The sequence below is a fragment of the Paraburkholderia sp. BR13439 genome, from assembly GCF_040948805.1.
Taxonomy (GTDB): Bacteria; Pseudomonadota; Gammaproteobacteria; order Burkholderiales; family Burkholderiaceae; genus Paraburkholderia; species Paraburkholderia youngii.
In genome coordinates this window covers 170118-254308 of the sequence record NZ_JBFPKN010000014.1, presented here as the reverse complement: position 1 = coordinate 254308, position 84191 = coordinate 170118, and the positions used below count along the sequence as shown (strand labels likewise).

At 62.7% G+C, this 84191-nt stretch carries 82 protein-coding genes and 1 pseudogene (1 of these 83 only partly in view); 32 read left to right on the top strand and 51 right to left on the bottom strand.

Annotation, left to right across the window (positions count from 1 at the left end; genetic code table 11):
• Positions 1-216 precede the first annotated feature (216 nt).
• The 3 genes from AB3X96_RS26560 to AB3X96_RS26550 form a co-directional block, all read right to left on the bottom strand.
• Positions 217-1122 carry a LysR family transcriptional regulator gene (locus tag AB3X96_RS26560; RefSeq protein WP_368592044.1) on the bottom strand — a complete coding sequence of 302 codons (906 nt, stop codon included), beginning with the start codon at positions 1120-1122 and terminating at the stop codon, positions 217-219.
• Between the two features lie 152 nt (positions 1123-1274).
• The gene (locus tag AB3X96_RS26555; RefSeq protein WP_368592043.1) at positions 1275-2243 is read right to left on the bottom strand and encodes an alpha/beta hydrolase; all 969 of its coding nucleotides are present in this window, start codon (positions 2241-2243) and stop codon (positions 1275-1277) included.
• A gap of 25 nt (positions 2244-2268) precedes the next feature.
• Entirely contained in the window at positions 2269-3162 is an 894-nt protein-coding gene (locus AB3X96_RS26550; RefSeq protein WP_368592042.1) for an MBL fold metallo-hydrolase, read from the bottom strand.
• A gap of 500 nt (positions 3163-3662) precedes the next feature.
• Between AB3X96_RS26550 and AB3X96_RS26545 the strand changes: the two are divergent.
• Positions 3663-3863, top strand: a pseudogene (locus AB3X96_RS26545) (glutathione S-transferase); the annotation flags it as partial.
• A 12-nt stretch (positions 3864-3875) separates the two neighbouring features.
• Here the strand turns inward: AB3X96_RS26545 and AB3X96_RS26540 are convergent.
• Positions 3876-4760, bottom strand: coding sequence for an alpha/beta fold hydrolase (locus AB3X96_RS26540; RefSeq protein ID WP_368592041.1), 885 nt, complete (start codon positions 4758-4760; stop codon positions 3876-3878).
• A 104-nt stretch (positions 4761-4864) separates the two neighbouring features.
• On the opposite strand from AB3X96_RS26540, the gene AB3X96_RS26535 reads away from it, so the two are divergent.
• Together AB3X96_RS26535 and AB3X96_RS26530 are read left to right on the top strand one after the other, a co-directional pair.
• Complete coding sequence (locus AB3X96_RS26535) at positions 4865-5767, top strand: LysR substrate-binding domain-containing protein (RefSeq protein ID WP_368592040.1); 903 nt, start codon at positions 4865-4867, stop codon at positions 5765-5767.
• Between the two features lie 111 nt (positions 5768-5878).
• Entirely contained in the window at positions 5879-7843 is a 1965-nt protein-coding gene (locus tag AB3X96_RS26530; protein WP_368592039.1) for an enterotoxin, read from the top strand.
• Between the two features lie 19 nt (positions 7844-7862).
• Here AB3X96_RS26530 and AB3X96_RS26525 read toward each other — a convergent pair whose 3' ends face one another.
• Positions 7863-9722, bottom strand: a complete 1860-nt coding sequence (locus AB3X96_RS26525) for a beta-galactosidase (RefSeq protein ID WP_368592038.1) — start codon at positions 9720-9722, stop codon at positions 7863-7865.
• A gap of 136 nt (positions 9723-9858) precedes the next feature.
• On the opposite strand from AB3X96_RS26525, the gene AB3X96_RS26520 reads away from it, so the two are divergent.
• Positions 9859-11601 (top strand): tetratricopeptide repeat protein, encoded by a 1743-nt coding sequence (locus AB3X96_RS26520; protein ID WP_368592037.1) that lies wholly within the window; start codon positions 9859-9861, stop codon positions 11599-11601.
• A gap of 65 nt (positions 11602-11666) precedes the next feature.
• Here the strand turns inward: AB3X96_RS26520 and AB3X96_RS26515 are convergent, their stop codons facing one another.
• On the bottom strand, positions 11667-11915 hold the full coding sequence (locus tag AB3X96_RS26515; protein WP_018436237.1) for a hypothetical protein: 249 nt from the start codon (positions 11913-11915) through the stop codon (positions 11667-11669).
• 195 nt (positions 11916-12110) lie between these two features.
• Here AB3X96_RS26515 and AB3X96_RS26510 point away from each other — a divergent pair, with 195 nt between their 5' ends.
• The gene (locus AB3X96_RS26510; RefSeq protein WP_176111233.1) at positions 12111-12602 is read left to right on the top strand and encodes an aminoacyl-tRNA deacylase; all 492 of its coding nucleotides are present in this window, start codon (positions 12111-12113) and stop codon (positions 12600-12602) included.
• Positions 12603-12626: 24 nt separating this feature from the next.
• Here the strand turns inward: AB3X96_RS26510 and AB3X96_RS26505 are convergent, their stop codons facing one another.
• From AB3X96_RS26505 to AB3X96_RS26480, 6 genes are all read right to left on the bottom strand, one after another.
• Positions 12627-13871 (bottom strand): D-amino acid dehydrogenase, encoded by a 1245-nt coding sequence (locus tag AB3X96_RS26505; RefSeq protein WP_368592036.1) that lies wholly within the window; start codon positions 13869-13871, stop codon positions 12627-12629.
• A gap of 33 nt (positions 13872-13904) precedes the next feature.
• Positions 13905-14750 (bottom strand): DUF1989 domain-containing protein, encoded by an 846-nt coding sequence (locus AB3X96_RS26500; RefSeq protein WP_176366625.1) that lies wholly within the window; start codon positions 14748-14750, stop codon positions 13905-13907.
• Positions 14751-14818: 68 nt separating this feature from the next.
• Positions 14819-15550 carry an ABC transporter ATP-binding protein gene (locus tag AB3X96_RS26495; protein WP_176111231.1) on the bottom strand — a complete coding sequence of 244 codons (732 nt, stop codon included), beginning with the start codon at positions 15548-15550 and terminating at the stop codon, positions 14819-14821.
• The gene (locus AB3X96_RS26490) at positions 15538-17346 is read right to left on the bottom strand and encodes an ATP-binding cassette domain-containing protein (protein WP_368592035.1); all 1809 of its coding nucleotides are present in this window, start codon (positions 17344-17346) and stop codon (positions 15538-15540) included. The genes AB3X96_RS26495 and AB3X96_RS26490 overlap by 13 nt, the downstream gene beginning before the upstream one ends.
• A 3-nt stretch (positions 17347-17349) precedes the next feature.
• On the bottom strand, positions 17350-18249 hold the full coding sequence (locus tag AB3X96_RS26485; protein ID WP_176111229.1) for a branched-chain amino acid ABC transporter permease: 900 nt from the start codon (positions 18247-18249) through the stop codon (positions 17350-17352).
• A gap of 25 nt (positions 18250-18274) precedes the next feature.
• A complete protein-coding gene (locus AB3X96_RS26480; RefSeq protein ID WP_368592034.1) occupies positions 18275-19477 on the bottom strand; it encodes a branched-chain amino acid ABC transporter substrate-binding protein in 1203 nt (400 codons plus the stop codon).
• 320 nt (positions 19478-19797) lie between these two features.
• Between AB3X96_RS26480 and AB3X96_RS26475 the strand changes: the two genes are divergently transcribed.
• Positions 19798-20574 carry an aspartate/glutamate racemase family protein gene (locus tag AB3X96_RS26475; protein WP_368592033.1) on the top strand — a complete coding sequence of 259 codons (777 nt, stop codon included), beginning with the start codon at positions 19798-19800 and terminating at the stop codon, positions 20572-20574.
• Positions 20575-20661: 87 nt separating this feature from the next.
• On the top strand, positions 20662-21408 hold the full coding sequence (locus AB3X96_RS26470) for an SDR family NAD(P)-dependent oxidoreductase (RefSeq protein WP_368592032.1): 747 nt from the start codon (positions 20662-20664) through the stop codon (positions 21406-21408).
• 74 nt (positions 21409-21482) lie between these two features.
• Here the strand turns inward: AB3X96_RS26470 and AB3X96_RS26465 are convergent, their stop codons facing one another.
• The 5 genes from AB3X96_RS26465 to AB3X96_RS26445 all read right to left on the bottom strand — a co-directional run bounded on the left by AB3X96_RS26465 (position 21483) and on the right by AB3X96_RS26445 (position 24836).
• Positions 21483-21824 (bottom strand): hypothetical protein, encoded by a 342-nt coding sequence (locus tag AB3X96_RS26465; protein ID WP_368592031.1) that lies wholly within the window; start codon positions 21822-21824, stop codon positions 21483-21485.
• 3 nt (positions 21825-21827) lie between these two features.
• On the bottom strand, positions 21828-22625 hold the full coding sequence (locus tag AB3X96_RS26460) for an alpha/beta hydrolase (RefSeq protein WP_368592057.1): 798 nt from the start codon (positions 22623-22625) through the stop codon (positions 21828-21830).
• 73 nt (positions 22626-22698) lie between these two features.
• Complete coding sequence (locus AB3X96_RS26455; protein WP_368592030.1) at positions 22699-24144, bottom strand: DEAD/DEAH box helicase; 1446 nt, start codon at positions 24142-24144, stop codon at positions 22699-22701.
• A 62-nt stretch (positions 24145-24206) separates the two neighbouring features.
• The gene (locus AB3X96_RS26450) at positions 24207-24515 is read right to left on the bottom strand and encodes a hypothetical protein (RefSeq protein ID WP_176111222.1); all 309 of its coding nucleotides are present in this window, start codon (positions 24513-24515) and stop codon (positions 24207-24209) included.
• 102 nt (positions 24516-24617) lie between these two features.
• The gene (locus AB3X96_RS26445) at positions 24618-24836 is read right to left on the bottom strand and encodes a hypothetical protein (RefSeq protein ID WP_368592029.1); all 219 of its coding nucleotides are present in this window, start codon (positions 24834-24836) and stop codon (positions 24618-24620) included.
• Positions 24837-25102: 266 nt separating this feature from the next.
• Between AB3X96_RS26445 and rarD the strand changes: the two genes are divergently transcribed.
• The gene (rarD, locus tag AB3X96_RS26440) at positions 25103-25996 is read left to right on the top strand and encodes an EamA family transporter RarD (protein ID WP_176378234.1); all 894 of its coding nucleotides are present in this window, start codon (positions 25103-25105) and stop codon (positions 25994-25996) included.
• Between the two features lie 56 nt (positions 25997-26052).
• On the opposite strand, the gene AB3X96_RS26435 is transcribed toward rarD, so the two are convergent.
• The 6 genes from AB3X96_RS26435 to AB3X96_RS26410 all read right to left on the bottom strand — a co-directional run bounded on the left by AB3X96_RS26435 (position 26053) and on the right by AB3X96_RS26410 (position 31287).
• The gene (locus AB3X96_RS26435) at positions 26053-26763 is read right to left on the bottom strand and encodes an ABC transporter ATP-binding protein (RefSeq protein WP_368592028.1); all 711 of its coding nucleotides are present in this window, start codon (positions 26761-26763) and stop codon (positions 26053-26055) included.
• A complete protein-coding gene (locus AB3X96_RS26430; protein WP_368592027.1) occupies positions 26760-27509 on the bottom strand; it encodes an ABC transporter ATP-binding protein in 750 nt (249 codons plus the stop codon). The genes AB3X96_RS26435 and AB3X96_RS26430 overlap by 4 nt, the downstream gene beginning before the upstream one ends.
• Positions 27506-28471, bottom strand: a complete 966-nt coding sequence (locus AB3X96_RS26425) for a branched-chain amino acid ABC transporter permease (RefSeq protein WP_176121989.1) — start codon at positions 28469-28471, stop codon at positions 27506-27508. Before AB3X96_RS26425 ends, AB3X96_RS26430 begins: the two co-directional genes overlap by 4 nt.
• On the bottom strand, positions 28468-29337 hold the full coding sequence (locus AB3X96_RS26420) for a branched-chain amino acid ABC transporter permease (RefSeq protein ID WP_368592026.1): 870 nt from the start codon (positions 29335-29337) through the stop codon (positions 28468-28470). The genes AB3X96_RS26425 and AB3X96_RS26420 overlap by 4 nt, the downstream gene beginning before the upstream one ends.
• A gap of 98 nt (positions 29338-29435) precedes the next feature.
• Entirely contained in the window at positions 29436-30698 is a 1263-nt protein-coding gene (locus AB3X96_RS26415) for an ABC transporter substrate-binding protein (protein ID WP_368592025.1), read from the bottom strand.
• 265 nt (positions 30699-30963) lie between these two features.
• Positions 30964-31287, bottom strand: coding sequence for an antibiotic biosynthesis monooxygenase (locus tag AB3X96_RS26410; RefSeq protein WP_368592024.1), 324 nt, complete (start codon positions 31285-31287; stop codon positions 30964-30966).
• A 207-nt stretch (positions 31288-31494) separates the two neighbouring features.
• Between AB3X96_RS26410 and AB3X96_RS26405 the strand changes: the two genes are divergently transcribed.
• Positions 31495-31755, top strand: coding sequence for a hypothetical protein (locus tag AB3X96_RS26405; RefSeq protein WP_368592023.1), 261 nt, complete (start codon positions 31495-31497; stop codon positions 31753-31755).
• A 55-nt stretch (positions 31756-31810) separates the two neighbouring features.
• A complete protein-coding gene (locus tag AB3X96_RS26400; RefSeq protein ID WP_368592022.1) occupies positions 31811-32185 on the top strand; it encodes a hypothetical protein in 375 nt (124 codons plus the stop codon).
• A 156-nt stretch (positions 32186-32341) separates the two neighbouring features.
• Here the strand turns inward: AB3X96_RS26400 and AB3X96_RS26395 are convergent, their stop codons facing one another.
• The 7 genes from AB3X96_RS26395 to AB3X96_RS26365 form a co-directional block, all read right to left on the bottom strand.
• Positions 32342-32782, bottom strand: a complete 441-nt coding sequence (locus AB3X96_RS26395; protein WP_368592021.1) for an SET domain-containing protein — start codon at positions 32780-32782, stop codon at positions 32342-32344.
• Positions 32783-33014: 232 nt separating this feature from the next.
• Complete coding sequence (locus AB3X96_RS26390; RefSeq protein ID WP_368592020.1) at positions 33015-33842, bottom strand: ABC transporter permease; 828 nt, start codon at positions 33840-33842, stop codon at positions 33015-33017.
• A 66-nt stretch (positions 33843-33908) separates the two neighbouring features.
• Positions 33909-35165: an ABC transporter permease gene (locus AB3X96_RS26385; RefSeq protein WP_368592019.1), complete on the bottom strand. Its 1257-nt coding sequence runs from the start codon at positions 35163-35165 to the stop codon at positions 33909-33911.
• Between the two features lie 39 nt (positions 35166-35204).
• On the bottom strand, positions 35205-36260 hold the full coding sequence (locus AB3X96_RS26380; protein WP_176122002.1) for an ABC transporter substrate-binding protein: 1056 nt from the start codon (positions 36258-36260) through the stop codon (positions 35205-35207).
• A gap of 2 nt (positions 36261-36262) precedes the next feature.
• On the bottom strand, positions 36263-37468 hold the full coding sequence (locus AB3X96_RS26375; RefSeq protein ID WP_176111208.1) for an ABC transporter ATP-binding protein: 1206 nt from the start codon (positions 37466-37468) through the stop codon (positions 36263-36265).
• 44 nt (positions 37469-37512) lie between these two features.
• Positions 37513-38664 (bottom strand): SRPBCC family protein, encoded by a 1152-nt coding sequence (locus AB3X96_RS26370; RefSeq protein WP_368592018.1) that lies wholly within the window; start codon positions 38662-38664, stop codon positions 37513-37515.
• Between the two features lie 123 nt (positions 38665-38787).
• A complete protein-coding gene (locus tag AB3X96_RS26365) occupies positions 38788-39711 on the bottom strand; it encodes a LysR family transcriptional regulator (RefSeq protein WP_176111206.1) in 924 nt (307 codons plus the stop codon).
• Between the two features lie 169 nt (positions 39712-39880).
• Here AB3X96_RS26365 and AB3X96_RS26360 point away from each other — a divergent pair, with 169 nt between their 5' ends.
• From AB3X96_RS26360 to argE, 4 genes are read left to right on the top strand one after another with little or no spacing between them, the layout of a single operon-like run.
• Complete coding sequence (locus AB3X96_RS26360) at positions 39881-41239, top strand: flavin-containing monooxygenase (RefSeq protein WP_368592017.1); 1359 nt, start codon at positions 39881-39883, stop codon at positions 41237-41239.
• Positions 41239-41670 carry a RidA family protein gene (locus AB3X96_RS26355; protein ID WP_176111204.1) on the top strand — a complete coding sequence of 144 codons (432 nt, stop codon included), beginning with the start codon at positions 41239-41241 and terminating at the stop codon, positions 41668-41670. Before AB3X96_RS26360 ends, AB3X96_RS26355 begins: the two co-directional genes overlap by 1 nt.
• 10 nt (positions 41671-41680) lie before the next feature.
• On the top strand, positions 41681-42358 hold the full coding sequence (locus tag AB3X96_RS26350) for a DUF1028 domain-containing protein (protein ID WP_368592016.1): 678 nt from the start codon (positions 41681-41683) through the stop codon (positions 42356-42358).
• On the top strand, positions 42351-43508 hold the full coding sequence (argE, locus tag AB3X96_RS26345) for an acetylornithine deacetylase (protein WP_368592015.1): 1158 nt from the start codon (positions 42351-42353) through the stop codon (positions 43506-43508). Before AB3X96_RS26350 ends, argE begins: the two co-directional genes overlap by 8 nt.
• A gap of 12 nt (positions 43509-43520) precedes the next feature.
• Here argE and AB3X96_RS26340 read toward each other — a convergent pair whose 3' ends face one another.
• On the bottom strand, positions 43521-44894 hold the full coding sequence (locus tag AB3X96_RS26340; RefSeq protein ID WP_368592014.1) for an NRAMP family divalent metal transporter: 1374 nt from the start codon (positions 44892-44894) through the stop codon (positions 43521-43523).
• A gap of 268 nt (positions 44895-45162) precedes the next feature.
• Here AB3X96_RS26340 and AB3X96_RS26335 point away from each other — a divergent pair, with 268 nt between their 5' ends.
• The gene (locus AB3X96_RS26335) at positions 45163-45387 is read left to right on the top strand and encodes a hypothetical protein (RefSeq protein ID WP_176111200.1); all 225 of its coding nucleotides are present in this window, start codon (positions 45163-45165) and stop codon (positions 45385-45387) included.
• Between the two features lie 13 nt (positions 45388-45400).
• Here the strand turns inward: AB3X96_RS26335 and AB3X96_RS26330 are convergent, their stop codons facing one another.
• From AB3X96_RS26330 to AB3X96_RS26315, 4 genes are read right to left on the bottom strand one after another with little or no spacing between them, the layout of a single operon-like run.
• The gene (locus AB3X96_RS26330) at positions 45401-46387 is read right to left on the bottom strand and encodes an ABC transporter permease (RefSeq protein WP_368592013.1); all 987 of its coding nucleotides are present in this window, start codon (positions 46385-46387) and stop codon (positions 45401-45403) included.
• A complete protein-coding gene (locus AB3X96_RS26325) occupies positions 46384-47364 on the bottom strand; it encodes an ABC transporter permease (RefSeq protein WP_368592012.1) in 981 nt (326 codons plus the stop codon). Before AB3X96_RS26325 ends, AB3X96_RS26330 begins: the two co-directional genes overlap by 4 nt.
• Positions 47361-48911: a sugar ABC transporter ATP-binding protein gene (locus AB3X96_RS26320; protein ID WP_368592011.1), complete on the bottom strand. Its 1551-nt coding sequence runs from the start codon at positions 48909-48911 to the stop codon at positions 47361-47363. Before AB3X96_RS26320 ends, AB3X96_RS26325 begins: the two co-directional genes overlap by 4 nt.
• A 35-nt stretch (positions 48912-48946) precedes the next feature.
• Positions 48947-50074 carry a sugar ABC transporter substrate-binding protein gene (locus AB3X96_RS26315; RefSeq protein ID WP_013093653.1) on the bottom strand — a complete coding sequence of 376 codons (1128 nt, stop codon included), beginning with the start codon at positions 50072-50074 and terminating at the stop codon, positions 48947-48949.
• Positions 50075-50489: 415 nt separating this feature from the next.
• Between AB3X96_RS26315 and AB3X96_RS26310 the strand changes: the two genes are divergently transcribed.
• Positions 50490-51218 (top strand): FadR/GntR family transcriptional regulator, encoded by a 729-nt coding sequence (locus AB3X96_RS26310; protein ID WP_368592010.1) that lies wholly within the window; start codon positions 50490-50492, stop codon positions 51216-51218.
• A 31-nt stretch (positions 51219-51249) separates the two neighbouring features.
• Here AB3X96_RS26310 and AB3X96_RS26305 read toward each other — a convergent pair whose 3' ends face one another.
• Positions 51250-52896 carry an alpha/beta-hydrolase family protein gene (locus AB3X96_RS26305; RefSeq protein WP_368592009.1) on the bottom strand — a complete coding sequence of 549 codons (1647 nt, stop codon included), beginning with the start codon at positions 52894-52896 and terminating at the stop codon, positions 51250-51252.
• Between the two features lie 309 nt (positions 52897-53205).
• Here AB3X96_RS26305 and AB3X96_RS26300 point away from each other — a divergent pair, with 309 nt between their 5' ends.
• Complete coding sequence (locus AB3X96_RS26300; RefSeq protein ID WP_184227549.1) at positions 53206-53595, top strand: NUDIX hydrolase; 390 nt, start codon at positions 53206-53208, stop codon at positions 53593-53595.
• A 40-nt stretch (positions 53596-53635) separates the two neighbouring features.
• Positions 53636-54901, top strand: coding sequence for a DUF2252 family protein (locus tag AB3X96_RS26295; RefSeq protein WP_368592008.1), 1266 nt, complete (start codon positions 53636-53638; stop codon positions 54899-54901).
• A 40-nt stretch (positions 54902-54941) separates the two neighbouring features.
• Here AB3X96_RS26295 and AB3X96_RS26290 read toward each other — a convergent pair whose 3' ends face one another.
• On the bottom strand, positions 54942-57266 hold the full coding sequence (locus AB3X96_RS26290) for a PAS domain S-box protein (protein ID WP_368592056.1): 2325 nt from the start codon (positions 57264-57266) through the stop codon (positions 54942-54944).
• A 193-nt stretch (positions 57267-57459) separates the two neighbouring features.
• Positions 57460-58230, bottom strand: coding sequence for a DUF3047 domain-containing protein (locus AB3X96_RS26285; RefSeq protein WP_368592055.1), 771 nt, complete (start codon positions 58228-58230; stop codon positions 57460-57462).
• 215 nt (positions 58231-58445) lie between these two features.
• On the opposite strand from AB3X96_RS26285, the gene AB3X96_RS26280 reads away from it, so the two are divergent.
• The 7 genes from AB3X96_RS26280 to AB3X96_RS26250 all read left to right on the top strand — a co-directional run bounded on the left by AB3X96_RS26280 (position 58446) and on the right by AB3X96_RS26250 (position 63329).
• Positions 58446-58754 (top strand): hypothetical protein, encoded by a 309-nt coding sequence (locus AB3X96_RS26280; protein ID WP_176366622.1) that lies wholly within the window; start codon positions 58446-58448, stop codon positions 58752-58754.
• Positions 58755-58852: 98 nt separating this feature from the next.
• A complete protein-coding gene (locus AB3X96_RS26275) occupies positions 58853-59485 on the top strand; it encodes a response regulator transcription factor (protein WP_184227546.1) in 633 nt (210 codons plus the stop codon).
• A gap of 70 nt (positions 59486-59555) precedes the next feature.
• Entirely contained in the window at positions 59556-59750 is a 195-nt protein-coding gene (locus tag AB3X96_RS26270; protein ID WP_176122018.1) for a hypothetical protein, read from the top strand.
• 327 nt (positions 59751-60077) lie between these two features.
• Entirely contained in the window at positions 60078-60623 is a 546-nt protein-coding gene (locus AB3X96_RS26265; protein ID WP_368592007.1) for a phasin family protein, read from the top strand.
• 107 nt (positions 60624-60730) lie between these two features.
• Positions 60731-60928, top strand: coding sequence for a hypothetical protein (locus AB3X96_RS26260; RefSeq protein ID WP_368592006.1), 198 nt, complete (start codon positions 60731-60733; stop codon positions 60926-60928).
• A gap of 122 nt (positions 60929-61050) precedes the next feature.
• Positions 61051-62109: a lysylphosphatidylglycerol synthase domain-containing protein gene (locus tag AB3X96_RS26255; RefSeq protein ID WP_368592005.1), complete on the top strand. Its 1059-nt coding sequence runs from the start codon at positions 61051-61053 to the stop codon at positions 62107-62109.
• Positions 62106-63329: a polysaccharide pyruvyl transferase family protein gene (locus AB3X96_RS26250; protein ID WP_368592004.1), complete on the top strand. Its 1224-nt coding sequence runs from the start codon at positions 62106-62108 to the stop codon at positions 63327-63329. Before AB3X96_RS26255 ends, AB3X96_RS26250 begins: the two co-directional genes overlap by 4 nt.
• A gap of 61 nt (positions 63330-63390) precedes the next feature.
• Here AB3X96_RS26250 and AB3X96_RS26245 read toward each other — a convergent pair whose 3' ends face one another.
• From AB3X96_RS26245 to AB3X96_RS26230, 4 genes are all read right to left on the bottom strand, one after another.
• The gene (locus AB3X96_RS26245; RefSeq protein ID WP_368592003.1) at positions 63391-63978 is read right to left on the bottom strand and encodes a YSC84-related protein; all 588 of its coding nucleotides are present in this window, start codon (positions 63976-63978) and stop codon (positions 63391-63393) included.
• 330 nt (positions 63979-64308) lie between these two features.
• Entirely contained in the window at positions 64309-65025 is a 717-nt protein-coding gene (locus AB3X96_RS26240; RefSeq protein WP_368592002.1) for a transposase, read from the bottom strand.
• Between the two features lie 91 nt (positions 65026-65116).
• Positions 65117-65353 (bottom strand): hypothetical protein, encoded by a 237-nt coding sequence (locus AB3X96_RS26235; protein WP_368592001.1) that lies wholly within the window; start codon positions 65351-65353, stop codon positions 65117-65119.
• Between the two features lie 151 nt (positions 65354-65504).
• Positions 65505-66089 carry a glutathione binding-like protein gene (locus AB3X96_RS26230; protein ID WP_176111185.1) on the bottom strand — a complete coding sequence of 195 codons (585 nt, stop codon included), beginning with the start codon at positions 66087-66089 and terminating at the stop codon, positions 65505-65507.
• Between the two features lie 223 nt (positions 66090-66312).
• On the opposite strand from AB3X96_RS26230, the gene AB3X96_RS26225 reads away from it, so the two are divergent.
• The gene (locus tag AB3X96_RS26225) at positions 66313-69066 is read left to right on the top strand and encodes a UPF0182 family protein (RefSeq protein ID WP_368592000.1); all 2754 of its coding nucleotides are present in this window, start codon (positions 66313-66315) and stop codon (positions 69064-69066) included.
• A gap of 42 nt (positions 69067-69108) precedes the next feature.
• Here AB3X96_RS26225 and AB3X96_RS26220 read toward each other — a convergent pair whose 3' ends face one another.
• Positions 69109-69570: a hypothetical protein gene (locus AB3X96_RS26220; RefSeq protein WP_368591999.1), complete on the bottom strand. Its 462-nt coding sequence runs from the start codon at positions 69568-69570 to the stop codon at positions 69109-69111.
• Positions 69571-69647: 77 nt separating this feature from the next.
• Complete coding sequence (locus AB3X96_RS26215) at positions 69648-70070, bottom strand: ACT domain-containing protein (RefSeq protein WP_368591998.1); 423 nt, start codon at positions 70068-70070, stop codon at positions 69648-69650.
• A 163-nt stretch (positions 70071-70233) separates the two neighbouring features.
• Here AB3X96_RS26215 and AB3X96_RS26210 point away from each other — a divergent pair, with 163 nt between their 5' ends.
• The 3 genes from AB3X96_RS26210 (at position 70234) to AB3X96_RS26200 (ending at position 72176) form a co-directional block, all read left to right on the top strand.
• A complete protein-coding gene (locus AB3X96_RS26210) occupies positions 70234-70431 on the top strand; it encodes a hypothetical protein (protein ID WP_176122026.1) in 198 nt (65 codons plus the stop codon).
• Positions 70432-70583: 152 nt separating this feature from the next.
• The gene (locus tag AB3X96_RS26205) at positions 70584-71489 is read left to right on the top strand and encodes a S1C family serine protease (protein ID WP_368592054.1); all 906 of its coding nucleotides are present in this window, start codon (positions 70584-70586) and stop codon (positions 71487-71489) included.
• Positions 71490-71507: 18 nt separating this feature from the next.
• The gene (locus AB3X96_RS26200; protein WP_368591997.1) at positions 71508-72176 is read left to right on the top strand and encodes a LuxR C-terminal-related transcriptional regulator; all 669 of its coding nucleotides are present in this window, start codon (positions 71508-71510) and stop codon (positions 72174-72176) included.
• 189 nt (positions 72177-72365) lie between these two features.
• Here AB3X96_RS26200 and AB3X96_RS26195 read toward each other — a convergent pair whose 3' ends face one another.
• Complete coding sequence (locus AB3X96_RS26195) at positions 72366-73268, bottom strand: LysR family transcriptional regulator (RefSeq protein WP_368591996.1); 903 nt, start codon at positions 73266-73268, stop codon at positions 72366-72368.
• Positions 73269-73427: 159 nt separating this feature from the next.
• On the opposite strand from AB3X96_RS26195, the gene AB3X96_RS26190 reads away from it, so the two are divergent.
• The gene (locus AB3X96_RS26190) at positions 73428-74999 is read left to right on the top strand and encodes an MFS transporter (protein WP_368591995.1); all 1572 of its coding nucleotides are present in this window, start codon (positions 73428-73430) and stop codon (positions 74997-74999) included.
• Positions 75000-75009: 10 nt separating this feature from the next.
• Here AB3X96_RS26190 and AB3X96_RS26185 read toward each other — a convergent pair whose 3' ends face one another.
• Positions 75010-75831: an aldo/keto reductase gene (locus AB3X96_RS26185; protein WP_368591994.1), complete on the bottom strand. Its 822-nt coding sequence runs from the start codon at positions 75829-75831 to the stop codon at positions 75010-75012.
• 119 nt (positions 75832-75950) lie between these two features.
• Between AB3X96_RS26185 and AB3X96_RS26180 the strand changes: the two genes are divergently transcribed.
• Together AB3X96_RS26180 and AB3X96_RS26175 are read left to right on the top strand one after the other, a co-directional pair.
• The gene (locus AB3X96_RS26180; RefSeq protein WP_368591993.1) at positions 75951-76928 is read left to right on the top strand and encodes a LysR family transcriptional regulator; all 978 of its coding nucleotides are present in this window, start codon (positions 75951-75953) and stop codon (positions 76926-76928) included.
• Positions 76929-77015: 87 nt separating this feature from the next.
• A complete protein-coding gene (locus AB3X96_RS26175) occupies positions 77016-77765 on the top strand; it encodes an S-adenosyl-l-methionine hydroxide adenosyltransferase family protein (protein ID WP_368591992.1) in 750 nt (249 codons plus the stop codon).
• Positions 77766-77831: 66 nt separating this feature from the next.
• Here AB3X96_RS26175 and AB3X96_RS26170 read toward each other — a convergent pair whose 3' ends face one another.
• The 5 genes from AB3X96_RS26170 to AB3X96_RS26150 all read right to left on the bottom strand — a co-directional run.
• Positions 77832-79490: a sialidase family protein gene (locus tag AB3X96_RS26170; protein ID WP_368591991.1), complete on the bottom strand. Its 1659-nt coding sequence runs from the start codon at positions 79488-79490 to the stop codon at positions 77832-77834.
• Between the two features lie 423 nt (positions 79491-79913).
• On the bottom strand, positions 79914-80648 hold the full coding sequence (locus tag AB3X96_RS26165; protein WP_368591990.1) for an ABC transporter ATP-binding protein: 735 nt from the start codon (positions 80646-80648) through the stop codon (positions 79914-79916).
• 54 nt (positions 80649-80702) lie between these two features.
• Positions 80703-82643 carry an ATP-binding cassette domain-containing protein gene (locus AB3X96_RS26160; protein ID WP_368591989.1) on the bottom strand — a complete coding sequence of 647 codons (1941 nt, stop codon included), beginning with the start codon at positions 82641-82643 and terminating at the stop codon, positions 80703-80705.
• A gap of 8 nt (positions 82644-82651) precedes the next feature.
• Positions 82652-83527: a branched-chain amino acid ABC transporter permease gene (locus tag AB3X96_RS26155; protein ID WP_176122035.1), complete on the bottom strand. Its 876-nt coding sequence runs from the start codon at positions 83525-83527 to the stop codon at positions 82652-82654.
• A 108-nt stretch (positions 83528-83635) separates the two neighbouring features.
• Positions 83636-84191: the 3' portion of an ABC transporter substrate-binding protein gene (locus AB3X96_RS26150; RefSeq protein WP_368591988.1), read on the bottom strand. 659 nt of this gene lie beyond the right edge of the window; 556 of the gene's 1215 nt are visible here — the last part of the coding sequence; its start codon lies off the right edge, out of view; it ends in the stop codon at positions 83636-83638.

Genomic DNA, 84191 nt, shown 5'->3' with positions numbered 1-84191 from the left:
GACGGACGGTCACCCGCCACGTCCGCGCTTCGCTCAACATCGCGTACGACTCAACCCTGCCTTCGTGGAACTACAGCATTCGCTCAAGGAACGGCGCATAGCGGGAAGTTATTTCGAGCGCGTTCCTTACATCTTCGTGCAGGCGGTTGCGGGCGTGGGCATCGTTTATGTGGCGAGTTGGCTGACGGGCGATTGTCTGCGTGACGACACGAAGAGTTACGCGGGTTCGCTTGCCCTGAGAAGTTCTATCGCCCATTCGACGAATACGCGCACCTTGGAGGCGAGATGCCGATTGGCTGGATAGGCAACGTGCACAACGACGTCATCGCCGCGCCAGTCGGGAAAGAGGCGCACGAGTGCGCCAGAGCGAAGGTGCGGGGTGACGAGGAACGCATAGGTGGTGAGTACGCCGAGCCCTGCAAGTCCAGCCGCTAGCGCGGCGCTCGAGTCGTTGACACTTAACCGATGACTGCCGTGGATTTCGAAGAGCTGTTCGTCCCGATGGAGCTGGAAGACGAAGTCTCGCCCCGAGCGCGGCGAATTCATGCGGACGATCGTATGGCCTTGCATGAGGTCCGCGGGCTCGCGCGGTAGGCCGTGACGCTGAATGTAGGCGGGCGACGCGCACGTAACGAGCGGCAGCGTACCGGCCGAGCGCGCGATCAGCGAGTCGCTGAGTAATGGCCCGAGACGCAGAACACAGTCAAGGTTCTCGGCGATGAGATCAACCGACCGGTTACCGACGCTCAGCTCGACCTGCACATCGGGATAGCGCGCAAAGAAGTCCGGCATGGCCGGGACGACCAATTGGTACGCCAACGAGCCGGGCAGTTCCACCCTGATTTTTCCCTTCGGCGAACGGGTTGCGCTCAGGACGCTGCCATCCAGCGAGCCAACCTCGTCAAGCACGCGAATCGAGCCCTCGTAATAGATCTGGCCTTCCTGCGTCAGCGTGAGTTGACGACTTGTACGGTGCAGCAGCCGCACCCCCAGTTCTTTTTCGAGTTCCTGTATGAGGCGGGTGACGGACGATTTGGGCACATTCATGAGGTCTGCAGCACGCGTAAATGTGCCTGAATCGACGACACGAACGAAGGTCTGCATCGCGGCCAGCTTATCCATGCAGTAGTCCTGTCAGATTGGGAGCATGCGGGTCGCGGGTCGATATGGATATTTGCGTCGTGCGAGGATGCATGCGATGTGCTGCGGCATTCTCGCACGGCGCAGGCGCCGAAAGCGTGTCGTAAGCGTTGGTCGCCCGTACGCTTGCGCCATCAAGCCTCGCTCAGGAAGCTGACCAATGCCTGATATGCGTGCCCCCGGTTCTTCTCGAGCATGAGCATGTGGGTTGCTTCGCCCAGTTCGAGCCAACGCTTGTCCGGCGACCCGCTCAGATGCGCGAAGTAATCCTGCGCAAGCGCGAGCGGCACGTCGACATCCCATTCTCCATGAATCAGCAGGACCGGCACTTCGATGTGGCCCGGGTCATAAAACGCCTTACCTGCTCCCCAGTACTCGCGAATGTCCTGAATCGGCCCGTTCGCGACACGGATCGACTGATTCTCGCGCAACGCCGCGTCGGGCTCCGTGCGGACCGTATTGTCGAGCCATGCTTCGAAGCCACCATCCGGTATCAGTGTGCTGCGCTTCCACTCGGGGGCGGCATTGACCCAGCGCTCGCGCGCATCGGCCGCGCGCACCACCCGGTAACCACCCAGCGGGCCACCTGGGTCCAGTGGGATGGGCTTGTCGCTGACCCACTGTGGCGCGACGAGCCCGAGCCTGCGAACCTTGTGGCCGTTGCGGGCGGTGAACGCGCCACTCACGCTCCCGCCCCAGGACATTCCGATCACATTGATACGCGCGATGCCTGAAGTGCGCAGCACGAAGTTCACGGCGCTCGTGAAGTCGCGCAAGCCAGATTCGGTACGCCCCAGCGGCTCGCTCTGCGCAGCGGCGACACGCATTTGCGGTGGTCGTGTCGACTCACCATAGCCCCGCGCATCCACGGCGTAAACATCGAAGCCAGCGCGAGCAAGGTAGTCCATAAACGAATAACCGCCGATCGGCGTGTCGTAGAGGCTGCCGGATCCGTAGGTGGCGCCGTGCATCAACATCACGGTGCGTGCTTCACCAAAGTCTGTGCGGCCTGCCGGCCGTTTGTTGCGGATGTGAAGCTCGATCCCGGGCGTATCGCTCGGGATCATGAAGTCGCGGGATTCAATCTGTGCCTGGGTTGCCATGATGTTTGCTCTCTGGTGGAGAGGTTCAGCGGGGCAGCCAGACGAAACCGCCGGCCTGCCTTTCGACCACGCCCACGGACGTTCCGGGGAAATGACTGCTGAAGAACAGCGAGTGCCGATCTGCGGCGTGGTTCAGCGCCCAGAGCCGCGAGCGCTCGGCATCGTCGGGAAACTCGCAGAAAGTCGAGTTCCACTCGGGCTTGGCTATCTGAATCGGGTGATGCATGACGTCGCCTGAAAACAGCGCGTGCTGCCCTTCGGAAGTGAAGCCGATCGACAGATGGTCGAAGCTGTGGCCTTTGGTTCGATGGAACGTGAACCCCTCCAGGCCTTCGAGCGTGGGCTGGCTTTGTGCGTCGATCAACAGGGCCTGGCCCGCATCGATAATCGGCTGCACGCTGTCCTCGAATACGCCAGCGCTCGGTGTCTGCACGTGCGCTTCGTCGGCATAGAAACGGTACTCGGCATCCGAGAACACGTAGGTCGCATTGGCGAATGTCGGGCGCCACGCGTCACCTTTGCGCACCGTGTTCCAGCCGACGTGATCGACGTGCAGGTGCGTGATCAGCACGACGTCGACGTCGGCCGGCTGAACGCCGGCTGCCGCAAGGCGCTGCAGGTACGGCGTATCGAGTTGATCGAACACGGGGTTCAGCGGTCGATGCTTGCCGTTGCCGGCACCCGTGTCGATCAGGACGGTTTTGCCCTCTGTCTGCACGATCCAGCTATGTACGCTCAACGCGAGCGTCTCACCGTCTTGCGAGGCGTTCTCGCGGCCGATCCATGGCGGCGGATCGTTGGCAAGGATCGAGCGATCCCGGTCGGGAAACAGGTAGGCTGAAGGAATCTCAGGAAGAACGAGATCGGCGACCCGTGTCACGGTCGCACTGCCGATCCGATATCGATGAATGGTGTCCACTTTGATTGCACATCCTTTTGGAAGAGGCCGCGGCGATGTGTCGAGGCGTGGACGTATAGTCCTGCTTCCCGCCGTCTGGAAGAAGCGGGGCTGGGTGAAAGCATGGTTGCGGAAAAACGAACGTTGTGACGCCTGGACTGGATCGCCGCTGAGGGTGCAACGGCGCTGGCTGACGGACTGCGGCGACAGCTTTTTCCGGCTTCCCTGGTGCGGCGGTCCGGGTTGTCATGCACGACGCGCACCGTACTCAGGAAGGCGGCATAACCGCCGGGCTGTTTCGGCCTAGAATTCTCTGAGGAGGTGCCAGTCATGTCAGCTACCAGGCGCAACGATCCAGGCCATCGCGCCTATCAAGCCGCACTGGACAGAACGACCCGCTACCCTTCGGAGCACGTCACGTTGACAGCCAGTTCCAGGAAAAGGCTGCGCCCCAGTGCGCCGCATCGCAAGGTCGGGCGCGGCAAGGTCGGCGTCGGCGGCAAGCGCAGCGAAAGGTAGGCGTATTGACGGAACTCCCGGCAATCGTGACGTTTATCGCGCGGCGCCATTACCAAAACCTGGCAATGCTGCCAAAAGCCCCCGTCGATGAAGCCCGCTGCCATGAATGGTTCGCATGGCTCGCGGGCTGGGTGCACGGCGTCGGCCTTGGTGGTCTGTGGCGACCCGCGCGCTTCGTCGCAGAGGTGTCGTTGCATGCCGCGCCGCTCCCAGTCTTATCGACAGAACTGCAAGATGGCATCGGCGACGTCCCGCGGCGCTTCGCGCTGCGGAAAGTGGCCGACACCATCGAGAACCTTCCGCTCATATCGCCCACGGAAGTAGCACTCTCGTCCGCTCGAACTATCGGGATGATTGCAAGTGTCGGCACCGCCGTGCAGCACCAGCGTTGCGACCGATAGCACCGGTGCGGGATTCAGACGCGTTTCATCGTCGGCATAGGCGGGGTCTCCGTCGACGAAGCCCCAACGATGTCGGTAGGAATGGAGCACGATGTCGGCCCAGTCGTCGCCCGCGAATGACTGCGCCGCTTCGTCGAAGTCGGCCGGCGTGTACCAGCCGGCCGGCGCCCAGCTATCCCACATCTGCCTGGCGAAGGCCTCACGCTCGTCCCGAACCACGCGTGCGCCTCGCGGCGTGGCCATAAACCAGTGGTACCAATAATTGCGTGCCTGCTGCAGGGTCAATACCTGGTCCGGGGCATTGGTGCCGTATCCCACCGATAGCATCACCAGATGTGAAGCCACGCCATCTCGCAGGCCGCACGCATTCGCGACCGCGCGTGCGCCCCAATCATGTCCGACGAGGACCGGCCGCTCAACTTGCAGCACGTCGACGAAATCCAGAAGATCGCGCCCCAGCGCGGACAACTGGCCGCTGCGACGCGTGCTCGTATCGAGAAACCGGGTGGGCGCGAAGCCCCGCAGTGCAGGTGCGAGCACGCGGTAACCCGAATCGGCCAGAATGCGCGCGACGCTCTTCCAGCACTGCGGGCTGTCCGGCCAGCCATGCAGCAGCACCGCTGTTCGCGCGCCCTGCGGGTTCCATTCGAGATAGGCAATGTCGAGCCGCTGGGTAGCGGCGTGGCGGTAGGTGTTCATGGTTTTCCTCGTGCAAACAGGGTAGTGCCACGATAGCTCGACGTCTCGTCGCGATTGGTGAATAATCACGACTCATTGGTGATTATTTGTGTTGAATCGTTTCAATGGACATTCTGCCCGCTGCCGACGGTGTTCCGCTCGATACCGTATTGCTCCGCACTTTTCTCGAAGTCGTGGACAGCGGCAGCTTTGCCACGGCCGCCGAGCGTCTGGCGCTGACTCCTTCGGCCGTGAGCGGCCATATCAAGCGCCTGGAACAAATGGTCGGCGTTGATCTGCTGACACGCACGACTCGCCACCTGGCGTTGACGCAGGGCGGCGACACCTTGTATGCGTACGGCCGCAACATTCTCGATCTGGAACGCGAGGTCCGCGCGAAACTGCGCGGCGCGCCGCTGCGTGGGTTACTGCGGGTCGGTGCATCGGAAGATTTTGCCGGCACCTGGCTACCCCAGGTGCTACAGCGGTTTCGACAGCGACATCCCGAGGCGACAATCGACCTCAAAGTCGGCATCACGGCCGATCTGTTGCGCCAGCAGGAGCGCGGTCGTCTGGATCTCGTGTTCGGCAAGCAATGCAGCCGTGTCGGGAAAGGTGGTGAACTGCTGTGGGAAGAACCGCTAGTCTGGGCCTACGCGCAACATGAACCTCTGGATCTCGACCGGCCGCTGCCGCTGGCCGTCTTTCCCGATCCGTGCATCTATCGGGAGTCGGCAATCGCGGCACTCAACAAGGCGGGGCGCGCATGGCGCCTCGTGTTCGAGAGCAGCAGCATGGCGGGCTGTCTGTCGGCGGCGAGTTCGGGTTTTGCCGTTACCGTCATCGCCGATAGTCAGCGAGTCGAAGGTTTGCGCCTGTTGGGTCGCAAAGAAGGATTGCCCGCGTTGCCGGTTGCACGTTTCTACGCGTTTCCCCGCTCCGACTCGCCCGCGTGCGCGGATTTGATAGCTGCCGCACGCCGGGCAGGCCAGCAAGGTCGCTTCGGTCCACGCCCACTTCGCGGGTGAGCGGTCTGTCGCCCCCATGAGAAAATTTCGCCCGCGCGCGCCGTGCCTTGAACACGTAGGTCCATTGCCGTTACGCTATTTGCTGCTGCTCTGGCCCGAGACAGGTGCTCCATGCGCGCCAACCATGCTTTGCCTACGCAAACCGGCATGCCCGTGCTCCAGACGACGGGCCATCTCTCCTCATTCGGCAACGACGCGATTGCATTGCGCTGGACGCACGAGAACGAACGTCTCGCCGGTTTCTCGCTGATCGATTGCGAGCGCAAACGCACGCTGCTCCTCATCGCGCCGTTCACGCTCACGCTCGCTGACGGAACCACCACGGGCCTGGCCGAGATGAAGGTCGTTGCGCCGGTGAGCGACGCGGCGGTCGAACCCAACCCGCGTGCGTCCCGCCTGGGCGAACGAATCGCAGGGCGGCGCGCGAGCATCTCCCTGGTCGATACTCATGGACGCCTAAAGGTGCAATGGAGCGTCGAGCAACGCGACGGGTCACGATATCTGCGCGTCCAACTTGCGATTACGGCGCTTGTTCGGGACGAAGCGATCACCGCCGTGTCATTGCTGCAGACACGCGCTCCTGGCGCCAAGGCCAGTCCCGAGCGCAAGGGCACGCCGGTCGTTGCGGGCAACTTTTATCTGGGCTTCGAGCATCCGTTGGCGACGAGTCAGGTAGAGGGCGACACCCTTAGCTTTACGCTGCATCGCGCGTTGCCTCTACAGAAAAACAGAACGCTGGTCTACTCGGCTGTGGCAGGTGTAGCCAGTGACGGCCAGATTCGGCGCGACTTCGGCATCTATCTGGAGCGGGAACGCGCCCGCCCGTATCGGCCGTTTCTGCACTACAACAGCTGGGGCGACATCGGCTACCTGACGCCATATTCGCAGGAACAGGCGCTCGGACGCATCGAAACGATCGGCCACGAGTTGCATACAGTGCGCGGGGTACAAATCGATTCGTTTCTGTTCGACGATGGCTGGGACGACCTTGGCGGCGGCTGGCAATTCAGCAATGCATTTCCAGATGGCTTCGTTCCGCTGCGCGACGCTGCCGCGCGATTCCGCGCCGCTCCCGGCATATGGCTTTCGCCGTGGGGCGGCTACGGTGCGCCGAAACAGGAACGCGTAGCGCGAGGACGTGCCGCTGGTTATGAGGTCATCGACAACGGTCTCGCGTTGTCGGGTCCGACGTATTACCGGCGCTTTCATGAGGTCGTGATGGACATGCTCGACAAGGGCGGCGTCAATCAATTCAAATTCGACGGCACGGGCAATGCCGACAGGGTGTTTCCTGGCAGCCTGTTCGACAGCGATTGGGACGCGGCGATTCAACTGATCGAGGACATGCGCGCGGCCAAGCCCGAAACCTTCATCAATCTCACGACAGGTACGCATCCGTCGCCGTTCTGGCTGCGCCATGTCGACTCCATCTGGCGCGGCGGCAGCGACGATGGCCTGGCGGGAGGCGGCACGAACCGCGAGCGTTGGATCACCTACCGCGACACGCAGACGTATTACAACGTCGTGGAGCGCAGTCCACTCTTTCCGCTCAATTCGCTGATGCTGCACGGCATCCTCTACGCGCAGTGCAATCCACGCCTCAATACGTCGACGGGAGACGCATTCTCCAACGAAGTGTGGTCGTACTTCGGGACCGGCACGCAATTGCAGGAGCTATACATCACGCCGGCGCTGCTGGGCGAGCACGACTGGGATGAGCTTGCGCGCGCCGCGAGATGGGCGCGCGAAAACGGCGACATCCTGCGCGACAGCCATTGGATTGGCGGCGCGCCGGACGAACAGGCGGCTTACGGTTGGGCAGCGTGGGCGCCGCGCAAGTCGATCGTGACGCTGCGCAATCCCCACAGTCGCACACAACGCTTCGTACTCGACCTGCGGCGCCAACTGGAGTTGCCGGATGGGGCGGCGGGACGATTCGAAGCGCGCAGCGTTGGGCGTGCAAGGGCTTCCGGCATTCCCGCTCAACTGGACGCTGATGTACCGCATGCAGTGCAACTCGCGCCGTTCGAAGTGCTCACGCTCGAACTGCTGCCGGTCGCCGCCGCGAAATGGTGAAGGGGAGAAGGCATGCGCGCTAGTACAGGCGATCGGCCAGTGGAATCGGCCTCGCGTCGATCTTATGGAGGTCGAAGACCAGTACCTCGTTGTTACCTTGCACGAGCCACGGCGCGGGGCAATACAGGCGCTTTTGCGGGCCGATGTTCCAGTAGCGTCCCAGGTTGTGACCATTGACCCAGACGATACCCTTGGTCCAGTTGCTCATGTCGAGCCAGGTGTCGCCGACTTCGGTCAGCAGCACACTCGCCTTGAAAAAGAGACCGGGTTTGCTCGGGTTCGTGCAGCCTTCGTTGAGGTTGGCGATGAACGTGTCATCCATCGGCAACAGGTGGACGTCCCATTGCTCGAGCGACGAGACTGAGCCGTCTACGTGTTGCATCGTGACCGGTTCGAGCAGACCTTTGCGGTCGGCGAGCGCGGGTCCGAAGTTGACGCGTCCCATGGCCTCGACGAGTATCTCCAGCGGTACGAGACTGTCCGTGCTCGACCCTTGATTCTGCCGCGCCGAAGGCAGGGCAAGCGGCGCGCGATGCATCATGTGGAGAGACTGCGCGTACCTGCGCGGCAGTTGCGCTCTCGATACGCCGCCCGCGTACTGTTCACCAAGGAAAACGGTCGCATAGTCGTGAACGCCGCTGATATCCAGCACACCGCGCGCGTGCTCCGGTAAAAACTTGCGATACAGCACGAAGCCAAACGCCTGACCGTAGTGTTCAAACGACCGCGGTTGGGCGTCTTGCTCGCGCGGCAGTGCCGCTGGCAGGTTGTCCCAGATCGACGCGTAGAGCGTTGGCATCAAGGCCCCAACGCCTGCGCAGTCAAGCGTGGCGATGGCATCCGGTATGGCTGGCAACGGTTCGGGCAGATAGCTGGCGATCAGGTCTCGATACTTGAGGTACTTCGGCGTCGCGATGCCTTGCTCGTTGATCGGCGCGGAGTAGTCGTAGCTCGTGATGTCGGGCTGATAGTTGCTGCCCGAATCGTCCACGTTCGCGCCGGCAAAAAAGCTGAAGCTCGTGCCGCCGTGAATCACATACAGGTTGAACGACAGTCGCGCCTGCATGAACGCGGCCAAGGTGCTGGAGAGGTCGTAGTCCACGCCCGCGAAGCCCGCTTCGCCCCAATGCGTGAGCCACCCCGGGTAGACCTCGCCAGCCATCGCGGGCACCGAGGGGAAATCGCGGCGCACCGTTGCGATTTGCGCTGCGTTGCCGTTGCTCAGCGCGATCGCGCCGCCCGTCACCGTGGTGTGATTGTGTTCGAGTTGCGCGAGACCGTCTTCGGTGTAGAACGGCCCGCTTATGCCTCCTTTGAGCCAAAGCTGCCTGAGCTCCTCGAGGTAAGCCGGATTGCTCGCATACGAACCGAATTCGTTTTCGATCTGGATCATCAGGATCGGACCGCCGTGCTCGCTCATCAATGGCTTGATGCGCGGAACCAGTTCGTCGATATAGCGAGCCACCGCCGCCATGTAGCGAGGATCGGTGGCCGAGTCGGTCCGCAACTGGATGTCCGGCTCGCGCAACAGCCAGGCAGGCAGACCGCCCAGATCCCACTCTGCGCAAACGTAAGGCCCTGGGCGCAACAGCACCCACATCTGCTCGGATCGACATAGGCGAATGAAGGCCTCGATATCGCGATTACCGCTGCGGAAGTCGAACATGCCTCTGTGCGTCTCATGGTAATTCCACATGATGTACAACGCGACGCAGTTCATCCCCATCGCCCTTGCCATGCGGATGCGGTGTTGCCAGTATTCGCGCGGGATGCGGGCTGGGTGCATCTCGCCGCTGCGAATCTGGAACGGCAGGCCGTCGAGCAGGAAGTGTTCGCCGTCGGGGCTAAAGGAGAAGGTGTGGCCGCGTTCGAGGTTCACGATGGGCGTCGTCGAGTTGGCGAATGTAGGCTAACTGTATTCGATAGAATGAATACATGCGACGGCATTGCGGCATTCCGGGCGAAGCGATGCGCCGCGCAACGCTGTAGCGGTAATTCTGTAGGCCTGACTGGAAATGAGTACGGGCAAGACTTTGTCCGGCATCGCGATGGCCGCGCTGTCCACCGCATGCGCCGCTGCGGGGGCGTCCGGTGCGTGTGTGCCGTCGTTCTCCGAGGTCGCCGTCAAGGATGGACTCGAAATGCGGACCCGCTGCGCTGTCTCCGCGCCCGCGCTCCCACGCGTCACCGAACGGCTGAACCGCGCGGCGAAGCGCGACGGGCTCTCCGCCGAGCAACGTGCCGCCCTGGCGACAGCGGCCAACACGATGCTGCACGCGATCTTCTCGCAGACAGATCACGACGAAGCCACCAACGAAGCCGCGCTCACCAACTTCGAACCGATCCTCGAAAGCCTCGCATCGCAGATCAGGACGCGCACCGATATCGACCTCAGAGCCGAGGCTTCGGAATGGAACGCACGCTATGAAGAGCTGCTGCGCAGGTTGTCGATCACGCACAGCACGGCCCCCACCGAACAGCAGGCCGCCGCCGCCGTGAGGCGTCTCGATCTGGATCGCGCCTCTGCGTTGCTGATGCGGCTCATGGCCGAGGCACCCAGTACCGCCCAGCTAAGCGCCGCGCGCAACTACGAAGCGGCGAGCGTCGAACTGCTTCGCTTCATGCCATGGAACGCGCTGCCGTACCTGGAGCATGCCTATGCACTGCAACCCGACGACAAGGACATCGCCACCGCATTCGCCGACACGCTGCTCGTGCAGCACGAGCCCGAGCGTGCCGAGCCGGTGTATCGGGCGCTGCTGGTCCACTATCGGACGCTGGCGCAACAGCGTCCCGCCGCATGGCAGCCGTCGATCGCGCGGACGCTCGGCAAGCTTGGCAGTCTGTATGTGATGCGGCAGCAGCAGAAGGAAGCCGAAGCGGCATGGCTGCACGCGCTCGAAGTCTACTGGGCGCTCGCGCGCGTGGACCCTTCGGCCTACGGTCCCGCAGTGGCTAACACCTTCGATAGCCTCGCAACGTTGTACCGCGACACGCAGCGTCTGCAGGATGCGGCAGACGCGTGGCGCGAAGCCCTCGCCCTCGACCGTGCGCTGGCCCGACAGGACCCGGCAAAGTACCGGCCCGCGGTCGCGATGACGCTCAACGACCTCGGCATCCTCTACAGTGCGACACAGCGCACCCATGACGCGGAACTCGCCTATCTCGAAGCGCTCGGCATCCAGCGCGCACTCGAACATGACAACCCCGCCGCCTGGCGTCCGGCGCTTGCGCGCACGCTGAATAACCTCGGGAACTGCTACAGCGCAAGCGAGCGGCTGCCGGAAGCTGAGCGCGCTTACCGGCAAGCTCTGAAGATCCGTCAACAGCTCGCCCGCGAAAATCCCGCGATCTACGAGCCCGACGTGGCGCACACGCTGGGCAATCTGGGCGTGTTGTACCGCCTCGAACGGCAGCCGGCCAAGGCGCTGCAGACCTACCAGGACGCGCTGCAGATCGTCCACGCGCTGTCGCGCGATACGCCGGTTGCGTACCAGCCTGACGAGGCACGGATACTGAACAATCTGGGCGTACTCTACAGCCGCACCGGCAGGCCGCGCGAAGCGGAAGACGCATGGCGCCGAGCGCTGGATTTGTACCGCAAACTCGCCCACGACGATCCGTTGACCTGGCGGCAGGATCAAGCACGCACGTTGCGGAATCTGGGCACGCTGCTCAGCCACACGCAACGTTCGGCGGAAGGCGACGCATTGGAACGCGAGGCTGACGAGCTCATCGATTCAACGGGGGCGCAATAGCTCCCGAGGCAAGCCGCCGGGCCGCAACCGAGACGCACCGGTGGGAAAACGTCGGCTGTCGGCGCTCATCCAAATACGCCCCGGATCACGTCTTTCTCAAATTCGACCGTCCACGCGGTGCCGTGCCCGGTCTGGTACTCCCGTTCCCGCAGTGATGACGTGCGAACGACGGTGACACTGCCTCTCAGCGGGTAGACCTCGTCCACGATATCGGTCGCTCCGGTCTCCTGAAGGACAAAGTCGGACTCGGCGAGATGGTGCCGACGCAGGACGGCGAGAAAATCAGCCCTCTCGTCGGGTGCGATCACTGACATTGGGCGCCTCCTTTGGGCTGAGTCTCGCCGAAAAACCCGTGATCGATCGAGACGTAGCCGGCCCCTTATAAGGTACAAACCGTGCTTTCATTCTAGGCCTTTGCGCCACTTGGCGTGCGGAGTGCCGGTGCGTGAACTATTCTGAAAAGATCGCAAGTGTTCATTCCTTTTCAGATATTCGACAGGAGGTGTGCCATGGCGATGTCGCCAACCTTGCAGGAGTGCCTGCGCAGCAAGGGTTCCCGCTACGAAGTCGTGCGTCATCCATACAGCCACTCGAGTATCGAAACGGCTGCGGCGGCGCACATTCCGGGTGACCGCCTTGCCAAGACCGTGCTGCTCGAGGACGAACACGGCTATGTGGCCGCCGTGCTGCCATCGACTTACGCCGTGCAGCTCTCCGAGTTCTGGAGCAAGACCGGGCGCCGGCTTGCTCTCGCCACGGAAGTCGAACTGCGCGAATTGTTCAAGGACTGCGATGCGGGAGCGGTGCCGCCGATTTGTATGGCGTATGGCATGAAAACCTACCTGGAGTCGAGTCTGGCAGGCCAGCCCGACGTCTACTTCGAGGCGGGCGATCACGAAGAACTGGTTCATATGGAAGCGGATCAGTTCCTCGCGCTGATGGACGATGCGGAGCGCGCGCATTTCGCACGGCGGATGCGAGGGTTGGGCGGCCGGGCCTGAGGCGGGGCCCGAGTGGTGCCGCCCTCAGTCGCACAGCAGCCCTACCATCGGAATCGCCGGGGTTCGTCCCGCGATCAGGTCGGCCGTGATTCGCGCCGATCCGTGTGACATCGTCCAGCCGATATGACCGTGGCCGGTGTTTAGATAAAGATTGCGGTACTTCTTGCGCCCAAAAAACGGCAGGTTCGTTGGCGTCATCGGCCTGAGGCCCGCCCACATTTCGGCGCGATCGTAGTTGGCGCCGGCCGGGTAGAGTTCCTGCGTCACGCTCTTCATGAAGGCAAAATCAGAAGGCTTGTGGCTCGTGTCGTAGCCAGCAAACTCCGCCGTTGCCGTGACCCGGAGCCGATCGCCGAAGCGCGAGATTGCGACCAGGTTGTGCTCGTCCACCGTTGCAACGGCGGGTGGCATCGGCCGCCCATCGATCGGAATCGTCAGCGAGTATCCCTTGATCGGATAGATCGCAAGATCGATGCCGATCTGTCGGGCGAGAACCGGACTATAGGGGCCGAGGGCGAGCACATACGCGTCGCCTTTGACAAGGCCTCGACTCGTTCTCGTGCCTGCTATGTCCTGCCCGGCGGTTTCGAAGCCGTCGATCGTCGCGTCCGTCAGAAGCGTACCGCCACGCGCGACGACCTTTTCCGCAAGGGCGCGGGTGAACTTCGCAGGGTCTCCGGTCTCATCGGTCGGGCAGTGAATGGCGCCCGCTATCCTGTCTTTTGCCGAAGCCAGCGACGGGTCGAGCGCGACCACCTCATCGGGGCTGAGGACCCTGATGACTTGCCCGTCGGATTCCAGCAGTTTCATATGTTCGATTCCGCGGTCCTGCGCCTCCTGAGTCCGATGGAGATAGAGAATTCCGCGCTCGTTTCGATCGTATTCGATGGCCTCCTCAGCGACTACATCCTGTAGTACTCGCTGAGAATACGCGGCAAGCCGATGCTTGAGCAGGGTATTGCGGCGTGCCTTCTCCGATGTGCATTCCATCAGGAAATGCCACGACCAGCTGTAAAGCCTCGGGTCCGCCGAGAACTTGAAGCGCAACGCCTGATCTTTCAGCACCAGCGATTTGAGCAGAATCATTGGCGCTCTGGGCGAGGACCAGACAAAGGAATGCCCGGGCGCGATCATGCCCGCGTTACCCCAACTGGTTTCCGCGGCGACTAAAGGCTGCCGCTCGACGATCACGACCTCATGGCCATCTTTCTGCAACTGGTACGCGGTCGTCACACCGACCACCCCGCCGCCGAGCACGATAATTTTCATAATGTCCTGAGATACAACGGGGCTGCGGCAGTCTCACTTCCATTGCGGCTGATTCAGCACCATTCCGTGCTGTCCCTTGTAGGCAGCCACAGCCGGCGGCGTCCACCCGTCCAGCATCTGCGGCGCGAGTTGCCAGACCTCGATGCCGAGCGGCCGGCACACTTCCAGCGGATCGCGCGCGTCGGGCCCCCACATCGGCACTGACAGATCGCCGCCCGGACAGGTCGACAGTGCGCACAGCAAGTCGATCTCCGCGAAGAATTCGAGGTAATCGCCTTTCTTTGCCGGACACGCCTTCATGAAGTATTTGTCGTCGAGATTCAGGCCGGTGCACTGGAACACGTTGAGCACGTCGTGGACGTCGTACTCGGTCAAGCCATACGGGGCGATCGCGCGCGTCAGGTTGGAGTGGCAGTGGAAATGAAAATCCTCGCCGGTCAGCATGCGGTTCACGTAGGGATCGCAGCGCGTGCCGAGCAGATCGTGGACGCGGCCGCCGTGCTCGTCGACGCCGTAGCCGGCGAGACTGTCATCGGTGATGGTCACCATCGGACGCAGGAATGGCAGCGTCGACCACAGACGGTCGAACGTGCTCACGTGCGCCTGCTGCAACTGGCGCGTGCGCGACGCCCACATGCGTTCGCGCGGGTTGTGCCGGTTCCATATGTTCAGGTCGGCAACCTGCGGGCCTTCGATCGTGACGATCCGAAACACGTGGCCGGCCGGCACGGTCCACGCTCGCCCCGAACGGATCGGCACGACGATCGATTCGACCAGCGTGCGGGTGTCGTGCTGTGAGGCGATGCGCTGATAGAAGGTCTTGTCGACGTCGAGCGCCGAGCCTTTGGTGGACTGATAGGCAGCAGGGTAATTCAGCATCATGCGTTCTCCCTCGAACTCAGGCCTGAGCCTGTATTAGGACCTTCTCGCGCGGCTCGGTTGGCGGGTTACTCTGCCGACATGGCACTGCCGCCCAGATAGGCAGCGCGGACGCGGCTGTCCTGAGCCAGCTCGCGGGCGGACCCCGCGAGCGCAATGCGCCCACTTTCCAGCACGTAAGCCCGATGCGCGATTCGCAGCGCCTGGCGGGCGTTCTGCTCGACCAGCAGTATCGACGTGCCTTCGCGGCAGATGTCGGCGACCATGCCGAAGATCGCGCGCACCAGCTTCGGCGCGAGTCCCATCGACGGTTCGTCCAGCACCACGATACGCGGGCGCAGCATCAGGGCTCGGGCAATCGCCAGCATCTGCTGTTCGCCGCCACTGAGCGTGCCTGCCAGCTGGCTGCGGCGCTCGCCGAGCCGGGGGAAAGTCGCATACAGCTGATCCCTTCGCTGTTGCAACGCCGTACTGTCGCGCCGGATCAGATAGCCGCCGAGATGCAGGTTTTCCTCCACCGTCAGCGCCCCGAAAATGCGCCGCCCCTCCGGCACATGACCCAGGCCCAGCGCCACGATCTGGTGTGCGCGCAATCCCATCAGGCGCTGGCCATCCATCGCAATGTTGCCCGCGCGCGGCCGGATCAATCCGGAAATCGCCCGCAGTGTGGTGGTTTTTCCCGCGCCGTTGCTGCCGAGCAACGCGACGACCTCGCCCTGGGCGACGTCCAGCGAGATGCCGTGCAGCACTTCGACAGTCCCATAGCTGACGCGCAGATCGCGGATTTCTAGGAGTCCCACAGCGATTTCTCCCCGGCGGTATCGTCGCTCGCCTCGTCCTTTTCGGACGTGCCGAGATAGGCATCGATCACACGAGGGTCCGCCTGGATCGCGGCGGGCGGGCCCTCGGCGATGATGACGCCGTGATCCATCACGATGATCCGGTCCGACACGCCCATCACCAGCATCATGTCGTGCTCGATCAACAGCACCGTCACGCCATGATCCCGGATTCGCCGGATCAATTCCATCAGTGCGCGTTTTTCTGTCGGGTTCATGCCCGCTGCCGGCTCGTCGAGCAGCAGCAGGCGAGGGCTGCTGGCGAGCGCACGGGCGATCTCCAGTCTGCGTTGGTCGCCGTAGGGCAGATCGGCGGCGCGCTCGCCCGACCTGCCGGCAAGACCGACGAAGGCGAGCCAGCGCAGGCCCTCGGTGGAATGGTCCGCGGCCTCGGCGCGCGCGGACGGCAACGCCAGAAGCTCGGCGGCGAGCGGTGTCCGAAGCCGATGATCCATGCCGGTCAGCACGTTTTCGAAGGCTGTCATGTGGCCGAACAGGCGGATGCCCTGGAAGGTGCGCGCCATGCCTTGATGGACGATGCGATGGGGCGCGCCGCCGGCAAGCCGTTCTCCGCACCAGACGATCTGGCCGCCAGTCGGGCGGATCACGCCGGTCAGGCAGTTGAACACGGTCGTCTTGCCGGCGCCGTTCGGACCGATCAGGCTCACGATCTCGCCGCTCTTCACCGTGAAGCTGACCCCGCCGACCGCCAGCACGCCGCCGAAGCGGCGCTGCATGTCGCGCACCTCCAGCAGGGTCTCATCGGTGACGGCGTGGCTGGGCACGGGAGCCCGATCGGCGTCAGCGCCCTTGCGCGCCGGCGCGACGCGGCGCAACGGCGCTGGCCACAAGCCCTGCGGCCTTAGCAGCATCAGGACCACGAGCCCGATCGCGAAAGCGAAGATGCGCCACAGGTTGAGAAAACGCAGTATTTCCGGCAAGCCGGCGACGATGATGGCGCCGAGGATCACGCCCGGAATGCTGCCGCGGCCGCCGAGCACGACGACGATCAGGATCGTGACCGATTGCAGATACGTGAAGCCGGTCGGATCGATGGTGCCGAAGCGGGCGGCGAACAGGCTGCCGCCCAGCCCGCCGATCAACGCGCCCATCACATAGGCGAGCAGCTTGACGCGCAGCGTCGGCACGCCGACGGCCTCGGCAGCCGCCTCGTCCTCGCGGATGCTGGTCCAGGCGCGGCCCAGCCGCGACCGGCCGAGCCGGATCGCGAACACGAGCACCACCACGAGGAACGCCATGCCCAGTTCGTAGAGCGCTTGCGGCGAACTGATCTCGAAGCCGAACAGGCTCGGGCTCGCGATGCCGAAGATGCCGTTCGGGCCACCCGTGATGTCGAGATTGGTGGCGACGATACGCGTGATCTCGCCGAACCCCAGGGTAACGATCGCCAGATAGTCGCTGCGCAGGCGCAGGGTGGGGTAGCCGATCACGATGCCCGATACCGCGGTGAACGCCAGACTGAACGGCAGCGTTTCCCAGAACGAGAAGTGCAGCAGGGTTTCCAGCAACGCCGTCGTGTACGCGCCGATTGCGAAGAAGGCCGCGTAGCCCAGATCGAGCAATCCGGCGTAACCGACCACGATGTTCAGCCCAAGACCCAGGATCGAATAGGTGACGATGGTCAGGCCGACATCGACGACATAGTTGCTGGCGACCGCGGGCAGCGCGACGGCGGCGGCCAGCAGCGCAGCGCCGACAGGCCTGGCCCAGCGCGCGGAAGCTTGACGGGCGCTCATGAGCTACATTCTCTCGACGACGCGTTCGCCGAACAGCCCGGTCGGCTTGATCACGAGCACGGCGATCAGCACGCCGAAGACGAACACGTCGGTCCATTGCGAAGAGACATAGCCCGCGCCGAAGGCTTCGAGCAGGCCGATCAGGATGCCGCCCGCCATCGCGCCCGGGATGTTGCCGATGCCGCCGAGGACGGCGGCGGTGAACGCGCGCAGGCCCAGCACGAAGCCCATGAAGAAATTGATCTGCGTGTAGTAAAGCCCTTCCATGACGCCCGCCACGGCGGCCAGCACCGACCCCAGCAGAAAGGTGAGCTGGATCAGGCGTTCGACGTCGATGCCCATCAGACGCGCGGCGTCCTGATCGATGGCCAGCGCGCGCATCGCGGTCCCGAGGAACGTGTGATGAACGAAGAAATACAGCGCCAGCATCAGGGCCAGGCTTGCGACGATGATGCCGATCTGTGCGAAGGTGATCTGCACGCCGTGGAGCTCGAACCCCGCCTGGCTGAGCACATGCGGATAGGTGCGAAAGCCCGCGCCGTAGATCAGCAGCACCCCATTTTGCAGCGCCAGCGAGACGCCCAGCGCGGTGATCAGAATCGACAGCCGCGGCGCGCGCAGCAACGGCTGATACGCGAGCCGCTCGATCAGCAGGCCGAGCGCGCCTGTGACCGTCATGGCGGCCGCCAGAGCGATCAGCAGTGCGAGGGCGAGCGGCAGATGCGCGGACGCCAGCACCATCAGGCCGGTCCAGCCGATGAACGCGCCGACCATGAACAGGTCGCCATGAGCGAAGTTGATCAGCCGGATGATGCCGTAGACCATCGTGTAGCCGAGGGCGACCAGCGCGTAGAACGAGCCGGTCGTCAGCCCTTCGATCACGAACTGGAAGAAGTCGCTCATGACGGCGCGGGGTGCGCAAGCGCGCCTACTTCATCGCCACCCAATGTCCGCTCGCATCCTGCCTCTGGTAGGGCTCGAACTTGTCGTCGTGCACGACGATGGTGATGTACACGGCTTTGCTGCGGTCTCCCTTCGGATTGAAGTCAATCGTCCCAGTCGCGCCCGGGTAGTTCTGGATCTTGTGCAGAGCAGCGGTGATCGCGGCAGGCTGTGCCGACTTCGCGTCCGCGATGGCTTTCGCCGTGACCCCGACCGCATCGTATTCATAGACCGAGTACGGTCCCGGCCCTTGACCGTATGCCTTCGTATAGTCATCGACGTAGGCGTGCGCGCCGCTCAGGAACTGCGCGAGCGGGGCGGTCGTGATGATCATGCCGTCGGCGGCGGGACCGGCCGTCTTCATCAGGGTCGGGTCATTGGTGGCGTCGCCGCCCATGAAGGTCATTTTCAGACCCAATTGCCGCGCCTCCTTGACGATCAGGCCGGCTTCGGAGAAATAGCCCGTGTAGTAGATCACGTCAGGCTTGAGCGAGGAGACCCGTGTGAGCGTCGGTGAGTAGTCCATCTGACCGGGCGTAATCGAATTGGCGTACACCACATCGACGCCGTCCTTCTTCAGCGCTTGCACGGTGTTCTGGGCGAGGCCTTTGGAATAGGTCGTGTTGTCGTCGATCACCGCCACGTGCTTCGCGTGCAGCACGTCTTTCATGAAGCTTGCCGCGAACGGACCCTGCTGGTCGTCACGGCCGATCGTGCGGAACACGTTGTCGTACCCCATCTCGGTCAGCTGCGGATTGGTCGACGCATCCAGCACGTAGGGAATCCCGGCACGATGAAAGGTGGTCGATTCCGGCAGCGCCGCGCTGGAGCAATAGCCGCCCGCTACCGCGACAACGCCAGCATCGACGAGTTTCTGTGCCGCCTGCACCGCGGTCTGCGCATCACAGGCGTCGTCCTCGGGCACCAGCTCGATCTGCTTGCCGAGCACGCCGCCGGCCGCGTTGATCCTGGCGGCGGCGAGCTTCGCGCCATTGACGATATCCGTGCCGGCATTGGCACTGCTACCCGACAGCGGAACCGGCACGCCGATCTTGATGGTGGCGCCCTGGCTCAGCGCCGAACCGGGAACCATGCCCGCAAGCAGGGCCACGGCGGCCGCCATGCCCGCGACAGTCGTTCGCCGCGAGCCGCGCTCTGCACCGGACCAGCCAATCGTCTGAGCAAACATGTTAGCGACTCCTTTTGTGAGAGAGATCGGACGATCCGCCACACGGGCATACCGGTGACATCGGAAAGCGGACGGAAATGAGGTGATTGCGAGTGATTCAGTGATTCATACCCACCAGGTCAACAGCGTGACGGCTGGCTTTCACCGGAGCGCGGACACAAAAAGCGCTGCTTTTATGATAGGAGCCGGGGTGCGTTGAGACGGTATAGGGTATTTGCGTATAAACCGTTACACAAAGGCGCCTTCGATCCTCTACCTTTAAGAGGCAGTGCCGGCAGAGACTCGCGAAGCCGAACGCGACAAGACAGGAAGACTCCGAAATGAGTGCGATTGCACAGCATGACGACGTGTACACGAGGCTCGATTTCACGTTGGACGACGGCATCTGCCGTCGCGCCGCGATTGGGCTCGTGGTGCTCGCGACCGATCATACGATTGAGCATGAGTGGCGGGGCTTGATGACGCAGGAGGGCGTGGCGTTCTACGAAAGCCGTGTGTATAACTCGGCGGACATCACGCCTGAACGGCTAGCGGAAATGGAGGACCGTATCGCACCGGCGGTCGCGCTGATCCGTCCGGCCGAGCGTATCGACGTGGTGGCGTTTGGCTGCACGTCCGCGTCGATGGTGATCGGGGAAGAAAAGGTGTTCGCGCGGATTCGCGAAGCGCGTGCGGACGCCGCGTGCACCACGCCGATCACCGCGGCGCTGGCGGCGCTTCGTGCGCTAGGCGTCCAGCGTACGGCCTTGCTCACGCCCTATGTGCGTTCGATCAACGAATACATGCGCGACTATATCGAGTCGCGTGGTCACCGCATTACGCGCATGGCGTCGTTCGAGCATGCGAACGATAACGAAGTGGCGCGGATCGATGCACTGTCGTTGCGAACTGGCGTCGAGCGACTTGCGCGCAATCGTGACGTGGACGCGATTTTCGTATCGTGCACGAGCTTGCGCATCGCCGGGTTGATTCCGGAGCTGGAAGCCGCGATCGGCAAGCCGGTGATCTCGAGCAACTACGCGATGGCGTGGCACGCATTGCGGCTCGCCGGCGTAGGGGACTCCGAGCCTCATCTTGGGCGGCTGTTTGCGCTGTGACGTTGTAACTTGAACCGCGACGCAGCGGCACGCTGCGTTGCGCGAGCACAGCCCCTTTTGATAGTTCCACAGGACAGGAGGATTTCCATGCCCGCTCATTCGCCCGATTTGCACGATCGTGTCGCCCTCGTGACCGGCGGATCGCGAGGAATCGGCCGCGCCCTTTCCCTCTCGCTTGCATCGGCTGGCGCAGCGGTGGCAGTCAACTACCGGCAACGCGGGGACGAGGCTGCTCAGATCGTCGGGCAAATCGAAAGTGCGGGAGGCCGTGCAATCGCGGTGCAAGCCGACGTATCGGTCGCGTCCGACGTCAAGGCAATGATCGATGAGGTGGAAAACCGCCTTGGCGTCGTCGGTGTTCTCGTCAACAACGCGGGCACCGGAACGATCGTCGATATCGATAGGCTCACGGAAGCCGAATTCGATCGAACGCTTGCGGTCAATCTGAAATCGGCGTTTCTGTGCACGCAGGCGGTGCTGCCCGGAATGCGCGCACAGCGCTGGGGTCGCATCGTCAACCTGTCGTCGGCCGCTGCCCGCGGCGCTGGGCTGGTGGGTGTGCACTACAACGCCTCGAAAGCTGGCCTCGAAGGGTTGACACGCGGTTATGCGGCGCGGCTGGCCCGCGAAGGCATCACCGTGAACGCCGTGGCCCCGGGACCGATCGACACGGAAATGGCCGCGCCGCTGAAGGCCGCCAACGTCGCGGAACGGCTTCCCGTTGGACGCCTCGGTGAAGTCGACGAGGTCGCCCAGGTCGTGCTAATGGTGGTCGGCAACGGCTTCGTTACCGGCCAGACGATTCCCGTCAATGGCGGCGTGAGCTTCATATGAGCCTCGGGCGGCATCAGCGCGAACGTTTCGCCGATGCCATTCGACACACGCTTCATCTGACGGTGCTCTGATGTTCACCGCCCCGTCATTTTCCGGAGGATTTTCTGCACGATGCGCTCATGCTGCTCCAGCGCCTCATTGAGCGTACGTGCTCCGTAGCTCCTGTTGTCTTGCGTCTGCATTCCGGCGACGCGCGTTACGAACAGCAAAACCTCCGCGGCTTTCGGATTGGACACACCACGGAAGCGGGTCGTGACCGTCACACCGTAGTCGTCCAGCAGTGTGCGGCGGAAGATCAGTTCGTTTTCCGTCATCCAGCGCGACCACGCGTCGTGGTCGAACACCTCGACTGGCCGGTTCTTCGCATCGAGAACATAGATGCGTTCCGAGCTGGACGGGACCGGTGGCGTCTTCATATTTCAATGCGAAGGCGTGAGCAGGAAGTCCGTCGCCTCCCGCCACCAGGTTTGGTCGACGTGGCCAATCCAGTCGTTATGGTCAGCCGCCTTCACCGTCATCAGTTTTCTCGGTGCGGACAGCGAGTTGTAAAGCGCCTCGCCGAAGCGCGCCGGGACGATGCTGTCGAGTTCGGCAACCATGACGAGAATCGGGCGGTCGAACGACGCCAGGTGGGTCACGCTGTCGTATCGGTCGCGCAGCAGCCACCTCACGGGCAGCCACGGAAAGTGATGAGCGGCGACGTGCTCGAGCCGATCCCATGGCGTGATCAGCATCATGCCCGCGATCCTGTCGCGTTCGCGCGAGCCGGCCGCAGCCGCCACGCCGGCCCCGAGCGATTCGCCGATCAGCACGAGCGGCGCTCCATAGAGGCGATATGCGAGCGCGATGGTTTGTTGCGCATCGTCGACCAGACTCGCTTCGCCTAACGCACCGGTGCGCGGCCCGTAGCCTGGATATTCGGCGAGAATCACGCGCAGCCCGAGCCGGGTGAGCGCTGCGGCATAGAACGAGCGGTGGCCGGCATGCCCGGCATTGCCATGAAAGACGATGACCGTGGCGCGCGCGGAACCGTCCGGCTCCGCCACGAGGCCCCGGTACGCCTCAGGTGTCGGCCAGGCGCGCAGTCCGCCGGAGGTGATCTCCTCGATCGTGGCCTTCTGAGGGAAGTAGAGCAAACGATCCTGCAAGATGGCGACTCCGGCTAACACGATCAGGTACGTGACGGCGAGGCCGATCATCATTCGGGTGAATTTCATCGTCTTGCGCTCGACCCACCGAACTTTTCGATAGCACGCACCCAGTTTAGCGCGCAGTCGCCCCGGCAACGGATCAGGGTTGGCGTTTGCCGCGGCCACTAGCGGGCTTGCCAGCCGGCTTGCGTGAACCCGCAGCGGGCTTGCTGGCGGGTTGGCTGCGTGGCTTTTGCACGCTCAATGAATTACCGCTGGACGAGCGTGCGCCTTTGCCCACGGCCGCAGCGTGCTGCGCCGCAGGCTTGCGTTGGTGTTCGCCACTTTGCCGGCGCGGTTTTTTGCCGAGCGGCTGCATGGCGCCCGGTGCGGCTTGCGGCACCTTGGGCGTCTTGGGCTTTTTGGGCTTCTTGATGATCTGGCCCGTCGCGCTGGTTTGCGGCACGCGGTGTTCGGCTTCGAAACCCGGCTCTTCTTTACGGGGCAGCGTTTGCCGGATCAGCGCTTCAATCGCGGCCAATTGCGGCGCTTCATCGGCACACACGAGAGACACCGCCACGCCGCTGGCGCCCGCGCGGCCAGTCCGGCCAATACGGTGCACGTAGTCTTGCGCCACGATCGGCAGATCAACGTTGATCACCAGCGGCAGGTCGTCGATATCCAGCCCGCGAGCGGCCACATCGGTGGCTACCAGCATTTGTACTTCGCCTGCCTTGAAGCGCTCCAGCGCACGCAGGCGCGCGGGCTGCGGTTTGTCGCCGTGGATGGTGTCGACCGCATAGCCCGCTTCATCCAGCATCGCCGCCAGGTAATCGACGCCATTGCGGGTTTTGACGAACACCAGCGCGTGCTGCCAACGGTTCTCAGCCACAAGGTGCAAGAAGAGGTCAGGCTTGTTCTTTTTATCCACTGGCACCACCCACTGCTTGATCCTGCTGGCGGTGGCATTGGGCGGGCTGACGCTGATATTGACCGGGGCGCGCAGAATGTTCGCCGCCATGGCGCGGATATCATCGGTAAACGTCGCGGAGAACAGCAGGGTCTGGCGCTGAGCGGGCAAGGCGGCAAACACGGCGTTGAGTTCGCGCGCAAAACCCAGATCCAGCATGCGATCTGCTTCATCCAGCACCAGCGTTTGTACCTGATCGAACTGCACTGCGTTCTGGCGATTGAGATCTAGCAGACGGCCCGGCGTGGCAACGAGCACATCCACGCCTTTGCGCAATTTCATCATCTGCGGGTTGATGCTCACACCCCCGTAGGCGGCCAGAAATCGTAAGTCGAGGCCTTTGCCGTAAGCGATGAAGCTTTGCAGCACCTGTTCAGCCAGTTCACGCGTGGGCACCAGCACCAGAACACGGGCGCGATTGCTGGACACCGCCGGGCCGCGTTGCACCAGGCGTTGCAATAGCGGCAGCGCAAAGCCCGCGGTTTTGCCCGTGCCGGTCTGTGCCCCAGCCATCACGTCCTTGCCATCGAGCACAGCAGGAATCGCCTTGGCCTGCACCGGCGTAGGAGTCTGGTAATTGAGGCCCTGCACGTTAAGCAGCAAGGGATCGATCAGGCCAAGCGAGGCAAAGGACATTGACGTATTCCGGGCTAAAACCGCAATTCTAGCGGCTGCCCGACGGCCTCAAAGGTATGCCGTCAAAGGTGCGGCAAATCGTCGATGCATTTTTCGACGTGATCGCCCGGGACATCCGTGTCGATCCCGGCGGGTCCGTCGGTGTGAGAGACACATACGATTTTTGGCCCGAGATACCGTGTGCCACCAAGTGTAAAAAGGGACCAAACGACATCTCCCCGGCGGATCGCGGCGACGACTTCGACCACCTCCACGATCGCAGGGGGGGACAGCCATTCACGCGTCGACGGATCGACGGGAGCCCAACGCACGTGGGTGAACCTGTCGTTCGCCGGGTTGATGCGAACGGCGTCGATAGCAAAGGTTGTCACATTCACCTCCATCGTCCTGACAAAGGGATGTTTGCATTATGCGCCGCTTATTTTGCCGGGGATCAGCGGGACCCAGGAACAGCATGGGCCTGACAGTGACGCCTAAGCGGAGTTCGCGTCGCACCACTGAATCGCCCAACGCTGCGCCGCCTCCATCGCATCCACGTCGGAGGGATAATCGCCGAGGTCGCCCGAATACTTTACCTCGACGGCATCGCCACTCGCCGACGCGCGCCGGTAGATCTTTGCGCGAGCGTAATAGCGGCCGCCTTCATCGAGAGGTGACGCGTCGATGTGGAACTGCTGGTAGTCGAAATGCATGGCTGTCTCCAAACGATTGCCCTGATCGTCGTCGCGTAGGGCGAACTGGACCGCGTTGTCGCCGCCAAGGTCGCTCCATCATTCTGCGAAGCCGACATGTACATCGTAGGCAGCAAAAGCAAAGCTCGCTGAACGGCGAGAGCAGGCCCTTTTTGACGACGATGCGCTTAGCGGAGGCTGCACCGCACGGGTAAAATCTGCGCGAAAACCTTTGCCACCGACGCGCCTTCGCACCGACCACGCGCACCGGCCAACTACAACCAACCATGAATCCCGGCATCGTCTACGCCTTTTCCGCCTTCGTCATCTGGGGGCTCTTTCCCGTCTACTTCAAGACGCTCCACCAGATTCCCGCGCTCGAGATGCTCGCCCACCGGATGGCGTGGTCGCTCGTGTTCATCCTTGCGGTGCTCGTCGCGCGACACCACTGGGCGTGGCTGCGGCCCGCGCTGCGCGACAGGCGCCTGATCGGCCGCTTCTCCGCGAGTGCCGCGCTGCTTTCGGCCAACTGGGGCATCTACATCTGGGCCGTCAACGCGGGCCATATCGTCGAGGCGAGCCTCGGCTACTTCATCAATCCGCTGATCAACGTGCTGTTCGGCTTCGTCTTCCTGCATGAGCGGATGCGCTCGCTCCAATGGTGCGCGGTGGCGCTTGCGGCGCTCGGCGTGGCCTGGCTCACCTGGCAGAACGGCGCGCCGCCGTGGATCAGCCTCGCGCTCGCGCTGACGTTCGGCGGCTATGGCCTGTTGCGCAAGACCGCAAAGCTCGGCGCGCTCGAAGGCCTCGCACTCGAAACGGTGCTGCTCTTTCCCGTGGCGATCGTCTATCTGATGGTGATCGGCATGGCCGGCGCGAGCCATTTCACGCATGCGTCGCTCGGGCTGCAACTGCTGCTGGCCGCCGCCGGACCTATCACGGCCGTGCCGCTGCTGCTCTTCGCGGCTGCGGCGCGACGCATCCCGCTCTCGATGCTCGGCTTGATCCAGTACGTGACGCCCACGCTTCAGCTGCTCACTGGCGTGCTGATCTACGGCGAGCCGTTCGGGTCCGTGCGCGCGATCGGCTACGGCGCAATCTGGGCAGCACTCGCGCTCTACTCGTTCGAAGGGTTGCGTGGCACGCTGGCCGCTGCGCGCGAGGCGCGCAGGGCGGCTTGAAAAGGTGAGGGCAGGCGGGTAGCGGCCGAGCTGTGTCGAAACGCGGGCGATCCTCTTCAACCTTCGGCACTCGCACCGGTCAACGCGCGAACCCGGCTTTCATCGGCGGCCAGGTCGCGTGAACGGCCAGCATAGACGATACCGCCATCGTCGAGCACGTAAGCATGATCGGCAATCGCGAGCCCCATGTGCGCGTTCTGCTCGACGAGCAGGACCGAAATCCCTTCGTCGCGCATCTGCGACACGACGCGAAACACCTCGCGCACGATCAGAGGAGCCAGTCCCTGAGAGGGTTCATCGAGAATCAGCAGCCGGGGATTGAGCAGCAGCGCGCGGGCAATCGACAGCATCTCCTGTTCGCCACCGGAAAGCTGACGTCCGCGGCTTTCCTTGCGTTCGGCAAGTCGTGGAAACAGCTCGTATATGCGCGCAATCGTCCAGGGACCGCTGCGCGCAAGCGGCACACGGAGATTTTCTTCGACACTGAGATTGGCGAAGATTCTTCGTCCTTCGGGGACATAGCCCACGCCGTTCGCGGCGATCCGGAACGTCGGCCAGCGTGTCGTATCCGCGCCGAAGATTGTCACGCGCCCCCGGCGTGCGGGTGTCAGACCCATCAGGGTCCGCAGCGTCGTGGTCTTGCCCGCGCCGTTGCGGCCAAGCAATGCCGTGATCCGACCTTCCTCGACCGCGAGGCTCACGCCGTGGAGGATGTGGCTCTTGCCGTAGTAGGTATGAAGTTCCTCGGCGGTGAGCGCGATGTTCATGCCACGTCACCCAGATACGCCACCTGCACGACCTCGTTCGCCGCGATTTCCGCCGGCGCGCCCTCGGCGAGCAGCGAGCCCCGGTCGAGCACCGTGATCCGGTCGGCAAGATGGAACACCACGCGCATGTCGTGCTCGATCAGCACGATCGTGAATTTGCCGCCGCTGCGCAGACGGCGAATCAGTTGTGTAATTTCGTAGGTCTCCTCGCCGCCCATGCCTGCGGTGGGTTCGTCGAGCAGCAGCAGGCGAGGGCGCAGCGCCAGCGCCATGGCGATTTCAGCAACGCGCTGATCGCCGTGCGCGAGCTCGCCGGTCAGCCGGCCGCTTTTTGCCGCTAGCCCGGTGAGTTCCAGTGCTTCTTCGACACACTCGCGCACTCGGGTTCTTTCGGCGCGGCCGACCCACGGCCGCAAGCGGAATCCAGCCGCAACCTCCGCGCTGATGAGCACGTTTTCGAACACCGTGAGTGCGGGAAAGATCTCGGTAATCTGGAACGTGCGGGCGATGCCGCACGCGACGCGTCGATACGCCGGGACGGCCGTGATGTCCTGTCCGTCGAACACGATCGTTCCCGTGGTCGGCCGGAAGAAACCGCTGATGAGATTGAAGAAAGTGGTCTTGCCGGCGCCGTTCGGTCCGATGATGGCACGCAGCTCGCCTGCTTCGACCGCGAGCGAGACGTCGCGTACCGCAGCGAGGCTGCCGAAGCTCTTGCTCACGTGCGTGACTTCCAGAACGCTCATGATTCGCTCCTGCGGCGCAGAACGCCGAGTAGACCCCGAGGGAAGAACAGCACGATCGCGATGAACAGCATGCCGACGAACGACATCCAGTTGACGGTGATACTCGACAGGTAGTCCTGCAGCACGACGAATACCGCGGCACCGAGAAGCGGTCCCCACAGGCTGCGCATGCCGCCCATCACCGCCATCATGACGAAGTCGCCGGACTGGCTGAAATGCAGCCCGCGCGGGTCGGCGAAGTTGTTCAGAAGTGCATAGAGCGCACCGGCGAACCCCATGAAAAAGCAGGAGAGAGTGAAAGCGATCCAGATATGGCGATCGGCGGGAATGCCGAGAAAGCGCGCGCGCCGTTCGTTTTCGCGGATTGCGATCATCGTGCGCCCGAATGGGGAACGCAGGATGAAGCCCATCAGACCGACCGCCAGCGCGAGGCAAAACAGCACGAAGTAATAGAACGCATCGGCATTCGAGAGGATGTCGATGGTCGTGATGCCAAGGTGAAGCGGCATGCGCGAAAATCCGCGCAGACCGTCGTCGCCGCCTGTCAACGAACTCCATTGGAACGCGATGTAGTAGAAGACCTGTCCGAAGGCGATGGTGACCATCGCGAAATAGACACCGCGCCGCCTCGCGCAGAGCGCGCCGAGCAGCGCGCCGGCGATCCCGCCGAGCAGCGTTCCGCACAGAAGAGCGAACGGCGTGCTCGGTGCAACGAATTTCAGCGCGAGGCCTGCGCCATACGCACCCAACCCGAAATACGCAGCGTGACCAAACGACAGCACGCCGGTGAAGCCGAGCAGAAAATTCACCGACATCGCCGCGAGACCCAGCACGAGCACCCGTGTGCCAAGCGCGGTGTAGCCTCCGAGCGGCGGCATCCAGTACGGGGCGAGCAGCAACACGGCCCAGATCGCCGCAAGCGTGATCAGTCTGCGGTGCCTCGCCTGTCGCGCTGCGCTCATGTCAGCATGCCCTCCTCGCCGAGCAGGCCGCGGGGGCGCAGCAGCAGCACGACGGCCATCAGCACGTAGATGATCGCTTCGCTTGCCGCGGGCAGAAACACCGCCGTGATGCCGGAGGCGACGCCGATCAGCAGGCCGCCGAGCAGCGTGCCCGTGAGGCTGCCAACGCCGCCGACGATGATTGCAATGAAGCTCGGCATCAGGAGCCCGGTTCCCATCGTCGGCTCCAGGCCAAGCTGGCCGGCGGCGAGCACTCCGCTCAGACCGGCGAGAAAGGCGCCGACGGCGAAATTGAACGAACGCAGCCTGCCCACGTTGATGCCGAGCGCTGCCACGGTTTCGAGGTCGAGGGTACCGGCGCGGATACGGATGCCGAGTCGGCTATAGCGTAGCAGGACGAAAAGCAGCGCTACCGTCGCCGCCACCGTGGCGACCATGAAGAGGCGATAGCCGGTGATGAAGAACAACGTGTTGCTCAAAGGCTGGGACAGCACCGACGGAATGGTCACCGGTTTGCCTTGCGCGCCCCAGATGAAGCGGGTGCCGTCCTCGAAGATGAAGGCAAGGCCGAACGTTAGGAGCAGGCTGTAGAGCGGGTCGCGCCCATAGACTCGCCGGATCAGCACCCGTTCGATGGCGAGGCCGATCAGCGCGATGCACGGCGGCGCGATCAGCAGCGCGCCCCAGAAGCCGACGTAGGGCGTGATCGTATAGGCAACGTAGCCGCCAGCAACGAGGAAGCCGCCGTGAGCGAAGTTGATGACGTTGCTCAGGTTGAGAATGAGCGATAACCCGAGCGCCATCAGCACGTAGAACGCGCCGATGATCAGACCGTTGGTGACGTTGAAGAGCAGCAGTTCAGTCATCGCCCACCATTCTTGTTATGGCGCCCGTGGCGCCCGTGCTTCGCTTCCGCTTGCGCAATGAGAACCGCGCCCGGCGATCCCGCCGGGCGGTTGCGCTATCAGGAGGGCCACTGCAGCTTGCAGCCCGTTTCACTCTCGGGAGGTGCGGTCTTGTCACCCGCGATCACGCGTTCCACGCGGAACAGGTCTTCGGGGTCGCCGGCCGGCTGGGATAGCGCTTCGCCCACGAACGACGACGTCATCAGCTGGTGATCCCCCTTGCGGTAGTAGCACTTGTTCGGCTGCAACCTGACGTCGTCCGCCAATTCGAAGCCGCCGAGCGCTTCGGCGAGCTTTCTGGCGTCGAGCGTCTTTTCCTTGTTGGCGATGGCGGCCAGGGTATGCACCGATGTATAGCCGAACCAGTGACGCGCGGTGGGAACCTTACCGCCGTTCACCTTGCGGATGTCGGCCACGAACTTCTCGACTCCCGGCACCCCCGGCTGCTTCCAGTACCACTCGAACATCCAGATGCCGACACGCGCGTCCGGCGGCATCGCCTCGAGCGATTCGAGCTCCTGCTGCAGCCCGGCGATGTGAATGCTCTTGCCGATACCGAACTGAGCGATCTGCTTCAGGCAGTTGACCATGTCGGAGCCTTGCGGGAGCACGAGCAGCACGTCGGGATTCGCCGCGCGCGCCTTGATCAGATAGGCGGAGAAGTCGGTCGTGCCGAGCGGGGTGAGTTCGTTGCCGGTCATCGTGCCACCGAGCTTCTGCAGATCGGCGGCCGCGGCCTTCTGCAGCGTGTGGCCGAACGCGTAGTCCGGTGTGATGAAATGCCACTTCTTGCCGTACCTGGTGAACAGCAGGTTCGCGACGGCGTTCGCCTCCATGCTGGTTGTGTTGCAAACGCGATAAACGTTCCATTTGCAGTCGACGCCCGTGATCGTATCGGTGTGGCCGCCCGAAACGATATGCAGCACCTTCTTCTCATTGCTGACCTGAGAAATGGCCTGGGCGATACCGGAGTTCACGTCGCCGATGAGGAACGTGACCTGATCGCGTTCGATCAGCTTGCGCGCCTTCTGCACGCCGGTGCCCACGTCGTTTGCCGAATCTTCGACCATGAGCTCCACGGGGCGTCCCAGAATGCCGCCTTGGGCATTGATCTGCTGAACGGCAAGCCGTGCGCCCGTCACTTCATTCTGTGCTACTGCAGCATAAACGCCCGTCAGCGGATCGACCATGCCGATTCGCAACGGAGCTTCGCCGCGCGCCTTGATGATGAAGGGCGGCGCCAATTGCAGTGCGGCTGTTGCGGCAGTTGCTTTGAGTATGGTGCGCCGAGTGAAAGCGGGGACACGACCTGGTGTTTTCATAGGGTTCTCCCTCACCGTGATGTCGAATCTTTCGAACCGCCGAATGGTGTGTCCGCGCGTGCGAAACGCGCGCTATTCGATCTTGAACGCGTTCAACGGAATCCACAAGACTGCGTTTTCCCGCTGTCGGATGCGCGACCGAGCCTGTGTATGGGTCGCCATATGACTTCCGTCTGGAAGCCAATCTTCTGCAATTCGCAGACGCGATGCGAGCGATAAAGTTGGCGGGCGTGTGCTGCGCAGTCGACAGACAAGGCGCAGCAAACTAAATTCTCGAGAAGTCGTAGTCTCGTTCAACGAGGCAAATACGGGTTTTGTAGGATGCGTACCATTTTTCCCGGCCGGCCTGTTGTGCTACCAGATGCATTGAATCACGTTTCCAGGCGGCGATGGATTCGAGGCTATCCCAATAGGAAACCGTAATTCCAAGTTCCTCCCGCGCAGACTCGACGCCCAGGAATCCGGGCTGTTTTGCGGCCGCTTCGACCATTGCATCGGCCATGTCTCCGTACCCGTTGTCCCCGGGGGTTCGGATGGACGTGAAGATCACCGCGTAATAGGGAGTGGCTCTGGTGTTCGCTATAGACATTGTTGCCTTCCTTCGGTCTTTTGCTATTGATGGTTTTGAAGTGCACATTGTCGGCGATCCGTGTCACGTCGTCGAGCCGCGTGTCTGGAGCCGGGTTAGCGAGCTATCTTCCGTGCAATATACTTCCGTGTAGCCAGGAGACTCACCGTCGAAGCCAGGGCGGATAGCGGTCCCCCGGTAACGAAGTTGCTAATAGGGGGCACTTAAATGCGAAACTGGCTCCTGATTCCAACAAAAGAACAATGGAACAAATGGTCTTTGCCCAGCAAGCTCACTTTTGCGGGGACTTTCGTCGGAGTTCTGAGTCTTCTTTTGACAGTTCTGTTCTTTGTTTTGCCGCTGATCTTTGCGTCCGATCCGACAGAAAAACGGTTGGACGGTGCGTTGCTTGCCGCAATCGAAGATGCAATCCATCAGGAGCCAGCTCTCGTCACTCAAACAAATGGGGGAATTGAAATCGAAGGGTAACGATATTGCCGTTCCTTTATCCAAAGACGGCCCAGCGATAGTCGAGTCTTCCGCAATGAAGCAACTGATGGATGACGGCGATTTTTATCGACGATTGTCACCGCTTCTTCGCGAAAGACTGCCGAAGTTCATCCAGATAAGAAATGCTCTACTGAAGGGGCTCGGCCGGGCGCAACCCGATATTACGCAGCCCGGGACGCTCCGTCTTTTGGATATCGAGCTCGAAACCGAAACTAATTGTCTCATTCTCGAACGTCAGCTTCGTTCAGGCGAGATGACGAAGGATCTGCACGACGAATTATTTAATGCGGCGCTCGAACTTCAGGTGTTAAGAATGCGTCTTCCAGCACCAGGCGACCGCGGTAACCTGTCTGGCCGCACGCCCGGCCCATCGGCAGAGGGCCAGGTAAAAGATCCGCCGGGGCAGTGAATCATGCCGCTTTATCCGCCGACTTAATAGTTATTGCGAGACGCGTCGCTCACGACCGCTGAGGTGCGAACGGCCAAGGAGTGCCGACCGACCAGGGCAACGTCTGAACGTCAGCAATGATCAGACTGTGTCAGGCCGGCCGCAGCACTACGGCGGCTACCCGTCATTTCCCAGCATGGTTAGACGACATGCCGGTGCACCGCAATGACACGCGTACTGGGCGCGAACCTCGTCGGTGACCGCACCGTCCACTGACAGACCGTAGTTGATGAAAAGCTCCTCCCCGGGGGCGATCGTGGCGAGCGCATGAATGAACACCCGGTCGCCGGTTTCGATGGCCTCGCAGTTGGGGGCGCACGCATGGTTCAGATAGCGCGCGCTGTTGCCGCCGCGGCTGCCGTCGATCACGCGTCCATCGGACAGACCGAACACGAACGTGTGGCCCGCGTCGGCTCGCTGACGCGCGGCGGCGCGCCGCCAGCTGGTCACTTCCCCCTTGTACTCGATGACCCGTTCGCCCGCGGCGATCGGCTGCAGCGCGAACAGTCCCATGCCATGCACGGGTGAGCGTCGTGCGGTGATGCGTCGCAATCGCATGTTGTCGTTTCCTTCGTGACCCTCGGTCGTTGCATGTGGTTTAGCGGCGATGCGAAGCATATCGCCACGCACTCACGCGCTCAATATATTTCTTAATAAAACTGCAACTAACTGTCAAGGACCGCCGCGCCAGGAGTTCCGGCTTCGCCGCAAAGAGGCTGGCAACGCCCGACGGTCAGAGGGAGGCCATCAAGTCGCATGTCGACGCCATCGCAGTGGCGCAACAGTCGGCTCAGGCAAACGAGCGGCTGGCCGCCGCCGCGCGCTTGCGCAGCCAGTTCATGCAGGCGAAGAGGGCGATCGCGAACGCCATCAGCAGGGTGGCCACGGCGAGGATCGACGGGTCGATCTGGTCACGGATGCCACTCCACATCTGCCGCGGCACGGTGCGCTGCTCCGGGCCGCCGATGAACAGAATGACGATCACTTCGTCGAACGATGTCGCGAATGCAAACACACTGCCGGTTGCGACGGCGGGCGCGATCAGCGGCAGCGTGACGCGACGAAACGCGACCCACGGCTGCGCACCGAGACCCGACGCCGCGCGAAGCAGGCTTTGATCGAACGACAGCAGCGAAGCGGTCACGGTGATCACCACGAAGGGCGTACCGAGCGCGGCATGCGCAAGCACGACGCCGGTATACGAATTGACCAGCCCGAGCGGCGAAAAGACCAGATAAAACCCCGCCGCGACGACGACGATCGGCACGATCATCGGCGACACGATGATCGGCATGATGATCGAGCGGTAAGGGAACTGCGCGCGGCTCAGGCCGAGCGCGGCCAGCGTGCCGAGAACCGTCGCGATCAGCGTCGACGCCGCGCCGATGCCGATGCTGTTCGCAAACGCGCGTTGCCAGTCCGGCGAACTCAGCGCCTGCGCGTACCAGCGCAGCGAGAAGCCCTGCATCGGGTACGAGAAAAACGAGCCGGAGTTGAACGACAGCGGCACGATCGCGAGGATCGGTGCGACGAGGAAAAAGAAAATCAGCGCGCAATGCACGCGCAGTCCCGCGCCCGAGATGCGTTCCGAGAGTAGCCGGGTTCGTGCGTCTTTCATCTGAGTCTGCCTGTTGATCGACTATCCGAATGAGCGACAACCAGCTAGCGGCGTTTGCGCGGCGCGTTAGCCGAAGCGCAAGCGGTCGATACCGACCAGCCGGTTGAAGATGAAATAGAACACCGCCGTGAATGCGATCAGATAACACGACAGCGCACCCGCGAGTCCCCAGTTGAGCTGATCGTTGGTCTGCGACGCGATCAGCTGGCTGATCATTTCGTCGCCGGCGCCGCCTAGCAGGGCGGGGGTGATGTAATAACCGAGCGCGAGCACGAACACGAGAAAACATCCCGCGCCGACACCCGGCAGCGTCTGCGGAATATATACGCGCACGAAGGCCACGGCTGGATGCGCGCCGAGCGATTTCGCCGCGCGCATGTACACGGGCGGCACGCCTTTCATGACCGAAAAGATCGCGAGGATCATGTAGGGCAGCAGGATGTGCGTCATGCCGATCAACACACCCGTGCGATTGAAAATCAGCGGCAGCGGATGGTTGACGATCCCGAAGCGGAGCAACGCGCTATTGATCACGCCACCAGGTTGCAGCAGCACATACCACGCGGTGGTGCGCACCAGCAGCGAGGTCCAGAACGGCACGATCACGAACAGAATCAGCCGGTTGCTCTGGTTCTCAGGCAGTGTCGCAAGCAGATACGCCACCGGGTAGCCCAGCACCAGGCACAGCAGCGTGACCGTCGCACTGATCGTGACCGTGCGCCCAAAGGCCGCGCGGAAGATGGCGCTGTCCGCCGCGACGGACGTCACCGAACCATCAGGCGCGACTTGCGCGTCGACGGCGTTCAGCAAATAGTCGGGTGTGGGCGAGATCGACGCACGCTTGAGCAGACGCCAGGTTTCCGGCGCGTTCCAGCGTTCATCCAGATCGATCAGGGCGGGTTTCCATTGCGCCGGCGTCTCCGAACGTGTGGCACGCGCCGTCTTGAACAGCAGGCTGCGGAACTCCGGTTGATAGAAGTTCATGCGCCGCGCGATATTGCCGAGCTGGCCGGATTCGCTGGCGTCCTTCAGGTCGTGCGCGAGTGCGGCGAAGGCCGGTTCGCCGGGCAAGCCCGCGCCGTCCCATCCGGCCAGGGTTGCGCTCAACTGCGGCATGCCGGTGCGCACTTCAGGGTTTCGCACGCTGCGCGCGAGCAGGCTCGCGATCGGTGCAACGAACGTCACCAGCAGAAAGACGAGCAACGGCAAAGCCAGCAGCAATGCGCGCATCGCGGCCTTGCGGCGCGCAGCCCGGAACGACTCGCGGTTCGCGGCCTGCGGGCCGCGGCCGAAAGGGGCGGTGGATGGCAGCGGCGTGTTCATCGTGCTCGATCTCTCGGGTGACGTTCGTTCGATCCGGCGTTACTGCGTCAGCCAGTTCTGGAATCGCTTGTTGATCGCATCCGCGTTGTCGGCCCAGAACGTCGCGTTGATTTGCAGCGGACGCTTGAAGTTCTCCGGCGCCGTCGGCAGATCGTTCAGACGCGCCTTGTCGATCAGCGGAATGGCGTCCTTGCGCGGTGGCGCGTAAGCGATGTACTTCGACAGGTCCGCATAGGCCTGCGGCGTCGAGGATGCGACGATGAACTTCTGCGCCGCGTCGGCATGCTTCGCACCGTTGACCACGGCCCACCATTCGTAGTCGTACACCTGCGCATCCCAGACGATCTTGAACGGCTTCTTGTCCTTGTGCACGGCGTCGTCGATACGGCCGTTGTACGCCTGCGTCATTACGACCGCGCCGTCGGCGAGCAGCTGCGGCGCCTGCGCACCCGCTTCCCACCAGACGATGCTCGGCTTGATCGTGTCGAGCTTCTTGAACGCGCGGTCGACGCCGGCAGGCGTGGAGAGCGTCTTGTAGACGTCCTTGGGCGCCACGCCATCGGCGATCAACGCCCACTCCATCGCGACCTTCGGCGACTTGCGCATGCCGCGCTTGCCGGGGTACTTGTTCAGGTCGAAGAAATCGTTGATGGTGGTCGGCGCGGTTTTCAGCTTGCTGCTGTCGTACGCATAGACGGTGGACCACACCATCGCGCTGACGGCGCAATCGCTGATCGAGCCCGGCAGGAAGTCGCTGGTGTTGCCGAGGGCCTTCTTGTCGAACTTGGCGATCAGGCCTTCGTCGCAAGCGGTGATCGCGTCGTTGGTTTCGAGGTCGATCAGATCCCAGGTCGGGTTCTTCGACTGCTCCATTGCCTGCAACTTGGCGAGGCCGCCATCGTAGGACTCGGTGGAAAACTGGTTGCCGGTTTTCGCGGTGAACGGTTCGAACCATGCTTTTTTCGCGGCCGCTTCATACGCACCGCCGAAGGTGACGACGGAAATCGTGTCGGCCGCGTGAACCGTGGCTGTGGCAAACAGCCCGAGCGCGCATGCCCCGAGGGTGGTCCGGAATGACGAGAACGTGGTCTTCATTTCTAGTTGGCTCCTGCGATAAGTGGCGAGGCGGACGAGGGAACGGCAACGGTGGAATAGTCGGCGCCGCCGGACACGGCGGAGGATTTCGGCGCGGCCGCCATCGCGGGCAGCACCTTGCAGTCGTCGCGTCGCCAGGTCACGGCGGTCTGACGGCCGAGTGCGGGCAGATCGTGGTGCTGTGTGTTCGGCACCTTGACGACCATGCTTTCGCCATGGCCGAGCTTCAGATGCACGCGATGATGATCGCCGCAGTAGACGAGTTCCTCGACCAGCGCGTGCACGACGTTCATGTTCTGTCGTGTCGCTTCCTGCACGGCTTCCGGCGTCGCGGCGATGTGCGCGCGCTCGGGTCGCAGCGCGAGCACCGCCGCGTCGCCTGACGCGAGCCCGGCGCCTGGTCGTCCGCGCACCGTGCTGCCGTCGGCCAGCTGCATCGCGGCCCATTCGCCGCCGTCGGAATTGACGCGACCGGTCAGTCCATTGTTCTCGCCGACGAAATTGGCAACGAATGCGTTTGCCGCGTTTTCATAGAGCTCGGTCGGCGTGGCGGCCTGCTGGATGCGTCCATCGGAAAACACGGCGACGCGGTTCGACATCGTCAGTGCTTCGTTCTGGTCGTGGGTCACATAGACGATCGTCAGCGACAGTTCGCGATGCAGCCGCATGATTTCGTATTGCATGGTTTCGCGCAGGCGCTTGTCGAGCGCGCCGAGCGGCTCATCCATCAGCACCACGCTCGGCTCGAAGACCAGCGCGCGAGCCAGCGCGACACGCTGCTGCTGGCCACCCGACAGCTGCGACGGCCGCCGCCCCGCCAGATGCGATAACTCCACCATGTCGAGCACGCGCGTCACGCGCGTTTTCTGTTCGCTGCGGCTCACCTTGCGCACGGACAGCGGAAACGCGACGTTCTCGGCAATCGTCATGTGCGGGAACAGCGCATAGTTCTGAAACACCATGCCGATATCGCGCCGATGCGGCGGCTTGTCGTCCAGACGCTTGCCGGCAAGGCGGATTTCGCCGCGGGTCGGCGATTCGAATCCCGCCAGCATCATCAGTGTCGTGGTCTTGCCGGAACCGGACGGACCGAGCAGCGAAACGAATTCACCGTGCCCGACGTCGAGATCGAGTCCCTCGACGACGCTATGCACGCCGTCGTATGACTTGCTGACGCCGTCGAACGAGATAAATGGTTGGCTTGACATGGGCAATCTCGGCAGAGTGTTGGCGGTCTACTTGGGGCGGCGAATCACGTCGCGCCCACGTGTCCCGCCAGATAGCGGGCGAAGTCGTAATTCGGCCGTTCGAGAGGGCTCAGGTGGCCGGGCTTCGCGAGTGGCGCGTGCACGCCGCGAAACACCGCCTCGACGCCGCGCCGGTCCTCGGCGTTGACTTCGTCGAGCAGCGTCTTGAGCGTCGCCATGTGGTCGGCGGCGCGCGGATCGTCGACGAATTCCGGCGCGAGGCCGCCGCCGAAGCGGATATGCACGCGGCCGACGCCCCGCGGCTGCAGGATCAGATACCAGAAGTAGCCGGGGGTCAGCGTGATCAGATGGGTCGGGTAGATCGCCAGCAGCGCGGTGGTACGACGCCAGTGCCCTTGCAGGCGCGTGTTGGCGGGATGCGCGTTGCCAATCGGCAGCGATGCTTCCTTGGTGATCCAGTGATAGTTGAACGCCGGCAAACCCGGCGGACATTCCATTTCTTCGAGTTTCGAGTGCGGTCCGACCGTTGCGCGATGCAGCATCGGCAGGTGGTAGCTCTCCATGAAATTTTCCGCGAGGATCTTCCAGTTGGTGTCCCACACGTGCTCTTCGTGGAAGGTCTCGACGTAGTCGCCCATGCCGTACGGCGCGATCAGCTTCGTCAGCTCGGACAAATGCGATTCCACAGAAGGCGCGCGCGAGTTGAGCGTCACATAGATCCAGCCTTGCCACGTCTCGCAGCGCACGGCAGGCAGCCTGTATTGGTCCTTGCAAAAGCCCGGTTGCTGATCCATCAACGGCGCGCCCGCGAGCGCGCCATCGAGCGTGTAGTTCCATGCGTGATACGGACACACGATCCGGCGCACGTTGCCGCGCCCTTCGAGCAATACCGACATGCGGTGCAGGCAAACATTAGAGAATGCGCGCAATGCGCCGCTCGCATCGCGCAGCACGAACACGGGCTGGTCGTCGATCTGCGCGCTCAGGTAGTCGCCCGTCTGTGCCAGCGCGCTCGCGCGGCCCACGCACAACCACTCGTTGCGAAACACGTCGCGCTGTTCGAGCGCGAGAAACGCCTCCGACGTGTAGACGGCCGGCGGCATCGCGTGTGCATCCTCGAACGGACGCTCGCAGTTCTCGCGCAGCGCGTGAACGATGTCGAGCTCAGTGTCCGTCGACTGAAGCATGGCTGACATAGGGGCCCCCCATCAGTGTTTGCATCCGATGAGCACCAATCTAACAATCCAAATTGCTAGGTAAAATATTGTTTTTGCATGCAGTGCATAGCGCAGGGCTATGCAGTGACGCTTTCCGGGCTGCTAACCGATGTGCAGACGCCGGATATACGTTTCACAGAATGCCGAAAAGCGTTTCACAACCTCGCGCGGCTTGACGGCGGCCGATAGCGCAATGCCAAGCGTCGTCGCATTGACACTCTCCCTGAAATGTTTAATCACGAAGTCTTCGCCGTCCACAGTCCGGGTCGACTTCAGCGGGAAGTTGAGTATGCTGTAACCCAAGCCGTTGGCGACCATGCCACGCACCACTTCAGGCTGTGACGAGCGGAAAGCCGCGGTAGGGCGGCTGCCGACCGCGTCGAACAGCGCGGAAAAGTACTCGCGGCTATGCGGAAGATCCAGCATCACATAGGGCTCGGGCAGCAGATCGGCCAGCGACACCTGGCGCGCCCGTGCAAGCCTGTGTGTTTTGGGCAGGATGACATACGGTGGCAGCGAAAGCAGCGGGGTAAACGCGATTCCATCGGTGATATCGAGGCTGTAGGTCAGCGCGATATCGAGCGAGCCGTCGTGCAGGCCGCTCAAAAGCGTGTCCTGATGCGCTTCCGTGGTACGGAAGGTGATCGCCGAATAATCCTGCACGAAGCGGCTGATGATGCCGGGCATCAGCGGCGGCGCCAGCGACACCATGCAGCCGAGCGAGATGGAGCCCGACATGCCGCCGTCGATTTCGGTCGCGGTCAGCTGTAATTCTTCGGCGTTCTGAAGCAGATTGCGAGCGTGGCCGAGCAGATCGCGGCCCGGCTGCGTAAGCGACAAGCCGCTCGCGTGATGGCGGATGAACAGCTGGACGCCGAACGATTCCTCCAGATCCGCGAGCGACGTCGAGATAGACGGCTGAGAGATATGCAGCCGCTTTGCCGCGGCGGTGAAGGAAAGCGTTTCGGCCGTGACGACAAAATACCTGAGCTGACGCAACGAGTAGCGGATCGAGGTGCCGTCCATCAATTGCTCCGTGTTCGGTCGAACCGATTGTCGCTCGACAATTCCCGATTGCATAGCGAAAAACGATGCAAAGCATTTTTAAAATATAGTTTTTGTTGCCCGCCGCGCGGCGTACATTCTGTCCGACCGAGAGACCCGAATCCAGAGCGCATTTCAGAAGGAGAAGGCCATGGCGGCTGAAAAATTGTCCATCGACACGCTGGTCATAGGCGCGGGTCAGGCTGGCGTGGCGATGAGCGAACATCTGAGCAAACTCGGCGTGCCCCATCTCGTGCTGGAGCGCGACCGCATCGCGGAACGCTGGCGTACTTGCCGCTGGGATTCACTGGTCGCCAATGGTCCCGCCTGGCACGACCGCTTCCCTAATATGGAGTTCGAAGGACTCGATCCCGATGGCTTCGCCGGCAAGGATCAGGTCGCCGATTACTTCGAGGCCTATGCGCGCAAGTTCAATGCGCCGATCCGCACCGGCGTCGAAGTCACGAGCGTCGAGCGTCTGAAGGGCCGGGCAGGATTTGCGGTCGCAACGTCCGACGGCACGATCGAAGCCCGTCGCGTCGTCGTTGCGACCGGGCCGTTCCAGCGTCCCGTCATTCCCCCCATCGCGCCACAGGACCTCGAGCTCACGCAGCTTCATTCGGCCCACTATCGGAACCCCGAGCAACTGCCCGAAGGCGCGGTGCTCGTGGTGGGCGCGGGGTCGTCCGGCGTGCAGATCGCCGACGAACTGCAACGCGCGGGCCGCAAGGTTTATCTGTCCGTCGGTGCGCATGACCGTCCGCCGCGCGCCTATCGCGGTCGCGATTTCTGCTGGTGGCTGGGTGTGCTCGGCGAATGGGACAAGGAAGTCGCCGTGCCGGGACGCGAGCATGTGACCATCGCTGTCAGCGGCGCGTACGGCGGCCAGACCATCGATTTTCGCCGGCTTGCGCATCGCGGCATGACGCTCGTCGGCACGACGAAATCGTTCGCGAATCGCGTTGTGACCTTCGAACCGGACCTCGCCGTCAATCTGAAGCGTGGCGACGAGTACCTGATGTCGCTACTCGACACCGCCGACGACTACATCGAGCGCAACGGCGTAGACCTGCCGGAAGACCCCGACGCACGGCTGATTCCACCGGACCCGGAGTGCGTCACGCATCCGCTGCCGGAGCTGGATCTGCACAAGGCGGGGGTGAGCACGATCATCTGGGCCACCGGCTATGCGGTCGATTTCAGCTGGCTGCACGTGAACGCGTTCGACGATAAAGGCAAGCCGCAGCATCAGCGCGGTGTATCGAAGGAGCCTGGCGTGTATTTCCTCGGCCTGCCGTGGTTGTCGCGGCGCGCGTCGTCGTTTATCTGGGGCGTCTGGCACGACGCAAAGCACATCGCCGATCACATCGTCACGCAGCGCAAATACCTCGCCTATCGCGACGCGTCGCAGCGTCAGCAGGACGCGCGCGGCGTGCATGGCGCGCATGCACCCGATACCGCGTGCGACGCATCGCACGCGCCGAAGACCAAAGAAGTGGGAGTGAACTGATGCCTACGCATACCCGCATCCGCATGTTCAATACGAAGGACACGTACCCGAACCAGTCGCTCGATAACGATCTTTGCCAGGCGGTTCGCGCGGGCAATACGGTCTATGTGCGCGGCCAGGTGGGTACGGATTTCGACGGCAACCTGATCGGTCTCGGCGATCCGCGCGCGCAGGCCGAGCAGGCGATGAAGAACGTCAGGCAGCTTCTGGAGGAAGCCGGCAGCGACCTGTCGCATATCGTCAAGACGACGACTTACATTACCGATCCTCGTTATCGCGAGCCGGTGTATCAGGAAGTGGGCAAGTGGCTGAAGGGTGTGTATCCGATTTCGACGGGGCTTTGCGTCAGCGCGCTCGGCCAGCCGCAATGGCTGATGGAAATCGACGTGATCGCCGTGATTCCGGACAACTGGACGCCCGTGCAGGCGTAAGGAGCCACCCATGACATTCTCGATCGTCGGACGTTGTGGGAACACCGGTCAGCTCGGTATCGCGATCAGTTCGTCGAGCATTGCGGTGGGTGCGAGGTGTCCGTGGGTGCGCGCGGGCGTCGGTGCGGTGGCGACGCAGAACGTGACGCTGCCCGCGCTGGGGCCGCAGATTCTCGATCTGCTGGAAAGCGGGCGTATCGCGGCGGATGCGGCGCTCGAACGGGCGCTAGGCGCGAGCGAATGGAGCGAGTACCGGCAGGTGACGGTGGTCGACGGCGAGGGGCGCACCGCGCTGTTCACCGGCAAGGAAGCACTTGGCGTGCATCACGCCGTCGCGGGAAATCAGTGTGTGGCAGCGGGTAATCTGCTCGCCGGCAAACCGGTGATCGACGCGATGGTGAAAGCGTTCGAGAGCGCGCAAGGCGCGCTTGCCGATCGTCTGCTGCACGCGATGCATGCTGCCGTCGAAGCCGGCGGAGAAGCCGGGCCCGTGCATTCGGCGGCTTTGAAGATCGTCGATACACACGTCTGGCCGGTCGTCGATCTGCGTGTCGATTGGGCGGATGACGATCCGATCGGCAAACTCGACGCGCTATGGCAAGCGTATCGGCCGCAGATGCGGGACTACATCGCGCGCGCGTTGAATCCCACCGCTGCGCCGAGCTACGGCGTGCCCGGCGATGAGTGAGTTGGCGAGCCGTACGCTGCTCGAACGGCTGATCGGTTTTGCGACCGTCAGTCGCGACTCCAATCTGGAACTGATCGGCTTCGTGCAGCAATACCTCGCGGATCTAGGTGTGGAAAGCGAGCTGTTCCATAACGACGATCGCACCAAGGCGAATCTGTTCGCGACCATCGGGCCCCGAGACCGTGGTGGCATCGTGCTGTCCGGGCATACCGATGTGGTGCCAGTCGAGGGTCAGGCATGGACCGTGGAGCCGTTTCGTCTCACCGAGAAAGACGGGCGCCTCTACGGACGCGGCACGGCCGATATGAAAGGCTACATCGCGTCCGTGCTGGCGGCAGTGCCCGCATTCCTGAGGCTGAAGCTCGAGGTGCCGGTGCATCTCGCGTTTTCATACGACGAGGAAGTGGGCTGTCTCGGCGTGCGGCCGATGCTGGCCGAACTCGAAAAGCGCGCGCATAAGCCGCGCATGTGTCTGATTGGCGAGCCGACCGAACTGAAACCTGTGCTCGGCCACAAGAGCAAGCTCGCGATGCGCTGCCACGTGAAGGGCGCGGCATGTCATTCCGCGTACGCGCCGCAGGGCGTCAACGCGATCCAATACGCGGCGCGGCTGATCCACCGGCTGGAACAGATCGGCGACGAACTCGCGCAGCCGGAACACCATGACGCGCGTTTCGATCCGCCGTTCTCGACGGTGCAGACGGGTGTCATCAAGGGCGGACGCGCGCTGAATATCGTGCCCGCCGAATGCGAGTTCGATTTTGAAGTGCGGGGCGTGCCGGGCTTCGATCCCAACAGGGTGGTGGACAAACTGCAAAGCTACGCGGCAACCGAACTGCTGCCGAAGATGCGCGCGGTGCAGCCCGATACCGATGTCCGTGTGCAGATGCTGAATGCGTACCCTGGACTCGCGACTTCGCCCGATAGCGACGCGGCACGCCTGCTCGCGATGTTGAGCGGATCGAAAGAATACGCAACGGTCGCCTTTGGCACGGAAGGCGGACTGTTCACCCAGGCGGGCATTCCAACCGTGGTCTGTGGACCCGGCAGCATGGATCAGGGCCACAAGCCGGATGAGTTCATCACGGTCGAACAACTGAACCGGTGCGACGCGATGTTCGCGCGCCTCGCTGAACATCTAGCAGCGTGAAGTGGCCCAGACTCATCGCGACACACGCTCTACCGCATCGAGTACGAAGTGCGCGACCACGACCACGCCTGTGGTCAGGGTCGCGAGCCAGCAGAGCGCGCGTAAAGACCAATGCGCGACGATTTCGCCGACCGCTTCGCGTTTCGCACTCAGCAGCACGAGAAGCACCAGCACGGGCGTAATCGTCATACCGTTGACGATGGCGCTCCAGTACAGTGCTTTGACAGGATCGACGCGCCATAGGCCGAGCGCGAGACCAAGCAGCGTCCCCAATCCCGCGAGCGCAACGAGCAAAACTGCAATGCGCCGATCACGTTGTTTGCCGCGGGGCCAGTCGAACGAACTCGCGACCGCTTGCGCAGCGGAACCGGCAAGCGAAGGTAGTGCGAGCAGCGCCGAGCCGAGCAGCGCAAGCCCGAGCAGGGGGCCGGCATAGCCCTTCAGGAGCGGTTCGAGCGCTCGCGAAAGCTCCGTGGGCTCGCCGGGCTGCGTCTGTGCGCCATGCAGCGTCGCCGCAGCCGCAATCATCATGCACGATGCCGCCACGCTCGATAACGCGGTGCGTATCAAGGTCTGGTTGCGCAATCGGCGAAGCTGCTCTGACGAACGTCGATCGCCGCGCGCGGCGTGCTGTTCGTGCTGCCGATGTTCTTCCTGGGCTTCCTGCTCGGCCTGCGAAAAAAGCAGATACGGACTCATCGTCGTACCGAGCACGGCCATCAACATGGTCACGAAATCTTCTTTCCACTCGACGTGTGGCACCAGAGAGCGCAGCACGACCGTGTGCCACGGCACATCGACGATCAGCAGCACGCCGACATACGCGAACATCGGCAGCATCAACCATTTGAGCACCTGCGCATAGCGCGCATATGGGATGAACCACTGCAGCGCAATCGACGTGCAACCGCATGCAAGTGTCAGCAGCCAAAGCGGCCCATGCGTGAAGCGTTGGATGACTACGGCCATCGCCATCACATTGACCGCGATGTTCAGCGTGTTCGCAATCACGAAGCGCGCCACGGCGAAATAGAAGAACACCGGCGAATAGTGCGCGCGCATGTTCGCCGTCAGGCCGTGTCCCGTGACGGCCGCGACACGCGCCGAGACCAGTTGCAGCGCAACCATCGACGGATACGACAGTACGCAGGTCCACAGCATGTCGTAGCCGTACCACGCGCCCGCGAGTGAATAGGTGGCGATGCCGCTGGGGTCGTTATCGCAACCGAGACTTGCCAGCCCCGGTCCGAGATCGGCGGCCCATGAGCGCGCAGGCTGCGACGATGAAGGGGGCGCACTACCTTGTGCGGCGCCGGACGAGTTGCGTCTGTCGGGGGGAGAGTGCATGCGGTTGATCGTCGGGAAACCGGGGATGCTGTAGCGCACGCACGAAACGTTCCTTCGTCGAATCGAACCGTGGGCTACGCCGACTACTACTCAACGCTCGACGCCCCGATGGTCGCCACCACTGAAGCGCTAACCGGTGCTATATTTTTTGCGTCGTCATTTCTATGACTATTGCTACCGCGCGCCACATCCAGCAGAACACGCCGACGGTAAAACCGGACATGTCGGAGATTCCGCCGTTAATGACACTCGAAGAGAATGCGCATCGCATGACCACTCGCGCCGCAACCGCAGGGGTCGTGGGCTAATGGAAACGAGCGACTACGACGGGTACACGTTGTGGGGGCATGCCATCCTTCAGCAGGAAGGCGAGGGCATCCTGCAACCGGAGCGCTATGCGGCGAGCGGAACCATCACCCGGGGCGGAAAGCTGGTCGAAGCATCGGGCATTCTCGGATTATTCGATAGCGAGGAAGAAGCCCACCATGCAGGCCTCGATTGGGCGCGCGCGTGGGTGGATGCGCATGGATGAGCGTGGCCGTGGCCTAGGTTTCCCGCTTGCTGCGTCCATAAAGCAGCAGCATCGCCGCTATCACCACGCCGTAGATGATCTGACGTCCCGCCTCCGGCATCTGCGCGACTGAAAGGATCGACTGCAGCAGCGTGATCAGGATCGCGCCCGCCACGGTGCCGAGGTATGAGCCTCGGCCCCCCAGAATCGACGTGCCGCCGAGCACGACTGCCGCGATCGCCGGCAGCAGGTAGGCATCGCCCATCGACTGCGCTGCCTTCGATGCATAGCCGGCCAGCAATACGCCACCGAACGCCGCGAACCCGCTGCACACCGCAAATGCGGCCACGGTCACGAGCCGCGTATTGATGCCGGACAGGTACGCGGCGCGCTCCGTATTGCCGATCGCGTACAGCGTGCGCCCGAAGATCGTACGCGACAGCAGGAACACCGTGGCGCCGCCGATCACCGCCCACAGCGCAACGGCATTCGGCACGCCCGGTACGAGCCAACCCGCGGCGAGCCATCGCATCACCTGTGGCGCGGAATCCTGCGGCGACGATCCGCCGGTATAGACGATCATGATGCCCTGCGCGACCGCATTGGTCGCGAGCGTGGCGATCATCGACGGGATGCGCAGCAGCGCGACGAGAATGCCGTTGACGACGCCGATCAGCACGCCGCAACCGATCCCGACCGGAATCGCGAGGACCTGTCCGAGTTCGCCGTGTCCCGCTACCGCGCAAGCCATCATTGCGCCGACCGTGATCGTCCACGGCAGCGACAAGTCGATGTGGCCGAGCAGGATCACCATCATCAGGCCGGTCGCGATGATGCCGAGGAAAGCGCCGACCTTCAGTTGCAGCAGGATGTACTCCGGCGACGTGAAGCTGCGCGAAAACATCCCGCCGACGAGCAGCAGCGCGACGATGCACGCGAACGCGATCACGATCGGTTTGTCGATTCTGCGCGTGAGCTTCGACACGAACGTGCTGAGGCCGTTTGCCGAGACGTGGCTCATTGAAACCACTCCAGGCGATTGCGCACCCTGAACAGCCCGCATGCGCCGATCGCGACAGCGAGCAGAAGAATCACACCCTGAAATAGCGGCTGCCACAGCGCATCGACGTTGAATACGAACAGCAGGTCACCGATCGAGCGAAACGCGAATGCGCCGAAGATCGCGCCGATCGCGCTGCCCTTGCCGCCGAGCAGCGACACGCCGCCTATCACCACGGCGGCGATCGAAAACAGCGTGTACGAGTTGGCGCTGCCGAGGCTCGCTTCGCCGGTGTCGGTGAAGAAGGTCAGAAACAGGCCGCCGATCGCGGCGAGCAGGCCGGCCAGCGTATAGCTCGCGAACTTTGCGCGGCGGATCGGCATGGCGGACAGAAACGCCGCGGGTTCGGACGAGCCGGTCGCGTACGCCGCGCGCCCGATTGCCGAGCGTCTGAAAGGTAGCCAGACGAGCAGTGTGGCGGCGAGCAGAATCAGCAGGCTCGCCGGCAGCACGCCGGCGACCTTGCCGGTCAGTGCGTCAGCGAGGTCCTCGTTGATCGAGCCGCCGGGCACGGGGCGCAGCAGCAGCGCCAGTCCATAGAAGACCGCGCTCGTCGCGATCGTCGTCACGATCGGCTGCAGCCGGCCGAAAATGATGATCAGACCGTTCAGCGCGCCGCACAGCGCGCCGGCCGCGAGGACGCCTGCGATGCCGAGCGCGCTGTGCAGCGCGTCGCCGGTGACGATCCACGAGCCGATGCAATTCGTCAGCACCAGCGTCATGCCGATCGACAGGTCGATGCCGGCCGTCAGCACGACGAGCGCTTGTCCCATCGAGACGAGCGCGAGCAGCACCGCCTTGTTCGCTGCGGTCTGAAACACGTTGGCCGACAATGCGGACGGATAGTTGAGCAGGTAGATCGCGAACATCAGCACGAACAGGCCGAACGCGAACACCGCCCCGCGATTCTCCGCATACCAGTAACGCAGCCCGCTCATAGCGCGACTCCCGTGGAAGGCGAAACCTGTCCGACGGGCAGGTCCAGTGCGCTCGCAATCAGGTTCTGCTCCGTGATCGCCGAGCCGACGAGTTCCTTCTTGATCCTGCCTTCGTACAGCACCAGCACGCGGTCGCAGCAGCCGATCAGCTCGTCGTAGTCGGTCGAATAGAACACGATCGCCGCGCCTTCGTCGGCGAGGCGTCTGAGCAGCTGATAGAGTTCCTGCTTGGTGCCGACGTCGATGCCGCGCGTCGGGTCGCTGAGCAGTAGAATCCGCGGCTGCCGGACCAGCCACTTCGCGATCACCACCTTCTGCTGGTTGCCGCCCGACAGCGAGCCCACGGGCGCATCGATGCTGAACGACTTGATCGCGAGCAACTCCATCATCCGGTCGACCAGCGACTGCTGGCGTTCGCGATCGATTACGCCGGCGCTGGACATGCGATCGAGCGCGGCAAACGACAGGTTCTCGCGCACCGACATCGGCAGCATCAGGCCTTCGGTCTTGCGGTCCTCCGGGATCAGCGCCATGCCGATGCCGTTGGCGCGCGCGGCCCTCGGGCTGCCGATCGACACCGCTTTGCCATCTACCTCGATCGTGCCCGCGCACCCGCGCAACACGCCGAACAGCGCGAGCAGCAGTTCGCGCTGGCCTTGTCCGTCGAGGCCGCCGAGGCCGAGTATTTCACCGGGCTTCAACGAAAAGCTGATGCCTTGCAGCGTGTCGCTCCACGCGAGATCGCGGCATGCGAGAACCGGAGCGGCGCTGCGTCCGTTGGCGGGTTTGGCCGGAAACACATGCTGGTACTTGCGGCCGATCATCATTTCGACGACTTCGTTGTCGGTGCGCGTGCCGGCCTCGAAACTCATTACATGACGGCCGTTCCGGTAGACCGTGCATTCGTCAGCGAGCGCCTTCACCTCGTGCATCCGGTGCGAGATGAACAGCAGCGCGAGGCCCTCGTCGCGCAGGCGCTTGAGCACCTCGATCACGCGCGCGACGTCGGCCGCGGTCAGCGCCGACGTGGCTTCGTCGAGGATCAGGATGCGAGGCTCGTGCGCCAGCCCCTTGGCAAGCTCGACCATCTGCTGGCGCGACAGCGGCAGGTCCCGGACCTTTGCAAGCGGATTGATGTCGGCGGCGCCCGCTCGGGCGAGCGCCTCCTCGGCCTGGCGGCGCTGGGCCCGGCGGTCGATCATGCCGAAACGTCGCGGCGGGTTCGAAGCGAAGATGTTGTCGGCTACGCTCAAGTCGGGAATGAGCGACAGCTCCTGATACACGCAGACGATGCCGGCCGCGTTCGCCTCGGCCGGCGATGCGAACGCGACCTGCCTGCGATCGTAGTGCATCGTGCCCTCGTCGGGCTGCACGACGCCGGACATCACCTTCAGCAACGTTGACTTGCCCGCGCCGTTCTCGCCGAGGATCGCGTGAATGCGGCCCCTCTTCACGGTGAGCTCGGCGTGATCCAGCGCGACCGCGCCGCCGTAGCTTTTCGACACGCCAGACATCTGAAAGAACGGCTGCGCTGCATCCTGCGGCATGCTTCGTCTCCCGTCACATTCCGGCCATCATCCGATCACTGGTTGCCCTGGGTCTGCTTCATGATCTCCTGCGCGGAGAAGTTGATGCCGCAAGTCGGAAACGAGTTGCCGACGAAAAAATTGTCGGAGTCGTTCGGGAAATAGTTGACGCCCGACTTCAGCTTCGAATCGTCGGTGACGTCTAGCGGCAGCTTGATCGAGACCGGGACCGTCTGGCCGTCCAGCGCGGCGAGCGCCGTCTTGATCGCTACCGCCACCTGCGCGGGACCGGTGCCGGCCGACGTGCACTTCAGGCCCTGGCCCCCGTACTGCGCGCAGAACTTGCGAAAGCCGTTCTCCGTCTCGCCGCCGAAGGGCACGAACGGATGCTTCGCATCGATCATCGCGCGCACGACACCCGTGTCGCCGCCTTGCGCCGAGATGCCATCGAAATGACCCTGCACGGCGATCGCGTCGGCGGCGGCCTTTTGCGCGACCCCGTCGTCCCACTTGCCGTAGACCTGCACGACGTTCCACTTCTTGCCGGTGTCGTCCAACGTTTTCATGAAACCATTGTGCCGGTCCGTGTCGACCGACGTGCCCGCCACTCCGCGAACCTCGAGCACCTTGCCGCCATTCGACAGGTGGTTCGCGAGCCACTTGGCCCACAGCACGCCGAGCCCGTACTGGTCGACGTTGACGTTGATCGCGTCTTCGCTGTCGAGGATGTTGTCGAACGCGATCAGCACGACGCCGGCGTTCTTCGCGCGGCGGATCGCGGGGCCGAACGAGGTGGGGTTCTGCGCGTCCACGATGATCGCGTCATAGCCGGCATCGATGAAGTTGTTGACGGCCGAAATCTGCGCCGGCACGTCCTCGCCGGTCGAGACGACCTTGAACTCCTTGAGCTTCGCGGCGACGGCCGGCTGTGCCGCATAGGCTTTGGCCGTCTTGATCATCTGGATGCGCCAGGTGTTCGCGATATAGCCGTTCACTAGTGCGATCCGGTAGGGCCCGTTCTTCTTCGGATACTTGATGTACTTCGTGTCGCTCTTCCAGGGGACCATGCATGTGGGATCGCTGGACGGCCCGGAAACGATCGTTGCCTGCGCGAAAGCCGCGCTTGCGCATAGCGTGAATGCCGCGGTCGCCGCCGCTCGAAGCACCTGGATTCCTGAAAGCATGTCGTCTCCTTTTTGTTGGATTGAACTTGCCGATTGCCGGCGAACATGGCGGTCATGAATCGCCGCCGAATTCTGTGCGTGAAGCAGGGAATCTTGCGGAATGTGCTGCAGCGGGGCTGAATCGGACTCGCCGAAGCAGCGGAACGACTTCTGCAATGGCGTCGCCTCCGAAGCAAAACGAAGGGCCGGCGCGAACTCAGTCACGTCTGACAGTACTGGCATACCAATCCCCGCGCGATAGTGGTTTACCACGGCGCCACGGGCGGACTCGAAACAGTCTGAAACCCCTGCTGAATCGGCTCGAGGCCAACAAAAGTGGCGCGGGGCCCGTGGCGGCCTGATCCGTCAATTGGTGTACCATTTTGTCGAACTCGAACCGATCCTTTGGCCGCTTCGAAGCTTTCGGGAATCCTGAATGGACGAGCTTTCACCCACGCCGAACGGCCGCGGTGCCGATGAGGACGCGACCGACCGTTCCTATGTCGGACTCGCGAAGCAGATCTACGATCTGATCGCCGCCGGCGACGTCGGGCCGCGTGCGCGCCTGCCTTCCGAGCGCACGCTGGCCGAACGCTTTGGCGTGAGCCGCACACAGGTGAGGGAGGCGATCATCGCGCTGGAAGTGCAGGGCGTGGTCGAGGTTCGCGGCGGGTCGGGCATCTATGTGGCAGACGCGCCGGACCCGCGCTCCGCCATGTTCAAACTGCCGCGCGGGCTAGGCCCGATCGAGACGCTGCGCGCGCGGGTGGTGATCGAAAGCGGGATCGCCGCGTTAGCCGCTACCGAACGCAAAGATTCAGACCTGGATCGGCTGTTCGCCGCGTTACGCGCGATGCGCGAAAGCATGCATGACAAAGCGGCGAACGAGGCCGCTGACCGTGATTTCCATTTGGCAATTGCGCGGGCGACGGGAAACGAAATGCTCCGGCTCGTGGTGACCGCGATGTGGGACAACTCCCGCGCCGACCCGCTGTGGAAAAAGATCGAGGAGCACTTCCACACTCCCGCATTGCGGGCGGCTTCGCAGGATGAGCATCAGCGCATCTTCTCGGCGATCATGGCGCGAGACGCGGCCGCTGCGCGCACGGCGATGCAGGCGCATCTGACGCGGGTCATCGGCGAGTTCACCCAGGCGTGGCGTTAGCGCCGCTCCAGGCTGTTCGCCTTCTGCCCGGTCACGGCTCTGTTTCGTCGCCAGCAACGTTGTCGAGGAAACGGGCGAGTCGTTCGGTGTCGGCCTTCGTCCAGCCGTCGGGGGGCACCACGCTGGCCCAGCCGCTGACGTAATCCTCCGAAGAGTAGTTGTGGCCGAACCCTGGCGGCACGGCGAGCTGATGAATCTGATCGCCCACCGCCTGCACGCCCGAGACGATCGGAAACCAATGCATCGCGCGAGGCATGTCGAAGCCGCGAGGCGGAGCCATCCATTCTGGCGGCCACCAGAACGCTCTGACGCTCCAGAAGACAGCCGGATCGGCCGGATGCTGAAGGTACACGATTCGCGGGGCCGGCCAGTCCGCATTCAATGCCACCTGATGCGGATCGCGATTCAGGAACCGTACGACACGCCCGCCATCGAAGATCGGCTGCCAGAAGGGCGACCCGCGCTCGCGCTCGCGGGTGAGTTGCGCATGGATGAGATTGGTTTGTTTGGCGCCGGCGATCAGCACGCCATCGGTCGCGGCCACCATATTGGCCACCGACGCGGATGCGTCCGCTCCCACGAAAGGCGCTTCCACTCCCGCGGCGCCGAGGCTCTTGCCGAACAGAACGAGCTTCGGCCGCTTTTGCGGCGGGAGCGTCGACCAGCGGGCGCGAACGGCGTTGAAGAGCGTGATACCCGCCTCGTCCGCGAGCCCGGCGTCCACGAAAATGGCGTAGCGGCTAGGCAGGAAAGAGTATTGAATCGCCACGATCGCCGTGTCGCCACCGTGCAGTTCCTCGAGCGAGGCGGCGGCTTGGGGCACGATCCAGCCCGTGCCGGTGGGTATCCACACGACCAGCACTTTGCGGTCGAACCCGCCCGCGCGCTCGAGCTCGCGGACCGCAATCCGCGCGCGCTGTTCGAGGGAGTCCGCAGAACGCACCCCCACGTAGACTCTCACCGGATCGACCAGCCTCGCATCTGATCCGTGGAACTTCGCCAGTTCTTGCCTGTTTGTCGCCGTTGCCACGAAGTCGCGCCCCATGCGTCCCAAGCTGTCCCATGCGACCAACGACATGCTGCTGCCGGACACCGTGGGCGACGTGGGGGACAGGGTTCCTTCGGTCGTGTTCTCGTTCCTCGGCTCGTGGACGAGATCGGAGCCCGTGGCGAGGGCGGGAAAAAACACTCCGCGACCGAGCGCGATGCCAATCACGATGATGAAGAGCGCTGTTGCTGGCACCGACACGATCGACGGGACGTGGCGCAGGATCACCCGGTTGACTGCGGCGACACCACGGGCCGTGACTCGCCCGATGACCACCAGCAGCACCGCCGCCAACGGCGACACCACGCTCATCAGCACGCCATCCAACCAGCCGATGGTTGTCATCCCCATGAAACTACGTTGCTCGTTCTGCCAGCCGAGCCATAGCTTCGCGCCAACGAACAGTGCAATGAGCCACGCCGCCGCCAGAACGATTGCTATGCGCCGGCGGCTCTCGCTGGCCGGCACGCGCCCCCATCGCTGCAGCAGCCGATGCACCCCGCAGCCAGCCAATGTGCCTACCCCGTAGCCGATGGCCAGACAAAACGCACCGACGACGGTTTGCGTTACCCACGACCGCGGAATCAGCGTTGGCGTCAGTGACTGCCACCAGAACACGAGCGCGAGCAACGAGCCGCTGAGCGTCGGCGTCCGAAGTGCGCCTCGGAGCCAGGCAGCTATCGGCTCGTGGGGGTTCCGCATGCGTGCTCGCTCAGATTGGCGCAGCTCGCACTTCGTCCCCGCGGGCCATCCGCAAAGGAGTCGAAGACACGAGCCGGCTTGATTTTGACGGTGCTTCGGGCCATGCATCGCATTGTATTTAGCTTTCTCTGGGTCGAACAACCTCGTGGCCTGCCAGTGACTTACCGAGTCGGCGCGCACGCTGCTTGCTCGTCGTGCTGCGATCGGCTCCCACGACTGAATGCCCGCAACTCAAAAATGAAAGATCGATCCACGATCCTATGCGTGCGCGACAGCAAGCTGCTCCTGGTCGCTCGCTCGCGCTCGCGCTGGTCGCTGCCCGGTGGCACGATAAAACGGCTCGAAACCCCGCTGGACGCTGCTCGACGCGAACTGGAGGAAGAAACGAACGTGGTCGAGGTCCACCTGACGTATCTGTTCCAGTTTGGCGGGCTCAACAAGCGGCATCATGTTTTCCTGGCCGAGTTCGCGCGCGACATATCACCTGAGCCCGGCAATGAGATCGCCCAATGCCGATGGTTTACTCCGATCAAGATCGAGACCTTGTCAGCCAGCATACCCACCCGGGAGATTGTCGGTCTGTTCGTTCGGCTTGACGATCGCGGCTATGGGCGCGCGGCCCGCTGAAGACAGGTGCGGCACGGTTTTAGCTACGCGGTTGTGGCAGATGGCCGATGTAGCGAGGAGCACTGTCGTGAAAAAGGCGTTCTCAAAAAATTTTCCGGCTCCTGACCAACGGGCGCCTTTACTGGCAGAGCTTCGCCGGCACAAAATGGCTCGCACGGCATACGACTACGTACGCGGAGGCGCCAGGCGCTTTTATGCGTGGCTCGACAGCCAGCCTCCCGGCGCATTGCCCGATGGTCCGCCGGTGTGGATTTGTGGCGATTGTCATCTCGGGAATCTCGGCCCGGTCGCGGATGCAGCGGGTCACGTGGCAGTCCAGATCAGGGATCTCGATCAATGCGTGATCGGCAATCCTGTGCACGACCTGCTTCGGCTGGGACTGTCGCTGGCCACCGCCGCGCGCAGCGCGGACTTGCCGGGCGTCATCACCAGCTGCATGGCGGAAGCGCTCATCGACGGCTACCAACAGGCCTTCGACGACACCCGCAGCAACGAGACGAAGCGGGCGCAACGGCCGGCGGTCGTGCAGGTCGCGATGAAAAGGGCACTGCACCAGTCGTGGCGCAAGCTGGGCCGGCAAACGATCGACGGCGCGGCGCCGTACATTCCACTTGGCAAGCGTTTCTGGCCGCTGTCGGAAGAAGAAGCGCAGGCGGTTCGATCCCTCTTCGCGCCGCAGTCGGACCTGGCGATGGCAGAGGTGCTGGGCCCGGCGACGACAGGCGACGCGAAAATCGAGGTGCTGGACGCCGCGTTCTGGGTAAAGGGGTGCAGTTCTTTGGGGCGCCGCCGCTACGCGGTGTTGCTGGACATCGATGGAGGATGTTCTGCTGGCGGGCCCCCCTGTCTTGTCGACATCAAGGAAGCCGCCACCGCTGCCGCGCCGGCAAACGCTGGCGCCCCGATGCCCCGCGACAACGCAAAGCGCGTAGCCGAAGGTGCCCGGCATGTGACTCCCCGGCTCGGCGACCGCATGCGCGCCGCGCGTCTGAACGGAGCGGCGGTCGTGATCCGCCAACTGATGCCGCAGGATCTCAAGTTCGACGCGGACCGGCTCACCGAAGCTGATGCCGTCAAGGCAGCCCATTTCCTCGCGCTCGTGATCGGGCAGGCCCATGCGCAGCAGATGGATGCCTCGACTCGTAAAGCCTGGCTGGGCGATCTGCAGGCAAGTTGGCCCAAATCGATCAAGGCGCCATCGTGGCTGTGGCGCAGCATGGTCGAATTGACCGTCGCAAACGAAGCGGAATATCTGGAGCACTGCCGGCGCTACGCTGTCGACCGGCGGGGCGAACAGGTCAGATAGCGAGAGGCTCCCGACGACGCGCCGGTGAGCGGAAATGCAGTCATTTCCGCTGACGAACGCCGGCCAGCACGCTTGCGAGTTCGTCGATGGTGAACGGTTTGCTCAATGCGGTCCAGCGAAAGGGCATCGATGGCAATTGCGGGTTTGCGTATCCCGACGCAAACACGACATGGAGTGAAGGCGCTCGCGCGGTCGCCTGCTTCGCCAGTTCGATACCGTCGATATCCGGCATCCGCAGGTCCGTGATCAGCACGTCGAAGGGTTCATTTGCCAGCCACTCGAGCGCCTCACGCGGCGACGTCGTGAATTTTCCCGCATGCCCAAGCAAGCCGATCAGTTCGTTGGTCGCTTGAGCCAGGTTCACGTCGTCGTCGACCAGCAGGATGCGCAAAGGGGCGACCGGGCCGCCGAGCGCCGCATCGCGCGAAGTTTTGCTACGTACGGGGTCGCCGACATCGAGCACCTGACGGATCTTACGCGCAAGCTGCTCGCGGCTGTACGGCTTGCTGAGCAGGTCGACGCCCGGGTCGAGCCTGCCGCCATGGACGATCGCGTTCTGCGTATACCCCGACGTGAAAAGGACCTTCAGATGCGGCAGCAGCCGCAGACCCTGAGCGACCATGTCCGTGCTGCGGAGCGGACCCGGCATCACGACATCGGAAAAAACCAGATCGATATGGACGCCGCTGCGCAATACGGCGAGCGCTTCCTCCGCGGCGTCGGCTTTCAGGACCCGGTAACCGAGGTCCGAGAGCGTGTCGAGGGCGGTCGATTGCACGTTCCTGTCGTCTTCCACGACGAGGATCGTTTCAGTTCCTCCCTTGGGAGCCGGTGTGACGCGTGGCGGCAGTTCGACGGCCGGCCGGTCCGAGCGGGGCAGATACAGTTTGACCGTCGTGCCGTGCCCGACCTCGCTGTAAATCTTGATATGGCCGCCGCTCTGCTTGACGAAGCCGTATGCCATGCTGAGCCCGAGACCCGTTCCTCTTCCCTCCGGTTTCGTCGTAAAGAAAGGATCGAACGCGCGATCCACCACGTCCGGCGGCATGCCTGTGCCGGTGTCGGTGACGGCCAGCAGTACGTACTGGCCAGCCTGGATGTCCGGCACCGAGCCGACGTACTCGTCGTCCAGCATCGCATTGGAGAGCTCCATCGTCAGCTTGCCGCCCTCGGACATCGCGTCCCGTGCGTTGATCGCCAGATTGAGGATCACGTTTTCCAGCTGATGGATATCGACGAGGGTGTTCCACAAGCCCCCGGCGACGACCGTTTCCACGTCGATCGTCTCGTCGAGAGCCCGGCGCAGCAGATCGTCCATGCCGCGAAGCGCGGAGGCCAGGTTGATGACGACCGGCCGTAGCGGCTGCCGCCGTCCGAACGCGAGCAGTTGCGACGCGAGTTTCGAGCCGCGCTCGACCGCTGTTATCGCTTTTGCCACGCGCTCGCGAGTCCATTCGTCGCGCGAATGCCGGCTGTCGAGCAATTCCAGATTGCCACGCAAGATTTGCAGCACATTGTTGAAATCGTGCGCAACGCCGCCCGTCAGTTTGCCGACTGCCTCCATCTTTTGCGACTGGAACAGCGCCTTGCGCGTGTCCTCCAGCATCCGGCTGGCTTCCATACGCTCGGTGATGTCGCGCGTGATTTTCGCAAAGCCGACCAGCGCCCCATCTTCGTCACGGATTGCATCGATTACCACGTGCGCCCAGAAGCGCCGGCCGTCCTTGCGCACCCGCCACCCTTCGGCTTCGAACCGTCCCTCGCTGGCTGCGATCGACAGTCCCCGTTGCGGCAGGTCGGCCGCGGCATCCTCGGGTGTGTAGAAGCGCGACATGTGCGAGCCGATGATTTCCTCGGCGCTATACCCGTTGATCCGGCGAGCGCCGGCGTTCCAGTTCGTGACGATCCCGGCGGGAGAAAGCATGAAAATCGCGTAGTCCGTCACTCCGTTCACGAGCATGCGAAAGCGCCGTTCGCTCTCGACGACGGCATCGTGCGCGGTCTTCTTGTCCGTCATGTCGCGCACGATCTTGCCGAAGCCGAGCACACGCCCTGTGTCGTCGGTCAGAGCGGTGATCACGACATTGGCCCAGAACCGTGATCCGTCTTTGCGGATGCGCCAGCCCTCGGACTCGGAGCGGCCGGTGCTGCGGGCGATATCGAGCAACGCAGCGGCGCTGCCTTTGTCGCGATCGTCCTGCGTGTGGAAAATGTCGAAGCGCTGCCCGATGACTTCGTCAGCCAGAAAGCCATGAATTTTCTCACCGCCGACGTTCCAGGTACGGATGATGCCTTCCGGCGAAAGTCCGATGACCGCATAGTCGATGACGGAGTCGATCCATCGCTGGGCCCAGTCGTCAGGCATGGATGGACCGGCTTGCGCGCCGTCTGGTGCTCGGTAGTCGTCGGGTTTCGAATGATTCATGCGATTCGATCCTGAAGAATTTGATCTGGCAGCACGTGTTATGCCACACCCGGACCGGGTCGGGGAATCGGTTCGGGACCCGAGCCGGCCGCGTCACGCCGACCGGCTCGATCAGTTCGACGGCACCGGGTCATCAAGGCCCGGGAAGGAACTGGACATCCCCGTACCAGGCGCGTGTCGTGGTAGCGGTATTGTCGGTATCGGTGAGCAGCCCATAGCCTGTGATTCGTCCTGGCGGTTCGTGAAAGACCCGCTCGTAGTCTTGCACGATATTTCGGCGCAGACTTTGCCACCGACCCGCATCGCCGGGCTGACCGGAGACCACGATCATCTGCACGCGGTTCGTGCGGGGGTTGGCAATGACGGTGCCCGGCGCGGCGTTGGTCGACCAGACGTACATCAACGTCGCATAGGGCAGGTCTTCGCCGCTCAGTTGTTTGGCCAGCCCCATCTTCGCCCGGTCGAGCATCGACAGCTTGCTCTTGTCGCCGTCGAACATGAACATCAGCCGCGCTGGCGCGTCTTCCTTCGACGCGATGCGGTTATCGGCGCCCGCGATCGGCCCATCCGCTTTCCAGCGCCATGCCACGACGGGTGTGCGCGCGAGGTCGATATTCCCTTCGTGCATCAACGCAGAAGCGGAGCGGTTCGCGTCAGCCTGCAGCACCGTGGTGTGGTCATCGTGAACCAGCGTGTATTGCGTGATGGGCTTGCCGCGCACCACCGGCAGGTTCTTCCAGCCAGCGGGCAGCGATGCGCCGGGCTCGCTCGTGGAAAAGGCGATACCGGGATTTTCGTCCTGGGCAAGAAGGGGGAGCGGCAACAATAGGAGCGCGACACATGCGACGATCCAGGCTGGCTGTGCGGTTCGTTTTTGCGCTCGGCGGCTCGAAGGAAGGTGCATGGCGGTCGCATTCGTCTCTTGGATAGGAACCATTGTAATGGGCAGCGCAGGCGACATTTCAGCGGCCGCTTACTTCCGCGCGTGTCGGGATTCAGGATTTCCTGACGTCCGGATCAGGCTTTGCCGTAGTCATTTGCAGCCGCCGACGACTGTGCGCTAGCAGCCGTTCATCCATCATCGGTGAGGCTTGCGAAGATCGAAAGGCGATGTGCAAAATGATTGCGGACTTTCTGGACCGACGCAGGCGCTTGCAAGAAATCGACAGAATTTGCCAGCGCCTGTTCGAAACGTGGTGCGAGGCGCGCAGCCTGACACCGCTGACATACCTGCTGTTTTGCTGGCCGTTGCGCGACACCCGTCCTGTCGCGATACGACGTTTGCAGCAGACGTTGAAGGAATTGCGCCGCGATCATGCGGAAGGTTTCGATGCCGGCACGTTCGTGGCGCTCGATCAACTCGTCGACCGTCTCGACGAACTGGTCGATCGGGCAGAAACCCCGGTGACGTTTTCGCTGGTCAGCTAGCCGGGCGCAACTTGCCCGCCGCGAATCCTGCGAATGCGAGATGATCGGACCAAGGCTTCACCAATCGGGCGCCTCACGCACGAGTTCGGATTCGGGACATGATCAAGATCCTCATCGCCGACGATCACGCGATCGTGCGCGGCGGCCTCAAGCAGATCATCGCAACTACCGCGGACATGATCGTGGTGGAGGAGGCTGGCCACGGCTCCGAGGTGATCGACAAACTTCGCAGCTGTGACATCGACCTGCTGTTGCTCGACATGACGATGCCCGGCATCAGCGGCGTCGATCTGATCCGACGCGTGCGCTCGGACCGACCCGGGTTGCCGCTGCTCGTGCTCAGCATTCACAACGAGGCGCAGGTGGCGTCGCGCGCACTGAGGGCAGGCGCGACCGGTTACGTGACCAAGGACAGCGATCCGGACGTATTGCTGGCGGCAATCCGTAAGCTCGCCGACGGCGGACGCTTCATCGACCCGAAACTGGTCGACGCGATGGTCTTTGAAAAGCATGTGGGAGACGTGCCGCCGCACGAAGTCCTGACGGATCGGGAGTTTCAGGTGCTACAACTGATCGCCAGCGGCCGGAGCATCAATGACATCGCGGAAGCGTGCTCGCTCAGCGCCAAGACGATCAGCACCCACAAGATGCGGCTAATGCAAAAGCTGGGTCTTTCGAATAACGCGGAGGTGATCCGTTATGCGATCAGGCACGGCTTGATCCGCGAGTAGTCGATGAAGCTGGACGAATGCTTTCGAACGAACCCGTCGCGCGGGTACACCTGGTGTGGGAGAACATCGCATGGAAGTGCTATCGGCGAGTGAAATCGAATTGCGGGCGTGGATAAGCCGATGGTATGACCATGCCGTCGCAGCGGGCCTCGTACGGCCGCCTTTTCTGCTCGACGATGCAAAGGCCATGCGCCTCGAGGCCTATTTCGCCGCGGGGTTGACGCCGGAGGAGGGTGCGCAACTGTTCTTCGGAACCGTGCATTAAGCCGCGCCGCTCCTTGCGGTGCATCGACCGCAAACTCCCTCTCGAACCTCGATGCCAGGCGCAAGTATCTGGCACTCGCCTCGTCGCCCGTCGCTCGCAATTCTGGTTGACTCCCTCGCGTCTCGCCCGCTCACATAGGCGCGCATTTCCCACATATCGGGGAAACTCCCTGGCTCTCGAAAATTGGAATCCGACTTAACAAAGTTAGAATGACTGCTCTAAGACGGCTTCAGACCGTCTGCCCGACCGACGGCCCGGCGTGGGAACGACCTTCACGAATCGCAGTGGCAGCGATCACCGTGTCCGCGAGAACCTGAGAGATATCCCGTGAGCAGCCCAAAACAGATGCCATTTGCCCTATCCGTTCCGACTGACGTGTCGCAACTGCCGAACCAGCTCGTCGCCGGCTTTTGCGCGCTGATGAGGTTGAACGTCGACACGTGCAGGTCCGCGGTCACAGGTGCCGCGCTGCACTGGGAAAGCGTATGGCGCGCCCAGACACCTGAACAGTTGATCAGACGCCAGGCCGACGTGATGCCCTGGCTCGTCCTGCAGTTCGCCGATTACACACGCGGCTGGATGGATATCGCGTCGGAAACCATCACGCCGTGCCGCGCCGTTTGCAATCACGACGACGCGCATGAGTTCCACGAGGGCACCATGTCCGCTGAGCAGCCGGCCTGCGCAACGGGTGTCGACCCGACGCTGAGCGAGGACATCGCGTCGCCGCAGGAGCAGCGGGCCGGCGAATCCGTCGCCGAAGCAGACGTAGAGGAAATGGTCCGCGCCATTCTCGAACGCGTTGCAAAAGCGACCCCTGACACGCCGGAACGCCGAAGTCCGCCTCGCGCACGCCGCTCGTCGACCCGATAGGCGACAAGCTTCCACACATCCTGCCGGGTCCGGTTCTCGCGTGCTGCGGATGCAGCCGTGGCCGGATCTGGTCACCCGTCGTTCCTTCCCGCCGCGAGGTAAGCGATATGTTGAGCCCGCACGAAGTGGCCACGCTGCTGCTGTTGAAGGATGCGCCTGAACGAATTGATTCGGATCGGGCAGAGCTTGGCGCGCTGCGCGAGCTGCAGTTGATCACGAATGAGCCAGCTGGCTCGGGCTTCCGGCTTCCTCACGTGACGCCGCGTGGCGACGCTGTGCTGCGTGCGTTCGCAAGGGTCCGTTGACTGGTGCCAGACAGCAAATAACACAGCATTCTCCCGGCGCGGGGAACGAATTATGCGGCAGCTCGAACCGAGGCTCGCGGTTCGATACCTGAAAACATCCGACAGGACGCCGCCACCAGCTTATGAAATATCTCGCCCGGGTTGCCGCACTTGCCGGCCTGGCGATCGCGGTCTGGCTCGTCTGGCACGTCGACGCGCAAAAGGTGCTCGGTTTGATGCGCGCAGCCGGCGCCGGGCTCGCGCTTGCAGGGATGGTCCATGTTCTGCCAATGCTCGCCAACGCGAGGAATTGGCAGATGCTGATGCGCGGCCCGCTACGCCCGAATCTGTTCGCCGTACTGCGCCTCGTCTGGATTCGGGAGTCCGTGAACGGCATGTTGCCGGTCGCACGAGTGGGCGGCGAAGTCGTGACCTTTCGCATGATGCGCAAATGGGGCATGGAGCCGGCCCCCGCCATGGCGAGCCTCGTCGTCGATCTCCAGCTGACGCTGATCAGCGAAATGCTGTTCGCCATTGCGGCCATCGGCTATCTGATCGCCCATGCCGGCGCCACGGCGTTGCACCTCGCCGCCAGGCTCGGAGGCGGCATCGCCATTCTGGCGGTGCTACTGCTCGCGTTTTCGTTCGTGCAGCGAGCGAGTCCGTTCGCCCGTCTGACGAAGCTGTTCAATCGCCTCACCAGCGGCAAATTCCGCTCGCTCGTCGGCGAGTCGGTGCGCATCGATCAGTCGATTAGCGACCTCTGGCATCGGCCCGGTGTGATCATCCGTTACCTGCTCGTCTGGCAATCACTCCAATGCATCGCGACCGCGCTCGAGCTGTGGCTCGCGCTCTATTTTCTGTCGGCCAAAGCAAGTTTCCTTCAGGCACTCGTGCTGGAGTCGCTGATCCAGGCGCTCAGCAGCGTCGCGTTCTTTGTACCTGGCGCGCTCGGCGTTCAGGAAGGTGGATTTCTGCTGATCGGTACGGTGCTTGGTTTTCCTCCGCAGCTTTGCCTCGCGCTCGCGGGTGCGCGCCGTTTTCGTGACATCATCGTTTTTCTGCCTGGGCTGATTGCCTGGCAGGTGGAGGAATGGCGTGACAAGCGGCAGGCTCCGGCCAATGCGACGGCAGGTGGCGCCGCAGCGGAACGCGGTGAGCACCGTAGCCACCCTTCGCAGAGGGTCGGTCGCAAATCATGATGAGAGACACTGGAAAGCATGATGCGGTAGTGCTGTTCGGCGCCTTCGATCGCCACAACCTGGGTGACCTGCTGTTCCCTCACGTCGTCGCAAAACTGCTTGCGTGCGAGCGCGTGATCTTCGCCGGGCTCGCGCAGCGCGACCTGCGCGTCCACGGTGGCCACGCTGTACAGGCGCTCGCGCAATTGGCTGCCAAACGCGGCAAGGATCGCGTGCATATCCTGCACGCAGGCGGCGAGATCCTGACTTGCGGCGACTGGGAGGCGGCGGTGATGCTGCTGCCGCGGGACGAGGCACAGAAGATCATCGCGCGACTAGATACACATCACGATGAGCGACGCTCGTGGGCACGAGCGCTGACGGGTCTCGATGCGCTTGCCCCCTACATGGCGTCTCGTGAGATGTTTCCCTTGGCGTCGAGCGTCATTTATCAAGCGGTTGGCGGCGTCGATGTCGAGCGGCTGGACTCCTGCATGCGAGCAGAAGTCCTGTCGAAGCTCACGCAAGCCGACGACGTCAGCGTGCGCGACGTCAACACGCAGAACGGGCTCGCCGCGGCTGGCATTCTCGCGCGGCTCGTGCCGGACCCGGCGGTGATGGTGGCCGAGTTGTTCGGCGCGACCATTCTCGCGCACAAGGAGCCGAGCGGAGTGGCGAACTTGCAGCGGACGTTTCCCGATGGATATGTCGCCGTGCAGTTCAGTGCGGACTTCGGCGACGATAGAACGCTCGGTGTGCTAGCGCGCGAGCTCGATCGTGTGTCGAACGAGAGCGGGCTTGGTATTGTGTTTTTTCGAGCGGGTGCCGCGCCTTGGCATGACGATATGGCGTGCTACGAACGGATTGCGGCGCGGATGAAGGTCTCACGTACGCAACTCTTCCGATCGCTGGAGATATGGGACATCTGCGCACTGATCGCGGATGCCACGGCCTATGCGGGAAGCAGCCTGCATGGACGGATCGTCGCGATGGCGTTCGGTGTGCCGCGGGTGAATTTCGTTCATCCGGCGCGCGCGCATGACACGACGAAACAGTCCGCGTTTGCCGCGACGTGGGAGCCAGCGGCCGTGCCGGGCAGCGTCGGGATCGAGGCGCTTTCGGAAGCAATGCTCGATGCTCTGACGATCGACCGGGTGTTGCTGGGGCGGACGGCCGCATACCTCGCCGCTCGCTATCGGGAGGGGTTCGCACAGATGCGCGCTGCGATGTGTCGTGCGTGAAATGCGGGGTCTTGCGCGACGAGCGCAAGACCCTGTCAGACAAACGCTGCAAGCAATGTCGTCAGATTTTCAGTCGAGAAACCTTGGTGCCGGCCAGCGACACGTCAGCCATCAGACCTGAATTCGTCAGCACGATCGCCTGGACGGGTTCGGTGGCCGTTGTCGTATCGATCGTGCCGTTCGCTCCGACCTTCACGAGCGCGACCGAACCTTCGCCACCGACCGACCATCCGTTGGACTTGCGAAAGCTGTCGAGCGCCTCTTGCGTCATGAACAGAAAGATCATGGCCTTCGACTGCGCGCCCGCCTGCAAGCCGAACGACCCGGATATCGTCTTGAAGTAGCCGACCGATTTCCCGTGCACCCGCAAAGCGCCTTCACCGTATTGGCCACCCGCGATGAAGCCGACCTTGAGTACGGACGGGAACACGAGTACGCCGTTCGCCTTGTCGACGAGTTCTCTTGAACCTTTGACCGTCTCGAACAGCCGCGACAGGGTCTCGTTGACCTTGGCATCGATGACCTGCCGCTTCGACGCGTTGGATTCGGCGGCAACGGCGTCACTCATCGTGACCGCGGACCCGCTCAGCGCCACACCCGCGACTGCCAGAACCGCGGCACCTGTTTGTAAGAAGCTTCTTCTGCGCATGGCTGCCTCCATCGTGGTTCACGGTTTAAACCGTGATGCTGCAATGGTTGAAGGAATATATTCCACCGACACTTGCCAATTGCGTTGACTGCTGCGGGACCGACTGCTTGTTGCCTTGAAAAAATAAGCCGTGCATTCAGTCACCACCTGATCGTAGAAGATGACCTCCTAATTGTATGTAAGGGGCAGCACGGGTATTGCGTTGACATGCGTCGATACGCGCAATTTGCGAATCGGCACAGAAGGCGGGCTCATTGTCGACGAGTGCAGAAAGCCCACGGAAATGGCCGGACAGCAGAAAGACTGAATTCCGTTTCGTTTCTCCTTTGCTTAGCCCGCGTGTGCGAGCGCGCGTGTCGTGCGAACCGTGGAGGGGCGGTCGCGCAGCAGTAGTGGCATCAAACGCCGATTGGCTGTCCGCGCCGCCCACTCGCAATACGCGGCGCTGCCGAGCACCCAGCCGTTGAGCGTCGACTGCATCAGGTTCTCGACTTCGCATTCGTCAAGCGGCCGTGCGCCCAGATCGCGGTAAGCCTGTTGGCGCTCCAACGGCGTATTGCCGAGCGCCCGGTACAGCGCGTGATCCTTGATGAAGCTATCCACACGCTGCCCGATGTGGTGCGCGCAGCTCGACCACTGGTAGTTTGCCGGGTCGGCAACAAGGCGGTTGCGCACCGGCGCCTGATCGATGACCTGGCTCGTGAGCAGGAAATACCGTTCGGGCTCGATCACCGTCGCCCGGTACCCCCCACGCCACACCGCACCGCGGCGTCCATGGCGGCGGTTGAAGGTCTCGACATAGCGACGGCACACTGCCTGCATCGCCATGGCCACGCTCCATTCGTATGAAGGCGTGACGAGGAACTGGACCGCGTCAGGCATGAGCACCCACGCGTGGACTGCCAGATCGGCGACGCGCGCGGCGTCTGCCAGACAGGCGAGGAAGTACAGGTAGTCTCCCTCGTCCAGAAATGCAGGGCCCACGATTCCCTGCAAGATTACGTGTTGCGGTTGTTCGGGGACGTAGTGCCGTGCGAGCCGTGTCATGCTGAATCAACTGGAAATCCGCTGTGGGAACGCGATCCCACAGATATCGGACGCGTCATGGTGCGTAACGCGCTATAGAAAATTCTATCGATCATCTGCGCGGATTTGCATCGCGAAAAGGCCATTTTTCTGGCCTCTTTTCGCTGATTTGCCGCTCGCAACCAGCGTTTTTTATGCCACCGCTGAATTGCGGCGCCGCTTCATCCTGACGATCAGCTATCCGAGCTGATGCGGCGCGCGATAACGCGTTCAATGAGTTCATCGAACTGCTGACTGCGTTCGACGGCATTTTGCGCGTGCAGGCGGCAGCGGACTCGCGATATTTCATCGCGAACTGCGTTGAACGCGTGCATGAGCGGTTGCGTTGAAAGCGACGCTCGTCGTCGAGTGAATGGCAAGACGTGACGCGCGCGGCGAGGATCGGATGGTTTTCGTCGCGCCGCGTTTGCCTGGCGGGCGCGGCGACGATCGGTGCTTCATCATTCCAGTCCCTCGTGCTTCATCGCAAGCTGGACGGCCGGACGCGCGCGCATCCGTTCGGCAAAGGTTCGCAATTTCTCAGGCACTTCGATGCCCACCTTTTGAGCCCAGAGCAGCATGGTGAACAAATAGGCGTCCGCCACACTCGCTTCGCTGCCGAACAGGTAATCGCCCTTGAACATGGTGGCGATCAACTGAAAGCGTTGACCGAGCTTCTCACGCGCTGCCGTTGCTTCAGCATCCGAAGTGGGCTTGAAAACACGGCCGAACTGCTTGTGGATTTCTGTCGAAATGAACGCGAGCATCTCGAGCAGGCGCAGGTTGCCGGGTTCGCTATTGGGCGCAAGGGCAGGCTTGCGCTGTGCGACCCACGAAAGAATCGCGATATTCTCGGTAAGCCGCTGACCGTCATCCATCTCGAGGGTTGGGACGTAGCTCTTTGGATTGATCTGATTGAACTGCTCCCCCGTTTCCGTCTCCTTCGACTTCAAATCGACGCGAACCCTGTCGAAAGTAAGGTCGGCCTCATGCATTGCGATATGGTCGGCGAGGCTGCAGGCACCTGGCGAATAGTAGAGCTTCATGGTGGGGGTCCCCTTTTCGTGAAATGAACTGAACCGTTTCATTGCAGCAAAGGGTATGCCGCCGTCATAGCCACGGTCCCGCAGACTCGATAGCAGGTAGAAAGTAGGGTCACTAGTATTCTGACTGTGGCTCCTACAATAATTCAAGCTGTCTGACCCGGCCCATCCGAACCAGCATCACAACCGCAGCAGGGCATCGGCTACGGCCAGCACAGGAGGGACTATGCGGTCGGAAGTGAAGTCCGGCGTGCGTCTGAGACGTTATGCAATCACGGTGGCGGCCGTCGTCGTTGCCCTGATCGTCGTCGGACGCATCACCGGCGTCCTCGTCGACTGGCTGTGGTTCTCTTCGGTCGGCTATGGTGGCGTTTTCTGGACCATCCTTTCCGCGCGGGTGCTGCTGTTTGCGACGGCGTTCGCAATCTCGGCGTGCGCGATCTGGCTGTCGGGGATGTTGGCGCATCGTTACGCGAGGCGTGTCGATGTCTTGCGAGCGCAAGCAGACGATCCGTCGCATGCGAGCGAGGTTGCCGTCGAACTGTCCGAACTGATCGCGCCGCACGTTCCCTGGCGCGCCAGTATTGCCTGCGCCGCGGTCGTCCTGGGGCTGGTTGTCGCCGCTAGCGAAGTTTCGAGCTGGGACATCGCGCTTCGCTTCATTTATCAGGTGCCTGTTGGCGAGCGCGATCCGATTTTCGACAGGGATATCGGCTTTTATCTTTTCTCGCTCCCCGCGTATGTCGCTCTGAAGAACTGGCTGCTGCAGCTAGTGTTCTGGAGCGCGGTCGTGGCAGGTGCTGTCTACGCGTTGCGCGGTGACATTGCGCTGGAGCGGCCACCACGCACGCTGTCGGCCGCCGCCATCACTCATGGCTCGGCACTGCTCGGTTTGTTCTTTGCGGTGAAGGCATGGTCGTGGTGGCTCGACCGCTTCCTGCTGCTCTATGGCGACAACGGCGTCGTGGTCGGCGCGAGCTATACCGATGTCCACGTCGAGTTGCCGGTCCTGTGGATGCTTGTCGGCCTTGGAGCCGCCTCGTCGGTTGCTCTTTGGATCAACATGCGCCAGCGCAGCCATCTGCAGCCCGTCGCTCTCGCACTTATCGTATTCGGCAGTTCGATTGTGTTCGCCGAGATCTATCCTTCGCTGTTTCAACGCTTCTATGTCAAGCCGAGCGAGCTGAAACTGGAAACACCCTATATTGAGCATACGATCGCGCTAACGCGACAGGCGTACGGCCTTGCAAAGATCGAGGTCAAGCCGTTCGAGGCCGAGCAGGGATTGACGCTCGACTCGCTGCAGGCCAATCGGGCGACCATCGACAACATCCGGCTTTGGGATGTGCCACCGCTGATGGACACTTACGCACAGCTGCAGGAGATCAGGACTTACTACAAATTTCTTTCGGTGGACATCGACCGTTATCAGCTCGATAGCGGATACAGGCAGGTGGTGCTGTCGGCGCGAGAACTGGAACCGGCGATGCTTCCGTCCAACGCCCAAACGTGGGTGAACCTGCACCTTATCTTTACTCACGGCATCGGCGTCGTGATGTCGCCAGTCACCGAGAAATCCACTGAAGGCTTACCGTCTTTCTATCTGCACGATATTCCGCCCGTCTCCAGCGGCGGCCCGGCCATTCGCGAACCACGTCTCTATTTCAGTGAAGGCCGGCAGGACTATGTGATCGTGAACGGCAATGTAGCTGAGTTCGACTATCCCCGCAGACCGACCAATGCGTACACGAGGTATAGCGGGCGCGACGGCGTCACGCTCGGCGGTGTGGGACGCCGCAGTCTCTTTGCCTGGCAGCTCGACGATCCGAACATTTTGCTGAGCGGCTATATCACCGACCAGAGCCGGATTCTGCTTCACCGCAACATTCAGGACCGCGTGCGTACGATCGCGCCGTTCCTGACGCTCGACCATGACCCCTACGTCGTCGCAAGCGATGGGCGGCTGTTCTGGATACAGGACGCCTACACCGTCAGCCAGTGGTTTCCTTACTCCCGGCCCGGTTTCGGCGACAACGCGAATTACATTCGAAACGCGGTCAAGGTCGTGGTCGACGCGTATAACGGCACGGTCGATTTCTACATCAGCGATCCCGCCGATCCGCTCCTGCGCACCTACGAGCGCATCTTCCCCGGTATGTTCAAGCCTTTGGACGCGATGCCAGCGGGGCAACGGCAGCATATCCGCTACCCCGAGGATCTGTTCCTGATCCAGGCGCAGGTCTACCGCGCGTATCACATGGATGCGCCGGAAGTGTTCTACAACCGCGAGGATCTGTGGCAGTTTCCTCAGGAGCTGGTCGGCATGGATGGCGGAAGCTCCGCCAGCACGATGCCGCCGTATTACACGATCATGCGACTCCCCGGCGACCCGCGCGCCGAATTCATCCTGATGCTGCCGATGGTGCCGAGCCAGCGGGAGAACATGATTGCATGGCTCGCGGCGCGCTGCGATCAGCCCGGGTACGGCAAGCTCATCGTGTATACCTTTCCGAAGGACAAGCTGGTCTACGGGCCGTTTCAAATCGAAGCGCGCATTCAGCAGAATACCGAGATCTCGCAGCAGATTTCGCTGTGGAACCAGATGGGCTCACGCGTCATTCGCGGTCATCTTGTAGTCGTGCCGATCGAGAACTCGATCCTCTACGTTTCTCCGCTCTATTTGCGCGCGGCCTCCGGTCAGTTGCCGGAGATGAAGAGAGTAATTGCCGCCTATGGCGACCGTGTGGTGATGGAGGACACGCTGGATCAAGCGCTGGCGGCGCTCTTCCAGGAGACCGCGCGAGCGGCATCGCCATCCCGGGGCACAGTGGATGCTCGCGCGCGAGAGGCACTTGCTCACTATGACCGCGCGATCGAGCGACTGAAGGCGGAAGACTGGAGCGGCTTCGGTGCGGAACTGAATGCGCTGCGGCCGTTGCTCGAGGCGCTCGGTGCTGGCCGTTCGGATGATCACAAATGACCAGCGGGACAAGGAACGGGTCGTTGAAAGCCTGCGCGTCGATCAATGCGGTTCGCCGAGGCAAGCGTCGGCAACATCGACTATCGGCTCGCTGTCGGCGTGAGCTTCGGGAAACCGATCAACACACCTGATCTGAACGTAGGTCCACCAGGTTCCCGGTGGATCGTGACCCAGCCACATCACCGTGGCTGCGACCTTGGTTCGCAGCCCCCATTGCCGCCAGTCGGCGCCGGTTGGCGAAAAGTTTCCGTGAATGTCCCTATACAGGTTGCGGTCCAGGCCGTACCGCTTCAGATAGGGCGGGTTGATGCGTTCCTCGGCTGTAGCCGGCTCGCCACGTCCGATGCCCACCTGCGCTATAGCCGTGTCCCGGCGGAAATCGCTGACCGCACGGCCGACCACCAACAGCTCGAACAGCAATACCCCGCCAACGGCGATGCAGGTCGCAACAATGCAAAGCGAGAGCGCCCAAAGCACCCGCCTTGTGGTCGTCGGTGTCTTCATCCCTGCCGACCTCCCTACCGGCATTGGGATTCGCTGCCAGCAAGAGCCAAGCCGGTCCGCAGTCCGGTACGGGTACTTCAGGCCCTTTGTAGAAGGTCAATCGCCTTTTCGGCGTCGTCCAGCGAGTCGAGCGCGAGATAAGCGATGAATTGCGTGCCAAGCACTGCGGCCGAGACGCCGCGCAGATTGATCCCGCCATCCGCCAGCATCTGGCTCAATTGCGCGATGATGCCCAACTGGTCTAGACCCATTACACGGATGGAGTGAAGGCTCGGGGTGACGCTGAACCCCGCCTGGGTGGCGGCGCGGGTCACACTGTCTCCCTGTAGCGGAGCGACGAACACGACTCCTTTACCCGATGCCTCTGGCGTGCGACGCGCCACGATGAACTGCAAGTCGGCACCAGCATCCCGCAAGACGCTTAAGACTTTCGCAAGACCTCCCGGTTTGTCGTCGATGGTAGCTGCCCAAACCTCGACACGTTCCACACTCAGTTCCATGGCCGTCCCTCCCGGCTCGAACCTCATTAGAAAAATCTACTTCACGAATGGCAGGCGGGCAAGGCCCGTTGGACTGCGCACCGGTCGGCGCTCCGCGCTCAACTTGCTGCTGCCTGGTATCTGTATCAAGATCAAGTCGCCTCTTCACACACAGGCGACTCAGATGACAGACGATCCCGATGACGATCCCGACAAGCTCAAAGGCCCAGGCGGCATGAGCTTGAGGCAGATCCACGAACAGGTGCAGAAGTCCGTCCAGCGCGACCGCGAAGCGCAGACTGCGCGCCACGCCCCCGCTCCACCGCAAAGCCGCTGGCAGCGATGGGTGCGCTATGTATGGGGCCGTAGCGGGCGGCGTTAGCCGCAGATTGAACAGGGCCCGCACTGCATCTACCCGGCTACCCATTTGGGTGGTGTGCGCCCCCCGTGGTTCTGTCATTGTGAATCCGTCGTCATAACGCAATGGGCAGGGGGCTTGAAATGGAAACCACATCCTCGAGCAGCAATCCTTTGATGGATCTCTCCGACAATCTGGCGGACATCGTCGCGCGAGTGGAGCGGAGTGTCGTGGCGGTACACGGCCGGCATCGCATGCCGTCGAGCGGCGTAATCTGGCGCCGTGGCGTCGTCGTGACCGCCGCACACACGCTCAGGCGCGAGGAAGGGATCGAAGTCACGTTGACCGACGGCCGTACGGTCGCCGCGGTCCTCGCGGGTCTGGACCCGGGCTCCGACATCGGCGTGCTGAAACTGGACGGCGTCGATCTCGACCCGATCGATTCTGGCGATGCCCACTCACTGAAGCCGGGTCATCTTGCGCTCGCCGTCGCCCGTGCGGATGATTCCGGCGTTAGCGCTGATTTTGGCGTGATCGGCGGCGTAGGGGGGGCCTGGCGCACGTGGAGAGGCGGACAACTCGATGCGTTCGTGCGACTGGACGGCGGCCTGCGCCCGGGTTTCTCCGGGGCGGCCCTCGCGGATATGCGCGGGCAGGTCGTCGGCATCTGCACGTCGGCACTGATGCGCGGCGCCGGCATCGTCATTCCCGGGATGACCGTGGAGCGCGTCACCGATGAACTGTTGGCGAAAGGGCGCGTGTCGCGGGGCTACCTTGGTGTCGGCACGCAGCGGGTCGGCCTGCCGGACGCCTGGGTCAAGGAAATGAACCTGTCGTTCGGCAGTGGCTTGTTGATCAACTCGCTTGCGCCGGGCGGCCCTGCGGAGCAGGCGGGCGTGCTGATAGGCGATGTACTGATCGAGTTGGACGGCAAGCCTTGCCGCGACATGGGCGACGTAAGTGCCGCGCTGGGCTCCGCAGGCGTTGGGCAGCAGTTGCAGATCGCCTTGATCCGAGGTGGCGAACGCCACGCGTGTTCGGTAACAGTGGGCGAACGGCCCCAACGGAATTCGTGCAGATGAGGTCCGGGAAGGGACGAAATGTCGGATGGACGGACGAGACCCACGGCGCCTTTGCGGGTCGCAGTGATTGCGGCATCGTGGCAAGAGCGCGCGAGCCTGCAAGCGCTTGTCGAGGCGAACCCGGCACTCGAGTTCCTGGGTAGCGCAGCCGACGCTGAAAAGCTCGTCGATTGCCTCGCCGGATCGGTGCCGGATGTGATCGTCGCCGACACCGCGCCGGAGGCAAGCGACGCGCTCAAGATTCCACTCGAACTCTCGCACGCGTTGCCGTCGCTCGTGCTGTTGAGCGACGACCCGGACAGCGACTGGATGCTCGATGCGTTGCCCGCGGACGCGGTAGCCATCCTGCCGCGCATCGCGATGCCAGCCGAAATCGTCGTCTCCATCGAAGCCGTGGCCGCGGGCCTTTGCGTGCTGACGCCCGACATCCTCGCAAGGCTGCTCGCCGAAACGAGACCGTCGCGCCAGAAGGCACCCGGCGAAACGTTCGAAGCGTTGACGTTACGAGAGATCGAGGTGCTGGCGATGCTCGCCGACGGACTCGGCAACAAGGAGATCGCGCGGCAACTCGACATCTCCGACAACACGGTGAAATTCCACCTGTCGTCCATCTTCGGCAAACTCGGTGCGACCAACCGCACCGAGGCGGTGATGCTCGGCATGCGGCACGGATTCATCATGGTGTAGAAAAGCTCGTGTTTCTCCGCCCGCGACACTGGACGACGTCATGTTCGAGCGTTTTCCACTAGCGCGGCAATCTGCACGAACTCGACGTCGGGGCGCACACCGTAAAGACCGGTTACCCGCTCGCGGAGCGCATCGGTGAAGAACGCTTTGGCTGCGTCCTCCGATTCCCAAACGTAGAAGTTCGTAACCTCAACGAAGAATCATCGGTGGGATCTCCGCGACCAGTGCATCGATGGCGCAACGAGTCTTCGATGGAAGATATCGCGTGTTCGGCCACACCGCGTGGATGTCCTGTGGTCGCACGCCGCAACGCTCCCTCACCGCGACGAGTTCGCCCGTCATCACATATCGTGTCAGCAACCAGCATGGCAACTGCACGAGCCCCAGACCGGCGACACCGGCTCCGGCAATCGCCTGGATATCGTCGAGGCTCAGTTGCGGCTTGATCAGCAATTCCCGTTCAACCCCGTCCGTGTCGAGTACGCGCCATGGCGACACCACGCCGGCGCGCGAGTAAGCGATGCCCGCATGCTTCGCGAAATCGTCGATATCGACGGGCGTCCCATGCCGCGCAAGATACGCCGGGGCCGCTCCGATGCTGGTTTCCTGAACGCCGAGATGCCGTGCGGCGAGACTCGTGCTGTCGCGCAAAGCGCCGATGCGCACCGCAAGATCGATGTTTTCTTCAACGAGATCGACGGCCCGGTCTGTAAACGAGATGTCGATCTGTAGCTTGGAGTGCTTGCGGGCCAGTCCGAACAACACCGGAGCGACGCAATGGTGGCCGAATGCGAGCGGCGCGCTGACCCGCAGCCGACCGCGTGGCTCGCTGTATCCGGTCTCCAGTTCGGCTTCGGCAGCGTCCAGCTCGGCAAGCGCGCGGACGCATCGATCGTAGTAGCTGCGCCCAGCCTCCGTCAGTGTCTGGCTACGCGTCGTGCGCTGGAGCAGGCGTACGCCGAGGCGCGCCTCGAGCTTCGCAATCACTTTGCCGATGGCCGACCGCGTGAGGTGCATGCGTTCGGCCGCAACAGTAAAGCTACCGGCTTCGATCACCTTGACAAAGACCGCTACGCCATCGAGTTGATCCATCGAATTGGGTCCTCGGGGGAATAAGTTGTGGGAAAAAACTGCCTCAATAGGGACGCTGGTTCCCGTTATAGTACATCCGACGTGATGCTGCTGGTCGATTGGCTCCCTCCGTGTACGCCGACGTGTACTCGCAAACGCACCTTTTCCCTGCGATATCTCATGACACTCGCCACCCCTTCCAAAAATGCCGTGGCGCTCGCCGCGGTATGCCTGACCTCGCTGATGTTCGGCCTCGAAATTTCCAGTGTGCCGACGGTGCTCTCCACCCTTGAAGGCGTGCTGCACGCAGATTTCAAGGAGATTCAATGGATCATGAACGCCTACACGCTCGCGTGCACCACCGTGCTGATGGGCACCGGCGCGCTGGCAGACCGTTTCGGACGCAAACGCACCTACGTGGCCAGCATCGTGATGTTCGGGATCACCTCGCTCATCTGCGGCCTCGCACAGAGTGCGTCCGTCCTGATCGTCAGCCGTTTTTTTCAAGGGATGGGCGGCGGAGCGATGCTGATCTGCCAGGTGGCGGTGCTCTCGCATCAGTTTCCGGAAGGGCGCGAACGCAGCAAAGCGTTTGGCGCGTGGGGAATCATCTTCGGCATCGGCCTCGGCTTTGGTCCGATCATCGGCGGCATGATCGTCGCAGTCGCCAACTGGCAGTGGGTGTTCCTCGTCCACGCGTTGATCTCGATCGTGGCGCTAGGTCTCGTCTTCGCGGGGGTGCAGGAGTCCCGCGACCCGCATGCGCAACACCTGGACGTTGCAGGCATGCTCACGCTTTCCGCGTCGTGTTTCGGTCTCGTCTATTTGATTACGCAAGGTCCGGATCTCGGCTTGGAGAGCCCCGCCGCGCTCGGCATCGTCGCGGCGACGGCGTCGAGTTTTATCGCGTTCATCCTCGTCGAGAAGCGTAGTCGTCGGCCGATGTTCGACTTTTCCGTGTTCCGGACCCGCCGGTTTTCAGGTGCGATATGCGGATCGATGGGCATGAACTTCAGCTACTGGCCGTTCATGATCTATCTGCCGATCTATTTTCAGGGCGCGCTCGGCTACACGAATGTGAAGTCCGGACTGTCGCTGCTCGCCTATACGCTACCCACGCTCATCGTGCCGCCATTTGCCGAGCGGCTTGCGCTGCGCTTCGATGCGCGCAGGGTCATTCCGCTCGGACTGTTCATCATCGGTCTCGGCTTCATCCTGATGAGGTGCGGAGCTGGCGTGGAGCAAGCGAGTTGGCTCACGATGCTGCCGGGGTGCCTGTTGTGCGGTACCGGGCTGGGGATGACCAACACGCCGGTCACCAATACTGCGACCGGCTCGGTCTCGTCGAACCGCGCAGGCATGGCCTCGGGTATCGATATGAGCGCAAGACTGATCAGCCTGGCCATCAATATCGCGCTGATGGGTTACATACTCTTCGAAGGTGTGCTTTCTTATCTTTCTCGCGCGCTTCCCGGCTTTTCCGAAGCATCTTCGCTGCGTTTTCTCGCGCAAAAGGTGGCCGCAGGCAATTTTGCGGATCTCATGCAGGACAGCACGAAACTCGCAAGCGCCGATCCGCATGGCGTGATCGCTCATGCGGCGCTCGTGCACGGCTTTGTTCTCGTGATGCTGTACGCCGTGATCTGCGTATGGGCTTTGGCGCTGCTCAGCGTCGTCGCGTTCGGACTGGGCACGTACGCGCATCGTCCGAACTCTGCACTGGATGAGTGTGTCCGTCGCCCGAGCACGTAAGCCTGCTGAATCACGCGTCCCACTGGGGAGCGAAGGGGGGAACGACATAACGCTGATCCTTGCGAAGCGCTGCGATTGCTTTGCGGTCATCGTCGTCGAGTCGAATAGCCAGTGCATTCAGATTTGCTTGCTGGCTTTCGCGCCGCTGTGCCTTGGGGATCGCAATAACGTCGTTCTGATCGAGCAGCCAGGCAATGGCAATCTGTGCGGCAGTCGCACCGTGCTTGCTGCCGATCCGCGCCAATGTCGCATCGCTTGCCGCGCGTCCCTGTGCGAGCGGCGCATACGCGACCAACGGGATGTTTTTCGAGCGCAGATAGGCGAGCATCGCGGACTGATCCAGAAACGGGTGATATTCAAGTTGATGACAGGCGATCGGCGCGCCTATGTCCTCAACGGCCGCTTCGATCAACGGCATATTGAAATTGCACACGCCGATGCCGCGGGTAAGCCCCGCCTCCTTGAGTTGCACGAGCGTCTCCAAAGCAGCCGGAAGATTCATGTCGCGGGACGGCCAATGGATCATGTAGAGGTCGACGAAATCAAGTCGCAGCTTCTCGAGGCTCTTGGCAAATGCGCGGCGCAGGGCATTGGGTTCGAGGTTCTCGTGCCATACCTTGGTCGTCACGAATAGCTCGTCCCGCGCGATGCCCGAGCCGGCGATGGCGGCCCCCACCGATTCTTCGTTCTGGTACATCTCGGCGGTATCGATGTGCCGATAGCCGATTTCCAGCGCGCTTTCTACGACCGGCTGACAGTCGTTGCCGGGCATGCGGAACGTACCGAAGCCCAGGCGCGGTATGGCGAGTTCTCCGCGTTTGATCGTTTCCATGCTGTTCCTCCGTGTTGGTGAGGTGTCCAATGTCTCACGCGCCAATTGATGAATAAAGTATGGTTCAATCAAATCTGAAATGATTAAAATCACGAATCCATCAGTATTCGAGGCGCATCATGACCTTCGACGGTCGATTGTTCGCGGGGATAACGGTGCTTGCCGCTGTCGCCGAAAGCGGAAGTTTCGTTCGTGCCGCGGAGGCGCTCAGCGTGTCTCCGTCCGGCGTAAGCAGAGCGATAAGCCGGCTGGAAAAGCAGATCGGCGTCCGCTTGCTCGACCGTACCACCCGATCGCAAACCTTGACCGACGAAGGAAGGCGTCTCTACGAGACTGTCAGCCCACATCTGGTCGGCATCGAGTGCGCGGCAACTACAGCATCGGGTTCTGCCGGCGTGGTCCAAGGCAAGTTGCGCGTCAACGTGGACCCATTCTTCTCGCGGACCGTCCTCGCGTCGAAGCTGCCCGGATTTCTGCAGCAGTTTCAAGAGCTTTCGGTGGAATTGATCATGCGCGATGACGTGGGCGATCTCGTTGCGGATGGCTTCGACCTTGCGATACGCTTCGGGCCGCCACCGGTTGGTACTCTGGTTGCTCGCAAGCTGCTGGAAGCGCGGATCATCACGGTTGCGTCTCCGGCTTACCTCGAAAGCAACGGCCGCCCCAATTGTCCTGATGACGTCGTCGATCACGAACGCATACTTTTCTACAATCCCTTATCGGGACGCCCCTTTGAATGGGAGTTCCAGCGGGGCAAGGAAGTCGTCAGCATCCCGGTCTGCGGGCGGCTTCTGGTCTCCGATGTCGGCACGATGCTGAACGCATGCGTAGCGGGCGCAGGAATCGCCCAGGTCATGTCGATCGGCACGGAAACACTGATCGCACAGCACGAGCTCGTCGATCTGTTTCCGGACTGGCCGGATGAACGTTTCCCTCTATATGCACTCTATCCGTCGCGGCGGCACCTGGCCGCAAAGGTGCAGGCGTTCATCGCGTTCTGCGTTGATGCCCAGATCACGCCAAATGAGTCCGCGACCTCGGAGCAAGCAAAGCGGAGCCGATCTCCATCGAGGCGTTCGCGTTCCCGCTCGCGCTGATATGTGTGGAGAAGGAGGAGCGGGGATTTCGAATATTTAACGAACACTGACCGGCGAGGCGGCACAGGACTGCAAGGAGGCCATGCGATGCTCGCACTCTTTACCGATTTCGGGGCCGACGACATCTATGTCGGGCAGGTAAGGGTCGCTTTGCTGCGACACGCGGCAGCCGGCACCCCCATTATCGATGTGCTGCATACTGCCCCGAACTACGACCCGCGGGCAGGCGCGCATCTACTCGCGGCGCTAGCACGGTGGTATCCGCCGGACTGTGTGTTCCTTGCCGTGGTCGATCCCGGCGTCGGTAGCGAGCGGGATGCCGTCGTGCTGCAAGCCGACGGGCAGCGGTTCGTCGGGCCGGACAACGGGCTGCTCTCGGTCGTGGCGGCGCGCGCGGCGCATACCCGGGCCTGGCGGATTACATGGCGTCCGGCCGCACTCTCCGCCTCATTTCATGGTCGCGATCTGTTCGCCCCGATGGCGGCATGGGTCAGCCGCGGCGAATTGCCTTCCGACAAGCTCGTTGAGAGGACAGGCTTGAGCGTGCAACTGGATGCGGGCGATTTCGCCGAGGTCATTTACGTCGATCACTACGGCAATGCGCTGACGGGGCTGCGGGCTGGAACCGTGCCGAGGTCTGCACGGCTGAGCATCGCAGATGCCGATGTCGAGTATGCGCGGGTCTTTTCCGATGTAACGGCCGGTCGAGCTTTCTGGTACGAGAACTCGATCGGGCTCGTCGAGATCGCCGTGAATCGCGGCAGCGCCGCGACGCAGCTTGGCGTACGTGTCGGAGATGCGGTCCAGGTGCAGGAGGGCGGCGAATCGGTGCCGTAGCGCGCCCTGTCAGAGTTGGAGCGTCGCGAATGGGCAGCGACCTTCTCTGTCGCCGCCCATTTGCGCTCACGGCAAGGTGATCTTGCGGGTGAATTCGTCCGTCACGTTGGGCCCCGTGGCTACGCCGAATACCGGGTAGACAGTTTTCGAACCGCTAGCAGCCAGCCCCATGTAGTCGCCGAGGAAATGGCCGCCCGCCACGGGAGCGTTAAGGATGTTGAACGAGGTGTCGGTCAGCTTGAGTTCACTTTTCCTCCAATTCTTGGGATCGGTACACGCAGTAGCAGTCGAGCAGAACACTGCGAAATAGTCGGTTCCCTCGAAGCCGGCGGGTGTGTTCGTGTCGTTACGAAAGTCGTAGTAGGTCACCACGATCGTATTGCCGTCGCCCGACGGCACGACCGCCGGAATGAAAGCCTGCTGACGGCAGGGGTTGGTTGCGTTTGTCGGCGTCTGGTTGATCATCACTGGCGTTGACCAGGTAGCACCGCCATCTGTCGATTCGCTGAAGGCGATCGCGTCGACCGGAATCGATCCAGTGGGCGTGGTGCAGGTCGCGGACGAAAAGCGATCGTCCTGCCAGGTGAGATAGATCGCCCCCGAGACCGGGTTCACGGCGACACTGTAAAGAATGGAGGCATCGCGTATCGACTGGCCGCTGTCAGGCGAGACCACTCCCACCACCTGAATGTCGTTGGTGAATGTCGGCGCCGACCAGCTCGTGCCTTTATCGCCAGACTTGATATAGCCGATGCTCAGCTTCGACGGCGTAGCATTGATCGCCGTGAAGAAATCAAGCAGGGTTCCATCAGGCAACACGCGCACCATGTTGTCGATTGTCTGTGCGTTCGTCCCCGGCTGGTAAATCGGGGCGGCGGTGCTCCATGTCACGCCTTTGTCAGTGGATCGCGAGAAGAAGCTCGGGCCGGTGGAATTGAACTTGGATACGGGGGCGCCGCCCGCCGCGGATGCTGCACCGTTACGCAATTGCCGCGCGATCAGAACGCCATCGTTTTCCGCGAGCAACTGGGCGCCTTCCTTCGTTGGCGGGAACACGCTCAACTGGTCCCAAACCGCATAGACGTAGTTGCTCGCAGTCGGGTCCGCAGTGAGTGAGTTCTTGTCATTGAGCACGTGCGGCGAGTTGCTGCGGATCAGCGTAACGGGAGGCTGCCAGGTTGCACCGTGGTCGCTGGAGCGGCTGACCAGCATCCCGCTATTGCGCGCGCCAAACGGCGTGGTCGGTTGCGCGGGGTCCAGCACCAGAGAGAAGAAGAAGGCCGTTCCGTCTTGCGCAAAGTCCACCCAGGGATCGGAAGCACGGCGGAATTTGCCGCCAGTGCAGTCAGTTACGCCGGACGGAATCGAGTTGGACCAGGTGCTGCCCGCATCGTTGGAGACGACGCCGACGAGCCCGCGTGAGCCGCCGTCGCTCCAGCGATCCTGCTGGTGGCCGGCGAGCAGGCGAGCCGGGTCCGTCGGGTCCACCGCAACCCAGGGCTCGATCGAGGTGGCGGGAAACAGGACGCTGCCGAATGCCGACTCCTGCGCGTTCAGCTGGTCGGCAGTGCAACCGCTAAATGGGTCGCCCGCGGCTACCTGGACGAGCGATCCCAGCGTTTGCGCGTGCGCGCCTGTGGCGATCGAGCATGCGAGCGCGACGACGCCAGCACCTGCAATGCCCTGCAAAAAAGACCGGGATAGGCAACTGAAATTCATTTTCATTCTGGGCCTCGCGAAAAAGGGGAAAACGCCTGTGAATTGCCGGCTTTCCATTGCCGGCGCCATCACTTTCGACCTTCCGATACATATGAAAAACTCTTTTCCCAGCGCAGAACGATGCTTGCTGCCGTCCGCCGAAGACATGCAGCAATGCATGTATCTACCGAAACACACTAGGTCGCGGTGACAGAACTTGTGTGAACAAATCTTTGCGTATGCCATTTCGTTACTGACATCCCCGGCATTGCTGGCATGGCATGCTGATTGCAGCGATCCCATGATGGCGGTCGAAGAATGTATCCGCTGCAGAAACGTGGCGTTTGAGATCGATGAACCAAAAAAAAGCCCGCTCTGAAAAGAGAGCGGGCGTGGATTAAAAGAAGCCACCCAGGGCGTTACAGACCCAAGGGATGCCCCTGAGTTACGTCAATGACTCGTTCCCAGATAAGCGGCCTTCACTGACGGATCGTTGCGCAATTGCAGCGCCGGCCCATGCGCGGCGATGCGGCCGTTTTCCAGAACGTAACCGTAATCGGCCACATTGAGCGCCGCCGCGGCGAACTGCTCGACGAGCAGCATCGTCACGCCCTGGCCCTTCAGATTCTCGATGATGCGAAAGACTTCTTCGACGAGTATCGGTGCGAGCCCCATCGAAGGTTCGTCGAGCAGTACGAGTTCCGGGTTCAGCATGATCGCGCGCGCCATCGCGAGCATCTGCTGCTCGCCCCCGGAGAGGGTGCCGGCCAGTTGATGGCGCCGCTCTTTCAGACGCGGAAAGAGTTCGATCGCGCGTTCCAGATCGGCGTTCACGTCGCCGCGCGGACGCGCCCACGTGAGGCGTGGAAAGGCGCCGAGGATCAGGTTGTCGTGCACGCTCATCGTCGCGAACACGCGCCGTCCTTCCGGCGAATGCGCGAGCCCGAGACGCGCGATGCGATGCGAGTCGAGCGCATCGATCCGCTTTGCGCTCGTGCCCACGCCCATCGTGATTTCGCCGTCGCTGGGGCGGATCATGCCGGAGATCGCGCGCATCGTGGTGGTTTTCCCCGCGCCGTTCGAGCCGATCAGCGTGACGACCGAGCCCTTGGGCACGTCGATCGAAATGCCGTGCAGCACTTTCACCTTGCCGTATCCTGCATGCAGATTCTTGACCGATAGCATGTGTGTTCCTGAGTGTTCCTGTGTATCTCGTGGGTCGAGGCAGGGGAGCCCGGCTCAGGCCGCTTGCCCCGCCGCCCCGCCGCCGAGATAAGCCTCGATGACTTTTTCGTTCGACTGGATGTCGGCCGGCTTGCCTTCCGCGATCTTCTGCCCGAAGTCGAGCACCGACACGCGATCGCAGACGCTCATCACGACGTCCATGTGATGTTCGATCAGCACGACGGTAATGCCGTGATCGCGCACCTTACGAATGATTGCGACAAGCTCCTTGATGTCGGGCGCGGTCAGGCCGGCCGCCGGTTCGTCGAGCAGCAGCACTTGCGGATCGAGCGCGAGCGCCCGTGCGATTTCCAGCAGCCGTTGCTTGCCGTAGGGCAGGTTGCGCGCTTCTTCGCCGGCGGCATGTTCAAGCCCGACAAAACGCAGCATGCCCAACGCGCGCTCACGGGCGGCGCGCTCCTCGCGCCGGTACCGCGGGGACATCAGTCCGACGTCCGCGATATGTGCGCGAAACGTGTGATGCAAGCCGACCAGCACGTTTTCGAGCGCGCTCATCTCGCCGAACAGCTGCACGTTCTGGAAGGTGCGTGCGATGCCCGCCAACGCGATCTGCGACGAAGTCTTGCCCGCGAGCGACATGCCGCGATACTCGATCGAGCCCGCGGTCGGCACATAGATGCCGGTCAACACGTTCATCATCGTGCTCTTGCCGGAGCCATTAGGGCCGATCAGCCCGTGAACCGTGCCACGCCGCACGCTCAGGTCGACCTGGTTGAGCGCCTTGAGCCCGCTGAACTGCATCAGGATGCCGCGTAGTTGCAGGATCTCTTCCGTGTCGCCCGCGTGCACGGCGGCGACCGCGTCTGCGCCGATGGTCGCGGGTTGATGGGCGTCGACGGTGCTCGCGCGCACCACGCCGCCCATCATGCTCTTGCGCATGAATCCGATCACGCCGTCCTGCAGGTAGTACACGACGAGCAGGATCATCAGGCCAAAGATGCTCAGCCGCCAGTCGGCGAGGGTGTCGATGCAGTACGAAAACGCGGCGAGCCCCACCGTACCGAATACCGGAATCGCCACCTTGCGTCGCGTCGACACCTTGCGCGCGAGCGCTATGCCTGCGCCGATCACTACCGCGGCTGCCAGCACCGATGCGACGATGCGGAACATATCGATGTCATCGAGCAGCTTGGGTAGGAGCACGATGATCGCCGAGCCGAGCACCGCGCCGGTGCGCGTCTTGCGCCCGCCCATGATGATCGCGAGCAGGAACAGGATGGTCAGCTCGAAGTTGTAGGTATTCGGCGAGATGTACTGCTCCGAATACGAGTAGAGGCAGCCGGCCAGACCGGCGAAGCCCGCGCTTATCACGAACGCGTAGACCTTGTAGCGGTACACCGATACGCCCATACAGTCCGACGCGATCGGACTGTCTCGCAGGGCTTCGAAGGCCCGGCCCAGATGCGACTTGAGCACCCGGTGCACGACGATCAGCGAGGCCACCAGCAGAGCCGCGACGAGCCAGTAGTACTCGACTTCGTTCATCGGCCGCGCACCGAGCGACGGCTTCGGAATCTTGACGCCCATCGGCCCGTTGGTCAGAAAATCCATCTCGTTGATTAGAATCTGAAGGATCGTGCCGAACGCGAGCGTCACCATCGCGAGGTAGGGGCCGGACACGCGCAGTGCGGGCAGCGCGAGGATCGCGCCGAAGCCGGCCGTGACGAGAATCGCGAGCGGCGCGGTCACGAAAATCGGCAAGCCGAGCTTCATGAACAGAACGCCCGCCGTGTAGGCGCCAACCCCGAACAGCCCCGCATGCCCGAGCGAAACCTGGCCGGTGTAGCCGACCACGATGTCGAGACCGAACAGCAGGATCGCGTAGATCATGATGGTCTCGACCAGATGGATGTAGTACGGATTGCCCGATAGCACCGGGAACACCGCAAGCGCGATCAGCACGAGTGCCGTCGCAACGAGTTTCTTCAGATTCACGGCGGCCCTCACACTTTCTTGATTGAAGTCTTGCCGAACAGCCCGGCGGGTTTCATCGCCAGCACGATGAGCAGCAGGACCAGCCCCGGCACATCCTTATAGCCGGTGGAGAGATAGAAGCCGGTAGTGGTCTCGGCGATGCCGAGAATCACGCCGCCGACGAGGATGCCCAAACCGCTGGTGAGACCGCCGATGATCGCGACTGCGAACGCCTTGAGGCCGAGCACTGCGCCCATCGTCGCGCCGGTCAGCGTGAGCGGAGCGATCAGCACGCCGGCGAACGCGGCGGTCAGCGACGAGAGGGCATACGAAAACGTGATCACGAGGCCGGTGTTAATGCCCATCAGCGCGGCGGCGTCGCGGTCGTTCGCCGTGGCCACGACGGCCTTGCCGAAGATCGTCTTGCGGTTGAAGAACTCGACGGCCAGCATCATCGCGAGCGCGCCGCCGACCACCAGAAGTTCCATCGGCAGAACGTTCGCGCCGAACACCTTGAGCGGCGCTTCCGGCAGCGGCGACGGGAAGCGCAGATCGTCGCGGCCCCAGACGTTTTCCGCGACGTTCTTGAAGATGATGCCCAGCGCAATCGTCGACATGATCCAGCCGAATTCGGATTTGATCCTGATCGCGGGCCGCACCCCGATCCGTTCGACGAACGCGCCCTGCAACAGACCAAACGCGCAGACGAGCGGGATCATCAACCAATAGTTGACGCCGAGCGAAACCAGCGTGAGGCCGACCAGCGCGCCGAGCATCAGCGCGTCGCCCTGGCCGAAGTTCAGCGTGCCGGAGGTCGCGAATGTGAGTTGGTAGCCGAATGCGATCACGGCGTAGATCATGCCGAGTGCGATCCCGCTATAGATGAGCTGTAAAAGAATGGTCATCGTCGAGCGCCTTAGAGTTCACCATCTATAAAACAAAGCCGCCCCCGCTGGCGGGCGGGTGCGGCTTTGGAGCATGCTGCCGCGCTGGATTTGGGCTTTTATCCGCGCTTAGTTCGTCGACGCCTGCTTGCTGCGCAACTGGCTGCCGTCCTTGCGATCAGCGTCATACGCATAGATCACGCGGCCGCCCTTGACCTCGCCAACCACCGGCACGTTCGGGCTGATCGCCTCGTGGTCGTCGTGCGTGAACGGCTTGTCGTACACCATCACAACGCCTTCCACCTTGCTGTTGAGGTTTTCGAGCGCGGCGCGCACCTTCGAACCATCGGTCGAACCTGCCTGGGTCATCGCCGCGGCCAGCAAATAGACCGAGTCGTACCCTTGGGCGGCGGACACCGCCGATTCGATGCGGTTGTTCTTCGGCTTGAACTCCTTGAGGTACGCGTCGATGAACGCCTTGCGCTTGGGCGTGTTCGCTTCCTGAATGAACGTCTGCGGCATACGCGCGCCTTCGCCGTTGGTGCTCGCGTTGTCGATGTAGTTCGCCATCGACAGGGTCCAGCTGCCGACCAGCGGCACTTTCCAGCCGAGCTTGGCCATGCCGTTGGCGATCTGCGCGAGTTCCGGCCCAATGCCGTAGGTCAATACCGCTTCAGCGCCGGCC

What these genes read in the sequence shown, in the direction of transcription:
- AB3X96_RS26560 (WP_368592044.1), bottom strand. Translation starts at nt 1,122, where the DNA reads ATGGATAAGCTGGCCGCGATGCAGACCTTCGTTCGTGTCGTCGATTCA.
- AB3X96_RS26555 (WP_368592043.1), bottom strand. Translation starts at nt 2,243, where the DNA reads ATGGCAACCCAGGCACAGATTGAATCCCGCGACTTCATGATCCCGAGC.
- AB3X96_RS26540 (WP_368592041.1), bottom strand. Translation starts at nt 4,760, where the DNA reads ATGAACACCTACCGCCACGCCGCTACCCAGCGGCTCGACATTGCCTAT.
- AB3X96_RS26535 (WP_368592040.1), top strand. Translation starts at nt 4,865, where the DNA reads ATGGACATTCTGCCCGCTGCCGACGGTGTTCCGCTCGATACCGTATTG.
- AB3X96_RS26530 (WP_368592039.1), top strand. Translation starts at nt 5,879, where the DNA reads ATGCGCGCCAACCATGCTTTGCCTACGCAAACCGGCATGCCCGTGCTC.
- AB3X96_RS26520 (WP_368592037.1), top strand. Translation starts at nt 9,859, where the DNA reads ATGAGTACGGGCAAGACTTTGTCCGGCATCGCGATGGCCGCGCTGTCC.
- AB3X96_RS26515 (WP_018436237.1), bottom strand. Translation starts at nt 11,915, where the DNA reads ATGTCAGTGATCGCACCCGACGAGAGGGCTGATTTTCTCGCCGTCCTG.
- AB3X96_RS26510 (WP_176111233.1), top strand. Translation starts at nt 12,111, where the DNA reads ATGGCGATGTCGCCAACCTTGCAGGAGTGCCTGCGCAGCAAGGGTTCC.
- AB3X96_RS26505 (WP_368592036.1), bottom strand. Translation starts at nt 13,871, where the DNA reads ATGAAAATTATCGTGCTCGGCGGCGGGGTGGTCGGTGTGACGACCGCG.
- AB3X96_RS26500 (WP_176366625.1), bottom strand. Translation starts at nt 14,750, where the DNA reads ATGCTGAATTACCCTGCTGCCTATCAGTCCACCAAAGGCTCGGCGCTC.
- AB3X96_RS26490 (WP_368592035.1), bottom strand. Translation starts at nt 17,346, where the DNA reads ATGAGCGCCCGTCAAGCTTCCGCGCGCTGGGCCAGGCCTGTCGGCGCT.
- AB3X96_RS26485 (WP_176111229.1), bottom strand. Translation starts at nt 18,249, where the DNA reads ATGAGCGACTTCTTCCAGTTCGTGATCGAAGGGCTGACGACCGGCTCG.
- AB3X96_RS26480 (WP_368592034.1), bottom strand. Translation starts at nt 19,477, where the DNA reads ATGTTTGCTCAGACGATTGGCTGGTCCGGTGCAGAGCGCGGCTCGCGG.
- AB3X96_RS26475 (WP_368592033.1), top strand. Translation starts at nt 19,798, where the DNA reads ATGAGTGCGATTGCACAGCATGACGACGTGTACACGAGGCTCGATTTC.
- AB3X96_RS26470 (WP_368592032.1), top strand. Translation starts at nt 20,662, where the DNA reads ATGCCCGCTCATTCGCCCGATTTGCACGATCGTGTCGCCCTCGTGACC.
- AB3X96_RS26465 (WP_368592031.1), bottom strand. Translation starts at nt 21,824, where the DNA reads ATGAAGACGCCACCGGTCCCGTCCAGCTCGGAACGCATCTATGTTCTC.
- AB3X96_RS26460 (WP_368592057.1), bottom strand. Translation starts at nt 22,625, where the DNA reads ATGAAATTCACCCGAATGATGATCGGCCTCGCCGTCACGTACCTGATC.
- AB3X96_RS26455 (WP_368592030.1), bottom strand. Translation starts at nt 24,144, where the DNA reads ATGTCCTTTGCCTCGCTTGGCCTGATCGATCCCTTGCTGCTTAACGTG.
- AB3X96_RS26445 (WP_368592029.1), bottom strand. Translation starts at nt 24,836, where the DNA reads ATGCATTTCGACTACCAGCAGTTCCACATCGACGCGTCACCTCTCGAT.
- rarD (WP_176378234.1), top strand. Translation starts at nt 25,103, where the DNA reads ATGAATCCCGGCATCGTCTACGCCTTTTCCGCCTTCGTCATCTGGGGG.
- AB3X96_RS26435 (WP_368592028.1), bottom strand. Translation starts at nt 26,763, where the DNA reads ATGAACATCGCGCTCACCGCCGAGGAACTTCATACCTACTACGGCAAG.
- AB3X96_RS26430 (WP_368592027.1), bottom strand. Translation starts at nt 27,509, where the DNA reads ATGAGCGTTCTGGAAGTCACGCACGTGAGCAAGAGCTTCGGCAGCCTC.
- AB3X96_RS26425 (WP_176121989.1), bottom strand. Translation starts at nt 28,471, where the DNA reads ATGAGCGCAGCGCGACAGGCGAGGCACCGCAGACTGATCACGCTTGCG.
- AB3X96_RS26420 (WP_368592026.1), bottom strand. Translation starts at nt 29,337, where the DNA reads ATGACTGAACTGCTGCTCTTCAACGTCACCAACGGTCTGATCATCGGC.
- AB3X96_RS26415 (WP_368592025.1), bottom strand. Translation starts at nt 30,698, where the DNA reads ATGAAAACACCAGGTCGTGTCCCCGCTTTCACTCGGCGCACCATACTC.
- AB3X96_RS26410 (WP_368592024.1), bottom strand. Translation starts at nt 31,287, where the DNA reads ATGTCTATAGCGAACACCAGAGCCACTCCCTATTACGCGGTGATCTTC.
- AB3X96_RS26405 (WP_368592023.1), top strand. Translation starts at nt 31,495, where the DNA reads ATGCGAAACTGGCTCCTGATTCCAACAAAAGAACAATGGAACAAATGG.
- AB3X96_RS26400 (WP_368592022.1), top strand. Translation starts at nt 31,811, where the DNA reads ATGAAGCAACTGATGGATGACGGCGATTTTTATCGACGATTGTCACCG.
- AB3X96_RS26395 (WP_368592021.1), bottom strand. Translation starts at nt 32,782, where the DNA reads ATGCGATTGCGACGCATCACCGCACGACGCTCACCCGTGCATGGCATG.
- AB3X96_RS26390 (WP_368592020.1), bottom strand. Translation starts at nt 33,842, where the DNA reads ATGAAAGACGCACGAACCCGGCTACTCTCGGAACGCATCTCGGGCGCG.
- AB3X96_RS26385 (WP_368592019.1), bottom strand. Translation starts at nt 35,165, where the DNA reads ATGAACACGCCGCTGCCATCCACCGCCCCTTTCGGCCGCGGCCCGCAG.
- AB3X96_RS26380 (WP_176122002.1), bottom strand. Translation starts at nt 36,260, where the DNA reads ATGAAGACCACGTTCTCGTCATTCCGGACCACCCTCGGGGCATGCGCG.
- AB3X96_RS26375 (WP_176111208.1), bottom strand. Translation starts at nt 37,468, where the DNA reads ATGTCAAGCCAACCATTTATCTCGTTCGACGGCGTCAGCAAGTCATAC.
- AB3X96_RS26370 (WP_368592018.1), bottom strand. Translation starts at nt 38,664, where the DNA reads ATGTCAGCCATGCTTCAGTCGACGGACACTGAGCTCGACATCGTTCAC.
- AB3X96_RS26365 (WP_176111206.1), bottom strand. Translation starts at nt 39,711, where the DNA reads ATGGACGGCACCTCGATCCGCTACTCGTTGCGTCAGCTCAGGTATTTT.
- AB3X96_RS26360 (WP_368592017.1), top strand. Translation starts at nt 39,881, where the DNA reads ATGGCGGCTGAAAAATTGTCCATCGACACGCTGGTCATAGGCGCGGGT.
- AB3X96_RS26355 (WP_176111204.1), top strand. Translation starts at nt 41,239, where the DNA reads ATGCCTACGCATACCCGCATCCGCATGTTCAATACGAAGGACACGTAC.
- AB3X96_RS26350 (WP_368592016.1), top strand. Translation starts at nt 41,681, where the DNA reads ATGACATTCTCGATCGTCGGACGTTGTGGGAACACCGGTCAGCTCGGT.
- argE (WP_368592015.1), top strand. Translation starts at nt 42,351, where the DNA reads ATGAGTGAGTTGGCGAGCCGTACGCTGCTCGAACGGCTGATCGGTTTT.
- AB3X96_RS26335 (WP_176111200.1), top strand. Translation starts at nt 45,163, where the DNA reads ATGGAAACGAGCGACTACGACGGGTACACGTTGTGGGGGCATGCCATC.
- AB3X96_RS26330 (WP_368592013.1), bottom strand. Translation starts at nt 46,387, where the DNA reads ATGAGCCACGTCTCGGCAAACGGCCTCAGCACGTTCGTGTCGAAGCTC.
- AB3X96_RS26325 (WP_368592012.1), bottom strand. Translation starts at nt 47,364, where the DNA reads ATGAGCGGGCTGCGTTACTGGTATGCGGAGAATCGCGGGGCGGTGTTC.
- AB3X96_RS26320 (WP_368592011.1), bottom strand. Translation starts at nt 48,911, where the DNA reads ATGCCGCAGGATGCAGCGCAGCCGTTCTTTCAGATGTCTGGCGTGTCG.
- AB3X96_RS26315 (WP_013093653.1), bottom strand. Translation starts at nt 50,074, where the DNA reads ATGCTTTCAGGAATCCAGGTGCTTCGAGCGGCGGCGACCGCGGCATTC.
- AB3X96_RS26310 (WP_368592010.1), top strand. Translation starts at nt 50,490, where the DNA reads ATGGACGAGCTTTCACCCACGCCGAACGGCCGCGGTGCCGATGAGGAC.
- AB3X96_RS26300 (WP_184227549.1), top strand. Translation starts at nt 53,206, where the DNA reads ATGAAAGATCGATCCACGATCCTATGCGTGCGCGACAGCAAGCTGCTC.
- AB3X96_RS26295 (WP_368592008.1), top strand. Translation starts at nt 53,636, where the DNA reads ATGGCCGATGTAGCGAGGAGCACTGTCGTGAAAAAGGCGTTCTCAAAA.
- AB3X96_RS26290 (WP_368592056.1), bottom strand. Translation starts at nt 57,266, where the DNA reads ATGCCTGACGACTGGGCCCAGCGATGGATCGACTCCGTCATCGACTAT.
- AB3X96_RS26285 (WP_368592055.1), bottom strand. Translation starts at nt 58,230, where the DNA reads ATGCACCTTCCTTCGAGCCGCCGAGCGCAAAAACGAACCGCACAGCCA.
- AB3X96_RS26280 (WP_176366622.1), top strand. Translation starts at nt 58,446, where the DNA reads ATGATTGCGGACTTTCTGGACCGACGCAGGCGCTTGCAAGAAATCGAC.
- AB3X96_RS26275 (WP_184227546.1), top strand. Translation starts at nt 58,853, where the DNA reads ATGATCAAGATCCTCATCGCCGACGATCACGCGATCGTGCGCGGCGGC.
- AB3X96_RS26270 (WP_176122018.1), top strand. Translation starts at nt 59,556, where the DNA reads ATGGAAGTGCTATCGGCGAGTGAAATCGAATTGCGGGCGTGGATAAGC.
- AB3X96_RS26260 (WP_368592006.1), top strand. Translation starts at nt 60,731, where the DNA reads ATGTTGAGCCCGCACGAAGTGGCCACGCTGCTGCTGTTGAAGGATGCG.
- AB3X96_RS26255 (WP_368592005.1), top strand. Translation starts at nt 61,051, where the DNA reads ATGAAATATCTCGCCCGGGTTGCCGCACTTGCCGGCCTGGCGATCGCG.
- AB3X96_RS26250 (WP_368592004.1), top strand. Translation starts at nt 62,106, where the DNA reads ATGATGAGAGACACTGGAAAGCATGATGCGGTAGTGCTGTTCGGCGCC.
- AB3X96_RS26245 (WP_368592003.1), bottom strand. Translation starts at nt 63,978, where the DNA reads ATGCGCAGAAGAAGCTTCTTACAAACAGGTGCCGCGGTTCTGGCAGTC.
- AB3X96_RS26240 (WP_368592002.1), bottom strand. Translation starts at nt 65,025, where the DNA reads ATGACACGGCTCGCACGGCACTACGTCCCCGAACAACCGCAACACGTA.
- AB3X96_RS26235 (WP_368592001.1), bottom strand. Translation starts at nt 65,353, where the DNA reads ATGAAATATCGCGAGTCCGCTGCCGCCTGCACGCGCAAAATGCCGTCG.
- AB3X96_RS26230 (WP_176111185.1), bottom strand. Translation starts at nt 66,089, where the DNA reads ATGAAGCTCTACTATTCGCCAGGTGCCTGCAGCCTCGCCGACCATATC.
- AB3X96_RS26225 (WP_368592000.1), top strand. Translation starts at nt 66,313, where the DNA reads ATGCGGTCGGAAGTGAAGTCCGGCGTGCGTCTGAGACGTTATGCAATC.
- AB3X96_RS26220 (WP_368591999.1), bottom strand. Translation starts at nt 69,570, where the DNA reads ATGAAGACACCGACGACCACAAGGCGGGTGCTTTGGGCGCTCTCGCTT.
- AB3X96_RS26215 (WP_368591998.1), bottom strand. Translation starts at nt 70,070, where the DNA reads ATGGAACTGAGTGTGGAACGTGTCGAGGTTTGGGCAGCTACCATCGAC.
- AB3X96_RS26210 (WP_176122026.1), top strand. Translation starts at nt 70,234, where the DNA reads ATGACAGACGATCCCGATGACGATCCCGACAAGCTCAAAGGCCCAGGC.
- AB3X96_RS26205 (WP_368592054.1), top strand. Translation starts at nt 70,584, where the DNA reads ATGGATCTCTCCGACAATCTGGCGGACATCGTCGCGCGAGTGGAGCGG.
- AB3X96_RS26200 (WP_368591997.1), top strand. Translation starts at nt 71,508, where the DNA reads ATGTCGGATGGACGGACGAGACCCACGGCGCCTTTGCGGGTCGCAGTG.
- AB3X96_RS26195 (WP_368591996.1), bottom strand. Translation starts at nt 73,268, where the DNA reads ATGGATCAACTCGATGGCGTAGCGGTCTTTGTCAAGGTGATCGAAGCC.
- AB3X96_RS26190 (WP_368591995.1), top strand. Translation starts at nt 73,428, where the DNA reads ATGACACTCGCCACCCCTTCCAAAAATGCCGTGGCGCTCGCCGCGGTA.
- AB3X96_RS26185 (WP_368591994.1), bottom strand. Translation starts at nt 75,831, where the DNA reads ATGGAAACGATCAAACGCGGAGAACTCGCCATACCGCGCCTGGGCTTC.
- AB3X96_RS26180 (WP_368591993.1), top strand. Translation starts at nt 75,951, where the DNA reads ATGACCTTCGACGGTCGATTGTTCGCGGGGATAACGGTGCTTGCCGCT.
- AB3X96_RS26175 (WP_368591992.1), top strand. Translation starts at nt 77,016, where the DNA reads ATGCTCGCACTCTTTACCGATTTCGGGGCCGACGACATCTATGTCGGG.
- AB3X96_RS26170 (WP_368591991.1), bottom strand. Translation starts at nt 79,490, where the DNA reads ATGAAAATGAATTTCAGTTGCCTATCCCGGTCTTTTTTGCAGGGCATT.
- AB3X96_RS26165 (WP_368591990.1), bottom strand. Translation starts at nt 80,648, where the DNA reads ATGCTATCGGTCAAGAATCTGCATGCAGGATACGGCAAGGTGAAAGTG.
- AB3X96_RS26155 (WP_176122035.1), bottom strand. Translation starts at nt 83,527, where the DNA reads ATGACCATTCTTTTACAGCTCATCTATAGCGGGATCGCACTCGGCATG.